This is a genomic window from Paraburkholderia sp. RHO2, assembly GCF_050955445.1.
Classification (GTDB): Bacteria; Actinomycetota; Actinomycetes; order Mycobacteriales; family Mycobacteriaceae; genus Prescottella; species Prescottella agglutinans_A.
On record NZ_CP162617.1, the window covers coordinates 3,095,042 to 3,210,384 of the forward strand.

The 115,343-nt window shown below is 67.4% G+C and carries 105 protein-coding genes, 2 tRNA genes and 1 pseudogene (2 of these 108 running past the window's edge); 42 read left to right on the forward strand and 66 right to left on the reverse strand.

The window, feature by feature from the left end; genetic code table 11:
- The 4 genes from ABTV10_RS14365 to ABTV10_RS14380 all read right to left on the reverse strand — a co-directional run.
- Positions 1-733, reverse strand: partial view of a patatin-like phospholipase family protein gene (locus ABTV10_RS14365; protein WP_499027948.1) — the 5' portion only. 533 nt of this gene lie to the left of the window's left edge; the window shows 733 of its 1,266 coding nt (coding positions 1-733); it begins with the start codon at positions 731-733; its stop codon lies beyond the left edge, outside the window.
- 471 nt (positions 734-1,204) lie between these two features.
- The gene (locus ABTV10_RS14370) at positions 1,205-1,588 is read right to left on the reverse strand and encodes a hypothetical protein (RefSeq protein ID WP_499027949.1); all 384 of its coding nucleotides are present in this window, start codon (positions 1,586-1,588) and stop codon (positions 1,205-1,207) included.
- 113 nt (positions 1,589-1,701) lie between these two features.
- Entirely contained in the window at positions 1,702-2,916 is a 1,215-nt protein-coding gene (locus ABTV10_RS14375; RefSeq protein ID WP_499027950.1) for a PucR family transcriptional regulator, read from the reverse strand.
- A gap of 131 nt (positions 2,917-3,047) precedes the next feature.
- On the reverse strand, positions 3,048-3,722 hold the full coding sequence (locus ABTV10_RS14380) for an RNA-guided endonuclease InsQ/TnpB family protein (RefSeq protein ID WP_499027952.1): 675 nt from the start codon (positions 3,720-3,722) through the stop codon (positions 3,048-3,050).
- 196 nt (positions 3,723-3,918) lie between these two features.
- On the opposite strand from ABTV10_RS14380, the gene ABTV10_RS14385 reads away from it, so the two are divergent.
- Entirely contained in the window at positions 3,919-4,080 is a 162-nt protein-coding gene (locus ABTV10_RS14385; protein WP_499027953.1) for a transposase, read from the forward strand.
- Positions 4,081-4,342: 262 nt separating this feature from the next.
- Here the strand turns inward: ABTV10_RS14385 and ABTV10_RS14390 are convergent, their stop codons facing one another.
- Positions 4,343-4,657 (reverse strand): hypothetical protein, encoded by a 315-nt coding sequence (locus tag ABTV10_RS14390; protein ID WP_499027954.1) that lies wholly within the window; start codon positions 4,655-4,657, stop codon positions 4,343-4,345.
- Between the two features lie 164 nt (positions 4,658-4,821).
- Here ABTV10_RS14390 and ABTV10_RS14395 point away from each other — a divergent pair, with 164 nt between their 5' ends.
- Positions 4,822-5,862 (forward strand): NAD(P)-dependent alcohol dehydrogenase, encoded by a 1,041-nt coding sequence (locus tag ABTV10_RS14395; RefSeq protein ID WP_499027956.1) that lies wholly within the window; start codon positions 4,822-4,824, stop codon positions 5,860-5,862.
- 182 nt (positions 5,863-6,044) lie between these two features.
- Positions 6,045-7,577 (forward strand): hypothetical protein, encoded by a 1,533-nt coding sequence (locus ABTV10_RS14400; protein WP_499027957.1) that lies wholly within the window; start codon positions 6,045-6,047, stop codon positions 7,575-7,577.
- A 51-nt stretch (positions 7,578-7,628) separates the two neighbouring features.
- Here the strand turns inward: ABTV10_RS14400 and ABTV10_RS14405 are convergent, their stop codons facing one another.
- Positions 7,629-7,892, reverse strand: a complete 264-nt coding sequence (locus ABTV10_RS14405) for a PepSY domain-containing protein (protein WP_499027959.1) — start codon at positions 7,890-7,892, stop codon at positions 7,629-7,631.
- Positions 7,893-7,999: 107 nt separating this feature from the next.
- On the opposite strand from ABTV10_RS14405, the gene glgX reads away from it, so the two are divergent.
- Positions 8,000-10,117: a glycogen debranching protein GlgX gene (gene glgX / locus ABTV10_RS14410; RefSeq protein ID WP_499027960.1), complete on the forward strand. Its 2,118-nt coding sequence runs from the start codon at positions 8,000-8,002 to the stop codon at positions 10,115-10,117.
- Positions 10,114-12,495 carry a malto-oligosyltrehalose synthase gene (gene treY, locus ABTV10_RS14415; protein WP_499027962.1) on the forward strand — a complete coding sequence of 794 codons (2,382 nt, stop codon included), beginning with the start codon at positions 10,114-10,116 and terminating at the stop codon, positions 12,493-12,495. The genes glgX and treY overlap by 4 nt, the downstream gene beginning before the upstream one ends.
- 166 nt (positions 12,496-12,661) lie before the next feature.
- On the opposite strand, the gene ABTV10_RS14420 is transcribed toward treY, so the two are convergent.
- From ABTV10_RS14420 to dnaK, 5 genes are all read right to left on the reverse strand, one after another.
- Positions 12,662-13,900, reverse strand: a complete 1,239-nt coding sequence (locus ABTV10_RS14420; RefSeq protein WP_499027963.1) for a vWA domain-containing protein — start codon at positions 13,898-13,900, stop codon at positions 12,662-12,664.
- Positions 13,897-15,129 carry an AAA family ATPase gene (locus tag ABTV10_RS14425; RefSeq protein ID WP_499027964.1) on the reverse strand — a complete coding sequence of 411 codons (1,233 nt, stop codon included), beginning with the start codon at positions 15,127-15,129 and terminating at the stop codon, positions 13,897-13,899. Before ABTV10_RS14425 ends, ABTV10_RS14420 begins: the two co-directional genes overlap by 4 nt.
- Positions 15,130-15,219: 90 nt before the next feature.
- A complete protein-coding gene (locus ABTV10_RS14430; protein ID WP_499027966.1) occupies positions 15,220-16,575 on the reverse strand; it encodes a hypothetical protein in 1,356 nt (451 codons plus the stop codon).
- 241 nt (positions 16,576-16,816) lie between these two features.
- Positions 16,817-17,500, reverse strand: a complete 684-nt coding sequence (gene grpE, locus ABTV10_RS14435; protein ID WP_499027967.1) for a nucleotide exchange factor GrpE — start codon at positions 17,498-17,500, stop codon at positions 16,817-16,819.
- A complete protein-coding gene (gene dnaK / locus ABTV10_RS14440) occupies positions 17,497-19,350 on the reverse strand; it encodes a molecular chaperone DnaK (RefSeq protein WP_499027969.1) in 1,854 nt (617 codons plus the stop codon). The genes grpE and dnaK overlap by 4 nt, the downstream gene beginning before the upstream one ends.
- 297 nt (positions 19,351-19,647) lie before the next feature.
- On the opposite strand from dnaK, the gene ABTV10_RS14445 reads away from it, so the two are divergent.
- The gene (locus ABTV10_RS14445; protein ID WP_499027971.1) at positions 19,648-19,839 is read left to right on the forward strand and encodes a DUF1918 domain-containing protein; all 192 of its coding nucleotides are present in this window, start codon (positions 19,648-19,650) and stop codon (positions 19,837-19,839) included.
- A 223-nt stretch (positions 19,840-20,062) separates the two neighbouring features.
- Here the strand turns inward: ABTV10_RS14445 and ABTV10_RS14450 are convergent, their stop codons facing one another.
- On the reverse strand, positions 20,063-20,485 hold the full coding sequence (locus ABTV10_RS14450) for an Hsp20/alpha crystallin family protein (protein ID WP_499027973.1): 423 nt from the start codon (positions 20,483-20,485) through the stop codon (positions 20,063-20,065).
- Between the two features lie 512 nt (positions 20,486-20,997).
- Between ABTV10_RS14450 and ABTV10_RS14455 the strand changes: the two genes are divergently transcribed.
- A complete protein-coding gene (locus tag ABTV10_RS14455) occupies positions 20,998-21,213 on the forward strand; it encodes a hypothetical protein (RefSeq protein WP_499027975.1) in 216 nt (71 codons plus the stop codon).
- 49 nt (positions 21,214-21,262) lie between these two features.
- Positions 21,263-21,643 (forward strand): STAS domain-containing protein, encoded by a 381-nt coding sequence (locus ABTV10_RS14460; RefSeq protein WP_499027977.1) that lies wholly within the window; start codon positions 21,263-21,265, stop codon positions 21,641-21,643.
- Positions 21,644-21,691: 48 nt separating this feature from the next.
- On the opposite strand, the gene ABTV10_RS14465 is transcribed toward ABTV10_RS14460, so the two are convergent.
- Positions 21,692-22,063 (reverse strand): MerR family transcriptional regulator, encoded by a 372-nt coding sequence (locus tag ABTV10_RS14465; RefSeq protein ID WP_433604795.1) that lies wholly within the window; start codon positions 22,061-22,063, stop codon positions 21,692-21,694.
- Between the two features lie 115 nt (positions 22,064-22,178).
- Here ABTV10_RS14465 and ABTV10_RS14470 point away from each other — a divergent pair, with 115 nt between their 5' ends.
- Positions 22,179-22,841, forward strand: a complete 663-nt coding sequence (locus tag ABTV10_RS14470) for a class II aldolase/adducin family protein (RefSeq protein WP_499027979.1) — start codon at positions 22,179-22,181, stop codon at positions 22,839-22,841.
- The gene (locus ABTV10_RS14475; protein WP_499027981.1) at positions 22,838-23,224 is read left to right on the forward strand and encodes a carboxymuconolactone decarboxylase family protein; all 387 of its coding nucleotides are present in this window, start codon (positions 22,838-22,840) and stop codon (positions 23,222-23,224) included. The genes ABTV10_RS14470 and ABTV10_RS14475 overlap by 4 nt, the downstream gene beginning before the upstream one ends.
- Before the next feature lie 84 nt (positions 23,225-23,308).
- Here the strand turns inward: ABTV10_RS14475 and ABTV10_RS14480 are convergent, their stop codons facing one another.
- The 9 genes from ABTV10_RS14480 to ABTV10_RS14520 all read right to left on the reverse strand — a co-directional run bounded on the left by ABTV10_RS14480 (position 23,309) and on the right by ABTV10_RS14520 (position 34,247).
- Complete coding sequence (locus ABTV10_RS14480) at positions 23,309-23,695, reverse strand: VOC family protein (protein ID WP_499027983.1); 387 nt, start codon at positions 23,693-23,695, stop codon at positions 23,309-23,311.
- A 10-nt stretch (positions 23,696-23,705) separates the two neighbouring features.
- The gene (locus ABTV10_RS14485) at positions 23,706-24,506 is read right to left on the reverse strand and encodes a helix-turn-helix domain-containing protein (protein WP_499027985.1); all 801 of its coding nucleotides are present in this window, start codon (positions 24,504-24,506) and stop codon (positions 23,706-23,708) included.
- A 425-nt stretch (positions 24,507-24,931) separates the two neighbouring features.
- Positions 24,932-26,563 (reverse strand): alpha/beta hydrolase, encoded by a 1,632-nt coding sequence (locus tag ABTV10_RS14490; protein WP_499027986.1) that lies wholly within the window; start codon positions 26,561-26,563, stop codon positions 24,932-24,934.
- Between the two features lie 295 nt (positions 26,564-26,858).
- Positions 26,859-27,305: a hypothetical protein gene (locus ABTV10_RS14495; RefSeq protein WP_499027987.1), complete on the reverse strand. Its 447-nt coding sequence runs from the start codon at positions 27,303-27,305 to the stop codon at positions 26,859-26,861.
- A gap of 281 nt (positions 27,306-27,586) precedes the next feature.
- Positions 27,587-29,542 carry a vWA domain-containing protein gene (locus ABTV10_RS14500; RefSeq protein ID WP_499027989.1) on the reverse strand — a complete coding sequence of 652 codons (1,956 nt, stop codon included), beginning with the start codon at positions 29,540-29,542 and terminating at the stop codon, positions 27,587-27,589.
- Positions 29,543-30,007: 465 nt separating this feature from the next.
- Positions 30,008-31,210 carry an MFS transporter gene (locus tag ABTV10_RS14505; protein WP_499027990.1) on the reverse strand — a complete coding sequence of 401 codons (1,203 nt, stop codon included), beginning with the start codon at positions 31,208-31,210 and terminating at the stop codon, positions 30,008-30,010.
- Positions 31,211-31,718: 508 nt separating this feature from the next.
- A complete protein-coding gene (locus ABTV10_RS14510; protein WP_499027991.1) occupies positions 31,719-32,654 on the reverse strand; it encodes a hypothetical protein in 936 nt (311 codons plus the stop codon).
- Positions 32,647-33,270 (reverse strand): RNA polymerase sigma factor, encoded by a 624-nt coding sequence (locus tag ABTV10_RS14515; RefSeq protein ID WP_499027993.1) that lies wholly within the window; start codon positions 33,268-33,270, stop codon positions 32,647-32,649. Before ABTV10_RS14515 ends, ABTV10_RS14510 begins: the two co-directional genes overlap by 8 nt.
- Positions 33,271-33,281: 11 nt before the next feature.
- The gene (locus ABTV10_RS14520; protein WP_499027994.1) at positions 33,282-34,247 is read right to left on the reverse strand and encodes a LysR substrate-binding domain-containing protein; all 966 of its coding nucleotides are present in this window, start codon (positions 34,245-34,247) and stop codon (positions 33,282-33,284) included.
- A gap of 97 nt (positions 34,248-34,344) precedes the next feature.
- Here ABTV10_RS14520 and ABTV10_RS14525 point away from each other — a divergent pair, with 97 nt between their 5' ends.
- Positions 34,345-34,839: a GNAT family N-acetyltransferase gene (locus ABTV10_RS14525; protein ID WP_499027997.1), complete on the forward strand. Its 495-nt coding sequence runs from the start codon at positions 34,345-34,347 to the stop codon at positions 34,837-34,839.
- 201 nt (positions 34,840-35,040) lie between these two features.
- On the opposite strand, the gene ABTV10_RS14530 is transcribed toward ABTV10_RS14525, so the two are convergent.
- Together ABTV10_RS14530 and ABTV10_RS14535 are read right to left on the reverse strand one after the other, a co-directional pair.
- Complete coding sequence (locus ABTV10_RS14530; protein WP_499027999.1) at positions 35,041-35,598, reverse strand: SWIM zinc finger family protein; 558 nt, start codon at positions 35,596-35,598, stop codon at positions 35,041-35,043.
- Positions 35,598-37,412, reverse strand: a complete 1,815-nt coding sequence (locus ABTV10_RS14535) for a DEAD/DEAH box helicase (protein ID WP_499028000.1) — start codon at positions 37,410-37,412, stop codon at positions 35,598-35,600. Before ABTV10_RS14535 ends, ABTV10_RS14530 begins: the two co-directional genes overlap by 1 nt.
- A gap of 67 nt (positions 37,413-37,479) precedes the next feature.
- On the opposite strand from ABTV10_RS14535, the gene ABTV10_RS14540 reads away from it, so the two are divergent.
- Positions 37,480-38,238 carry a TetR/AcrR family transcriptional regulator C-terminal domain-containing protein gene (locus ABTV10_RS14540; protein ID WP_499028001.1) on the forward strand — a complete coding sequence of 253 codons (759 nt, stop codon included), beginning with the start codon at positions 37,480-37,482 and terminating at the stop codon, positions 38,236-38,238.
- Between the two features lie 39 nt (positions 38,239-38,277).
- On the opposite strand, the gene ABTV10_RS14545 is transcribed toward ABTV10_RS14540, so the two are convergent.
- Positions 38,278-39,555, reverse strand: a complete 1,278-nt coding sequence (locus ABTV10_RS14545) for an alpha/beta hydrolase (protein ID WP_499028003.1) — start codon at positions 39,553-39,555, stop codon at positions 38,278-38,280.
- Positions 39,556-39,866: 311 nt separating this feature from the next.
- Here ABTV10_RS14545 and ABTV10_RS14550 point away from each other — a divergent pair, with 311 nt between their 5' ends.
- The gene (locus ABTV10_RS14550; protein ID WP_499028005.1) at positions 39,867-40,232 is read left to right on the forward strand and encodes a hypothetical protein; all 366 of its coding nucleotides are present in this window, start codon (positions 39,867-39,869) and stop codon (positions 40,230-40,232) included.
- A 133-nt stretch (positions 40,233-40,365) separates the two neighbouring features.
- On the opposite strand, the gene ABTV10_RS14555 is transcribed toward ABTV10_RS14550, so the two are convergent.
- The 3 genes from ABTV10_RS14555 to ABTV10_RS14565 all read right to left on the reverse strand — a co-directional run bounded on the left by ABTV10_RS14555 (position 40,366) and on the right by ABTV10_RS14565 (position 42,801).
- Positions 40,366-40,494, reverse strand: a complete 129-nt coding sequence (locus tag ABTV10_RS14555; RefSeq protein WP_258557659.1) for a hypothetical protein — start codon at positions 40,492-40,494, stop codon at positions 40,366-40,368.
- Between the two features lie 107 nt (positions 40,495-40,601).
- Positions 40,602-42,032, reverse strand: a complete 1,431-nt coding sequence (locus ABTV10_RS14560; RefSeq protein ID WP_499028006.1) for a globin domain-containing protein — start codon at positions 42,030-42,032, stop codon at positions 40,602-40,604.
- A 94-nt stretch (positions 42,033-42,126) separates the two neighbouring features.
- Positions 42,127-42,801, reverse strand: coding sequence for an isochorismatase family protein (locus ABTV10_RS14565; RefSeq protein WP_499028008.1), 675 nt, complete (start codon positions 42,799-42,801; stop codon positions 42,127-42,129).
- 125 nt (positions 42,802-42,926) lie between these two features.
- Between ABTV10_RS14565 and ABTV10_RS14570 the strand changes: the two genes are divergently transcribed.
- Positions 42,927-44,210 carry a YybH family protein gene (locus tag ABTV10_RS14570; protein ID WP_499028011.1) on the forward strand — a complete coding sequence of 428 codons (1,284 nt, stop codon included), beginning with the start codon at positions 42,927-42,929 and terminating at the stop codon, positions 44,208-44,210.
- 123 nt (positions 44,211-44,333) lie between these two features.
- Positions 44,334-46,505, forward strand: a complete 2,172-nt coding sequence (locus tag ABTV10_RS14575) for a hypothetical protein (protein WP_499028013.1) — start codon at positions 44,334-44,336, stop codon at positions 46,503-46,505.
- 180 nt (positions 46,506-46,685) lie between these two features.
- On the opposite strand, the pseudogene ABTV10_RS14580 reads toward ABTV10_RS14575, so the two are convergent.
- Positions 46,686-47,441: pseudogene (locus ABTV10_RS14580) on the reverse strand (EamA family transporter); the annotation flags it as partial.
- An 83-nt stretch (positions 47,442-47,524) separates the two neighbouring features.
- Between ABTV10_RS14580 and ABTV10_RS14585 the strand changes: the two are divergent.
- From ABTV10_RS14585 to ABTV10_RS14595, 3 genes are all read left to right on the forward strand, one after another.
- A complete protein-coding gene (locus ABTV10_RS14585; protein ID WP_499028014.1) occupies positions 47,525-48,418 on the forward strand; it encodes a LysR family transcriptional regulator in 894 nt (297 codons plus the stop codon).
- A 900-nt stretch (positions 48,419-49,318) separates the two neighbouring features.
- Complete coding sequence (locus ABTV10_RS14590) at positions 49,319-50,371, forward strand: hypothetical protein (RefSeq protein WP_499028016.1); 1,053 nt, start codon at positions 49,319-49,321, stop codon at positions 50,369-50,371.
- A 134-nt stretch (positions 50,372-50,505) separates the two neighbouring features.
- The gene (locus tag ABTV10_RS14595) at positions 50,506-51,468 is read left to right on the forward strand and encodes an SMI1/KNR4 family protein (protein WP_499028017.1); all 963 of its coding nucleotides are present in this window, start codon (positions 50,506-50,508) and stop codon (positions 51,466-51,468) included.
- 270 nt (positions 51,469-51,738) lie between these two features.
- On the opposite strand, the gene ABTV10_RS14600 is transcribed toward ABTV10_RS14595, so the two are convergent.
- The gene (locus ABTV10_RS14600) at positions 51,739-52,203 is read right to left on the reverse strand and encodes a GNAT family N-acetyltransferase (RefSeq protein WP_499028019.1); all 465 of its coding nucleotides are present in this window, start codon (positions 52,201-52,203) and stop codon (positions 51,739-51,741) included.
- A 121-nt stretch (positions 52,204-52,324) separates the two neighbouring features.
- Positions 52,325-53,551, reverse strand: a complete 1,227-nt coding sequence (locus tag ABTV10_RS14605) for a benzoate/H(+) symporter BenE family transporter (protein WP_499028020.1) — start codon at positions 53,549-53,551, stop codon at positions 52,325-52,327.
- A gap of 84 nt (positions 53,552-53,635) precedes the next feature.
- Between ABTV10_RS14605 and ABTV10_RS14610 the strand changes: the two genes are divergently transcribed.
- Positions 53,636-55,018, forward strand: coding sequence for an aminotransferase-like domain-containing protein (locus ABTV10_RS14610; protein ID WP_499028021.1), 1,383 nt, complete (start codon positions 53,636-53,638; stop codon positions 55,016-55,018).
- Positions 55,019-55,347: 329 nt separating this feature from the next.
- On the opposite strand, the gene ABTV10_RS14615 is transcribed toward ABTV10_RS14610, so the two are convergent.
- A protein-coding gene (locus ABTV10_RS14615; protein WP_499028023.1) for an IS3 family transposase occupies positions 55,348-56,525 on the reverse strand; the annotation gives its coding sequence in 2 pieces (ribosomal slippage) (positions 55,348-56,238 and positions 56,241-56,525; 1,176 coding nt in all).
- Between the two features lie 56 nt (positions 56,526-56,581).
- Here ABTV10_RS14615 and ABTV10_RS14620 point away from each other — a divergent pair.
- The 3 genes from ABTV10_RS14620 to ABTV10_RS14630 all read left to right on the forward strand — a co-directional run bounded on the left by ABTV10_RS14620 (position 56,582) and on the right by ABTV10_RS14630 (position 60,161).
- Positions 56,582-57,181: a TetR/AcrR family transcriptional regulator gene (locus ABTV10_RS14620; RefSeq protein WP_499028025.1), complete on the forward strand. Its 600-nt coding sequence runs from the start codon at positions 56,582-56,584 to the stop codon at positions 57,179-57,181.
- The gene (locus ABTV10_RS14625; RefSeq protein ID WP_499028026.1) at positions 57,178-58,971 is read left to right on the forward strand and encodes an alpha/beta fold hydrolase; all 1,794 of its coding nucleotides are present in this window, start codon (positions 57,178-57,180) and stop codon (positions 58,969-58,971) included. The genes ABTV10_RS14620 and ABTV10_RS14625 overlap by 4 nt, the downstream gene beginning before the upstream one ends.
- Positions 58,972-59,189: 218 nt before the next feature.
- Positions 59,190-60,161 (forward strand): GlxA family transcriptional regulator, encoded by a 972-nt coding sequence (locus ABTV10_RS14630; RefSeq protein ID WP_499035185.1) that lies wholly within the window; start codon positions 59,190-59,192, stop codon positions 60,159-60,161.
- Positions 60,162-61,362: 1,201 nt separating this feature from the next.
- On the opposite strand, the gene ABTV10_RS14635 is transcribed toward ABTV10_RS14630, so the two are convergent.
- On the reverse strand, positions 61,363-61,680 hold the full coding sequence (locus ABTV10_RS14635) for a winged helix-turn-helix transcriptional regulator (RefSeq protein WP_499028027.1): 318 nt from the start codon (positions 61,678-61,680) through the stop codon (positions 61,363-61,365).
- Positions 61,681-61,845: 165 nt separating this feature from the next.
- Between ABTV10_RS14635 and ABTV10_RS14640 the strand changes: the two genes are divergently transcribed.
- A complete protein-coding gene (locus tag ABTV10_RS14640; protein ID WP_499028028.1) occupies positions 61,846-62,565 on the forward strand; it encodes an SDR family oxidoreductase in 720 nt (239 codons plus the stop codon).
- A 414-nt stretch (positions 62,566-62,979) separates the two neighbouring features.
- On the opposite strand, the gene ABTV10_RS14645 is transcribed toward ABTV10_RS14640, so the two are convergent.
- The 7 genes from ABTV10_RS14645 to ABTV10_RS14675 all read right to left on the reverse strand — a co-directional run bounded on the left by ABTV10_RS14645 (position 62,980) and on the right by ABTV10_RS14675 (position 67,919).
- Entirely contained in the window at positions 62,980-63,354 is a 375-nt protein-coding gene (locus ABTV10_RS14645) for a hypothetical protein (RefSeq protein WP_499028030.1), read from the reverse strand.
- A gap of 329 nt (positions 63,355-63,683) precedes the next feature.
- Complete coding sequence (locus ABTV10_RS14650; protein ID WP_499028032.1) at positions 63,684-64,529, reverse strand: hypothetical protein; 846 nt, start codon at positions 64,527-64,529, stop codon at positions 63,684-63,686.
- 299 nt (positions 64,530-64,828) lie between these two features.
- Positions 64,829-66,280, reverse strand: coding sequence for a hypothetical protein (locus ABTV10_RS14655; protein ID WP_499028034.1), 1,452 nt, complete (start codon positions 66,278-66,280; stop codon positions 64,829-64,831).
- A gap of 183 nt (positions 66,281-66,463) precedes the next feature.
- Positions 66,464-67,168, reverse strand: coding sequence for a hypothetical protein (locus ABTV10_RS14660; protein WP_499028035.1), 705 nt, complete (start codon positions 67,166-67,168; stop codon positions 66,464-66,466).
- 24 nt (positions 67,169-67,192) lie between these two features.
- Positions 67,193-67,267: transfer RNA gene (locus ABTV10_RS14665), tRNA-Trp, on the reverse strand.
- A gap of 2 nt (positions 67,268-67,269) precedes the next feature.
- Positions 67,270-67,344, reverse strand: a tRNA-Arg gene (locus tag ABTV10_RS14670).
- A 266-nt stretch (positions 67,345-67,610) separates the two neighbouring features.
- Positions 67,611-67,919 (reverse strand): hypothetical protein, encoded by a 309-nt coding sequence (locus ABTV10_RS14675; protein WP_499028037.1) that lies wholly within the window; start codon positions 67,917-67,919, stop codon positions 67,611-67,613.
- Between the two features lie 775 nt (positions 67,920-68,694).
- Between ABTV10_RS14675 and ABTV10_RS14680 the strand changes: the two genes are divergently transcribed.
- Entirely contained in the window at positions 68,695-68,871 is a 177-nt protein-coding gene (locus ABTV10_RS14680) for a hypothetical protein (RefSeq protein WP_499028038.1), read from the forward strand.
- A 93-nt stretch (positions 68,872-68,964) separates the two neighbouring features.
- A complete protein-coding gene (gene mihF, locus ABTV10_RS14685) occupies positions 68,965-69,276 on the forward strand; it encodes an integration host factor, actinobacterial type (protein WP_433604964.1) in 312 nt (103 codons plus the stop codon).
- 99 nt (positions 69,277-69,375) lie between these two features.
- Here the strand turns inward: mihF and ABTV10_RS14690 are convergent, their stop codons facing one another.
- Together ABTV10_RS14690 and ftsW are read right to left on the reverse strand one after the other, a co-directional pair.
- A complete protein-coding gene (locus tag ABTV10_RS14690; protein ID WP_499028039.1) occupies positions 69,376-70,128 on the reverse strand; it encodes a hypothetical protein in 753 nt (250 codons plus the stop codon).
- Between the two features lie 52 nt (positions 70,129-70,180).
- Positions 70,181-71,485: a putative lipid II flippase FtsW gene (gene ftsW, locus ABTV10_RS14695; RefSeq protein ID WP_499028041.1), complete on the reverse strand. Its 1,305-nt coding sequence runs from the start codon at positions 71,483-71,485 to the stop codon at positions 70,181-70,183.
- A gap of 752 nt (positions 71,486-72,237) precedes the next feature.
- On the opposite strand from ftsW, the gene ABTV10_RS14700 reads away from it, so the two are divergent.
- The gene (locus ABTV10_RS14700) at positions 72,238-72,609 is read left to right on the forward strand and encodes an SOS response-associated peptidase family protein (protein WP_499028043.1); all 372 of its coding nucleotides are present in this window, start codon (positions 72,238-72,240) and stop codon (positions 72,607-72,609) included.
- Between the two features lie 100 nt (positions 72,610-72,709).
- On the opposite strand, the gene ABTV10_RS14705 is transcribed toward ABTV10_RS14700, so the two are convergent.
- Positions 72,710-74,155, reverse strand: a complete 1,446-nt coding sequence (locus ABTV10_RS14705; protein WP_499028044.1) for a carotenoid oxygenase family protein — start codon at positions 74,153-74,155, stop codon at positions 72,710-72,712.
- Positions 74,156-74,407: 252 nt separating this feature from the next.
- Between ABTV10_RS14705 and ABTV10_RS14710 the strand changes: the two genes are divergently transcribed.
- Positions 74,408-74,656: a hypothetical protein gene (locus tag ABTV10_RS14710; RefSeq protein ID WP_499028046.1), complete on the forward strand. Its 249-nt coding sequence runs from the start codon at positions 74,408-74,410 to the stop codon at positions 74,654-74,656.
- On the opposite strand, the gene ABTV10_RS14715 is transcribed toward ABTV10_RS14710, so the two are convergent.
- The 4 genes from ABTV10_RS14715 to ABTV10_RS14730 all read right to left on the reverse strand — a co-directional run bounded on the left by ABTV10_RS14715 (position 74,653) and on the right by ABTV10_RS14730 (position 80,132).
- Positions 74,653-76,695 (reverse strand): site-specific integrase, encoded by a 2,043-nt coding sequence (locus ABTV10_RS14715; protein ID WP_499028048.1) that lies wholly within the window; start codon positions 76,693-76,695, stop codon positions 74,653-74,655. The two genes, ABTV10_RS14710 and ABTV10_RS14715, sit on opposite strands and share 4 nt — an antisense overlap.
- A 1-nt stretch (position 76,696) precedes the next feature.
- Positions 76,697-77,839 carry a tyrosine-type recombinase/integrase gene (locus tag ABTV10_RS14720; protein ID WP_499028050.1) on the reverse strand — a complete coding sequence of 381 codons (1,143 nt, stop codon included), beginning with the start codon at positions 77,837-77,839 and terminating at the stop codon, positions 76,697-76,699.
- Positions 77,840-78,196: 357 nt separating this feature from the next.
- A complete protein-coding gene (locus ABTV10_RS14725; protein WP_499028052.1) occupies positions 78,197-79,078 on the reverse strand; it encodes a hypothetical protein in 882 nt (293 codons plus the stop codon).
- Between the two features lie 193 nt (positions 79,079-79,271).
- On the reverse strand, positions 79,272-80,132 hold the full coding sequence (locus tag ABTV10_RS14730) for a hypothetical protein (protein WP_499028054.1): 861 nt from the start codon (positions 80,130-80,132) through the stop codon (positions 79,272-79,274).
- A gap of 87 nt (positions 80,133-80,219) precedes the next feature.
- On the opposite strand from ABTV10_RS14730, the gene ABTV10_RS14735 reads away from it, so the two are divergent.
- Genes ABTV10_RS14735 through ABTV10_RS14755 form a run of 5 tightly spaced genes read left to right on the forward strand, consistent with a single transcriptional unit; the run spans position 80,220 to position 83,634 of the window.
- Positions 80,220-80,627, forward strand: a complete 408-nt coding sequence (locus ABTV10_RS14735) for an ArsR/SmtB family transcription factor (protein ID WP_499028056.1) — start codon at positions 80,220-80,222, stop codon at positions 80,625-80,627.
- Positions 80,624-81,721: an ACR3 family arsenite efflux transporter gene (gene arsB, locus ABTV10_RS14740; protein ID WP_499028058.1), complete on the forward strand. Its 1,098-nt coding sequence runs from the start codon at positions 80,624-80,626 to the stop codon at positions 81,719-81,721. The genes ABTV10_RS14735 and arsB overlap by 4 nt, the downstream gene beginning before the upstream one ends.
- Before the next feature lie 4 nt (positions 81,722-81,725).
- A complete protein-coding gene (locus tag ABTV10_RS14745) occupies positions 81,726-82,139 on the forward strand; it encodes an arsenate reductase ArsC (RefSeq protein WP_499028060.1) in 414 nt (137 codons plus the stop codon).
- Between the two features lie 7 nt (positions 82,140-82,146).
- On the forward strand, positions 82,147-83,199 hold the full coding sequence (locus tag ABTV10_RS14750) for an ArsO family NAD(P)H-dependent flavin-containing monooxygenase (protein ID WP_499028062.1): 1,053 nt from the start codon (positions 82,147-82,149) through the stop codon (positions 83,197-83,199).
- 27 nt (positions 83,200-83,226) lie between these two features.
- Positions 83,227-83,634 carry an arsenate-mycothiol transferase ArsC gene (locus tag ABTV10_RS14755; protein WP_499028064.1) on the forward strand — a complete coding sequence of 136 codons (408 nt, stop codon included), beginning with the start codon at positions 83,227-83,229 and terminating at the stop codon, positions 83,632-83,634.
- Between the two features lie 53 nt (positions 83,635-83,687).
- On the opposite strand, the gene ABTV10_RS14760 is transcribed toward ABTV10_RS14755, so the two are convergent.
- Positions 83,688-84,188, reverse strand: a complete 501-nt coding sequence (locus ABTV10_RS14760) for an ArsI/CadI family heavy metal resistance metalloenzyme (protein ID WP_499028066.1) — start codon at positions 84,186-84,188, stop codon at positions 83,688-83,690.
- A 96-nt stretch (positions 84,189-84,284) separates the two neighbouring features.
- Between ABTV10_RS14760 and ABTV10_RS14765 the strand changes: the two genes are divergently transcribed.
- Positions 84,285-84,644 (forward strand): Rv2640c family ArsR-like transcriptional regulator, encoded by a 360-nt coding sequence (locus ABTV10_RS14765; protein WP_499028067.1) that lies wholly within the window; start codon positions 84,285-84,287, stop codon positions 84,642-84,644.
- A gap of 161 nt (positions 84,645-84,805) precedes the next feature.
- Complete coding sequence (locus ABTV10_RS14770) at positions 84,806-85,897, forward strand: IS630 family transposase (RefSeq protein ID WP_499028069.1); 1,092 nt, start codon at positions 84,806-84,808, stop codon at positions 85,895-85,897.
- Here ABTV10_RS14770 and ABTV10_RS14775 read toward each other — a convergent pair.
- From ABTV10_RS14775 to ABTV10_RS14790, 4 genes are all read right to left on the reverse strand, one after another.
- Entirely contained in the window at positions 85,894-86,427 is a 534-nt protein-coding gene (locus tag ABTV10_RS14775) for a hypothetical protein (RefSeq protein WP_499028071.1), read from the reverse strand. The two genes, ABTV10_RS14770 and ABTV10_RS14775, sit on opposite strands and share 4 nt — an antisense overlap.
- A 162-nt stretch (positions 86,428-86,589) precedes the next feature.
- Entirely contained in the window at positions 86,590-87,042 is a 453-nt protein-coding gene (locus ABTV10_RS14780) for a hypothetical protein (RefSeq protein WP_499028073.1), read from the reverse strand.
- Positions 87,043-87,123: 81 nt separating this feature from the next.
- Entirely contained in the window at positions 87,124-87,927 is an 804-nt protein-coding gene (locus ABTV10_RS14785) for an alpha/beta fold hydrolase (RefSeq protein WP_499028075.1), read from the reverse strand.
- Positions 87,928-87,984: 57 nt separating this feature from the next.
- Positions 87,985-88,830 carry an SAM-dependent methyltransferase gene (locus ABTV10_RS14790; RefSeq protein ID WP_499028077.1) on the reverse strand — a complete coding sequence of 282 codons (846 nt, stop codon included), beginning with the start codon at positions 88,828-88,830 and terminating at the stop codon, positions 87,985-87,987.
- A gap of 200 nt (positions 88,831-89,030) precedes the next feature.
- Here ABTV10_RS14790 and treZ point away from each other — a divergent pair, with 200 nt between their 5' ends.
- Positions 89,031-90,788 (forward strand): malto-oligosyltrehalose trehalohydrolase, encoded by a 1,758-nt coding sequence (gene treZ / locus ABTV10_RS14795; protein ID WP_499028078.1) that lies wholly within the window; start codon positions 89,031-89,033, stop codon positions 90,786-90,788.
- On the opposite strand, the gene ABTV10_RS14800 is transcribed toward treZ, so the two are convergent.
- The 3 genes from ABTV10_RS14800 to ABTV10_RS14810 form a co-directional block, all read right to left on the reverse strand.
- Complete coding sequence (locus ABTV10_RS14800; protein ID WP_499028080.1) at positions 90,769-91,506, reverse strand: class F sortase; 738 nt, start codon at positions 91,504-91,506, stop codon at positions 90,769-90,771. The two genes, treZ and ABTV10_RS14800, sit on opposite strands and share 20 nt — an antisense overlap.
- Positions 91,507-91,626: 120 nt before the next feature.
- The gene (locus ABTV10_RS14805; RefSeq protein ID WP_499028082.1) at positions 91,627-94,539 is read right to left on the reverse strand and encodes a CLIPPER-2 domain-containing protein; all 2,913 of its coding nucleotides are present in this window, start codon (positions 94,537-94,539) and stop codon (positions 91,627-91,629) included.
- A 510-nt stretch (positions 94,540-95,049) separates the two neighbouring features.
- On the reverse strand, positions 95,050-96,564 hold the full coding sequence (locus ABTV10_RS14810; RefSeq protein WP_499028084.1) for an MFS transporter: 1,515 nt from the start codon (positions 96,562-96,564) through the stop codon (positions 95,050-95,052).
- 117 nt (positions 96,565-96,681) lie between these two features.
- Between ABTV10_RS14810 and ABTV10_RS14815 the strand changes: the two genes are divergently transcribed.
- Positions 96,682-97,248 carry a TetR/AcrR family transcriptional regulator gene (locus ABTV10_RS14815; RefSeq protein WP_499028086.1) on the forward strand — a complete coding sequence of 189 codons (567 nt, stop codon included), beginning with the start codon at positions 96,682-96,684 and terminating at the stop codon, positions 97,246-97,248.
- Here the strand turns inward: ABTV10_RS14815 and ilvA are convergent.
- The 3 genes from ilvA to ABTV10_RS14830 form a co-directional block, all read right to left on the reverse strand.
- Positions 97,241-98,605 (reverse strand): threonine ammonia-lyase IlvA, encoded by a 1,365-nt coding sequence (gene ilvA, locus ABTV10_RS14820; protein WP_499028087.1) that lies wholly within the window; start codon positions 98,603-98,605, stop codon positions 97,241-97,243. The two genes, ABTV10_RS14815 and ilvA, sit on opposite strands and share 8 nt — an antisense overlap.
- Positions 98,606-98,678: 73 nt before the next feature.
- Positions 98,679-100,454 carry a pyruvate dehydrogenase gene (locus ABTV10_RS14825; RefSeq protein ID WP_499028089.1) on the reverse strand — a complete coding sequence of 592 codons (1,776 nt, stop codon included), beginning with the start codon at positions 100,452-100,454 and terminating at the stop codon, positions 98,679-98,681.
- A 95-nt stretch (positions 100,455-100,549) separates the two neighbouring features.
- Positions 100,550-100,987, reverse strand: a complete 438-nt coding sequence (locus ABTV10_RS14830; RefSeq protein ID WP_499028090.1) for a nitroreductase family deazaflavin-dependent oxidoreductase — start codon at positions 100,985-100,987, stop codon at positions 100,550-100,552.
- Between the two features lie 158 nt (positions 100,988-101,145).
- Between ABTV10_RS14830 and ABTV10_RS14835 the strand changes: the two genes are divergently transcribed.
- The 3 genes from ABTV10_RS14835 to ABTV10_RS14845 all read left to right on the forward strand — a co-directional run bounded on the left by ABTV10_RS14835 (position 101,146) and on the right by ABTV10_RS14845 (position 102,865).
- Positions 101,146-101,385 (forward strand): hypothetical protein, encoded by a 240-nt coding sequence (locus ABTV10_RS14835; protein ID WP_499028092.1) that lies wholly within the window; start codon positions 101,146-101,148, stop codon positions 101,383-101,385.
- Positions 101,386-101,486: 101 nt separating this feature from the next.
- Positions 101,487-102,380 carry a DUF5995 family protein gene (locus ABTV10_RS14840; RefSeq protein WP_499028093.1) on the forward strand — a complete coding sequence of 298 codons (894 nt, stop codon included), beginning with the start codon at positions 101,487-101,489 and terminating at the stop codon, positions 102,378-102,380.
- A 224-nt stretch (positions 102,381-102,604) separates the two neighbouring features.
- Positions 102,605-102,865 carry a hypothetical protein gene (locus tag ABTV10_RS14845; RefSeq protein ID WP_499028095.1) on the forward strand — a complete coding sequence of 87 codons (261 nt, stop codon included), beginning with the start codon at positions 102,605-102,607 and terminating at the stop codon, positions 102,863-102,865.
- Between the two features lie 66 nt (positions 102,866-102,931).
- Here the strand turns inward: ABTV10_RS14845 and dnaE are convergent, their stop codons facing one another.
- Positions 102,932-106,468: a DNA polymerase III subunit alpha gene (gene dnaE / locus ABTV10_RS14850; protein WP_499028097.1), complete on the reverse strand. Its 3,537-nt coding sequence runs from the start codon at positions 106,466-106,468 to the stop codon at positions 102,932-102,934.
- Between the two features lie 60 nt (positions 106,469-106,528).
- Positions 106,529-107,461: an EamA family transporter RarD gene (gene rarD, locus ABTV10_RS14855; protein WP_499028098.1), complete on the reverse strand. Its 933-nt coding sequence runs from the start codon at positions 107,459-107,461 to the stop codon at positions 106,529-106,531.
- A gap of 75 nt (positions 107,462-107,536) precedes the next feature.
- Between rarD and ABTV10_RS14860 the strand changes: the two genes are divergently transcribed.
- Positions 107,537-108,610 carry an alpha/beta hydrolase gene (locus tag ABTV10_RS14860; protein ID WP_499028100.1) on the forward strand — a complete coding sequence of 358 codons (1,074 nt, stop codon included), beginning with the start codon at positions 107,537-107,539 and terminating at the stop codon, positions 108,608-108,610.
- A 16-nt stretch (positions 108,611-108,626) separates the two neighbouring features.
- On the opposite strand, the gene ABTV10_RS14865 is transcribed toward ABTV10_RS14860, so the two are convergent.
- From ABTV10_RS14865 to lspA, 3 genes are read right to left on the reverse strand one after another with little or no spacing between them, the layout of a single operon-like run.
- Positions 108,627-109,295, reverse strand: a complete 669-nt coding sequence (locus tag ABTV10_RS14865; RefSeq protein ID WP_499028101.1) for a hypothetical protein — start codon at positions 109,293-109,295, stop codon at positions 108,627-108,629.
- Position 109,296: 1 nt separating this feature from the next.
- Complete coding sequence (locus tag ABTV10_RS14870) at positions 109,297-110,205, reverse strand: RluA family pseudouridine synthase (RefSeq protein ID WP_433605026.1); 909 nt, start codon at positions 110,203-110,205, stop codon at positions 109,297-109,299.
- Positions 110,206-110,219: 14 nt separating this feature from the next.
- A complete protein-coding gene (gene lspA, locus ABTV10_RS14875; protein ID WP_499028103.1) occupies positions 110,220-110,825 on the reverse strand; it encodes a signal peptidase II in 606 nt (201 codons plus the stop codon).
- A gap of 65 nt (positions 110,826-110,890) precedes the next feature.
- Here lspA and ABTV10_RS14880 point away from each other — a divergent pair, with 65 nt between their 5' ends.
- Together ABTV10_RS14880 and ABTV10_RS14885 are read left to right on the forward strand one after the other, a co-directional pair.
- The gene (locus ABTV10_RS14880) at positions 110,891-111,844 is read left to right on the forward strand and encodes a hypothetical protein (RefSeq protein WP_499028105.1); all 954 of its coding nucleotides are present in this window, start codon (positions 110,891-110,893) and stop codon (positions 111,842-111,844) included.
- Positions 111,832-112,587, forward strand: coding sequence for a hypothetical protein (locus tag ABTV10_RS14885; RefSeq protein ID WP_499028107.1), 756 nt, complete (start codon positions 111,832-111,834; stop codon positions 112,585-112,587). The genes ABTV10_RS14880 and ABTV10_RS14885 overlap by 13 nt, the downstream gene beginning before the upstream one ends.
- Positions 112,588-112,652: 65 nt before the next feature.
- Here the strand turns inward: ABTV10_RS14885 and ABTV10_RS14890 are convergent, their stop codons facing one another.
- The 3 genes from ABTV10_RS14890 to ileS form a co-directional block, all read right to left on the reverse strand.
- Entirely contained in the window at positions 112,653-113,141 is a 489-nt protein-coding gene (locus ABTV10_RS14890; RefSeq protein ID WP_499028108.1) for a WKL family lipoprotein, read from the reverse strand.
- Between the two features lie 112 nt (positions 113,142-113,253).
- Positions 113,254-114,606, reverse strand: coding sequence for a DNA polymerase IV (locus ABTV10_RS14895; RefSeq protein ID WP_499028110.1), 1,353 nt, complete (start codon positions 114,604-114,606; stop codon positions 113,254-113,256).
- Between the two features lie 75 nt (positions 114,607-114,681).
- A protein-coding gene (gene ileS / locus ABTV10_RS14900) for an isoleucine--tRNA ligase (RefSeq protein ID WP_499028112.1) crosses the window boundary here: on the reverse strand, positions 114,682-115,343 show its end. Its footprint extends 2,524 nt past the window's final position; the window shows 662 of its 3,186 coding nt (coding positions 2,525-3,186); its start codon lies beyond the right edge, outside the window — the gene reads right to left on this strand; it ends in the stop codon at positions 114,682-114,684.

The window sequence follows — 115,343 nt, forward strand, 5'->3', positions numbered from 1 at the left end:
ACGACAATGCCGGCTTCAAGGGCGTGTTCAAGCGCACCCCACCGTCGAGGTACCACCGACCATGGATTGTCGGGTCCGGCGGCACCCGCACCGGAGGGAACACGACCGGGATCGCGGCCGAGGCGAGAACATGCGAGGGCTCGATCCGGGCGGGCATGTAGTCGATCGGGCGGTCGTCGTCAGAGGGGGGCAACGATCCGGCTCCACTGCGGTCGACGAACACAACCGTTCGATTGTCCGCCCCCGACGTGGTCACCACTGCCAGCTCCGTCAGGCCGCTGTCGATGTTGGCCCGCAGCTGGTTCCAGTCCACGGCCTCGTCCGCCGTTCGACACAGCGGAGCGGTGTCGAGCAGATTGGTGAGTCGCACGCCTGGCAGCCGCAGGAGTTGGCCGGCCCACCGGCCGGCGCTGCCCAGGCCGGTGAGAACCGGGGAACGGAACACATCGCCGGTCTGGATGCCTCGCCACACCTCCAGAACGAGCTCGCCCTGTTCGGTGGCGGGGAGGTGCGCTGTGGCGGCGAACAGGGTCGCATTGATCGCCCCGGCGCTGGTCCCGACGAACAGGCTCGGAGCAATCCCAGCTGTCTCGAGCTGTTCGAGGAGCACCGACAAGACACCGGCCTCGTAGCCGCCGCGGGCTCCCGCACCGGCGACGACGACGGCGACACGCTGAGGTCTGTTCAGATCGCGCAGATCCAACGATTCGCTGCCGCCGCCTATTGTCGCCATGAGATCGTCCGGTACCAGTTGGTGTCGTGTGTGCGGTTCGCGTAGATCGGGCCGTCGCGGAAGACGGATCCGAAAGCCCAACGCCGCGTTCGGTATCGAGTTGAAGTCGCCGAACCAGTGGAACTGTCTCGGTTCAGCATGCTCGCGTCGGTGTCGCAAAGTCAACGGCGCATGTGCAGCGTCGACTGCCACTCACCGCACCTGACCACCAAACGGTGCTCCGGGTCACGGACTGGGCCGAGACAAACACGCCGAGATCAACTACTCCCCAACGCAATTCAGCAACCGAACCGCATCGGGGCTCAGTACACCGACCTGCGCTGCTCCACCCTCGACGGCACCGACAACACCGCCTCCCGGACCATAGCAGCACGATCCGCCGCTGCATCACCCGCGGAACAGGCACACCACCGCCTGCGTCAGGACATGGCCACAGCGAACGTCGCCCGACCAACTCCGATGGGATCGGCCTCACCAGAGGTGCAGGAAATCCCGGACGTCGTCGAGTCCGTCGAGTGCCCGTCCGTCCACGTCCGACGGATCCACCTCAGCACGCGCCGCCAAGGAGCGCACCAACACAATAGACTCGTCACTGAGCTTCCCGAACCGTCGAGCGGTATGTCCCAGGCACAGGCCGGCCAGACCGAGCAGCTCGCTGCCGGACACAGCCCGCGTTCCGACCTGCACGCACCAGTGCTCGACGAACTCGCGATCATCGTCGTTCAAGGCACTTCCCACCAGAGCTTGCGCCGCCTCGCCCTCATGCGTCCGGTCTCCGAGTGCCCGCTCCAACACCTCGACTACCACGTCACGCGGCATGGCCGGAGGATTGAAGAAGGTCGGATGTGAATGCATGCCGAGAGGTTACCCATTCCACCGCAGATCCCCCGACCCATGACTCCATCTACTGCGCTACAACGTATTCCAATCGACCACGACGTCGGATTCGGCGGCGACACCGAACGTGCTCATGTCCCGAACACGTCAAGGCACTCAAGGGCCAACTCGAGTTTCAGGCGACGCTTCAGGAAGTCGTGCCCGAGGGTCTCCTCCACCCGCTGGATCCGGTACCGGACGGTGTTCTTGTGCACTCCGAGCCTGCGGGCCGCGGCCTCGTGGTTGCCCTGGCACGCGAGCACCTCGCGCAACGTGTCGCGGAGCCGTTCGGCCGCCGCGTCCTCACCGAGCAGCCCGGCGAGCTCCCGTTCCACCAGTGCCCGCATTCGGACCGGGTCGGCCGACAGCATCGACACCACCTCGACGTCGGCGTAGCGCGTCACGATGTTCCGGCGCCTGCCCGCCTCGGCGATCCGCTGCGCCGCCTGCGCTTCGCGGTGGCTGCGCCGAAAGCCGTCGATCCCCGACGCCGCGTCGCCGACCGCGACCCGCGCACCCGCCGCGATCGTCGATGGATCGGCCGCGAGCGGTCCGACGTCGGCGTCGTCGTGCGCTATCCAGGCCCACACCCCGTGCGCCCCGGACGGCACCGACAGATGGCGGCTGTGGCCGGCGAGGCGCGCCACCGCCGATTCGAGGGAGCCGGTGAGGAGCGCGGTCTCGTCGGCCCAGGCGATGATTGCGGTGTGCTTGCGGTGGAGCGGATAGCCGAGCCGGGCCGATGCCGCCGCGACGTCGCCACCACCGCCGTCGAGGATCTCGCGCACTGTCGTGATCCGGGACGAGAACGCGCCCTGCAGCAGCCGTTCCCGCTCCTGCGAGTAGGTGACGGCGAGTTCGTCGAGCATGGCGTTGAGTAATTCGCTGGTCTGCGACCACATCGTGGCGAGCACCTGGAGTTTGAACTGCGGATCGAGATCCGCCTGGTCGAGGAACTCCGTCGCGAACCCGAGCATCGCGCGGTGACCGGCGTGATAGAGCTGCGAGAGGACCCGCAGTTCGAGACCGCGCTGGGCTACGGTGCGGGCGAGCGCGTGTGCCTCCGTCGACACGGGCGCCCCGGTGGAACCGTCCACCGGCGGCGCACCTGCGTCGAGGAAGGCACCCAGCTGGCTGCGGATCGCGGCGCGCAGATCCCGCTGCAGCTCCGGATCTGAGGCGAGTTCCGGCACGTCCGCGGTGAACGAGGTTTCGAGACCGCCGAGGAACGCGCTCAGCTCCTCCCGGGTGAGCGTGGTCGTCAGGTATGTCCGAAGCCACAGATCGGCACGTGGTTCGTCGTCCACCGTCTCCCCTTCCCGGAACTGCGAGGTCGAGCATTCTCGGACATTGTCCGTCGAACGCACGTCCCGCCCATACCTACCTCACGAAGCTGTTGTCTCGTTGACTTCCTCTCCCGCATGAATGCGGGGGATTCCTACGCAGCCTCACCCGTGGGGGTGGGGTCTGTTCGGCGGGTTCCTGTTTCATCGGGGTCTGCTGCGGCAAGCCGCAGTCTGACGTCCCCTCCACGGGCGTTCAACGACTCCGCCAGCCCGGCGGCGTCGAGAATGTTCACTGCGGCGTTGTAGTCGCGGTCGAGGAGGGCACCGCATGCACACGTCCAGCGGCGGACGTGCAGCGGTTTCGCCTCACCCACTGCCCCGCACTGGGAGCAGGTGCGAGTCGACGGGAACCACCGGTCCACCTTCACGACCTTCCGCCCACACTGGGAGGCCTTCTCCTCGAGTAACCGCACCAGGATCGACCATCCGGCGTCGTGCACCGATTTCGCCAACCTGGTGCGGGCCGGCCCGGACACCGCGAGATCCTCGACGGCGACCACTTGGTTCTTGTGGATCAGCCGCTTCGCGAACTTGTGATGGTGATCGAGCCGAGTCTCACGCACCCGCCGGTGCAGCGCCACAACCCGAACCCGGGCCTTGACCCGATTCTCGGATCCTTTCTGTCGGTGAGACCGAGATCCACCCCGGCGGCCGTCGGTGTCTCCTGCAGCGGGGTGTCGGGAACGTCGACGACGAACGACACGTAGTGGCGGCCGTCGGCTTCCCGGATCACCGACACCGACGACGGCTCCGACGGCAGCAGCCATGACGTCGCGAAGCGGACGCGGCCGATCTTCGGCAACGTCACCGAACCCACCCCGTGCGTGGTCTCGCGACCGTGAACCCCGCGTTGCGGGTGAACCGGGCCGACTGACGGTGCGCCCGCTTCTCGAACCGCGGCGAACCCACGACGCGACCACGCCGCTTCCCTGTTCGAGAGTCGAAGAACGCGCTGTACGCGCGATGCAGATCCGTCAACACCCGCGGCGCGACCACGCCAACCACCTCGACCACTACCTGTGGGGAGGGCACCTCTGGTCACGCTCCTACTACTGCGGAACAGCAGGCGGTGCACCACTGTCAACGATCACCGAGTACGTCCAGTCCCAACGCCGACCCACCTGAACAAGGTGATTCACCTCCACCATGAATGGTGGAGCACTCGCACAACCACAGGTAGAGCGCGCGGCCGATCTCGGCGTTCCCGCTCCCCGCGTGAGCCCCCACTCGTCCACCCGCCGCGCCGCCTCGCAGGACCGGCCGGTCGAGAAGGTGTGTTCGGGAAACGGGCGGGCGTTGCCGAGTAGCCCCAGTTCGCGGACCCACAAGGTCGACATGCGGGAGACGTCGGTGGAGATGCTCGGCTGCGAAACGGAGAACCGAACCTCTACGGGTTGAGCTCCGGGCCGTCCTCATCGGAAATCGTCGACGCGTCGCTGCGGGTGGGGTCGATACCGGCGAACGACGCCAGTGCCCGTCGCATGCACGTCTCCAGTTCCGCAGTCGATCGGGTCGCCGGTGCGGCCACAACATCTGCCTCCGGGGACCACAGGACTCCGGAATCGACGTCGACCGCGGCATCTCTCAACCCGGCCGCCCACACATCCAGGTCCCGGGAGTCCAGAAATGGATCCCATGCGCGCACCCAACGCGACACGGCATCCCACCGGAGATCGGGATTGTCCACATTCCGTGACTGCATCCCACCAACCTCCACACAGCGCGCGATGGTCACCTCACCCGTGCAGGGTGATCCTGACGCGCCACACGTGACACTGGAAGTCCGTACGCCGCAACGCTCGACCCGCACCGATCGCGGCGACGTGGAATGCTCGACAGCACGAGCGATTTCCGAAGGAGCGCGGCATGAAGGCAATCCAGTACACCCGGATCGGCGCGGAGCCCGAGCTGGTCGACATCCCGACACCCGAACCCGGACCGGGTGAGGTCCTGCTCGAGATCACCGCGGCCGGTGTGTGCCACTCCGACGCGTTCATCATGGGGCTGCCGGCGGAAGCGTTCAACTACGACCTCCCGATGACGCTCGGGCACGAGGGCGCCGGCCGGGTCGCCGCCGTCGGCGCCGGCGTCACCGACCTCGACATCGGCACCCACGTCGTGGTCTACGGGCCGTGGGGCTGCGGGCGTTGCTGGCACTGTGCCCAGGGTCTCGAAAACTATTGTTCCCGCGCAAAGGAACTCGGTATCGCCCCACCCGGCCTGGGCGCGCCCGGCGCGATCGCCGAGTACATGGTCGTCGACTCGCCCCGGCACCTCGTCCCGATCGGCGACCTCGATCCGGTCACCACCGTCCCCCTCACCGACGCCGGACTGACTCCGTACCACGCGATCAAACGGTCGCTCGGGAAGCTGCGCGCCGGATCCAGCGCCGTGGTGATCGGTACGGGCGGACTCGGGCACGTCGGGATCCAACTGCTACGGCACCTGTCCCCCGCCCGCGTGATCGCGCTGGACGTCAACGACGAGAAGCTCGCGTTCGCGCGCGAGGTCGGCGCGCACGAGACCGTGCTGTCGAACGCCGACGCCGCCGCGAACGTCCGGAAGATCACCGGCCCGGCCGGTGCGGCACTGGTGCTCGACTTCGTGGGTCTGCAGCCGACCCTCGACATCGCCACCGCGGTTGCCGGCGTCGGATCCGACGTGACGATCGTCGGACTCGGCGACGGGAAGGCGGCTGCTCGAGTCGGCTTCTTCACCGGGGCATTCGAGACGAACGTCGCTTCCCCGTACTGGGGTTCGCGCAGCGAACTCATCGAGCTGATCGAACTCGCGCACCAGGGTGTTCTGGACATCGCGGTCGAGCGGTTCTCGCTCGACGACGGGCTGGAGGCCTACCGTCGACTCGCTGCCGGGACACTGCGGGGCCGGGCGGTCATCGTGCCCTGAACTGGGGCGCGTCCGAACACCGGGCATTGCGCGCGAGGCGGAATCAACCTCGTTGCGCTGCGGCGCCGGAGAAGCACGTCAGCTGACCGGTCGGCCACCGATTCGTACGGTGGCAGAGTCCGTATCGTGTCCCGTGCGAGAGACCATCCTGCACGATCGATCCCCTGGTAAAGGTGCGCGCGTTGACTGAATCGGACTTCCCGGCCGTTACTCCCTGTCCCGGAGACATTTTCGCCTTCTCGCTCGACCGCATCGGGTGCTACGGGGCATGTCAGGTGGTCGCCGTCGACGAGGAACGAGGGCTCGCGACGGTAGCGGTGCTCGCGTGGACCGGCACGGAGGTGCCCGAAGTCACCGAACTGGCTGACACGCCGCGAATGGTGCGGGACTTCATGTTCTGGACGCCCGCGGAGATCCTGAAGAACGTGCCCATCGAGGTGCCGTCCGAGTACCGGCGGATCGGAACGCTTCCCGTGACCGGCGAGACCGTCTCACGTTCCTACGACGCGTGGGATTTCGCCGCCGACGTCATTCGTCAGTACCGCTGGGAAACGATCCCGAGCGAGACGCGAGCGGCGTTCCGGACGGCGCTCGAGAGTGAGGAGACGGTGAGGACGCCGGGTCTCACGTACTCCCGCAGCGGCGAGCAGTACGAAGCACGCCTACCCGCCGCTCGCACATTCAGCGACGACGCCGGCTACTCGGTCGGCGAGAGCTTCGACATGGAGTCGCTGCGGGCCTGGCCTGCGCTCTACCAGGTGACACTCCAGTCGTGGCGCGACGACCTCCTGCCGTTCCTGGAATCGTCACCACTCGTCAAGGAACTGACGCTGACGGGGCACGGGCGACGCGAGATCGACCTGTCCCGCACCGGGCTCGACCAGCTCACGATCGACGTCACCGGGCTCGAGCGCCTCGTGCTCCCCTCGAGCCTCGACCTCCTGATTCTGCAGGGCACCACCTCGGCGGACACCGGCCTGCACGTGGTCGCCGAGGACGACGGTCGCTGGATCAGGGTGCACCTCACGGGAACCGTGCCCGCGATCGACGGGCTCGGCCGCGTTCGCGGACTTCGGATCGGCGCCATCGAGCACCTCGCCCTCTCCGATGTTGTCGAGTGCTTCCCGAACATCTCCTGGCTGCATCTGTTCGGCGCGCCTGGCCTCCTCGACGATCTCGACGCACTGCAGGCTCTGCCGCAGCTGTCGACCCTGTGGATCTGCGACCTGTTCGGCTACGGGCCCGACGACTTCCCCGGCCCCGACGGACTCCCGGCACTCACGAGTCTCGACCTCGACAGCATCCCCGCCGACGTCGCCGCCCGCGTGCGCGCCCAGTACAAGAAGGCGCCACGCATCGAGTTGACCGTACGCAGGCCCCGCAAGCCCGAATGGCTGGCCGAGAACCTCGAGAACCCGCTCCGCCACTGGGACGGCCGCGACGGCATCCCCGACACGGTCGCGAAGAAGGCCCGCACGGCGTTCATCGCCGCCCTCCGCAAGATCCGCGGAGCTTCTCCCACGGACGAGAACACCGTAGTCTCCGCAGTAACCGGGTTCCTCGACACCATTGCAGCGCTCAACCGCAAGCATCAGTTCCTCTACACCCTGGAACGCGACGAGGTCATCGACGCCGTCGGCGCGCTCACCGCCGGACTGTCCTCCGAAGCCCACCGCGTGCTGGAGCCACTTGTCGAGGAAGCGCTCGACGACTGATCCGCCCATCGACCCTGCAGACCCTTCGGGGACACGGGCGACGGGTTCGGCTCAGTCGGTGTCCGGTTCGTTCTCGATGATGCGGCCGGTTTGCAGGTCGATCTCGATTTCCCGCTCGTTCCCCTGCAGGTCGACGAGATCCACCTCGGCCGTCGGCCGTCCCTCCTCCTCGTCGAGCTCGATACTCAGGACCCCGGGAGAGGGCGCGGTTTCCTCGGCGTCCGCGACGCCGGATCCGCCGAGCATCGTGCCCACGCCGACGGCCGCCGGCGCCAGCACCGCGACCGCTATCCGTGTGAGTTCACCTGCGTCCATGACAACGTGCACCTCGTCGGTCTCGATGGCGATGTCGCACCATCCACGCTAGCCGTGTCCCACCGCGGCGTCGACCTCGACGGCCTCACTCAGGCTAGGGTTTCCGCATGGAGCGTACGGACCCGCCGCCGACCCCACGGGTCGAGGTGTGGCCGGGCAGCGCGTACCCCCTCGGCGCCACCTACGACGGCGGCGGTACCAACTTCTCCCTGTTCTCCGAGGTGGCCGACGCAGTCGAGTTGTGCCTGATCGCGAAGGACGGCACCGAGACGCGGATCCCCCTGGACGAGGTGGACGGGTACGTCTGGCACGCGTACCTGCCCGCGGTCGGCCCCGGCCAGCGCTACGGCTTCCGAGTGCACGGGCGCCACGATCCGGCGTCGGGCCTGCGTTGCGACCCCTCCAAACTCCTGCTCGACCCCTACGGGAAGGCCTTCGACGGCGTTTTCAACGGCGATCCGTCGCTCCATACGTTCGGCAAGGACTCCCTCGGTCACACCATGACGACGGTGGTGATCAACCCGTACTTCGACTGGGGCACCGACCGGCCACCGCGCACCCCGTACCACGAGACCCTCATCTACGAGGCGCACGTGAAGGGCATGACCGCGACGCACCCCGGCGTGCCGGAGGCACTACGTGGGACCTACGCCGGCCTGGCGCATCCCGCGGTGATCGATCACCTGCGGTCCCTCGGCGTCACCGCCATAGAGCTGATGCCCGTGCACCAATTCATGCACGACCAGATCCTGCTCGATCAGGGGCTACGAAACTACTGGGGATACAACACCTTCGGCTTTCTCGCCCCGCACGCAGAATACTCGTCTGCGGAGAAGCCGAGCGGCACGGTCACCGAATTCAAGGCGATGGTCCGCGCGTTCCACGAGGCCGGGATCGAGGTGATCCTCGACGTCGTCTACAACCACACCGCCGAGGGCGACCACCGCGGTCCGACGATCCTGTTCCGGGGTATCGACAACGCCGCCTACTACCGACTCGACGACGACGATCCGGCGCTCTACAGGGACTACACGGGCACCGGGAACAGCCTCAACGCCCGCCACCCGCACACGCTTCAACTCATCATGGATTCACTGCGGTACTGGGTCACCGAGATGCACGTCGACGGGTTCCGATTCGACCTCGCGTCGACGCTGGCGCGCGAATTGCACGACGTGGACCGGCTTTCCGCGTTCTTCGACCTGGTGCAGCAGGACCCGGTGGTCAGCCAGGTGAAGCTGATCGCCGAACCGTGGGACGTCGGCGAGGGCGGCTACCAGGTGGGCAACTTCCCGGGCCTGTGGACCGAGTGGAACGGCAAGTACCGCGACACCGTCCGCGACTACTGGCGCGGCCGACCCGCGACGCTGGGCGAGCTCGCCTCCCGACTGACCGGCTCGTCCGACCTGTACGAGGCCACCGGGCGGCGGCCCGGCGCGAGCATCAACTTCGTCACCGCCCACGACGGTTTCACGCTCGCCGACCTGGTGTCCTACGACGAGAAGCACAACGAGGCCAACGGTGAGGGCAACCGTGACGGGGAGAGTCACAACCGTTCCTGGAACTGTGGTGTCGAAGGCCCCACCGACGACCCGGCGATCCTGGCTCTGCGAGCGCGCCAGCGCCGGAACATCCTCGCGACGCTACTGCTGAGCCAGGGCACACCGATGCTGGCGCACGGCGACGAGTTGGGGCGGAGCCAACACGGCAACAACAATGTGTACTGCCAGGATTCGCCGCTGTCGTGGATGGACTGGTCGCTGGCCGAGTCGAACGCCGACCTGCTCGCCTTCACCCGGCGGACGTCGGCGCTGCGCGCGGCGCACCCGGTGTTCCGACGCCGTCGGTTCTTCGCCGGCAGGCCGGTGCGTGACGGGCACAGCAGGGACATCGCGTGGCTCACCCCGTCCGGGCGGGAGATGACGACCGAGGACTGGGACAGCGGATTCGGCAAGGGGCTGGTCGTCTACCTCGGCGGCGACGCGATCCCCGAGCCGGACCACCGCGGCCGTCGCGTCGTCGACGACTCGTTTCTGTTGTTCTTCAATGCGCACGACGGCGACCTCGCCTTCACGGTCCCGTCCGGCGATCCCGATACCGCGTGGATCGGTGAACTCGACACCACATCATCCACAGGCGCAACGGATCTCGTGACCAAGTCCGGCGCGACGGTCACCGTTGAGTCCCGTTCCCTGCTGGTGCTGCGCCGGGACGGGTCGTCATGAGGCCGGTCACCGGGACGTACCGGCTCCAGCTGCGCGGTGATGCGTTCACCCTCGACGACGCACGCCGCCTCGCCGACTACCTGGACCGGCTCGGCGTCTCCCACCTGTACCTGTCACCGATCCTGACCGCCACGGCGGGATCCGCACACGGATACGACGTCACCGACCCCACCACGGTCTCCTCCGCGTTGGGGGGACGTGCCGCCCTGGTCGCGCTCTCCGCCGAACTGAGCGAGCGCGACATGGGCCTGGTCGTCGATCTCGTCCCCAACCACCTCGGCATCGCCCACCCGCACGAGAACCGGTGGTGGTGGGACGTCCTGACACACGGTCGCCGTTCCCCGTTCGCGCGGTTCTTCGACATCGACTGGCGCGACGACAACGGCTCGGACGGGCGGATCGCGCTGCCCGTCCTGGCCGACGCGTCGGATCTGAACGGTCTGCGAATCGATCGCAGCAATGGCACCCCGCTGCTCGCCGTCGGGGACGCGCGATTCCCGATCGCACCGGGCACCGAGGACGGCGACCCGCGCGAGGTCCACGACCGGCAGGCGTATCGGCTCGTGGGATGGCGGGACGGCACCGTGGGGTATCGCCGGTTCTTCGCGATCAACGACCTGGCCGCGGTGCGCCAGGAGGACCCACGCGTGTTCGACACCACGCATCACCAGTTCGCGTCGTGGGTACGCGACGAACTCGTCGACGGTGTCCGGGTGGACCATCCGGACGGCCTGAGCGATCCCCCCGGGTACCTCCGAAGCCTGCGGGAGGTGATCGGCCCCGACCGCTGGCTGGTGGCGGAGAAGATCCTCGCCCCGGACGAACCGCTGGATCCGACGCTGCCGATCGACGGCACCACCGGGTACGACGCGCTCGCCGAGTACGGCGGCGTCTTCCTCGACCCCGACGGAGCGGCCGTGCTCACCGAACTCGCCGGCCGCGCGGGAGCCCCGGGGGACGCGACGTGGCTGCGCGACAACGGAACCGAGCTGCGCCGCCACGTCGCGCGCACCGAGTTGGCGCCCGAGCTGCGCCGACTGGTTCGGGCGATCCTGCGGGACTCGCCGACGTTCTGCAACCCGGACCTGTTACGCGACGCGCTGGTGGAGGTGCTGGCCACCGCACCGACGTACCGAACCGACTACGCACCCCTGACCGGTGCCCTCCCCCACCTGATCGCCGAGATCCTCGACCGGCACCCGGCGTGGAGATCCGCATTGACGACGCTCGCCGGCGCGCTCGTGACCGGAAGCGAGTCGCACACACGTTTCCAACAGGTGTGCGGCGCAGTCAACGCGAAGGCCGTCGAGGACTGTCTGCTCTACCGCACCGCGCGGCTGGTGTCGCTGCAGGAGGTGGGCGGCGATCCGGGACGGTTCGGTCATTCCGTCGCCGAGTTCCACCTGCGCGCCGCCGACCGGGCCCGGTTGTGGCCACGGACGATGACAACGCTGTCGACACACGACACCAAGCGCGGCGAGGACGTTCGGGCCCGGATCGGCGTGCTCTCCCAGGTTCCCGAACTGTGGGTCCACTGCGTCGCCGACTGGGAGATGTCCGCCCCCAGCCCGGACGGCGTGACCGGATTGTTCTTGTGGCAGAACATGTTCGGAATCTGGCCGGTCGACGGATCGGACGCCGCCGCCTCGCCCGAGCTGCGTCACCGACTGCACCGCTTCGCCGAGAAGGCGGCCCGCGAAGCTGGGACGCGAACCTCCTGGACCGAGGTGGACGCGCACTTCGAGAATGCGCTGCACGCGTGGATCGACCGCATCGTCGACGGCCCGGTCGGCCGTAGCATCGGCCTGGTCGCGCGGCAACTCGCGCGGCACGGCTGGTCGGACTCGCTGGGGCAGAAGCTGCTGCAGCTGTGCGGACCGGGCATCCCGGACGTGTACCAGGGCACCGAACTGTGGGAGGACTCGCTGGTCGACCCGGACAACCGTCGCCCCGTCGACTACGAGGTGCGCCGGACCCTGCTGAAGTCGATGGACACCCCGGGGGTGGAGACGCCACCGATCGACGCGTCCGGGGCCGCGAAGCTGCACGTGACCCGCACCGCGCTCCGCCTGCGCCGCGAGCGCCCCGACAGCTTCGTCGGCGGCCACTACCGTCCGGTGTTCGGCGTGGGTCCGACGGCCGAGCACCTCGTCGGCTTCGCCCGCGGTCCGGCCGGCGGAGCCTCCGACGTGATCGCTCTCGCCACCCGCCACAGCGTCCGCCTCGGCGAAAGCGGCTGGGAAAGTTCGAGTGTCGCACTGCCCAACGGCAGCTGGTTCGATCGGCTCACCGGTGAGCTCTACGCCGGGGCCGCACCGCTGTCGAAGGTGTTCGACCGGCTGCCCGTCGCGCTGCTGGTGCGCCTGGATCGACCGTGACGACGTGCCGTCCTGCCCACGTCGCGTGCGGCCAACTATCCGATCACGATCACCACGAGCTTGCGCCAGAACCCATGCGTATCAGCCACCTTGTCCCGCCAACGGATGTGGTAGTCGTAGCTGGCGTCGGTCGCTCCCGTGAACACCCGTTGCACACCTCGGCCACTCACGCCCGACGTGTGCCGATCTCCACCACATGCGCCCAGTCCGGCGGCAGGTCGGGGACGTAGTCGTCGTCATGCCACCCCCTCGGGCGCACCCGAGGAAACAGACCGACAACGGTTCGGCACCCGGGTCGACTGCTGGGCCAGGGCGTCTCCCCGTCGGTGAGGACGACGATCACGTCCGGGCGGGGCCGACCGCGCAGCACCCTGGCGAATCCGGTGCGCAGATCCGTGCCACCACCCCGGAACAAAGGAATGTCCTCGGCGCGGCACAGCGGGTGCACGACCCGCGCCGCCGCGTCGCACGACAGCACCGTCACGAGGTCGCGGCGCCCGCCCACGGCCCGCGTGATGGCTGCCACCTCGAGCAGTGCGCTGCCGAGGTCTGCGTCGCTGACCGATCCCGAGGTGTCGACGATGACGCTGACCCGGGGTGGGGTGCGCCGCAGGCTCGGCAGGACCGCGCCGGGCACGGCGGCCGAGCGCCGCGCCGGGCGCCGATAGGTGTAGTTCTCGCCCGCGCCGGACGAGGAGGTGGCGGAGCGGATCGCCGCGCCCAGCAGGGCCCGCCACGGCTGTGTCGGGTGGAGGGCTTCCTCCGCCCACCGCTGCCATCCGCGGGGTGTCTGCCCGGGCCGACCGACGATGCTGTGCGCCACCCGGAAACGGACCGCGTCGCGTTGCTGGTCACTGAGCCCGTTCGCCCCGTCGGGACCGAGCTCCCACTCCCGACACAGACCGTGGGCGCCGCTGCCGCAGTCGAGCCACGCCAGCCCGTCGGTGCGCGGGCCGAGGCGAAACTGGCGCAGGTAGTCCTCCATGAGTTGGCCCCCGTCCAACCCCAGGGTCCACGGCAGAACAGCGTCGTCCGGTGTCGGCAATCCGTGGCCGAACGCGTCGTCGTTGATCTCCGCATCGGCGGCGATGTTCATCCGTAGTCGATCAGCGCGACCGGTCAGGTCGTGAGTGCGTGCGTACCGGTCGCTGCGGCCGTGGTGGTCGCGCAGCAGATGCGACACCTCGTGAACCAGGATCGAGGCCAGCTCCTCCACCGGCCGCTGGGCGACGAAGGCCGGCGAGACGTAGCAGCGCCAGTGCCGGTCCACACCCACAGTCGGCACGCGGGGCGACGCGACGATGTGCAGCGCATACAGGGCGGTCGCCAGGTAGGGCCGGGCGCGGGCGGCGTGCAGCCGGGCGGCGTAGATCTTGTCGGTGTCCAGCGCCGACGCCGTTGTCATCGAACAGCCTGCGCGGCAGCGCTTTCGGCGGCGCGGTCGGCCGCCAGCGACACGGATACGACACCGGCGAGTTGGTCGATTCCCGTCGGTACCTCCCAGTCGTCCTGCCTCAGGGTGGCCAGAGTGGTCGCCGGCACGACCACGAGGTCCGGTGGCCCGGTCTGCACCGCGGCGACCAGGAGCGTCCACGCGGCATCCCAGCGAGATTTCTCCGGCCGCCGGCGGACGGCGTCAACCACGGCGTCGAGCACGGCCTGACGCAGATCGCCGCGCTCGGGCAGGTCGGCGGACGTCGGATCGGCGAGCAGCGTCTCGGGGTCCGGGAGGTCCATGCGGTCGAGGGCTGCCAGCAGTTCGAAACCGGGCCCGTCGCCGACGCTGCCCCGAACCAGCAGGGACAGCACGTCCGTCGACGACGATGCGGCGGTGGCGAACGCGATCAGCCGGACGGTCATGTCCCAGCTCCGCGGCGACGGCCACGCGCCGCCACGGCGGGTCTGACTGCCGGGTAGTCGGTGCACGAGACCGGGGCGGGCAGCGAGCAACTCGCAGACCGCACGTCGGGCGAATACCACCGCGTCCGAGAACTTCTCCGGGTCGAGCCGGGGCAACGTCGCGCGGGGCCAGGTGCCGCCGAGCCCGCGGACGACCACCTCGTGGTCGTGGGTCCAGTGCAGGTGCACGAAGCGGTTGGCCAACGGTGGGCTCAGCTCCCAGCCGTCCGCCGCCGACGACGGTGGGTTGGCGGCGGCCACGATGCGTACACCGGGCGGGAGTTGCAGGGCGCCGATTCGTCTTTCCAGGACGAGGCGCAGCAGGGCCGCCTGCACGGCGGGCGGCGCCGTCGACAGTTCGTCCAGAAACAGCAGTCCCCGCCCGGCCTGTACGAGCCGGACGGCCCAGTCGGGCGGGGCCATCGGCACACCGTGTATCGCCGGGTCCTCCCCGAGAACGGGCAGACCCGAGAAGTCCGACGGCTCGTGCACGCTTGCGATGACAGTGGTCAGTGGTAGGTCGAGCGCCTCTGCGAGCTGGGTCAGTGCGGCGGTCTTGCCGATTCCCGGTTCACCCCACAGCAGCACCGGCAGGTCCGCGGCCACCGCCAGGGTGAGGGCCTCGAGTTGATCGTCGGGGCGAGGTTCGGTGGTGACCGTGTCGAGCATCGCCGACAGTGCTGCGGCGCTGTCGAGTTCGGTACTGGACCGGTTCGGAAGAAGTACGGGAGACATGTGCATCACCTGTGATGTCGAGGGGAGTCGCAGGGTGGGTCCATCCGGACACACTGCAGGACAGAGGGTTTCCGAGAAGGTCGAGGGGACTCAGCGTGAGCGGGCGCGCCGGGACCGCTCGGGGCGCCGGGTCCGCGAGACGGGCGGTGTCTCCGCCGGTTCGGCGCGAAACCGGTCGTACGCGGCGCGGCGGTCCACGGACGCCCGGATCTCGTCCAGCAGGGGGCCGTCGCGGAGGACCGCGTCGCGGCCCAGCAGTCCTTCGACGACGTCCAGCGCCCCGGTGGCGTCTCCATGGTCCAGACGTTCACGAACGCCGGGCAGGCAGTCCGGGCGGCGATGGGCGCGGTCGATGGCCTGCAGGCACGGTAGCGGGGTGCCGCCGAGTGCGACGAGCAGTTCCTCGCGCCGAACCTCCGCGGGGTCGTGATCGAGTGCGGTCAGTGCACCGTCGAGCTGTCCGATCCGGTGCTGTTCACCACGGCAGTCCACCAGGTGAATCCCGTTCTCGCGGACGGGGATCCGCGATGGATCCGGCGGCGACCAGCCCGGTTCCAGAGCGGCCGCGACCAGCGGGTGCAACCGATCGACGGTGATCACTCCCGACCGGATCAGCTGCAGGTCGGGCAACACCCAGGTCGCGGCGTCGGGCAGCACCGGGAGCGCGGCGAGCCGTCCGCGCGGGTAGTCGGCCACGATCCGCACCGCGCCGGGATCGACGCCGGCGACGACCGGCTCCACCACCAGGTCGGACCGTCCGCCGCACCGCACCCGGACGGGGCCGTCGCCCAGCCCGTCCCCGCGGAGCAGAATGTCGGCTTCGGCAGCCCAGCGGTCGACGGCACAGCCCTCTGGTACCGCGCGAGCGAGGACGTGCCCATCCGACACTCCTCCTGTCCCGCAACGGATTCGCAGATCTCCTGACCTGCGCGCATCCCACAGGTGCCGATGGAGGTCCAGTCGGTAGCGGCGGTCGGGATAGGGATGGGGATGATGGGTGGAATCCGTGCCGTCCCACAGGGTCAGCACTATTCGCTGTCCGGCGTCCGCCCATGACGGCGCGGTGCGGGCTACCAAGTGCACCGAACCGGCCTGGCCGCAACGTTTTCGGCGTTCCGGTGGACCGTATCGCGCCAGCGAGACAGTCAGTCCAGGGCGCAGCAGCCCGTCGGGCGCAATCCGCGGCAGATGCCAGCGCAGCAGGTCGGGCGCCAGGTGCCGAAGGTCGGCCAGGACCTGTGTTGCGACATCCCGGCCGCGCCTCCGCGTCACTGCCCGTAGGTCGATTTCGGCATCGAAACCCGCTGCGGCACAGGCGCCGGACCAGTCGCCGGCAAGACGGCGTTCTGTTGCGGTCTCGATCATGGTCGGCGGCACGGCGTACTTGCGCACGCGCAGCCAGATGGACAGTCGGGGATCGGTCCCGTTCGCAGTCGGAGGGTGCATCAGCACTCACCGTTTGCGAACTGGGCCCCCAATCTTGGATCAGAGTAAGTCGTCATCGGCGCAATCGTAGCGTGCCGTAGCGATTTCGGCCAGTACAGCGTCCGCGGGGCCACGTCACCGGTTACCTGGAGCTTCCGGACGAGGCGAAGACCGGAAGATGATCGGCCGTCGACTGCGCCGCAGTCTTCGCTTCTGCCGACTCCGCACGCCCCGCATCGATCGACGAACGCCGATCCGACGGCTATCCGTCGACCGGTGGTGTCTGATCGCCGCGATCCGACTCGGTGCCCGAATCCGGATGCCCGCCTGAGGAAGATTCTTCCGGGGGACGGTCCGCCACGGTGACCAGCGCGGTTCGCAGGACGCGTCGGTCGCCGAGCCGGTAGCCGCGGCGCAGCACGGTGTCCACGATCGGGTCCGCGCCTTCTCCTTCGTGGTGGACGGCCTCGTGGAGGGCGGGGTCGAAGCGGTCGCCCACCTCACCGAAGGCGACCAGCCCGGCCCGGGTCAGGGTGTCGGTGAGCTTGCCGGCCAGCACCGCAAACGGCCCGTCCAGATCCCCGTGCGCACGGGCAAGATCGACATCGTCGAGGACCTCGAGCAGGTCCGTGAGCACCGCGGCAACAGCGGTTTCGGTGGCGGCCCGCCGGTCCCGCTCGACACGCCGCCGATAGTTCGCATACTCGGCCTGCACTCGTTGCAGGTCCTCGGTCAGCTCCGTCACGCGATCAGACTCTGCTCCCGCCGAGGTCGCAGTATCGGCGGGCGTGCCGCCCTCCGGCGGTGTCGACTGCGACTCCCCCGTCACCTCGACCGGATCCGGGAGGTGCTCCCGCACCTTCCCGGTGTCGGGGTCGATGCGACGCTTGTCGGTGATCGAGATCCGGTCCGGGCGCGGACGCTGGCCATCACGCTCGGCGGTCACCGCTCCTCCTTCCTCTCGTCGTCGTCGACGATCTCGGCGTCGACGACATCATCTGCCCCACTGGACGATCCATCCCCGCCCCCGGCGGAAGCACCCTCGGATTGCGCCTTGTAGATCGCCTGGCCCAGGGACTGCGACTCGGTCGACAGCTTCTCGACCGCGGCCTTCACGGCGGCGAGGTCGGTGCCGGCCAGTGCCGTCTTGACCTCGGCGATCGCGGCCTCGACCTTCTCCTTCACGTCGGCCGGAACCTTGGCAGCACCCTCCTCGGAGTCCTTGATGACCTTCTCGGTCTGATACACCAGCGAATCGGCCTGGTTGCGGACCTCGGCCTCCTCGCGGCGGGCCTTGTCCTCCTCGGCGTGCGCCTCGGCGTCCTTGACCATCCGGTCGATCTCCTCCTTGGACAGACCGGAACCCTCCTGGATCTTGATCGTGTTCTCCTTGCCGGTGCCCTTGTCCTTCGCGGTCACGTGCACGATGCCGTTGGCGTCGATGTCGAAGGTGACCTCGATCTGCGGCACACCGCGCGGGGCCGGCGGGATACCGGACAGCTCGAACGAACCGAGGAGCTTGTTGTGCGAGGCGATCTCACGCTCACCCTGGAACACCTGGATCTGCACCGACGGCTGGTTGTCGTCCGCCGTGGTGAACGTCTCGCTGCGCTTGGTCGGGATCGTGGTGTTGCGCTCGATCAGCTTGGTCATCACACCACCCTTGGTCTCGATACCCAGAGACAGCGGCGTGACGTCGAGCAGCAGCACGTCCTTGACCTCGCCCTTGAGGACACCGGCCTGCAGGGCGGCGCCGACCGCGACGACCTCGTCCGGGTTCACGCCCTTGTTGGGCTCGCGGCCACCGGTCAGCTCACGCACCAGATCCGAAACCGCCGGCATACGAGTCGAGCCACCGACGAGCACGACGTGGTCGATGTCCCCGACGTTGATGCCGGCGTCCTTGATGACCTGCTGGAACGGGTTGCGGGTGCGATCGAGCAGATCCGAGGTGATCTTCTGGAACTCGCTGCGGGTGAGCTGCTCGTCGAGGAACAGCGGGTTCTTGTCCGCGTCGACCGTGATGTAGGGCAGGTTGATCGAGGTGCTCTGCGAGCTCGACAGCTCGATCTTCGCCTTCTCCGCCGCCTCACGCAGACGCTGCAGGGCCATCTTGTCCTTGGTCAGGTCGATGCCGTTCTGCGCCTTGAACTTCTCGACCAGCCACGACACGACACGCTCGTCCCAGTCGTCGCCACCGAGGTGGTTGTCACCCGAGGTCGCACGGACCTCGACGACACCGTCACCGATCTCGAGCAGCGACACGTCGAAGGTGCCACCACCGAGGTCGAAGACCAGGATGGTCTGCTCCTTCTCGCCCTTGTCCAGGCCGTACGCCAGCGCGGCCGCCGTCGGCTCGTTGACGATGCGCAGCACGTTCAGACCCGCGATCTGCCCGGCCTCCTTGGTGGCCTGACGCTGCGAATCCTCGAAGTACGCCGGCACGGTGATCACGGCGTCGGTGATCTCCTCACCCAGGTACGCCTCCGCGTCACGCTTGAGCTTCATCAACACCCGAGCGCTGATCTCCTGCGCCGTGTACTTCTTGTCGTCGATCTCCACCGTCCAATGACTACCGATCACGCGTTTCACCGACCGCACCGTACGTTCGATGTTGGTGACCGCCTGATTCTTGGCAGGCTGACCGACCAACACCTCACCCTTGCGGGCGAACGCGACGATCGACGGGGTGGTGCGCGAGCCCTCGGAGTTGGCGACCACCACGGGCTCGCCGGCCTCGAGCACACACACCACCGAATTGGTGGTCCCCAAATCGATCCCCACTGCGCGTGCCATCACACCCTCCTTCCAGGTCAGCTGCACCTCGACGACCGCGGCATCTCAGCCGCGGAGCTGAGTGCATCACACTCAATTTTCCGACCGATCACCCACAGGAGCAAGATCGAACCTGAGCGCTCCGCACTCAATATCTGTTCGGGTGTCAGCTCCGTGCCGAATGAACACACCGACCGGCGTCCCCGCCAATATGGCTCCGTTGCCAGGGAAGGTATGCCCGCCACTGCCTGTGAAGCTCTTCCACAACGGTGCACTCAGGAGCAGACTGGATACGAGATCGTCGAGGAGGCATGAGGCATGCGAGCCGTCGTCGGAGACCGTCTGCACATCCACGGTCGAGTGGTCGGTCAAACAGAGCACACTGCGGAAGTTCTCGAGGTTCGAGGCAGTGACGGCCATCCTCCGTACTTGGTCCGCCACCCGGACGGACACGAAGCGCTCGTGTTCCCCGGACCCGACACCTCGGTCGAACATCCACAGCACCAGTGAGCGCCGCACAGGAATAGATCGGCGTCCGCGTTCGCCGGCCTGACGCACTTCGTCTGCTCTACCCAGCCGCGGTCGAGGACTGCGATCGCCCCGCCAACAGCGGTGTGGGCGGGGCGACCGCATCCGTGTGGGTTTCGGCTTCCGTTGTCCGTCGATCACCACCCTCCATCACGCGTCCGGAATGAGCGAAAGCTCCGCCTTGCCCTGGTCTCTGAACGGTCGGTCAGGCGTTGATGGCCTTGGCCTCGCCCGAGCCGGTGATCTCGATCTTGCGCGGCTTTGCCTTCTCCGCGATCGGGATGACCACGCGCAGGACGCCGTCGGTGTAGCTGGCCTCGATCTTGTCGGTGTCGAGGGTCTCGCCGAGGAACAGTTGCCGGCTGAAAACCCCGCGCGGGCGCTCCGCGGACACCAGCTCTCGATCAGCGTCGAGTGCTGGGCGTTCGGCGTGCACGGTGAGCACGTTCTGCTCCACATCGAGGTCGATCGAGTCGGCGCTCACGCCGGGCAAGTCGAACTCCGCAACGAACGTGTCACCTTCACGCCATGCGTCCAGCGGCATCACCGCGGGCCGCGCAACCGTTCCGAACACCTGCTGGGCAAGACGATCGAAGTCGCGGAACGGATCGGTACGCATCAACATCATCGGTCACCTCCAGAGTGTGAACCTCACGGACATGTGGAAGAACACCATCAGAAGATCTGTTATTCCTCACACAGATTTGTTTCCCGCCGCAATGTGAGCCGAACAGACCCAGCCGCCGGACTCCATGACTCGCGAGTCCACGCCCCGATCCCGCCGGCGACCTGGTCGTCTTGCGCCCCATCGGAAAACTGGTCTCCACCGGCGTCACCTTGCCCTGTCAGGCACGTCATTATCTATGCCAATTGATACATATTCGTAATGGCATCAGATAGAGAGATCTGCGGAGTGCGCGGCTATGGTGGGAGCGCACAGTGAGGCCGCGCCCACACGCGGTGGGCGCACCGGGTGGACAAGGAGGTGTGGAACTGTGCGCCGCGCGAATCAGAACATCCCATCTCAACTGCGGCACCACGACGATCGTCGAACTCCCGTTCCGGTCGTCGACGAGCCGATCCGATGGCCGGAGCCCAGTCCACTGAGTACGTGGTGGCAGGCCGTCATGGAGGTCCCTGATGTCGATCGCTGACGATCATCGCGTGCGCCAGTGGTCCTTCCAGTGCACCTGCTGCGACTACACCTTCCGCACCACCGCCAGAACCCGGATCGCGGCCCAGACCGCTGCCTACACCAACGGTTGGCTGCTGTCGCCGGCGCCCCGGTGCCCAGGATGCCTGACCGCTCGAGCCTGTATGCACATCAGCCAGTCGTCGACGCCGGGCGCGGCATGATGCACTCAACCGTCCGACCAACCACCCCAACAGTTTCCAGGAGGCCGGGATGCGTGTGGACGTCTCCCACTACCTGGCCGGCGAGGCCTGTCTCGAAGGACGACCCTCACGACCCGCTCGCACCACGGTGGCGGCAATCTTCGGCGACGTCGACGAGCTGACAGTGGCCCGGTTCGCCGAAGGTCTTCGTCACGCGATCGACACCGCCGTAGGCACCCTTGTCGTCGATCTCACCCATGTCGGATTCCTCGGCATCGCCGGTGCTCAGTCCCTGGCCGCAGTGGAAGCACACGCCGACACCGAAGGCGTGAATCTGCTGTTGGTGGGCGGACGGGCGGTGGCTCGATGCCTCGAGGTGACCGGACTGCTCGCGAGATTCCAGTGCTTTCCGTCGATGCACTCCGCGATGATCACGGGTCCGACGGAATAGTTCGCGCTCGCTCCCCGGGCGATGACGGCTCTCGTGCACGGCGTCGCGTCAGGCCCGCCAGGTCGCCATCTGCGCCCGAAACGTCGCGCACGTCACGATGTCGGGCTTGCTGCATTGGACGGCGTGGGCCAGGAGCTCATGGGCGTGCTGAAGGTCGACGATGCGGCGCTCGATCTCGACGAGCTTGTCGGTCAGCATCGCCTTCCGCCGCGGCCGCTCCTGCTGGACCTCGCGAATCTCGTCCAAGCTGAGCCCGGCTGTCTGGAACTTGCGCAACAACACGATCCGGTCCGTGGCCTCGGGCGGATAGCGTCGCTGACCACCCCGTCGCTCAGGCTCCGGTAAGAGCCCGTGCCGCTCCCAATACCGTATCGCCGAGGCTGGGACTCCGGTGCTCGCGGCGAGCTGACCGATCGTCATCACGGCTGTTCCTCCTGTACCGACGCGGCGCTTGACTTAAACCCAAGTTTAAGGCGCACGGTTGTCTGCATCGGCGGCAACCGGCCGCCGACTACCCGATCGGAAAGGTCTGATCATGAAGGGAACACCGGGAGCGACACCGCAGGCCCAGCAAATCGCCGACACCGCCGCGCAGCTGTTCACAGCCGGCGTGATGTCGCACTCCGGGCACGCCAACATCAGCGCGCGGGTGGACAACGAACGCTTCGCCATGACCCCGGGCTTCATCCGCGATCTGCGGCCCGAACAGGTGGCGATCGTCCATCAGGACGGGCGCGTCCTCGAGGGAGAGCTACGGTCCTCCAGCGCCGAAATCATCACCATGCATGGCATCGTCTATCGCAAGCGCCCCGAGGTGGGGGCTGTCATCCACACGCACTCGCCCGCCTCGACCGCATTCGCGGTGGCCCACCGGCCGCTGCCGTGCCGAACCGAGCCGATGCTGCGTTTCGGCCAGGCCGAGGACGTGCCGGTCGTCGCGTGGGGGCCGCGCGGCTCGGACGTGTCGGTCCGCAGCATCGCGCAGATCCTCGACGAGCGCCCGACCACGCAGGCCGTGCTGTTGGCCAACCATGGACTGATGGTCTTCGGCCCGGACCCGACATCGGCCGCCGCGCTCGTGTACGCGATCGAGGAGAGCGCCGAAGCGGAAATCGCCGCGCGCGCCATCGGCGGGGCGGTGGACTTCCCGGCGGGCGCCCTCGAGGCCGTTCGCGCGTCGATGGCCCGGGTGTCATGAGCGACAGCGCATCCCGCGCCGAAGCGATCCGCGACCGCTACCGCTCGACGCTCGGCGCCATCCCCCGCGGTGCCGAGGACCGGCTGCGCTTGGCCGAACAACACGATCGACTCGACACCGAAGAAGCGATCATGGCGCTGCGCCACATCGTGCTGACCGACAATGCGCTGGGACCACGCGTGCAGCAACTGGTCCACTTCGGTCAGCTGCTGGCCCTGGGCCGCTCGGACCCTGCCCGGATCCACGCCCGCGGCGCACTCCATGCCGGTGCGACCACCGCCGACCTCATCGGCGTGGCCGAATCCGCTGTCCTCACCGCCGGCGTGCCCGCCTACGCCCTCGGCATCGAGATCATCGCCGAGCTCATCCCGCATTCAGACTGAATTCCGGCCCTTCACCCACCCGCTCTCTCGGGAGGGTCCGGTCTCGCCCCGGACCCTCCCGGTCACGCTCGGATCAGCTGGGTCTCAACGAAGATCACCGCTCACGACCCACAGGTGTCCAAATGGGTCCTTGACCCTGCCCTGCCGCTTGCCGTACGGCCGGTTCTCCACCGGGATCAGCAAGTCGGCTCCCATCCGCACCATGCGGTGCGCCGTCGAATCTGGATCAGGCACGTTGACAGTGATGAGGACGGGTGATCCGCCCACGGAGTGGGGATCGTTCCACCCCCACTCCTCAACGCTCTGCGCAAGAGCGAGAGTTGCTGACATGAAAGCGATTTCGGCATGATTCACCACGCCACGCTCATCGGCCACTCTCGAGGCCAACGCCGCGTCCAGGGCGTTGGTGTAGAAGTCGATCGCCGCGTCCGCATCGGACACGAGCAACTTGGGGTGAAGTTCACTGGTCATGACTCGATGATCACCGGGAAGGACGGCGCCAGCCTTGTAGATTTCGGCCTTCCTCCGCCAACCATGCGGATGGTGTTGTCCCCATGAATTCGTTGAAATCATGCACGAGGTGACTTTGGTCGTGGTAGCCACTTTCGGCTGCAACCTGAGCCCACGAGTCGGCACCGTCACCGGCCCGACCGACGGCCGCCGCCAACCGCGCGATGCGTGAAGCGAGCGTCGGACCGATCCCGAACGCCCGCCCCATCACGCGTCGCACGTGCCGTGGGCTCAAGTGGACCTGTCGAGCCAGCTCGTCGACACGCACCCTGCCACCGCTTGCTTGGATGACGTGCAGCAGCTCGAGGGCGTCACTCGATACGGCGACCCGCGTCGCCCGTTCCAGACGCTCCAGGAGACGAACTCGCATCAGCCACTCTCGTTGCTCGGCAGCGTGACTCGCCAGCTCCTCGCTCAGAGAAGCGACCCACGGCAGAAGGGCATCGGCACCGACTCCGCCCGCATCCACTTCGCTGAGTGGTAATCCGGCAAGACGGTGCATCGCCAGAGGCGACAACTCCACGTACACCGTCGGTTGGTGCGACCGGAGGACGAGGGACGGCGTGGCCTTTCCGGGCCGCATCAGTCCGGCGACGACCGCCTGCATGTGCTGCACCTGTCCGCCGTATCGAACCTCGACGGGGTCGCCCAGGCTGACCACCAGCCGAGCGGACAACGCGGGCACGGCTCTGTGCACACGAGGGAGGCCCACATGTTCGCTCGCGGAAACCACGACGATGCCGGCCTCGCGAGATGCCCGGCGCAGTTCCACTGATGCATTCTCGCATCGGTCGGCGGACCGGGGGCACAGTCTGGTCACCGACAATCGCCCGACGGCACGGGCCACGAACCTCGGGAACCACAACATCTCGTGGTCGGTACCCGTACTACCGACGACACGACGACTGTGTTGCGGCAGCGTGCTCGTCCTCGTCACCCACCAGCCAAAGCCGCGAACCGGTCGGCGAGTCCCGCCGGCCGTGGTCATCTGCCCGTCGGGACCCGAGAACCGCATATGTGGCAGCCGCAGAGCCCGCTCAGCGGAGCCTTCGCCTTCGCCTTCGGGACCACAGTTGCTGGAGCGACAACGTCGGCGTGCCCGAGCAGTGAGAAGAACCGGCAGACCGCAGGGAGCCGGCCGCCCGAACCCGATGTTGGAACTGGCCATGTCCCCGTGGCGTGCGTCTTGTCCGCGCGCTACAGCGGCGCGGTGATCGGCGCCTCCGGCGCATAGGTGACGGAGGTGGCCCCGGTCAGCAGGTAGTCCGTGATCGCCGTATCGACCGTGATATTGCCGCCCTGAATGGCAGCGCCATGGTCCCCGCCTTCCACGGTCACCAGGTGCGCATCCATGTCGCGGGCAAGTCGAACACCGCCGTCATAGGGGGTCTGCGGGTCCCGCAGTCCCTGCAACACAAGGGGCGCCGTGACCAAACCGCGGTTGCCGACCTTCGGTAGCGCGGTCACCGGCGGCGCGCCCACGCACCCCGCACCTGCGCTGTAGCCGTAGCCGATGGCGTCGAACAGGTCGCCGGTGACGAACGTCGAGAAGAGCCAACCCGGAAGCCGAACGGGCCGCGGCGCGACCGCGTTCTCGTTGCAGAGCACAACGGCCTGCATCATCTGGGCCTGGACGATCGAGTCGAGCTGCTCCTCAGTGACGTCGCCGGGCGCACCGTCAGGGAGGGATCCGAGGCCGTCCCGGATGACGCGGGCGATCATCGGCCAGCCGTTCCGGGCCGGCAGCGTTTGGCGTGTGGCGGCGTAGAGGCTGGACGTGGTCTGGACGTGGTTCGGATCGGCGATACGACGCACGAACGCCTCGAACTGGACCCGGGCGGGCCCGGTGAGATCGACACCGGACCGGTACGCGTCGGCGACAGCCTCGAGGCCGGGTGGGACGTCGCCGATTTGGGCCGGTGGGGGCGCGATGGTGGGGTTGCCGCCTGCCTCCTCGACGATGCGGTCGGACCAACGCTGGTACACCTTCAGCGGGGTGTCGCCGAGACCGTAGGTCGCGTCGTTGGCCGCGATCCAGTCCATGAGGTCGTAGAACCGCGTCTTGTAGCCGTCGTTCTGGCGCCACAGGACGTCGTTCCACAACCAGTCGCGATCGACCGCCGAGTCGAGCACCATCCGTCCCGTGTGCTGGGGGAACAATGTGGCGTACGTCGAGGCGAGAATGGTGCCGTACGACAGGCCGTAGACATCGATCACGTCAGCGCCGAGCGCGATCCGTACCTGTTCCCAGTCGCGCGCGGTGTTCTCGGTCGTGATGTGCGCGGTGGCGCCGGGTGCCCCACCGTCGCACGCCAGCCGCGCCGCCCCGCCAGCGAATCCGATGTTCATCGCGGCCAGCAACTCCGGGGTGACGGCGCATTCGACCGCCCCAGCATGCGCGAGACCCCGCGGCTGCACACCGATGACGTCCCACTGCCGGCGGACCTGCTCGGGAAGTGCCTGCGCGATCATGCTGTTGGACGCGATCGCGTCGCCGCCGGGCCCGCCGGGGTTGGTGAAGAGCACGCCCCGACGCGCGTCCAGGTCCTCGGCGCGGTGACGGGTGACGAGGACGTCGATCGATCCGGCACCCGGATTCGCGTAGTCGCGCGGCACCGTGACGGATCCACACTGGTCGGTGTCCGGATCGAGCGCATACTCGGCGGGGCACGGGCCCCAGGCCAGCTCCTTGCCTGCTGGGGTGGCCGCAGCTGAAGGTACTGCGGCGGAGGCGAATCCGACCGTCAACCCGATCGCGACGGCACCGAGGCGAGCCCTGCGAGCGGGACGGGACTGTGACTTTCGAATACTGCTCCCCGAATTCAGCACATCCACGACGGTACTGCGCGCGAGCACTTTCCGCAGAATCCGGTCCACCCGCGACAGGCTTGGCTTCCGGTGCCGAGTGAAGTTTCTCGATGTCGCTAGGAACGGATCGTCCATCCAGCGGACATGGGCCGCAAGCGTAGCGGCGCTACGTCGGTCGCCGGGCCTCGGCCGACTTGCCGTAGTCCGGTCCGTAAGCCTCTTCGGTGACGGAATGTTCCAGGCGGGACTCGGCAGAGCGATCCTGTTCAATTCCGAACGCCAGACCGGCATCGCGACCGAGGCCTGATGCGCGCTGTCACGCTATGGCAGCGAAGCCCATATCCATCCAGTGAATCCAGTGGCCGGACTCGTCCTGCCGCTCCCAGCGGGCCGTCATCGACGACGTGTCTTTGGACGTCCGGAGGATGCTACGCATCCCTTCGCCCAGGAACGTCCACGTGCCGTCCGCGTTCAGACGTGCGGTCATCGTCCCGAATGTCCCGGAGCCGTCGAATGCCCGCATGGCGTACGTGTCGGTCTCGGTGTCGTGGTCGCCGATCAGCTCCAGCGCTTGCACATGATTGTCGCCGATCATCACGTCGACACGATGGATGACCCACATACCGCCGGGCATCCACTCGTACTCGTCGGTGCCGGCGATGGTCGTCACCTCCTGCCCTTGCTCGTCGAACACCGTTCCCGACGTCCTCCACCGTCCGATGACGCTGTCGAACGGACGCATCGTGTCTGCGGCAACTGTCATTGTTGGTCCTCTCGTATCCGCAACCGACGGGCGTCCCTGCCCTCCCGGCACTGCAATCGTTCCATTTCCTGAGGCCGTACGCTCCGCGACGGAAAGCACGCGATAGTCGACTGCTCGCTCATACAGATAGACCGGCGGCCGCCCGAGAACTCATCGGACCCAGTCCTGCCTGCCGACCGATTCACCCGGACATGTCATCCACCGGTCTGATGTGGGTGAGCCCGGCTCGGTTCACGCAGAGACAGTCACCGACAACGCACTCGTATGCCGCACGCACAGGTCTACCTGCGGCGCCTACGCATCACGAGCCAGCCGCCGATACCGCACAGCACGACCGCCGCAGCAGCAACGGCGATCGCGACACCCGTGGTCGAGGACGCCGAGTCGGACGTGTCTGCCGCTGCCGCTACGTCGTTGGCAGCATCTGCCGCCGCGCCGCCACCGGCGGGATCACTGGCCGCCGCATCGTCGGCGGTCGCGGTCGTGGCGTTCTCGCCGAAGATCGCGTCGGTGATCGCAGTCGAGTACGAGGGACCTGTTTCCTGCGTCCCGCTCACGGTCAGGTCCAGTCGGATCGGGATAGGCCGCTTCTCGCCTTCCTTCGCGGTAGAGCCCGCTTTCACCGCGATGTAGTACCACCCCGGCACGGCTTGCCGGCGGGTCTCGACGACAGTGGACTCTCGGTTGTTGTAGCGGACCGGCACCGTGGCGAATGCCGGTTCGTTCGCCGGTAGTACGGCGTCGGTGCCGGTGTACGCCGCGAAGTCCCGGTCGAGCTCTTCGCGGGTCGGGGCGTACAGCACCGTCTGGATGTTCGAGACGTTCTCCACGCCGCGGCCACCGTTCGCGTCGTAGTGCACGCGGTATGCCAGTCCTTGTCCCCAGTCCAGTTCGACCTTGTAGAACACGAATTCGCCGGTCTGAAGGGTGTCGGTGTAGCGGCCGCTGCCGTCGAGTTCGGTGGCTACGTTGAATGACCCGCCTCCGACGGCAGGGGTTCCGGCACCTACAGGTTCAGTGAAGGCGGTCGGGGCCGTGGTCGCAGGCGGGCCGGGATCGGTTGCGGCGGATTCGGTTCCGACAAGCAGTTCGATCGGCAGCCGTTCCGGCACTCCACGGGAGACCTTGTCCCAGGTCGGCGCGAAGTAGTAGCGGCCGCCGCCCTTGCAGGTGTCGGCGCTGGTGCCGTCCATGGGGCGATCCTTCGTCGCCCCGTCGAATGCGGTGGCGACCGTGAGCGCTGCCCCGTCACTCGAATTCGTGACCTGCTCGAATGTGTACTTGTTGCAGTCTCGCCCGTCCCTGCCGTACACCCGCAGGCTCAGGACGTTCATATCCTCGACGCTGGGGACATCGGGCACGCGGGGAAAGGAGATAGTTCCGCTGAAGTAGGCGGTGGCCCCGTCGGGGATGTCTACGGCGTAGTAGCGGGTCTCCTTCTGCCCGATCGTGTCCAGGTACTGCCCCGGCCGCGCCACCGGCGCGCCGTTGTACTGGGCGGTTCCGGCGATCGGCGTTCCGGCGGCCTCGTAGTTACGCAGGGCGGCGGCGGTGACCCTCGGCAGAACTCGCTCCAGAGCCGGTCCGTCCGCGGCCTCGGTGTACGTGCCTCCGGTGGCCCGGGCCATGCACGTGAGCTGCGCGCGCGCCGCGGCGTCGACCCCGAAGCCGATGGCGTGCATCACCAGATCGACACCCTGCGTCTTCAATTCCCTGGCGACCTCACAGGGTTCGGGTGGCGAACAGGTGTCCTCTCCGTCGGAGACCAGCACGATCGAGCGCGGTCCCGAGCTCGGTAGGGCTGCGGCGGCCTCCCGCAGCGCGTTGCCCATCGGCGTCCAGCCGCTCGGTTTCACGCTGTCGACCGCACTGTTGAGGCCGGCCCGGTCGAGCGTGTCAGCCTGGCGGAGCACGCGGATGTCGCGACAGCCCGCGGCCTTCTCGGCATCGTCGCTGCCGGTGCCGGTGCCGTACACCGTCAAGCCAACCTTCGAGTCGACCGGTGCCGTTTCGACGAATGCATGGACGGCCCTCTTCGCCGCATCCATCATCGTTCCTGCCGGATCGGGACGCTGCATGGATCCGGACGCATCGAGGATGAGCATCGTCGGCGCGTACTGTGCACCCGATTCGCTACTCCCCTGCGCCGCTGCCGGTGCTGCAGCCATCGTCAGCCCGATCAGTCCCGCGGCCATCCCCGCAGTCAATTTCGACAGTCGCTCAGCAATCTTCGGCATCGTCCCCCGCCTGCTTCGTGTGCCAACTCACTTCCGGGACCGACCATACAGACGCTATACGGGGCCTCGTCCACCCGTTTACGGTGACCAGTGCAACGGTGACCAGTGCAACGGTGACCAGTGCAACGGATCGATGACCAGACGGATGACGTCGAGCAATCCGCGCTATTCGGAACATGAGGGCGGCTGTTCGACTCCCGGACGCGCACATTGGCAACACTGTCGGGCGGACGGGCGAAGAAGTCGCCGGATACATTTCAACGCAATATCACTGTGGGGGTGGCGAAATGGGTTCGACCGAGATCATGAACTGATTTCGAGAGGGCGCGGACGCTGGAGACCCGATCCGGGGGCTCTGCGTCGCTGCGTTCATCGTGGGCGGACTGGTGAGCGTACTCTTCGGTGGGGCCGTGATCTGACCGCTTGACTACGGACCTGACGGCGTCGTAACTGGCACACTCAACATCACGTCGATGCGGTCCCGTCGTCGGAAGGAATGGTCGTGATGCTGCGGTCGGCGGATCGTGCGGCCGCTCGAAGCAACACGAGAGCACAGACGCCTAAGACGCCAGCCACCGCGGGGAGCGCGGCTTCGTCGAGTTCGGTGAGTGTGAGGCCGCCGAGCACTCCTCCGACGGCGACACCAAGGTAGGTGCCGGAGGTATTGAGAGCGAGGGCTTGCGGCGCCAGCGGGCCGGCAAGCATGTACAGGCGGCCCTGTATCGCGGGCGAGTTCCAGAAGGATGCTGCGCCCCACACGGTTCCGATGACCAGTACGAGCAAGAACGGTGCGGGCGCGGTGATACCGCAGAGCCACAATCCGAGCATGGTCGCGGTGAAGGTTCCGACGCCGATCGTGAGCGCGCGGTCCGGGTTCCACCGGTCCGACGCGGCACCGCCGCCCCAGATTCCGAGCATGCCCGCGAGTCCGGAGAGTCCGAACGCGAGCGCACGTTGTTCGACGGTCGCTGCGGTGACGATGTCGAGGTATGCAGCCAGGTATGTCAGCATCATCATCGAGCCGGTCATCAGCACCGTGTTAGCCAGCAGCCCGAGGGAGATCGCCGGGGCCGCAAGGGCCCGGATCTGCTCGGGAAGACTCGCCACCAGGGCTTCTCTGTCGCCGCGCCTCGGCAGTGACCCGAGTAGCAACACCAACGAGGCGGTGCCGGCCACCGCCACAGCGAGGAAGGTCGCGCGCCACCCCAGGTGCCCGCCAATCCACGCTCCGAGCGGCACTCCGATGGCAATCGAACCCGTGACACCGAGCGCAACGACCGCGACGTATCGGCCGGTCCGCGCGGAAGGCGCGTGTGCGGCAGCGAAGGCGAACAACGCCGGTGTCGCGGCCGCCGCGGCGCCCGCCGCAACGATCCGTAGGACCATCAACATCGCCAGCGAAGTCGACAGCGAGGCGGCGACGTTCGCCGCGACGAACACCGTTACCGCCAGCGAGAACAACCTGCGCCGTGGCGTCTGCGCGAACACGACCGCTGCCACGGGAGCGGCAACGGCGACCGTGAGAGAGAACGCAGTGATCAACTGTCCGGCGGCGGCTTCGCTGACCGCGAGATCACCCGAGATCTCGAGGAGCACACCGGCGATGACGTAGTCATCGGTGTAGAAAACGAATGCTGCCACGAGCAGCGCGAACAGCCATATCGGCACGAGATTCCCCCTCGGTTCGATCGACAGGTGCGCAGGATCTGGTGCGAGCGGAAGGTCGAACGCACTGGCGGCGACCGGCAGTGGGAGCGCGTCCTCGTCCGCGCCGGCCACCACTGCGCGGGGACAACAGCCCCACGCCGGTCCGCCGATCTGTCGCCCTCCCCATGTCGACCACCCTCGCAGAACGATGCAAACCAAGCGAACGGATTTTCACGACGGACACTGGACAACCGTCGTCTTCCGCTTCCCGCATACGGCCGAGATGCGACGTCGGTGTCTCGACCATTCCGGTGGATGGCACCTGGAGACGGTCATCGCCGGAAGATGCGGGTTGTACTGGGACAGTTCCTCCGGGGCGGCACATAGGGCTGCCAGATTCGCGCAGGTGTGTCGCGCCGAAGGTACGTTGGCAGCGGTGAAGCGCTCGCGCTGCTGTTGCTCCTTGTTGGCGCCGTCGCCATCGCCGCCCAGCACGGCGATCGGCAGTCCGCAGCACACATACTGCATCTCACGGGTGCGCCGGCGGCATGCGGTCGACCATCTCGGCGAAGACGTTGACCTGCCCGCCGAATACTTCCCCTTCACGGTCCAGTGTCTCGACACTGAGCAGCGCCCCGGTCCCGCTGTCGATCACCATCCGGTCTACGTAGCCCTCTTCGAAGGTGAACTCGAGGACGTAGCCGGGCCGCCCGGTCCGATCCGTACCGATGCCGAGGTCACGTGCCTGGATCGCCTCGAGATCGAGCCCTGCGAGGACTCGGTAGATACCGGCCCTGACCTCGGGGGTGACTGCGGGGTCCGGAAGCAGCTTGGTCGCCAACCGATACAGTGCCCGGTCCGGGGCTTCGTCGATGTACCCGAGTCCCAGCTGCTGCGACAGGCTCAGCATCTGCGTCCGCAGTCCGTCGGTACCGACCGCAAGCCCGTCCAGCTGCGCCGTCGTCAGGTACCCGGACGTTTCGTGAAGGTCCCCGCCGACCTTGCCGACGAGTGCGGTTCCGTCCGGGCGCACGAAGGTGTCGTACGTCGGATGACCGGCATCGGTAAGGTTGGTGAACTGCAGGTGCCGGATCGGTCCGGTCTCGATCGGATCGGTCGTCGCCGCCACCAGGTCGGCCGTTTGCTCCAGTGTGCGTGCCGCACCCACCGTGACCACCTGACTGTGTTCGGGAACACCCATTTCGTCGTATCCCACCGCGAAGACGAGCACCGAGACGGCGACACATGCGGCACTGACGCCCGCCGTCACCCGCCCCGGCCGGCGTCGGAACCTGCCGACGGTGACGACGCTCTTCGACGATCCGGCGGCCTCGGAGACAGATTGCTGCGTGGACTCCTCGGTTTCCATGGCGCGCATCAAGTTTCGTCTCGCTCGGAGGATGACCTCGGCGTGGGGAGGCTGCGGCTCGGGTCGCCGACTACGGATCTCCGTGAAGTCACCCATGTCGATCTCCTTGCCCCGGTTCGGTCTGCTGTCGCCCTGTTGTTGGCAGTTCGTCTGGTTCCGGTTCACGCAGCTTGCGGCGGAGCCGGTTCAAGCGAGAACGCACGGTTCCGATTGGGATCTGCAGCGCCTCGGCGATTTCGGGGTAGCTGAGCTCTTCCCACGCGTAGAGGAGCAGCGTGTCGAGATCCGCCGGCGAGAGTCGCCGCAGCCGGCGCTCGAGTGCGCGGACCTCGCGGCGGGCGTCGATCGAGGCGTCGACCCGGTCCTCGAACGGCAACGAGCCGTCGGGCCTGGGATGGCGAGCGAGCAGGGTGATGTCCCGGACCAGGCGGCGACGGTTCGAGTTCAGCAGGTTGCCTGCTATTCCGTACAGCCAGGGCAGCGCATGCTCGTATGAGAGGTCGAAATCGGCCCGACGACCGAACGCGACCACGAACACGTCCGAGGCGAGATCATCCGCCGCATCGTTTCCCGCCCGACGAGCGAGATATCGATGAATCGTGCCGAAGTGACGATCGAAGATCCCCGCGAAGGCGTCCGGATCCGTCAGCGACCGGGCGATCAGCTCATTGTCTCGTGGGCCAGGGACCTCACGGAGTACATCAATGTCCACGTGCTCATTTGTCATGGGCGCCGGATCCGGTTCACGGGCCACTCAGCGGCGCTGTCCGCAGGCGCCGCAAGCGGGTCGCTTCGTCGATCGTCTTCGCGCCCAGTTGCTGCGATGAAGGACCGGACGAGCGGACGCGTGTCTCCCGACCGGCTGGCCAGGAAGATCTGACTCACATGCTGGCGCCCAGCATCCAGTTCGCACCGCACGGCACCGGGTGGTAGCTGACCAGTGACGCTGTAGGGGGCAAGCGTGACGCCGAAACCAGCCGCGACCAGCGCGATAATGGTGGGCCAATCCGAGCACTCCTGCGCGACAACGACATCGACGCCGGCTTCACGGAAGGGTTGGGTATTGATTTCGAACGCCCGGGTTCCGGCGGCGCGCGGGTACAGGATCAGCGGGTCGGTGGCGAATTGGTCGACGCGCACGGATGTGGCCGTGGCCGCGGCATGCGTCGCGGGAAGCACGGCGACGAACCGTTCGACTTCGAGGAGGCTGAGGTCGATGCCGGTACGGCTTTCGGGGTCCCGGACGATTCCGACGTCCGTCGTACCTCGTTCGAGAGCGTCCAGGACGTTGACAGTGAATCCGTTGCGCAGCTTCACCTGTACGTCTGGGAAGTTACGAGAGAAGGCGCGGAGGCGGTCGCTCACAATGGTGGTCGCCGAATTGATGAATGCCACCTCGAGCCGTCCGGCCTCTCCCCGGCCGACACGGCGGGCCTCCTCCAGATCCGAGGAGAGGCGTGAGAGGAGGTCCCGCGCTCGCGGTTCGAGTGCCGCCCCCGCGTCGGTGAGGCGAACCTTGCGGGATGTCCGATCGAACAGCGGAACCCCGACGTACGTCTCGAGCTGCTTGACCTGCTGGGAGAGGGCCGGCTGGGCAATGCCCAGCCGGAATGCCGCCTGCCCGAAGTGGAGTTCCTCCGCCAGGACGAGGAAGTAACGGAGATGCCGGAGCTCGACGCGCAGATCCATATCTGCAACTTATCGAATCGCCATCCGACACTTATTGGACATATCGATACGTGCGGCGCGAAGCTTGGCCCGAGCAAAGAGAGAGGATGTTCGGAGAATGGTGACCTCGCCGGGACCGATCGTGATCGCATCGATCGCCACACAGGACGACGCAAAGGCATTCCAGGAGATCAGCGAGGAATGGGTCACGCAGTACTTCAGCCTCGAGGAATCCGAGCGGGCGCTCCTCGCCGACCCCGTCGGCCGGATCGTCGAGCCGGGGGGTGACGTTCTGATCGCCCGCGACCGCGAGAGTGGGGCCGCTCTCGGCTGTGTCGCTCTGATCACATATCCGGACGGTGTGGTCGAGCTGGCGAAGATGGGCGTGCGACCGGCAGCTCAGGGCCGCGGCCTCGGACGGCAGCTCCTCACCGCTGCGATCGGGCGTGCACGCGAGCTTGGAGGTTCACGCGTATTCCTCGGCACGAGTAGCAGACTCGGGGCGGCGCTCCACCTCTACGAGCAGGCCGGATTCGTTCGAACCGATCGCTCTCAGCTTCCCCTGGCACCCGGCTACTACCCTCGCGCCGACGTTCTCATGGAACTGACGTGACGGGCAGTCGTCCGAATCCGACGATTCGCACCTATCGTCCCACCGACGAGGAGGATGTCGATGACTTGTGTTCGCGCGCTTCGAAATTCGCGCACCCATTCCTCGAGGGGGAAGGCGAGGGCAGCCGCGAACGGAAGATGCGCGCGGTGTACCTGGTCCACCGGCACGGGCTGGCGGACGTCAACTCCGATGGTGAGCGGCTCAGCGGGACACCCTCTCGAAGAACACCGTCGGATCGAGAGCGCTGATCGGCGTCCAGCGCGCGTCCGGCATCGCCACCGCCGAATCGTGCGTTGCGGCATGAAAGTACCCCTGGACGTCCAGCGCGAGCCGCGGGTTCTCGTCGACCCTGCGCGCCATCTCGTAGAGCAGGGCGAGCAGGTGCAGGCAGGGCGCCGAGCGTGCCGAACACGAGCAGTCGGTGTCCGAGAGAACCGGCGCGAGCGCGATTCCGCCCGAGACGATGTTGCGGTGCGTGTCGTCGGTCAGCACGGTGGTATCCGGAACGATCCCCGCGATGGCGGTGATCGACGTCCGGGTCAGCGGCGCCACCTCCAGTCGGGTCACCGACGCCTGCTCCCCGCGGTGGATGGTGGCGCGCACGAACCGTCCTTCGACGGTGGCCTGCACACAGTTGTTGCGTGCGAGGCTACGGGCGCGAGGGAGCAGCTGGCGCACCGGTCCGCTCCGGTGCATCGGCTCGACAAGGCGCACCCAGTCCATTCCCCATGCGGTGTAGCCGAATTCGTTGTCCGCCATCAGTTCTCCCTCTTGCGGCGCAGGATCTCGATCAGCTGGTCGTCGTCGAGCCCGGCGAGCGCGGCGATGCCCGCCGTGTCACTGAGATCGGTGAGCGCAGCCTTGCGATCGTGCATGCCTGCGATGTGTTCCTCGACGGTGGTGGTCGAGGTGAGCGTCGTGACGGTGACCGTGCGGGTCTGGCCGATCCGGTGTACACGGTCCGACGCCTGCGCCTCGACCGCAGGATTCCACCAGCGGTCGAAGTGGATGACGTCGGCGGCGCGGGTCAGCGTCAGACCGGTGCCGGCGGCGCGCAGGCTCAGGACCAGAATCGGCGGTCCGTCCGCGGCCTGAAACCTGGACACGATCTCGGCGCGGTCGGTCTGGCTCAGCCCGCCGTGCAAGAACGGCGCCGCGACGGCGAACCGATCGGCGAGATGACGCACGAGCAGTTCACCGGTCCGGCGGTACTGGGTGAAGACCAGAGTCGGGCTGGCCGTTTCCAGGTTGGTGGCCAGGATATCGGTGCACAGGTCGAGCTTCCCGGACCGTCCGGCCAGCTCCCCCAGCTCGCCGGTGACCAGCCCGGGATGGTTGCAGACCTGCTTCAGCGAGGTCAGGACCGCCAGCACCCGGCCATGACGCTCGATTCCGAAACCGAATCCGTCACCGATCGCCTCCGTGAGCAGCAGGTCGTAGATCTCTTCCTGCTCGGCGGTGAGATCACAGAGCAGGTCGTTGTGGATCTTCGCCGGCAGCGCCGTGGCAACCTGGACCTTCTTGCGCGCCAGCACGACCGGTTCGATGGCGTCACGCAACCGCGCTGCGGCGGCGACGGAGCCCTCCCGAATCGGTTGGACGAACCGCCGCCGGAACTGCGCCCGATGCCCGAGCAGCCGGGGCGACACCAGGTTCACCAGTGCCCACAGCTCGTCGAGATGGTTCTCCACCGGCGTGCCGGTCAGCGCAACCGTCGCGGCGGTGTCCAACGCCCGCGCGGCCTTCGAGACCTGGGTGCGCGGATTCTTCAGCGCCTGCGCCTCGTCGAAAACCGCCGTCGTCCAGCGCTGTTCGGCCAGCAGCCCGCCGTGCAGGCGCAGGATCGGGTACCCCATGATGACGACGGTTCCGGGTTCGGCGTGGATCTCACCGCCGCGCCAGACGGTGGCCTGCAGCGACGGCGCGAAGCGGCCGATCTCGTGCGCCCAGTTTCCGGCGAGCGAGGTCGGGCAGACCACGAGTTGCGGCCCCGCCTCGGCGCGGCCGAGCAGTAAACCGATGGTCTGCACGGTTTTACCGAGTCCCATCTCGTCGGCGAGCACCGCGCCGCCGTGCTCGGCGACGGTCTGCCGCAGCCAGCCGACGCCGCGGGCCTGATAGGGCCGCAGCTGCGCCTTCAGCGTCGGGCGCAGTTCCGCTGCCACGGCCTCGGTATCACGCAAGACGCCCAGGGCGTGTTCCGCCGAGACGATCGCGGTGCCGCGAGCGTCGGGCACCGCGTGGGCCGCGATGGGCAGCACGGGTCGCTCGGCGGCCGCCTCGGCGAGCGGGGCCACGACGACCGCACGCAGAGCCTCCTGCCAGAGCGTCACCGATTCCCCCGCCGGTTCGATCGTCAGACCCGCGAAGGACGCGGGGTCCACGAGCGTGGCGTCCACGTCGACAATGTCGATGGCGCCGTCCAGGCCAGTCGGGAGCGCCAGCACGAGGGCTTCGCGATCACCGTGGCCGCTCGGGGCCGGGCCGGCGCCGCGCCCCGCCCACGTCCAGAGCGCGAACACGTGCCGATCCGGCAGATAGGTGGCGTTTGTGCTGAGCAGAATGACCCCCAAGCGGCGTATGGTGTACGGAGTATCCTGACAACGTACAGCGTACTGGATTTGTTCCGAAGGGGATTCCGTGAGCGACGAGGTCACCGCCGAGCAGGCGAAACAGGTGGTGAATCTCTTGTGGCGGCATGAACTTCCGTCACGCCCCGCCAAGCGCGGCCCGAAGCAGACCGTCAGCCTCGACGCGGTTGTCGCCGTGGCGGTCGCACTCGCCGACAGGGACGGCTACGCGAGCGTCTCCATCCGTGCAGTCGCTGCCGAACTGGGGCTTCGGCCCATGAGCCTGTACACCTACATCCCCAGCAAGGACGCCCTCACGATCCTCATGGTCGACGCCGTCGCCGACGAGGACGTCACCCCGATCCCGGCGGAGCTCTCACCGCGCGAACGGATGGCGGCCATCGCCCGGCAGGTACGAGCCGAACTGATCGCGCACCCGTGGCTGCTGGAGGTGCCACCCTGGCGGCTCGTGCTCGGTCCGGGGCGCATGCGCCGCTACGAACAGCAGCTGGCCGCGATCGAGGGCATCGGCCTGTCCGACGTCGCGATGGACCGGGTGATCGCCGTGCTGTCGGAGTTCGCCACAGGAAATGCCCGAGTGGCGGTCGCCGCGATCGACACCTCGCGGCAGATCAGCGACACCCAGTGGTGGGAGGTGTACGGCCCGTTGTTCGGTGCGGTCATGCCGCCGAACCTCTTTCCGCTGTCGTCGCGGGTGGGTTCGACGGTCGGCGAGTTGTACCAGGCACCCGCCGACCCCGACGGCGCGTTCGAGTACGGGCTCGCCAGGCTGCTGGACGGGATCGAGCGCGAGGTGACCGCGGACTGACCCACTCCACGCGAGTGGATGCGCGGCACGGACGCCCCGTCAGCGCGCCCACCGACCCGGCGGCGGAACTTGCGCGGTGTAGGCGGGCAACGGCAGATTCTGGTCGAGCAGGAAGCTGCGGAGCAGATCGACGTAGACCTCCGGCTGGTCCGTCGAAACGGCATGTCCGGCGCCCTCAATGTCCACCAGCGTCGACTCGGGGAGAACGTCACGGTACTCGCGCGTGACGGGCCAGCGGACGAAGTCGCACTGCGCCGCCATCACCAGGGCCGGCACGTGCACGCCCCGAAGCGTCGGCCGCGGATCCGGGATCCGTTCGAAGTCCGCATTCGTCAACTGGTTGACGTAGAAGCCCTGCGGATTGTCGTGCGGAGGCGTGCTCGGCGCGCCGGAACACGACGTCCCGTCACGCCCGGTCAGTGCGACCTCGTGCATCCACGAGTCTGCTTCGACGTCGGGCACCAGCGCATGGGCAGCATTCGGATTCACCGACATCAACAGTGCTTGCACCAACACCCTCGGCTCGCTCATCAATTCGTCGTAGCGGATCTGCTGCTCGGTGTTCATCGCGGTCCACGGCTCACCGACACCGTCCTGCGTGTGGGCACCGCCCCAGATCGCTCCCGGCGCAACGAACACCGCCTTGGCAACCCGGTCCGGGTGCGCCGCCAGGTACTGCGCCGTCAGCGAGCCACCCCAGGAGCGCCCGACGAGGATGAGGCGCTCGGCCCCGAGCGTCTCCCGGATCGCCTCGAGGTCCTCGACCTGCCGCTCGACCGTGTACTCGGTGACGTCCACGAGCCGGCTCGAGCGTCCGGCACCGACTTGGTCGTAGGCGTATACGTCAAAGCCCACGGCGGCCAGGGCCTCGCCCCCGGTCGGGATTCCCTCGCCGGGCGTGCCGGGGCCGCCGTGAACGAAGATCACCGGCGTGTCGCGCCGCTGCGTCGCACCTGCCGCGGGCGCATGCACATACGCGATCCTCGAGCCGGTGGGTAGCTCCCAGAACTCGACGTCGGCGGGGGCCGGCATCGCAGCCTGCGGGGGAAAGGGCCGCAAGATCGTCACACCGGCCGCCGCGCACACCACCAGCCCCGTCACCGCCGCGAGCCCACCAGCGGCCAGCACCGGCCGGCGGAGCCGCATGATCCGGAACCCGACGCAGCCGACGGCGAAGGTCGCGACGAGCACGGTCAGCAGACCGGCGGTGAGGAACACCCCCGGCGCGATAGCGAAGGTGGCCGTCCCGAGCGCCGCGGCTGCACCCAGCCCGATCGCCGCCAGAATCCCCAGGACCACGACCCCGGCCCCCGCCACTGCTCGTCCTCGTCGTTCCACCCCGGCCCCCTCGTTGTCGGTCCCGTTCATCGTCCGCGGCCGAGACCCTCGCCAGTCGGCTCCCCGATGCGCTCACCCAACCAGTCCAGCGCCTCGCCGCCGCGCTTCGGACGCCACTCTGCGATGTTCATGCGCCCGATCATCGCCTCCCACAGCGGCCCAGCACATCAGGGAAGACCCTGAAACTCCGGACCCGGAACGGGACAGGGAACAACACCCGGAGACGGCGTCACCCCCACACCACAGTGGGATCCATCCCCGCAGGTCGGAACGTCGTTGTATCGTGCCCCATGCCCCCATCGCTGCGCCGAACGATCCGCCTCGGAGCCATCTCCCTCGCAGCGGCGCTCGTCGCCGGGCTCCTCTACACGATGTTCGTCTACCGCAGCATCAACATCTTCGCCCCACCCGATCGACTCGAATCACTCGGTAGGACATACCTACTCAGCAAGAACGGCGACTACAGCCGTGAGGAACTCGACCTACGTCAACGACAGCTCTCCGAGCACTACGCCCTCGAGCTCGTCGATTACCTACCACCCCGCCACCCCATCTACCAGTTCCAGAACGACGCCATCCGAGGCCATGCGACCACCAGCGCCTACCTGAAATGGGGCAACCGCTACATCAGCTACGAACTCTCCGGCGGGCCCTGACCCCGACCCCCACTCGAAAGCACCGAAGGTCGTTGCCTCACCCGGAAAGCCAGGTGTGGCAACGACCTTCAGAGACCCCAACGCCCCTACGACGGGGCGATACTTCAACATCAGACGCGAAGCGAACTTCTTGTCAGCTGAAGGTAGCGAGTGCGCCGATCAGGCCGAGCAGCGCGCCGACGCCCGCGAGCACGCCGCCGATTCCACTCACGACAGGCTGAATCTGCTTGATCAGCGCGAGGTCTGCATCAGAAGAACCCATTACTACTCCTCATCCGAATGTCGTTGCGCGGTTGCGCAAGCGAGACTGTACTACAGCATGTAGTAGCTTCGCCAGACGCAGGATCGGTACCTGCTCGGCGACTCCGATCAGTCGAAGCCAAGCCAGGAATCCGGCGTGAACACCTCGTAGTGGATCTTCTCGGGGGCGATGCCCTTGACCACGGCGACCCTGCGGACCTGCCGCATGAAGCGCGGCGAACCGCACAGGTACACCTCGGCGCCGCAGTACCATTCGCGGTCACGCAGGATCGGCACCGCCTGCTCCGCATCCTGTACGTAGTAGGTCTCCAGCGAGGATTCCCCGGGGTATGCCTCGAGGAGGGCCGCGATCCGGCTCCGGTGGGCGAACGACGCCTCATCCTGGTCGACGTGCACCACGTAGACCGGACGCGCATCCCGCGCGCTGATCATCTCCTGCAGGATGGCGACGGTCAGGGCGGATCCGACGCCGGACGAGCCGAGCACTACCGGGTTGTCGTTCGGGATCGGATACGGCGTCCCGGAAGGAATCGACACCACCAGCGGATACCCGATCCCGGCATCGGCGATCAGCTTGTTCGACACCAGGCCTCCCGGCATCGGCTCGACTGTGATCTCCCACGTGTCCGGCGCATCTCCCGACATCACCGTGTACTGGCGGATCTGGCGGGCGCCGTCGTCGGCGATCATCGCGACCGAAATGTACTGTCCAGCGGCGTAGTTCGCCATCGGTGACCCCTCGCCGCCGGCCAGGGTGAACGTCCACACCCCCGGCGCGTCCTCACGACGATCGACAACCGTGAGCACATGCCACACACGGCCATCCGGGACCCCGGCCTGGTCGTAGACCGACGCCTCCTGCGACATCAGCGAGTCGGCCATCAACCAGTACACCTCGTCCCACGCCGCGGCGACCTCGGGCGTCACTGCATCACCCAGCACGTCGGCGATGGCCCTGAACAGTGCCCGGTGCACGAGGTCGTAGTGCGCCCGCACGATCCCCAGGGACGCGTGCTTGGCCGCGATCCGCGACATCACCTGGTCCACCGGCGGCGCGTCCTCGGTGACCAGAAGAGTGGCGAACGCCGCGATCGACCCGGCCAGGGCCTTCTGCTGCTCCCCGTTCTCCTGGTTCGACCGGTTGAACAGATCGGACGCAAACGAGGGCAGCCCGTCGAACAGATGACGGTAGAGAACCTCACTGATCTCTCCCAGATGCTCCCCCACCACCGGCAATGTCGCCTCGATGACCGAAAGCGAGTCCGCGGACAGCCGAGACGAATTCATCGTCGCCGCCTTCGCGCCGCCGGTCTTGTCAGCCCCAGAGACGACGGAGCGCACAGCACTGGAGACACCGACAGGGGCGGCTACGGTAGACATGAGGAGAATCAGACCTTTCGCGACCAACCGTTTACTGCCATACAGCATCACCGATCCGATGGCGACAGGCAATTTGGGCGGTCCGGCCCGATTGCCCGGATTGTTACAATTGTGACTCGCGCCATAGGTGGCGCCGCGGTCTATGGAACTCGCCGCCACCGGAAACCGCGACAGAATTTGGGACGGATATCCATGGCGGGCTTGATGATCCTTTTCGACCGATGGAAGCTCTGCCTTCGCCAGGCAACTCCGATCACACGGACGACGACGGTCGAGTGAGGGCATGGGGCGCGCCTGGGGCCCCACCGGCGTCGACAATCTCCGAGACCGTGGTTACGCGTCCGGTGAGTGCCGAGATCAGAGTGAGCGCTGTGGCGTGCAGGTCTTTGGTGTAATCCGCCGTGGCCTCGAGGGGCACGAAGCATTGGATGTCTCGCGCGAAAGCGTCATAGGTGGTAGCGAGGACCCCCGCCGTCGCGAATACTCCTACGACGACAAGTTGATCGCGTCCGAGGCGCCGAAGCTCCTCGGCCAGATCCGTGGCGAAGAAGGCGCTGTAGCTTCGCTTGCGAACCCACCTCACGCGGTCGGTCTCGAGCCCCTGCAGAGCCGTCGCGGTGGCTTGGTCAGGGGTCGGACCGAGTCCCCACCGCTGCCCGAGCAGGCCTCGCTGCGCGAGTACCGACGCCGGACGTGGCCCACTTCCGATCACCGGCATTCGGCGCCCAGCGGCCCAGTCCACGATTCGCTCGACCTGCGCCACCAGGCGGGTGCGAACATTCGCGGTGAGCACGTCGAGGTAGTACGGCTGGAGGTCGTGGACCAACAGTGCCGCCCTCGCCGGGTCCAGCGTCCAATCCGGTCCGGCGGCCATCGCGAGGAGCTCCCCCGAGTCGTAGTCCTCGACGCGTACATCGAACGTTGCCATGCCGACATGATGGGGTACGTCGTCCGTATCCGCTAGCGGACTACCGATGGCGAACTATCCGACGATCGACATCGGCGTGAGAACCGTCGAGTGTCGGATCCGCTGGAGCGTATAGCCTTTCGCATGTGATCAGCGACGCAGACATCACCGCCGCCATAACCGCCGACGTGCGTGCCATCCCCTACCCGGGAGACTGGCTGAGCCCGCCGTTCGACGGCGACGACGTGGCCGTGATCGCCCGTGACACAGGCCTATCCGAGTTGCGCATCAACCGGCGGACCGGCCGCGTCGACGGGGTGGATCTGCAGACCGGCGCCGCGCAGTCGATCGCTCCCTCACTGCGCGAGTTCGGCATGCTCGCCACGGCGTACGCCTCAGCACTCCGGGACACGCGCGGAGCCACCGGCCGGGAACTGCGTCGCATCGAAGGAGCCCTGCTGGGATCGATCCGCGCGGTGTCCTCGGCGCTGGCCACCGAGGGATCTTTCTGGGCCGTCGCCGCGGAGGAGCTCGGCGATGGGGTGCTCGGTGGCGGCGAGACCCCCGGCCCAGTCACGGTGGAACAACCCGGCCGACCCACCGTCGTGATCGCGATGCCGATGCTGCGGTTGCGCCAGGCGCTCGCCCAGGAGGGACTCGACCTGCTCACCTACCGGCGCCTGGTGTCCTACGCGACGCTCTCCGGCGACGTGAGTACCACCCTGGCGAACACCGCCCGGCCCGGCGCGCAGGCGTCGGGACCCGCGCAGGTGCTCGTCGTCGAGCAGCAGACGCGACTGACCGCCGACGATCTCGCCTTTCCGGCACTCCGGATGGTCGTCCTGATCCACCCTGCGACCCTGTCCGGGGAGCTCCGCGACGCGGCCACCGCACTGGAGGTGGTGACCGTCGGCGGATCCTGCCCTTTCGCGCGGATCCCCGAGCTCGTCACGCGCCGCGACGGAACACCCACTCGAGCACTGATCACGTCGTCTCTGTCACACCCCCCTGTCACGATCACGAGATGTCCTGCCACACCGGCACATCGATTCGACGAGGAGCTGCACCCCATGGACGAGACACCGACGACGCGGGCCGCGGAACCTGAGGACCTCAACCGGTTGGTCGTCGAACGGTTGAATGCGGGCGACGTGGACGGGCTGGTCGCCCTGTACGAGCCGGACGCGGTGCTGGCCCTGCCGGACGGGCGTGTTGCCACCGGAACCTCCGAGATCCGGGCCGCCTACGAACAGCTCGTCGCGGGCGCGCCGGTGTTCCCGCCGGGTGAGGTTCGGCCGGCCCTCCGCAGCGGCAACCTGGCGATGACGTCCGTGTGCCTCCCGGACGGCGGGGCCACCGTCGAAGTGGCCCGCCGACAGTCGGACGGCAACTGGCTGTGGGTGATCGACCAGCCTCGAATTCTCGGGTAGCTACGACCATTCCTGTTCCACGGGTGGTAGGTACACAGGTAGCGCGTTCGCGGTTCCGGCGGACTCCGCGAACCCGTACGACGACCCGCACGACATCGGCCCGTTCCACGACAGGAGACCTGAATGAAACGCGCGCACCAGCGCACCACCCTCGCAGAGGTCGACTGGTCGACGCTCGAACATGCATACGGCGATGCGAGCGATGTGCCCGGCTGGATCGAGGGGCTGGCCGCCGCGGTGACCGTCGAGGAGTCACTGCACGCGCTGTGGGCTTCCGTGCTGCACCAGGGAACCCTCTACGACTCGACCGTGCCGGCGATGGCTGCGATCGCGTCACTGCTGGGTGCACGGCAGACCGCGGACGCCGAGGGCGTGGCGTGGTTGTTGCTGCAGTTCGCCGACACGGTGCGCGCCTACGAACAGGTCGAGGTGGACGACGTCGAGACGGCCACCCTTGTGCAGTCGGCCCGCGACTCGTTGGCCACGATCGCGACGCTCGTGCGACCGCTGATCGCCGACGCCGGCTCGGAGGCCGCGGCCGCGGCGCTGCTGCAGGCCACGGCGCGCCCGGCCGAGCCCGCTGCGCTCGATACGCTCGCCGCGCGGGCGAGCACACGCCCGGCAGCGCAGGTCGAACAGGCATGTGTCGCTGCGCTCGCGACTCTCGGTGTCGATGTCTCGGGCACTCTCGCCGACGGCGACCCCGGGCTGGTGATGGCAGCGACGCTAGCGCGGATCGCGGCAGGGGGAACGGCGACCACCGACCTCGACGCGCTAGTGGCGGGATGGGAACTCGCCGTCGAGGTTGCGCCGCGCATCGCGTTCGGTGTCGGCAACCTCCCCGAGTGGTTGAGCGAGGTCAACCCGGAGGCGTCGGCTTACGTACTGGCCGCGCTGCCGACGCCGGACGAGACGACGATCGCCGGGCTCGTCGATGTCGTCATCTGTTCGCGGCGCAACAGTCCGGCCGCGGTCCGTCGCCTGCTCGCACTCGCGGCGCTGCCCGAAGCCGGGCCGGAAGCGATGATCACGGCGCTCCGGCAGTGCCCACCGACACCCGAGGTCTGCGACGCGCTCGTCGCCCTCGCCGGGCGGGTCGACGCCGGCAGCATTTCGGCCATCGGGTCGAGCACCTTCGACACGGATGCCCGGGCCGATTCCGCTCTCGCCCTGCTGCGGGCCGGCGACGGACGGTGGGCTCGCCCGATGGCCGAGGCCCTGCTCACGAACCCCGCCGCACGCGGCCTCATGGTCGCCACCTCTGCGTCGGGGCAGTCCGCGCTCGGTGACACGCTGGTGCGCGAGCACGCACCGTCCGCCGGCATGCTCGTCGCCGGTATCCGGCAGGCGCTGCGGCAGACACCTCCGGTCGATCCGGCCCGCGACGGCGCCGGGCACCTCATCGATTTGCTCGCCACGTGGCCCGCCGACGCTGCCGGCAGCGCGCTGCCCGAGGTCCGGGAATTGCTATCGGTCGCGCCGAGGCAGGCCGCCGCCGCGCTCGCCGCATGGGACGACGTCGCCAGCCTCGAGCGTGTCCGCGAGGCGAGCGTCAGCGGCGACGCGAGCGTGCTACTCGCTCTCGCACGTTTGACGAAGGACCCGAACGACTTCCATCGCGTGCTCGACGCCGAGCTCGAATACAGAGAATCCGCGGTGCTCCTGCACTGGGCAGACCGCACCGACCCGCGCTTCCTCGACTGGTGCCGCGGCCTCGTCGGCACGGCGGCCGCAGCGAGCGACTACCAGCGAGGCGACCAGCTCACCGCGCTACGGATCCTTGCCGACATCGACTCGGGCGAGGCCGCGACCGGCTGGCCGGTGCTTCGCGGCATCATCGACGCCGGACGCGGACCGATCGAAGAAGCCATCGGTCTTGCACTCGATTGGCACGCAAGGCAATTGCTACCCCCGGAGGCGCGCACCGAGTTCGAGGCACTGCTCGGCGACCTCGTCGTCACCGACCGCAAGGACTTCTCCGGCCCGCTCGTCAAGGCCAGCGCCGCCGGCGCGATCGCCCTCCTCGACCTCGGGCTGTCCCTGCCCGGCACGCCCGCGCGAATCGCGAAGGTCACCGCGGGTGCCGTGACCGACCGGTGGGCCCGCGACCTCGGACTTCGCCTCACCGAACGGCTCGCAGCCGCACCGGCACCGGTCCGTCGCGCGGTCGCGAAAGGGCTCCGTTCCCTCGTCGACCGCGACGAGCGCTTCGACTCCACCGGCGACATCGCTGTCGAGGACGAGCGCGCCCTCGCCCGGCTGCGCCCGATCCTGCACGCCCTGGAGACCGCTTGAGTTCTCGGAAGGCTCAGCGCCGATCGCCGGCGGTGGAGGAGCCGGGACTACTTGCGCGGGTCGATGGACGGGCGCACTGGCCTGCGGACGTTTCGCGCCGTCACGTTGCGCGCCGATCCCTGCCGCCACGACGAAGGCGATGCCGAGAAGGGCCAGGGGATTCGGGACCTGTCGAAGCGCTACGAGGCCGATGAGGGCGGCGACCGCAGGTTCGAGGCTCATGAGTGTGCCGAATGTGCCCGCATCGAGCCGGCGCAGCGCCGACAACTCGAGCGCATAGGGCACCACCGGGAGCAGCACCGCCAGACCCAGACCGACCAGAACAAGCTGCGGTGTCAGCCGGGCGAAGACGTCCGGCACCGCCACAACCGTGGTCACAACACCGGCGACCGGCATCGAGATCGACAGGCCGGCAAGCCCGTCCACCTCGTCACCGACCTTCTGAGTGAGCAAGATGTATGCCGCCCAACACACGGCGGCACCGAGCGCGAAACCAGCACCCGCCGGATCGACCTCGCCGTTCCAGGGCTGCGTCAGCAGCACGACACCGCCGCCGGCGACCAGTGCCCACAGCCGGCCGGCGCCACGTGTTCGGGTCACTGCGATGCCGAGGGGGCCGAGGAACTCCAGTGCACTCGCGGTACCCAGCGGAATTCGTGACGCCGCAGCCATGAACAGCATCGTCATGCCGGCGGTGGCGACGCCCAATGCCACCGCGGAACGAAAGGCGCGGCGAGTGAACTGCGCCGGACGTGGTCGCACGATCGCGACGAGCAGAAGACCAGCCCATGCGAGCCGCAGCCAGGCGGCGCCGACTGCGCCTACCTGGTCGACGAGCGCAACCGAGGCCGCGAGACCCAGTTGCACGCACAGCATCGCGGAGAGCGCCATCCCGGCTCCGGCCCGCGACGCACTTCGGACCTCGATCGTTGTCATCACGTCAGTGAAGCGAACCCGTTCGTCAAAATCCACGCGAATATGATGGACTAATCGTTCACGAATCCTGAACAATAACTGGCATGGACCTGCACCGACTTCGCATCCTTCTCGAACTGTCCCGGTGGGGTTCGATGCGGGAGGTTGCGGACGAGCTGGGGATGACCACCTCTTCTGTCTCCCAACATGTTGCGGCACTGACGCGAAAGATCGGCACTCCGCTGACAGAACCCGACGGCCGCAGGGTGCGTCTGACGCCTGCGGGTCGACGGCTCGCCGAGCACGCCGTGACCATCTTGGCCGCCGTCGATGCCGCACTCCTGGATCTCGACGTGGACGCCGCGCCCGTCGGCACGGTGCGCGCCGCGGGCTTCGCGACCGCCATTCGACGCTCACTGTTGCCGACCGTCGCGCGCCTCGGGAAAGCCGAACCGGAGGTGACCGTCATGATCGCCGAACACGAGCCGTTCGAAGCTCTCGAACTGCTTGCCCGCGACGATGTCGACCTCGCGCTCACCTACGACTACAACCTCGCTCCCGGGGCACTTCGCAGCGACTTCACCGCGACCGCGCTGTGGACGATGGAATGGGGCCTCGGCACGCACGCGGCCCAGCGCTCCGGCCCTCTGTCCTCGTACGCCGACAGCAACTGGATCGTCAACTCGCGCAACACGGCAGACGAAGAGGTCCTGCGCATCCTTGCCTCCATGGCCGGCTTCACGCCTCGTATCACCCACAAGATCGACAGCCTCGAACTCATCGACGACCTCATTGCCGCGGGCCACGGCGTCGCCCTGCTCCCCGTCGAGCGCACCCGACCGCACCCAGAGATTCGGGTGAGGCGCCTCGACGATCTCGAGGTCATCATGCGAACCTATGCGGTCGTGCGCCGAGGTCGCGAACAATGGCCGCCACTGCGGCTCGTGCTGGACGAACTGGGCGCCGGGGAGCCTTCGTCCAACAAACCCGGCCGGTGAGTGTGGGCGACCGTACACCGGACGCGCAATCGCGTCACCGACGCGCCAACCACTCCGAGAGTCGGATCTGCGCCAGCTGCCTCCTCGGCGGCCACCGGCTGCACACCGGCATCGGACAACCGCACCTTGCCGTCCGCTGTCGCAGAATCGGCGATTCCACCGGCGAACTCGAAGAACTGCGTTGCGTGCACCACCGAGCACGGAAGACTCGAGCCCGTGATCGGTCGTTCCTGTGCGGCCTTCGCCCGCATGTACCCGGACTCGGGCAGTCGATCACAACCAACGACCGACAAGGCGACATAGTGACCGACACCCGCCTCAACGGCCGCGTTGAGCAGGTTCGTGGTGGAGGTCCGGAAGAAGGTCATCACATCGTCGTCGGCGAACGATGGCGAGTTGGACACATCGACCACCACACTCGCTGCTCGCAGTACCTCTTTCACACCCTCACCGGTGAGGGTGTTCACCCCGACACTCGGTGCGGCTGGAACCGCTTGATGGGCACGTTGATTCAGTCGGGCGACAACCTTCGATCCGATCAGCCCGGTCCCTCCGGTTACGACGATCTTCATGCGGATACCTTTCGTCCGTGTTCCGCTCGGGGTCTGGGGACGCGGCATCCGCATCCGGACCGATTGCCGGTGCGGCGACGTGAGAACGTCCGGTCGTGTCGAGGGATCACACGCTGCAAGCAAGTCCGTGCCCGGTCCCGTGCGCATCGGGTGCACATCGATGGGCATCGCGGTCCTCGATGTCGTCAGGCTGCCGAAGGCAGCGAATCGGCGTGTGCGAAAGAGCGACCACGGCCTGCGATCTCGTCGCCATCGACCCCCGAACCACTCCTGATCCAAAAATGGCGTATCGCGTGATCCGGACGAAACTGCCGCATACCGTAGCGTCATGATCAGCGAGCCCCTGTCGGCCAGGTCTGGACGGCCCGAGAGCTGGCGGTCCGGAATGCACACCAGGGCAGCCGGACTCGTTCCAGTTCTGGCAGTCCTGACAGTTGTCGGCACCGTCCTCACCGCGTGCGGCTCGACTTCTTACCGCCCGCCGACGGCTGCGATCGCCGAGCGAGCCGACTGTCTCACCCCGGACATCGAGAGCAGGCTTGCGGCGGCGAACCTCGGCAGCATCGATCCTGGCCGACCATCTGCCGTCGGGGTCGGGTATCAGCCCAGCGGCTTCTCACCGGTCGCTGTCGTGCGCTGTGAACGGGGCGAGAACGCGGCGGGCGCGTTGACGATCGACAGTGTCCGGCTCGAGGGCGATGTCGAGGCGGCATGGGATGCGTTCCGAGTCGACTCGGAGCGGTTCCCGGACAACGTCGAAGCCGGCTGCGCGGTCTTCGAGGTGAAGCCGCCCGGGTTGTGGTTCGTCGACGCGGACGGACGCGCGGTGCGGCCCGCATGGCCCGCGGCTCCGTGCGGATATCAGGCTCGCCCGGTCGCCGTACTCGCCCATCTGCACGAGGTCGATCGGCAGCGGCACGAGAGGCAGCTGCCCGCGGACGACCCGGGGGTTTGCGGCGAAAAGTACGGGTCCGGCTTCAGCACGACCACGGACGCAGACATAGAACGAGCAGATGGAGCCGACCGGCGGTCCCGGCTCGCTGTGAGCTATGCGCTGGCCTTCCCGGTCGAGGATGTCGGCCGGCTGCAGGTGTGCCGGTACATCGAGTCGGCCGACCGCTCCGTTCATCAATCACGGTCGCGGCTGACCGTCGGCCAGAGCGCCGACCTGGTCCGTGAGGTCATCGAAGCGCCGCCCGCGCCGCCATGTGCGGTCATCGCCACGCGAACCGCACAGGTCCCGTTGTTCCGCTCGGACGGTTCCGGCGGCGCAACGATCGACATCGAACTCGACGGATGCCGTCGGGCTACGGGCACCGGCCTACCCTTCGTCGCTGTGCCCGCCGCCGTGACCGCCGCGGTGGAGGAAGCACCTTGGTAGCCGAATCCGAAGCGTGGGCGCCTGTCGGCCGCCCGGAGGCACAGCCGTCCCGCCGAACCGACTCCCGCTCGACGTCGCGGTCAACTCGACCCTACGAGCGACCGACGACGATCGCGGCACGATACATTCGGGCGATGACGACCCTGACCGAGGTATGGCGTGCGTACATGTCGGTCCTTCGTGACGTCGCACCGGTCACTGCGGCCGCTGTTCGCCCGCCCCGCGATCTGCTTGATCGACAAGAAGCAGAGGAGGCGACGACCCCGTGGTCAGAGGAGTTGCGCGAGTTCTACTCCCTCCACGACGGCATGGACGACGTGCCCAGCACCCAGCACGGTTCGGTCGGCACGGTCCTGCCGGATCTCGAACTGCTCGGCCTCGACGCGCTGGTCGCCACACACATCTCGTGCCGAGAGTCCCCGCACGACATTGACGATCTCGGTTGCGGCTGGGCTGAGAACGTCGACCGGCATCCAGCCGGCGAGGTCGCGCACACGTTTCTCGACCCCTACGTGCCGTTCGCACAGTACGGTACGGGTGACTTCCTCTACGTCGACACCCGTTTCGGTGACCACCACGGCTGTATCCGAGCCTTCGGCTGGGAAGTTGCAGACGAAAGCGGCCCGCTGTTTGCGTCGCTGGCGGACTACATCGACACCGTGCGCCACAGCGTGGAAACCGGCACCGACCACTCGGACCTGACGCCGACCGTCGAGGACGGCGCACTGGTCTGGACCGCCGATTACTCTGACATTCCAGCCCACGAGCCACCGCCGGTCCCCATCCCGTTGCAGATTCCGTTCCCGCTGACCGACTTCGGACCGTCACAGGTGGGGACGACGGACGATCTCCTCGATCTCGACGCGGTCGGGCGAGCCGTTCTCGCGACTGCTCGTTCGCTGCATCCAGACGCGGTCATCAACGGCGCACACACCGTGTATCCGCGCGTACCCCGGCGGCGGGGCATCCACATGAACTTCTTCGTCTCCGTGAACGGAGAAACCGCGTGCTACCTGACCATCGTCACGGGTGTCGGCAACAACGTCATCGTCCACGAAGTTCCGCCCCAGGGATTCACGATCGTGCATGGCGACTGACCGGGTCCAGAGATCTGCCTCGATGTCCATGACCCACAACCGAACACACGATTCGGGCCGGCAATCCGATCTCGGTCCCGAATCCGGTGGTCCCACAACGATGATCCGCAAGTGCGCCTAGCCGTGGGAGACGGCGTCCCGTCGTGGATCGAGTCCGGGGCGACCTGTCGCCTCGCAGGGCGACGGGGCAATGGATCAACGCGCATCTCCCCGCCGCCCTGCACCACCGCTCAGTGAATCTCTGGCGACACTCGATTCATGCTGCGGTGCTTACCGTGCGGAGGGTTCGGCCTCGTAGGTAACCCAGTTCGTCCGCGTGGCGAGGGTGTTGTAGAGCGCCTGGGCCTGATGGTTGTCTTCGGCGGTCACCCACTGCACCACGGCGCGGCCCTCAGCGGTGGCCATCTCGGTGAGACGCCCGATCAGTGCGCGACCGACGCCGCGGCCGCGGGCTGCGGGGTCGGTGAACAGGTCGTCGAGGAAGAGACCGGTGGTGCCGGTGTAGGGCGAGGAGAAGCGGCGGTGGTGTGCGAACCCGAGGATCTCGCCGTCCACTTCCGCGACCAGGGCCTTGCATTCGTGTCGGGGATCCATGAACCATCCCCATGCGCGGGAGACGATGTCCTCGGACTCAGGCAGCTTGTAGAACGTGCGGTACTGACGGAAGAGGACACGCCAGCGACTCTCGTCGGCAGGGTCGAGCATCCGGATGGTCGTATTGGTGGTCGTAGCCACGGGGGCTCCTATCGGTGTCTGTGGATCTCGGCAGATCGGTACTGCCAATTGCTGTCCGGGCGTTCTCCGCCCGCGAGGATCGAGAATTCGATGCGGGGGTGTGGTCCGCGCCCACGATTGGTCACGTAATCACTGCGCTCTCCCTTCCTGCATTGCCAGTTCGTGCTCGCACCCGGCGCGGGGCCAGGAGGAGGTACGCAGCGCTGCCCGCGGCGAGGCCCCAGAACGCGGCACCGACACCGAAGAACACAACGCCGGACATGGTGACCGCGAGCGTGGTGAGGGCCGCTGTCCCGGTGCGGGTATCGCCGCTCATCGCGCCCTGCAGCGCGGTGAGCGCTGATCCGAGCAGCGCGACGGCGGCAAGTACCGAAACCGTTTCGCTCGGGATCGCCTGAAACCCGGCCACGAGCACGCCTCCGAACGAGCCGACCAGCAGGTAGGTGAGGCCGCCCGAGAGGCCCGCGATGTAGCGCTGTGCGCGATCCGGGTGCGACTCGGGGCCGAGCGCGATCGCCGCCGTGATGGCGCCGAGATTGATGCCGTGGCAGCCGAAGGGCGCGAGGATCGCGGAGACCGTCGAGATGACACCGACGAGCAGGCGGTCGTTCGGCTCGTATCCCTGCGATTGGAGCAGTGCGAGGCCCGGAGCGTTCTGCGACGCCATCGTGACGATGAACAGCGGCAGCGCGATGCTCACGAGTGCCGCGGGGGTGAACGCCGGCATGGTGAACACAGGGCCGCCGAGCGCGAGTGACGGCGCGACCTCGCGGAAGGATCCGGTTGCCCAGGTGACCGCGAGCCCGGCGACGAGCGCGGCGAGCACTGCGTATCGCTCGAAGAAGCGTTTGCCGAGAAGGAAGGCGACGACGATGCTCCCCGCGATCAGCGGCGCGCTCGTGAAGGCGCCCGCCGCGGCCACGACGAAGGGCAGCAGGATCCCGGCGAGCAGGGCCTGCAACACCGGGCCGGGCACCCTGGCGAGCAGCCGGCCGAACCAGCCCGTGTACCCGACCACCGCGGCGGCGACCGAGGCGACGAGGAAGGCACCGACTGCCTCGGCGAACGTGAAGCCGCCGAGCGAGGCGATCAGCAGCGCCGCACCGGGCGTCGACCAAGCCACGATCACCGGGATGCGGGTGAAGAGGCTCAGCGCGATGCTGCACACGCCGTTGCCGATCGACAACGCCCAGACCCAGGACGCGGTCTGCGCGTCGTCGAGACCTGCCGCGCGGGTGGCTTCGAGCACGATCAGGAAGGGGCCCGCGAAGTTGATGAGCGCCGAGAGAATGCCCGCGACGACCGCGGATACGGAAACATCGTGCAGCACGGCGGAATTCCGACTCATCGCCGTGCCACCGAGACCGCTGACCGAACCGATCGGCAGCGTAACAATCTTGCGGAAATCGCAGTAACGTTATTCACTGGCTTCATGTCCAACGATAACAGAGCCTCGGAGATTGCGGCGCACCTCCGTCAGCGGATCGCGACGATGCGCACCGGAGAAAAGCTGCCGGGTGTCCGAGCACTCTCCGCGGAACTCCAGGCGAGTGCGGCCACCGTCTCGGCGGCGCTCGCGGAACTGAGCGCCTTCGGGTTGGTGCGGGCCGAGCCCGGGCGGGGAACGTTCGTGGCGGGACGCGCACAACTGCCGGAACCCGACTTTTCCTGGCAGTCCCAGGCGCTCGGCCACGCCAGAGTGGACGCCGACCGCGCCGCTCGCCTGGGCGGCTACGGCACTCCCGAGCACATTCCGCTCTCGTGGGGATACCTCGCCCCCGAGCTATCGCCGAACGAGGAACTGCATCGCATCGGCGCGCGTGCGGCGAAGAGCGGCCGCGCCTGGACGATGACACCGCCGGCGGGCTCGGCGGAACTGCGTCGGATCCTCGCCTCCGAGTACCGCGCCGACCCCAACGACGTGCTCGTCGTCTCCGGCGGGCAGCAGGGCCTCGTCTTCACGATGCGCACACTCGCCGAGCCCGGGTCGGCGGTCATCACCGAGAGTCCCAGCTATCCGGGCGCGATCCTCGCCGCGCAGAGCGCGGGCCTCCACCTCTCGTCGGTCCCGACCGACGCCGACGGGATCCTGGTCGACCACCTCGCCGACGAACTCGAACGCACGCGTGCGCGCGTGATCTACCTCCAGCCGAGCTACGCGAACCCCACCGGGGCGATCCTCAGTGCGGAACGCCGGAAGCAGGTGCTCGAACTCGCGGTTCGCCACGGCGCGTTCATCATCGAGGACGACTGGGCCAGATACTTCGGCATCGACGGACAGGCCCCGCCCCCGCTCTTCACCGAAGACCCCGACGGACACGTCGTGTCGATCCTCACTCTGTCGAAGCCCGCCTCCCCCGGCCTGCGACTCGGCGCGGTCATCGCGCGCGGCCCGGCCGGCGAACGGCTCCGGGCCTCTCGCACCGCCGACGACCTCTGCGTCGCACCGATGGTGCAGGAAATCGCCTGCGGTCTCCTGACATCGAATGTGTGGCCCCGGCACCTCAAACGTCTGCGCGCCGAGCTCGCGACGCGACGCGACGCACTCGTCTCCGCGATCCGCGCCACGATTCCCGACATCCGCATCCCGTGCGTCCCGCGCGGCGGCATTCACCTCTGGGCCCGGCTGCCCCAGGGCGCAGATACCCGCGAGGTCTGCGCCGCCGCGTACGCGGCCGGGGTGCTCATCGGAGACGGGCGTCACTTCTTCGTGGACGAACCACCCGCACCGTTCCTGCGCTTCTCGTACGGGGCTGCAACCGAGGCCCAGATCGCCGAAGGCATCAGACGGCTCTCCGACATCCTCCGACGATGAGAACCCCCCGCGAAAACCACAGGCGCAGCGGCACTCCCAAACACCCACTTCTCATCCACCCGCACACCACCACCATCCCACGACACACCACACAGCATCAGCCCAGCTCACGACACCAAAAAGGGCCCCGAGAACGAGACACAAACACGACCCCCCACCACCGCACAACGGTGACAGGGTCCGCCCGGGACTGCCCCTCCCCTGGGACAAATGCTCCATGACGTTTGTTGACGCATTCTCCCGGGTGGCAACAAATATGTAGACCGGTCTATTTTATGACCATGGCATCCAAAGGAGGGGACTGCTGCACGATCGGGTGACAGATTCGGTCACGCAGCCTGAGTGGCTGGTGTGGTCATGATGGTCTCGTATTCGACGGGGGTCAACTTGCCGAGCCTGGCCTGACGTCGGCGGCGGTGGTAGGTCCGTTCGATCCACGTGACGATCGCGATCCGGAGCTCGTCGCGGGTCGCCCACGGACGGCGGTCGAGGACGTTCTTCTGCAGCAGGGCGAAGAACGATTCCATCGCCGCGTTGTCGCCGCAGGCGCCGACCCTGCCCATCGATCCGGCCATCGCGTGCCGGCCCAGCGTGCGGACGAATTTCCTTGAGCGGAACTGTGATCCGCGATCGCTGTGCACAACACAGCCGGCCACCAGATCACCCGCCGCAGCCCGACGGGCGGCGGCCGAGTCCAGGGCGTCGACAGCAAGACGGGCCTTCATCCTCGAGTCGATCGAGTAGCCCACGATGCGGTTCGAGTACATGTCCTTGATCGCACACAGGTAGAGCTTCCCCTCGCCGGTGTGATGCTCGGTAATATCGGTGAGCCACAACATATTCGGTGAATCAGCCGTGAAGTTCCGCTTGACGAGGTCGTCGTGGACCGGCGGCCCCGAGCGGACGTTCTTGGTGCCTCGCTTCTTGCCGAACGAGCTCCACCACTTGTTCTCCGAGCAGATCCGCCACCCAGTGCGCGGCGCCATCTTCTGGCCGGCGTCGGCGGCCTCGTCAACGAGGAACCGATACCCGAACTCCGGGTCGTCGTGGTGAGCGTCGAACAAGGCATTCGCCCGATACGCCTCGTCGCGCTCGGCAGCAGTCACCGGCGCGGCCAGCCACCGGTAGTACGGTTGGCGCGCGATATTCAGCACCCGGCACGTCACCGCGACAGGGATTCCGTCGGCGGCCAACTCGCGGACGAGCGGGTAGATCATTTTCCCGGCAGGTTCGCCTGCGACAGGTAGGCCGCAGCCCGGCGCAGGACCTCGTTCTCCTGCTCGAGCAGCCGGATCCGCTTCTTCAGCTCGCGGTTCTCCCTGGACTCCTCATTAGTCGTCCCCGGCTTGATGCCGTCTTCGACATCGGCCTGCTTGAGCCAGTTGGCCAGGCAGGATTCGCTGATGCCGAAGTCGGCCGCGATCTGCCTCAGGTGCTGGCCTGGTTCACGGCCTCGGGCCACACGGACGACGTCGTCGCGGAACTCCTTGGGGAATGGCTTCGGCACGGTGCACATCCTTCCAGTGGCACCTCTCGGCACCACAGATCAGATGTCACCTATCCGTGCAGCAGTCCCGAGACCTGACAAAGGCACGGCTCGCAGAGTCCATGCTCGAGCTCATCCAGACCAGCGGCTACAGCGGCACGGGTCTGAATGCTGTGATCGAACACGCCGCAGCACCAAAGGGGTCGATCTACTTCCACTTCCCCGACGGGAAGGAGGGCCTGGGCGTCGCAGCGGTTGAGCTCGCCGCGAAGCAGTTCGAGACGCTGATTGCAGAGGCTGCAGTTTCCGCAGGCGGTGCGGCCGAGGCTGCCCGCGCCATGATTGAGGCCCTGACTACCATCGTCAGCGAGAGTCACTTCCGGCGGGGTTGCCCGGTCTCCGTCGTCACCCTGGAGATGGGCGCGGAGAGCGAGCGACTGCGGCAGGCGTGCGCCGCTGCCTTCGAGTCGTGGATCGCCCCGACAGCCGCGTTCCTCGAGGCCAGCGGTGTTGACGCCGAGGAGGCCCGGTCTCTGGCAACCGTTGTTGTGTCGACGATCGAGGGGGCGGTCATCGTCTCTCGCGCCATGCAGAGCACCCAACCCCTGATTTCGGCCGCTGACGTCGTGGCGGAGCTCATCAGCAAGCGCCGCCAGACCGTTGGGGGGACGCGATGACACCACACGAAGACTCCCGTCACGCCCTGGTTTTCGGGGCCTCGGGACTGATCGGCCGGCACCTCGTCCTGACCCTTGCCGAGGCTGGTGCGGACGTCACGGCGGCAGTTCGGACCGCCGAGTCCGGAGCGCGTGTCGAGCGATGGGTCAGGGAGCATGGCCTGGCACGGAGCATCAGCACGACGATCGTCGACTTCGATGCTCCTGAGATCGTCGCAGGCGGCCCACCGGCGTTCCCGTTCATCACCGAGATCCACAACTGCGCCGGATCCTACCGATTCGGGATGACCGCCCAGGAGGCACGCAGCGCGAACGTCGGCATCGTCGAGAAGCTGATCGACTTCGCCAAGGACCTCCCCGACCTGCAGCGCGTCGTCCACGTGTCGGGCTACCGCGTCGGCGGACAGGACCCCACAACTGTTCCGTGGTCAGACGATCACCGCACCGCGGTCTACGAGGAACTTGGCGCCTACGAAGCGTCAAAAGTGGAATCCGACGCAATCTTCCAGGCCCGAGCCCTGAAGCACGGAGTTCCCTGGACCATCGTCAATCCTTCCAGCGTGATCGGCGACAGCGCCACAGGGGAATCCGACCAGCACATCGGGCTGGCCAGCACGATCGAGCAGATCTGGGACGGCACGGCAGCAGCGTTGCCCGGAAACGAATCGACGTTTCTCCCTGTCGTCACGGTCGACTATCTGGCGGCCTTCATGACGGCAGCAGCAGTCGATCCGGCTGCCGCGGGCATGGCCTACTGGGTTCTCGACGACGACACCCCGCCGCTGGCGGACCTGCTCGCGCACGTCGGTCGGCATCTCGGCGCGAAGGTCCCGCGGGTAAGGATACCGATCGGTGTCATCAAGCGGCTCCCGCAGCAGATCACCAAGGCGGATCCCGAGACGCTCACCTTCATGTCCGCCGACCGCTATCCGACGGAGTCCGCCGTCGAGTTCGCCGACAGACACGGGATCCAGACGCCCGACGTGCTGGTGTCCCTCGAACGGTGGGCCGACCACCTGGCCGCGCATCGGTTTGGTGCCGTCATGGCTGACGGTCGGCGGTTCGTCGACGCTGGCGGCCTGAGGACATTTGAGCTCGGCGTACCCGGATCCAGTCGAGTGATCCTTCCCGGCTTGCCTGTGAACGCGGACACGTGGGCAGAGGTAGCGGCCGGCATTGCGGGGCGGGTCGTCGACCTGCCCGGGCTCGGCCTCAGTAGCGGGGCTGGCGTTCAGGACTGGGAACAGTGGCTACCGGCGGTACTAGCTGGGGAACCCGCCGACCTCGTCGGCCACTCCATCGGTGCGGCTGCGGCAGTAGTTGCGGCTGACCGGTTCCCGGCGCAGGTTAAGTCCCTCACGTTGATCGCACCGTTCTTCCTCCAAGCCACGATGGGCGCCTCGGCCAGACTGAGGCCGCTCGTATGCGCCTACTTGCGACACGCAGACCCAGCACGGCTGTCACGCCAACTGACCGGATCGGAAGCGAGCGCGGCTGCTCTCAATTCCAGTCTCAGTGACCTCAAGCGAAGCAGCGCCAAGAGCGTGGCCGAGCATCTCGCCCTAGCGGGATCGAAGCAGTGGCGTGCCGAACTCCAGGAAGCGCTTGGGCGATTCAGTGGCCCGGTCCGCATCATCACGGGAATCGACGACCCAATCGCCCCGGGCGCGGTTGAGCAGCTCGAGTCACTTCCGAACGTCGAGCTGATCTCGGTGCCGGGTGCCGGGCACCATCCGCAACTGACCCATAGCGATGCTCTCGTCGATCTGCTCAAGGGATCGGTCGGGTGACAACGACGCCCGAGGTTTCAGCCGCTGACAGGGATACGGGCATCCACGCCCGCATCGACAAGGTAGTCCTGGATGCGACTGCCGACCTCGTGCGGTGGCGACGTCACCTCCACGAGCACCCCGAGCTCTCCAACCGGGAAGCACAGACCGCGGCCCACCTGGTCGAACAGCTACGCGACATCACCCTCGACCCCGTCCATCCCCGCCTGATCATCACACTGCCGGGGGTAACGAACCCTGGGGCAGGTCAAGATGTCAACCAAACCGGGGGCAGTCCCCTCGATCGGGTGATTCCGTTTGACCTGTCCAGCCCGATCGAGACGTTCGGGCGCACCCGTCTGCCTGACGGTCGACCCGGCTATCAGGTGCGTGTGTGCGGGCTCGAGAAGGAGACCGACGCGGGCAGCTTCACGATTCGCACAGAGTGGGGATTGGACGGGCTCACCGACGCCGAAACCATCATCGTCCCCGGCGTCGCCGACCCGTCGGCGTCCCTGCCGCCACAGGTGCGTGCCGCCGTGTGCGACGCCGCCGAGCGGGGAACCCGGATAGCGTCGATCTGCACGGGCGCTTTCCCTTTCGCGTCCACCGGACTCCTCAACGGTCTCGGAGTCACCACCCACTGGTCTGCCGCCGACCTCCTCGCTGCCCGCTACCCCGAGCTCACCGTCGACCCCGACGTGCTGTACGTCGACAACGTACGGTTCCTGACCTCGGCGGGCGCCGCGGCCGGACTGGACTTGTGCCTGCACATGGTCCGCCGTGACTACGGCTCGGCCGTTGCCGCCGACACCGCCCGATTGTCGGTGATGCCCCTCGAACGCGAAGGAGGACAGGCACAGTTCATCGTCCACGACCACGCGCCGCTCCCCCACGGCTCCGAGTTCGAACCACTCGAGTGGCTCCAGGACAACCTCCCCCGCCCACTGACCCTCGACAAGATCGCCGCGCACGCCGGCACCAGCACCCGGACGCTGATCCGCCGCTTCCGCGAACAAACCGGCGCCACCCCGATGCAGTGGCTGCACAGGGCAAGGATCCGGCACGCCCAACACCTCCTGGAAACCACAGACCACTCCGTCGAACGAATCGGCGATCAGGTCGGCTTCGGCTCCCCCACCGCGTTCCGCGACCGGTTCAAGAAGACCACCGGCGTCAGCCCCCAGACCTATCGCCGCGCCTTCGCATGAGCCTCCGTCTCATCACGGACTACACCACGACGGACTTCAAACGCACCGGCTCACGCCGCGAGCGAGACGTCTCCTCGGCGCGCGAACAACCACCGCGCCTCTGAAGGTCACCCGGCTCGCTGATCAGTGCTGCAAGGACGCCGAGTTCCGCTTATTCGACACAGTTCTCTCAGCCGACGAACGGCCGCTATAAGTGCAACTTCCGGCATCGGCGGCTGCGCACTGGGCTGCGGTCGCGGGGAACGCGCGGAACTTCAATTCGCCACTCCCCCTGGTTGGATCACTCCGAATCTGGCGGCTGTGAGCGGATCCGGTGGAACAGTCGCGGATCGTGCGTGACGAGGTTGCCGGCAACGAAGAAAGCCACGCGCGGAAGGACACCGGATCGAACCTGGGGCCGATGTCTACAGTGCCCTGCGCGAGCAGAGGATCCATGCAGTCAACCAAGATTGCATGTCGCTCAGAAGGACTCGAATGACCTTACACACCAGCGCCTTCCTGCCGATCGCGGCCGCTTCAAGCGTCGCCCTGTTGACTGGCTGCGTGGACGCCCCCGCCGGGCGCGTGCGGCGTGGACTGCGGCTGCTGCGGTGCTCACCGCGGTGTTTCGGGGCGGTCTCGGGCCGCGGAACCGGCAGCAACGACGGGGATGAGAGCACGCGGACGCGCTCGAGCGGGCGCTCAAGAACGCTGCCGAACCCAGCTACCAGCTCACTGTCCCCGGCGCCGCACACCTCGGCTCCACCGACGCACTGCTGTATCTCCCGCTATACCGACCCTGCTCGGGACGCTGAACGTGAAGAGAGTCTGCAGATCCCAGCCCACGCATCGCGCGCGTACCTGGACGCTGTACTTCGCGGACAGGGCGATGAGCTCGAGAAACACACTCGCCGAGCTGGGAACACTGGAACAGAAATGAGCCCTCAGAGCAGGGTGGCGACTACTCGACTGCCATTGCGAAGTACGACCATCCCACCGGTCGCGCGGCCAACGACCAGCGTCAGCACGGTCTCGCACAACCGGGCGCGCCGCTGCGTCGCGAGAAGGTCCTCTCGATCGCGGCGAGGAGTGCGCGTCTCGCACCACCTGCAGGGCCACAAACACTCACCGTCGGCCGCGCCCCGGTCTGCTCGGTGATCTTTCCGGAGGAGGCTAACCGATCAACATGTCGGAAAGACGGAAAATATCGCTAGTTGCAGCCTCAGGTGGCGTCGAAACCTATCTTGCGTTGCGCCCGTTGGATTTCCGGCACGTGGGTCTGTGCCCACTCGCGGACAGTCTGCAGAGGCCCCCACAGCGAACGGCCGAGGGGGGTAAGTCGGTACTCGACCCGCGGCGGGTTCTCGTTGTACTCCGTGCGGGCGACGAGCCCGTCTGCCTCCAGTGCCCGCAAGGTCTCGGTGAGCACCTTAGGGGTGATGCCCTGGATGTACGCCTTGAGCTCGGTGAAGCGCATGGAACGGTCGGCCAGGGCGGTGATGACGAAGATCGTCCAGCGCGCCCCGATGCGGTTCAGCACTGTGCGACTCGGGCAGCTCGCAGCCATTACGTCGTACGCCTTCCCCATGCTCGTCCCTTCAGGTTTCGTTGAAGTAACCGGTATCAAAACCATACCTTTGATGCGGGCGACGGCGTGTGGCCGGATGCCCACGAATTGAGTACCCCACGAGAGGAGCGCCAGAGCATGAGCACAGAGCTGACAGGACAGAGGGTCCTGGTCATCGGCGGATCGAAGTATCTCGGGGAGGCGGTGGCGCGGAAGGCTGCGGCATTAGGCGCCGTGCCGGTGATCGGTGCGCGCGACGTTGAACGCGCCGCCGCTCTGGCGAGTGAATTGCCGGGCGCAACCGCGATCCATATCGACCTGACGGACGAGGTCACGATCGCCGCCGCAGCGGACCAGCTCGGCCCGATCGATCACATCGTCATCACCGCCTCGGCCCACCACAACGTCCCGGTGACCGAACTCGAGCACGACAAGATCGTCACCGCCTTCGAGGCGAAGGTGTTCGGTCCACTACTAGTGGCCAAGCACTTCGCGAAGACCCTGTCGCCTCACGGCTCCATCGTGCTGTTCTCCGGTGTCGCCGCATGGAATCCAAACGCGCCGTACACGATCATGGGCGTATCCAACGGCGCCGTCGCATTCCTGGTCACCCACCTGGCCAAGGAACTCGCTCCGATCCGAGTCAACGCGATCTCGCCCGGAATCATCGACTCCGGCACCTGGGACGAACTCGGCGCGCACGCCAAGCAGGGCCTACTCGCGGGCGCTGCCGCCGCGAACCTCGCCAGCCGCGCAGGGTCCAGCGACGACATCACCGACGCCGTGGCCTGGCTCCTGGGCGCCGGGTTCGTCTCCGGTGAAACCATCCACGTCGAGGGCGGGGCACGGCATGCATGACCGCAAACAAGTAGCCCTTGACCAGCAAGGCCGTCCTCGTCGCCGGCAGTGGGACTGAACCGGACGGGCCCCAATGGTCGTCGTTGTGGTGAGGGACGGCACCGGATGGGTGTTCCCCGCACCCGCGGCCAGTGCCGCCCGGATCGCTCACGACCTCACCGCGCCGGTGCGTGTGGCGATGCCCCGAACGTCACTACCACGATGACGGTTCACAGCCGCCGCTGTGAATCGCCAGGCTGGTTGGCACATGGACAACGTAGTTCGCAGAGCGGTCACTGTAGTTGGCAAATTGCCAGACTAGTTGGCGCAGCGCCTGCGCACGCTCGTCTCGCGCTCACGCAATCGGCAGGACTGCAACGAGTCGCCTGCAACCGCGGCAACCAGGTCCAGGTCGAATTCAGTGACGTCGGCGGTTCACGCCGGTTCGGCGGGAGGCTTCTTCTCGCGAATGCTCGACAGAATCTGGTACAGGAAGCCGAGAGCTATTGCGACCAGGATTCCCCCGGCGATCCGGCCGAGCAACGCCTCCTGCGTGACGACCATCGCGCCGCCTCCGATGGCGGTCACCAGCGCCATCGTTCTGGATGCGAGCTGTTGACGTGGCGCGTCCGTCGGCATGGACGACATTCCCCGTCGATCGCGCCACCAGTCGAGTGCCATCATCGCCAGCAGGAATTGCCAGAACAACTGCGTCCAGTTGCTCTCGACGATCCCGTCGACGACCATGAACAGCCACGACACCACCACGATCACGCACGCAGTAGCGACGAGAATCCTTCGTATGGGCACGGATTGGTTCTGACCCTGACCAGGGCGGAAGTCCAAGAGCGAATGACCCCGGCGATGACGGTTCACAGGTTGGCCACTGGTCACGATGATGGGTCGATCAGCGTGAGTGCAGCTGTGTCTCCAGCCGGGTCTGCGTGGGTCACGGTGCCGATTTTCGTGCGACAAAGACAACGTAGAACCAGAGGCGAGGCGCATATGAAATGCACAAAGCCTTTGCGCTCAAGGCGATCTCGCACAACGCCCGGCGGCCTGACTGCGCTGTCGTTGGTGCACGCCACACGGACGACAGGTGAACGTTACGGAGGGTGCGGGTGATCTCTCCGCGGTTCTCAGCCGGCGAGCAGTTCGGAGACGACGAATACGAGCAGCACGGCGCAAATGATCCAGTTGGACGTGGAATGGGCTGCGGCCGCCGTCGATACCGCCGGCACCCGAAGCGCGGCCCGCTGTTCCCGTGCCCGTCGGGACTCCTCGTCTACACCGTCCTCCCAATCCAGGCGACGTTGCCTGTTGCGTGCCCGAATATCGGATCGGAGCAGTTGGATCCGGTCCCATTCGGCTGGGTCGTACGGGGCGCCGACAGGTAGCGTCGGACAAGCCTCCTCGGTGGGAGGCGGCACGTCCTGCAAGGCAATGATCTCCGACCGGTGACGTCGCACCGCACGTAGGTACACCCACTCGAAGTAGAACCCGCTGATCACGAGAGCCAACCCGGCCGCCACCGGTATACCCATTGTCAGATGGATCAGTCCGAACGTGACCTGCGTGCGGATCCGGCGACCAACGGTCCAGCCTTCGGCACCGGACCGGAATATGGACTCCTCATTGTGAGCGAGAGCGGGCACCAGCAGCATCAGGCAGAGTGGGACGGCAACCGCCAGCATCGTCCAGCCGATGCCGTCCTTGCCCGTCTGACCGAGCGAGATGTTGCCGCTTCCGCCGAGGGCGACCCACCAGCCGAACTTTGTGAACGGCGCGAGGGTGGTCAGAGCCCAGAACGTGGTGGCCACGAGAGTGATCTGAGCGATCGCTCCCGGCACCATCCACCAGCGTAGGGCTCGCACTGTCTGCAGGTATTCGGCGCGGCGTTCGGGACCGCGGGCCAAATTCCGGACCGACAACACCATCGATGTGACGACCACCAGCAGAACGATCGCGGAAACGATGTCCCCCACCTGTGTCCCGTGCCTCCCGTCTGTGCGCCGGCCTTGTCGACCCTCGGGCTCGGCCGCATCTCGTTTGAGGACGACTGTCGCACGCGGCACCGACAAACCGGACAGGAGCAGCGGGCCGCCCTACCGTCAGGAAACTGCTACAGCCGCGACTGTAGGCACGCGGTGAGGACCGTCTACAGGCACCGGTTCTGCAGCGAGGACACGCTTCTTGTTCCTGGTGCTGTGCACGATGCCGGATACGTTGCGGAGGACTCCCAGCGGTTGCGCCGGGAGCGGCGGGACAGGTTCGGAAACCTGACTCATCCGAAGTACCAGTGGCGTCCGGCGGCCCATCCAAGGAATCGGCGGCCGTCACCGTGGGAGACGGAGCCGGCCGGGGTGAAACGGCCGCCGTCGAGGATGTGGGCGAGCCCGGCGACGGCGGACGCGATCTGGGGCGTGGTGGCGTGCTCGGACAACCGACGCAGTTGGGCGCGCTGGGTAGCCATATCGCAGTAGCTCAGCAGGAAGATGGCCTGTCGCCAGGCGTAGGCGGCGTTCTTCACCTGGATGAGGGCGGCGTGGCCGTGGGCCGGCTGGCTCAGTCTCTGCAGTGTCCGGTCGAAGGTCCGCTGTGCTGCTTCCGGCGCGATGTCGCGCAGTCGGCGGTCGAGTTGGAGCGCGTCGACCAGCGCAGCCAGATTGTGCGTGGTGAGAATCTGGCTCTGCTCGAGCACCGCCCCGTTGCGGGCGACGTAGCTGCCGTCTGTGCCGGCCTCGGTGGCGCGCTGCTCGCACAGCTCGGTGAAATCGAGCGCGGTGGCCTTGTTCCATCGAGTGATGCTGCGTCCCTGCACATCCCATGCCGACATTGCGGGCAGGTCGTAGTACGCCTGATACAACGTGCCATCCAAGGTTCGGCTCGCGGTGATGGCGGCGGCTCGCCACTTCTCGGTGAAGGTGCCCATGAAGATGTCAGCGGCGACTTCCTCGACCAGGGGCAGATCCAGTCCCGCCCGCTGTGCGAGCGCGTGGAACTCACGCACGAGTGGATTCGGAAGCACAGCATGCGGGAAGGACTCGATCGCCAACATGGTTACCTGCCGCAGGAGGGCGCGGGCAGCGCTGGCCTGCGCCGTGACGTTTCGGCTGTCGCGCAGAGGGTTCAGCGCTGCGACCCACGGCAATTCCTCGAACCGGACCTGGTGCTGCAGATCGACCAGCAGCAGGCTGCGCCGCCTTCGGAACGCGGCGTAGAGCTGTTCGAAGAGTTCCGCGACATCCGGTTCGGTGATGTCGGCGGACAGTACCCGCGAGGTGAGCTGGGGAAGGACAGCTGCCAGCATCTCACCCGAGCCGATGATTCCGCGCCGGATCAGCTCGTCAGCGGGTGCCTCCAGAGCACGCATCGCCTTGTCCTGCAGGTGCTGCGGCATCGTCGAACCCACGGGGACAGCTGGGCGGTCGGTTGCTGGTCGGACCATTGCTTCCTCGGCAGCCGTGATCGGCGCAGTGACCGTGTCGAGGGATGGCAGTCCGCCGTCGGCGGGATAGCGGTCCAACCGGGTCGCCAACACTGTTGCGAGATCTGCGAACAATGGTGCGGACAAGCACTCGGCCTGTGCAATGCGTACGGCTTCGCGTCCGGAGCCGCCGGGCTCACCGCGGCGGGTGATCGTGTTGGCGAGTGCACGGCGGACCCATCCGACTTGTCGGGCAGTCAGGCCGGCACCGGCGGCACCGTACCCGAGCAGGGCTTCATACAGCCGCACGAAGTTGCTCTTGCGGTGCGCGTGCCGTCCGCGAAACTCGTGGTCACGACGGGCGCGGGTGAAATCGTTGAGCCAGCACGCGCGTTCGTAATCCCACCGCGCGGGCCAGATACGGCAGGGCCAGCCGCCCCGGACCGTGCCCGAGTCGTCCAGCCGCGGCAGGTCGCCGCCGACGGTCGCGCATCACAGCTCCACCAAGCGGTCGTACAACGGCGTCCACACATCGACGGTGGTGCGCATGAGTGTCAGTTGTTCCGGTGTGGAGACCGCTCGCAGTGCTGCCGCGACCTCACCCACCGACGTCACCCGCACCAGCACGCCTGTCGGGCGGGCTGCGGCGTCGGCGGCGGGGGTGAAGCGCAACCGCGCCATGAACGGCCGCAGGTCGGCGATCAAGTCGAGGGCCTGCTCCATGAGACCTCGGCGCAACAGAAGAGCGACGATGGCCAGCGCCGCGTCCTCTGGTACCTCGATCCGGTAGCGACCGCCGGTGATCAACTTCAGCAGTTCGGCCTGACCGGTATCACCGAGGTACCACAGATTCAGCCGTTCCCGGTCCGTGTCGCCCGGCAACTCTCGCGGCAGCTGGGTAAGCAACTCGGCTTCGGCTGCACTCAGCGGCGCTTCGGACAACGCGCGGCCGGTAGCGAAACCGCCGTGCGCCACTTCTAGAGTCACCCAGGCGGGCAGATCTGCGACAGGTGTGCGGCTGCCGACTCTGATGTGCCCAGTCGCCATGCCGTCCAGGACATCCCGCCACCGTTGCACCTTCTGCTGTGCTCGGGCACGCGTTGCGCTGTCTCCCACACGTACCGCGATCTCGAGCGCACGCGTCAGCTGCCCGGTCGCGTACTGCGACGGGCCGTCCCGAAACGCCTGATCAGACAACGACCCTCCCGAGAGATACGAATGTGGACCTGGCGGCGAGGGTCGAACTCGCGCCCTCCCGGTCTGGAGCCGGGTGCTCTGCCACTGAGCTACACCAGGATTGGACATGGAGGCAGGATTCGAACCCGCGCCCTCCCGGTTAGGAGCCGGGTGATCTACCGCTGATCTACTCCATGAGGCACCGAGATAGTAGCCGACACCGAGATCGGCCTGCACGCAGATTTCGGCGTCCAGGATGAGCAGCGTCTGCGCCGGGCCCCGCAAACGGCAGTCCGCCCCGGTCATCCGCGGACGACCTGGGCTGAGCGCGGTTGGCAAGAAGTTGCTCAGGGCCACGCGGTACACGCCGCCGTCCCGCGTCGATCTCCTCGATCGATCATTCATCTCGCCTCGGAGGTTCGTTGCGAGGATGCTCACGTACGGGGCTGACGAGTCGACGGCCTCAAGGAGTCTGTTCCAATCGGCGTTCGTGATGCGCGCTGGTCCTCGACGTGGGCGGCGGATCGCACGTCCAGAGCGCAGAGCCCGGGAAGTTCGCGAGGCAACTCGCCACGACTTTGCAGGTAGAGGGCCCGCAAGTCGCGTTGTCACCGGCGATTCTCTGGTCACCGCCCATCCACTGTCGAAAACCTACGGCCCGCACCTGATCCCACCCGTCTTCGACCACGGGCACGGGCACGAGCACGCGGACAAACTCGATGCCCTCGACCACCTCGCCGACCTCGACGCCGACACCATCCGTCCCGGCCATGGCCTGATCGTCGAGTAGTCCGTGTGAACGCAAAAGTACGGGCGTTCAACCAAGTTCGTTCAGCCAGTGAACAGTCGCAAACAAATGCCAACTTCGATGACGACGACCGCTCTCTGACGTCTTCACCCTAGTTGTCACACCGCAGGTCAGAGCGCCGCGAGATGACAACCACGATCACGATTCACACAGCCGACAGTGCCCAGCTGCGCTGGCAGCCGCGGGCGGCGCAGCGTCGATCAGCGCGGTGGACCGGGCGAGGCTTTCGGTGCCACGGCCAAGCCGAGTGAGCGGGGCGAAGCCCAGGGTGAATTCCTCGTTCTGGATGGCGTGGCTACCGCCCCTGCCGTGCGCCGCGCTTAGCTTCGGACAAATGGACCTAACGGACACAAAGCGAGCGATCGCGGCGGGCGCAGTCAGGCCCGAGCACGGAGCGGACGACGCTGAACCACTCGGTAGTCTTCTGGAGTTCCCCTCACAACGGGTGTCGGATCACTGTGCCGCGATGAGGGGGGCGCAGGCCCGCCACCCGAGCTCGAGGCCTGCGCGACGACGACCGCGATTGCGCGTGGTCGACTGACCGCGGCTCACCGGCCGAGTCCGGGCCGTGCCGCGCGCCTGGGCGGCTGGTAATCCTGGGCGGCGGCGGCATGGCCGGGCTTGGTCGACGTGGGTCCGGGTATGGATGGGGACCGATCGTCGGGGCCCGTATGGGGCGCACGCAGCAGCCTCTCACCGCTCGGCTGTTTCGTCAGAGGGCTCCGCCAGACCGAACGCCATGGGCCTCGAGGCGCTGGCGCTGGCGAACACGCGGGCGTTCCCGCTGCGGCTGAACTCCCTCGGGATCCCGGCGACGTTCGACTTCACCAGCGCCGGAACCCACTCGTGGGCGTACTGGTCCGAGGAACCGTGGAAGTCACGCCCGCAGATCCTCGACACCATGAACGCCGGGTGACGACACTCGTACCTGTCGGAGGCGCGTACTACGGTCGCACGCGACGCTGACCAGGCGCGACATTCCCGCCAATGCGAACGAAGGACGTATTACATGGCACTGCCCACCCTGACCCCCGAACAGCGCGCCCAGGCGCTCGAGAAGGCGGCCGCCTCCCGCCGCGCGCGAGCCGCGCTGCGCGAGGAACTCAAGACCGGCAAGTCGAGCTTCGCCGAGGTCCTCGGCCGCGCCGGCACCGACGAGACCGTCAGCCGCGCCAAGGTCCTCTACATCCTCGAGTCGGTGCCGAAGATCGGGAAGGTCACCGCCCTCGAGATCATGACCGACCTCGGGATCTCGGAGACCCGACGCATGGGCGGGCTCGGTTCGAACCAGCGCGCCGGGCTCCTCGAACGACTCGGCTGATCCGAAAGCTGGAAGGGCCTGCGAGCGGTCCATTGTGTCTCGCAGGCCCTTTCGCGTACCAGTGTGCACCAACGATGCGAGTGCGCAGGCGCATCGACGTCAGGTGGATGAGTCGCTCCCATTGAGGCGCGGGGACCGGTTACGGGGGCGCCTGAAGCCAGGCTCGGCGATCGGCTGAAGGCCAGCTTGGCTGGTGCCGAGGGTCGAGTTCGCCCACAGCCGGGCCTGGAGGCGTGTGATGCGGTGCCCCGGCCGGGCCCTCGGCATCACTGCTTCGGAGACAGGATCGCCGACCATGCGGCGCAGAAACGTCAGGATCGGCCGCGGCCCGCCGTGTTCGAGCGCGTACGCGTCCGCCGCGGGTTCCGCCGTCCAGTGGTAGCGAATCCACGCCGCGACGAGAAGCGCGCCCACAACGGCGAAAGCGCCCAGAACCGCCTGTAGCGGCGTGGTGAGACTGGCAGAGGAGTTGTGGGTATCTCGAAAGACGACCACGTGCACGAACGCCACGGCGGCAGCCGTGAGTGTCCACCCGAGCCAGCGGAGGATTCGCGCGTGGGCGCGGCGAGCGCGGTGACCGAGCGCGTGCAAGAGCATCCCATCGACCGCGGCGACGTCGAAGACGTCATCCGGGGTGGGCGTGTAGTGCATTCGGACGGTGTCGGTGCTGCTGCCGTAGACGGCCGGGCACACGCACTCGTGGCCGCCGGTGTCGACCGCCACGATCCACGCCTCGGGCGTGCCCTTCTGTCCGGCGAGCGCGCACAGCAGCGCGAGCCGGTCCGCGAGCCAGTTCTCGGCCGCGGTGGCATCGGCGAACGGTCCGATCGAGCCGTCTCGGCTCACGGTCACCTTCTGCATCCGTCGTCCCCCGTGTTCTTCCGTCGGGTGTTCTCGTGTGGCTCTACCGTCGCGTGCGGCGAACCTGTGAGCGTTCCGGCCCGCTGCGTTGCCTCTGGTCTGTGGTGTGCTGGCGTGCGCGGGTCGGTTCGTGCGAGGGCCGGTGTGTGGTGCGCCCGGAGTCCACTGGGGTCCCCTCGGCTCGGTTTCGCCGCGCTGGGCGCGCTGGGCTGGGCTTTGCGGGTCGGCCGAACACGGCTCGCATCCGGCGGCTTCCACCGTTGTGGAGGGAGACGAGGGCTTCGGGTTCGCGCAGCGCGGCGTGGGCGATGAACCCGAACATCATCATCGTGGTGATCATCGAGGTGCCGCCGGCCGAGATCAGCGGAAGCTGGAGGCCGGTCACGGGCACCAGGCCGACGACGTAGGCGATGTTGATGAACGCCTGGAGCACGATCCAGGTGGTCGCGGTGGTCGTGAGGATGCGCAGGAACGGGTCGGTCGAGCGCTGCGAGATCCGCATGCCGATCAGCAGCACGACCGCGAACAGGCCGATCAGCAGGAACGCGCCGATGAACCCCAACTCCTCGGCGATGACCGCGAAGATGAAGTCGTTGTGCGACTGGGGCAGGTAGCTCCACTTCGCATCCGACTGCCCCAGCCCAGTCCCGAACAGGCCGCCGTTCGCGAGGGCGTACTTCGCCTGGATGGTCTGGTAGTTCAGTCCCTGCGGGTCCAGTTCCGGATTCATGAACGCTCTGATCCGATCCGACCGGTAGCCCGCCGTCAGGCCGAGCACGAGCGAGGCGACGACGCCTGCGATCGTGATCGCCGCGACGTACCTCGCCCGGAATCCGCCGAACCACAGCACCGACATCACGATGATGCCGATCGTGATCATCGTGCCCAGGTCGCGCTCGAGAACGATCAGGGCCATGACGATCACGCTCACCAACGCCAACGGCTTCAGCGCGTTGTTCACGTCGACTCCGGCCGACAGGTACGTCGCCAGCAGATGTGCGCACCAGATCACCAGCGCCACCTTCGCGAACTCCGAAGGCTGGAAGGAGATCCCGGCGACGACGAACCAGCTCCTGGCGCCCATCTGCTCGACACCGATCCCCGGAACGAGCACCAGGACCAGCAGCACGCCGGCGATCCCGAGAAGCCACGGTGCGAGCGCCCGGATCGTCTGCGTGCTCACCCGCACCGTCGCGACGAAGATGACGATGCCGATGGCCGCGAACATCGCCTGCGGTAGAAATCGTGCGTACGGCGAGCCCGACGAGACGAAGGACTCGACACTCGACGACGACAACACCATCGTCAACCCGACAGTCACCAGCAGCGCGGTGACGCTGAGGATCACGTGGAAATCGAACAATGGCCGCGCCGACCACACCCCGAACCGGGTCCGCGGAGATGTCGCCGCCGCGCGGTTCCGTGCTCCCTCATTCGTGCTCGCGGTGCGGGAAGACTCGAATGCCGAGTCACGTGAACGGGTTCGAGCCCGCTCCCCCGCCAGATCCGTCTCCGACTGTGCTCTCACACTTCGATGCTCCCACGAGTCCCAGAGCCGGAGCCTCGCTCTGATCCGTCACGCGGTCAGCCACAGCAGACGGGTCGTCGTATGGCGCGCCGACCTCGCTGCCATAGACCGCGAACTGCAGGAGCGGCGTCAGAACCTCACTGGCAACTACGTCCGGCGCCCGCAGTGGGGAATCCGGGGTGGGGCAAACTTGACGACCGCGATGGGTATGGCGAAGACGGTGTCCGTCGGTTCGGCAGCCGCCGGTTGCTCCGTCACGAGCGGCGCGGCGCCGGTCCCGGCAACGATGGCTGGGCGGCGTAGACGATGATGGTTCACCGGCGGGCCTCCCCGTCTGGTGGCCTGCTCTCGACCCCGGCGCAGGTCGACGACGCGGTTGAGCCTATGCCCGCAGCGGGCTCGACCGCCGGCGGCGCTTCGGAATAGCTCCGCCGTCATCGGCGTTGAGGTGGCTGGATCGGTTGCGTTCCGTGTCCCCCGGGCTCACACCTTTGCCCTCGCAGAGTTCCGTATGGCTGGAGCTGCGTTGCACGTTTCACCGAGAGGCGACCGAACGCACCCGGTCCATCCTCATGCCCGCAGCGCGCTGCCTCGCAGGTGTCGGCGGCTGCGGCTATCGTGCGCGGTGTACCTGCGACGACGGGAGACACGACGTGTGTGGGCGGTATGCGAGCACCACGAACGACAAGGAACTGCGATCGCTGTTCGATGTGGTCGAATCGGTCGGCGCCGAGCTGCCGCCGTCGTACAACGTCGCCCCTACCCAACGGGTGCGCATCGTGCTCGAACGCGCGCCCCGCGATGAGCCGACAGCGGCCGCCGAGCGGCAGCTTCGGACAGTCAAGTGGGGTCTTTTACCGGATCAAGCCACCTCGGCGATCCGTCCTTCTCACTGCGTATGCGCTCGTCGAGTTTTCCTTCATAGCTGCGGCAGGCGGCGTTAAGTTAAGGCGGACGGAGTTGCCGGGTCGGTGTCGCAAAACACTTGCACAGCCAGGGCACGAAGAGCGGCAAACACCGAAATCTCTCCGAGCACTCCCTGATCTATTGCGGTTGAGAAAGCCAGTTGCCGTGGAAGCCTGCCGGGACACGTTGGGGTAAATGCACTTTCGCGATATCCTCAAGTGACTGCGCGTCAAGTATCGCCAGGTCGGTGGTGCTGTCGGCGAGATTGGTCACGAACCCTATGACAATCCCTTCGCCTTCCGGCGCTGAAGGTGATGACGGTACAAAGGTGAACTCCCCTACAGCGGAGTGTCCTCCGAAGTCTCGTTGAGCGGCAACACCGCTGGCCGAATTCGTTCGGAAGATCCGGTGCTCGCCGGAGACGTCGTCGGTGCCGCCTACGGCCCAACCATGCAGAAAGCGGCTCGTCGCGTATCTGTCGTCGATTCTCGGGAACTCGATGTGCTGGTCAGCGAGGTGTTCTCGCTGAACCTCACCCTGGTGCACGTCTATCCGCCAGCGCTCCAGTCGGGGAAGCCCCTCGGTCGGGCCGAGCAGATCGCTGTCGAAGACACGCTGGTGAACTACGAGGTCGATAACGATGAACCGCTCGTCGTTGTACGCGTTCATCGGGTGGAATACGTAGCACGGGTGGTCAAGTTCCACCCAGGTCATGGCGTCCGGGCCGCTCGCATCACGGGAAAGAACCCCAACACGAGCGGCATAGTTCTTGTTCCATCGATACGGGAAGCGCCCGGCCGGCACCCGCGGGACTCGGTTCATTACCGGTGGCGGGATTCTGATCCTGCCCACTACCGCGCTGAGTGCCAGCTGCGCGAGAGGCCGCAGAGGTCGGGGAACTCCGACACGGACCGCCGCACGAGGATCAAAGGTAACCGGCAGGTCATACACGACGACGTAGTCGCGGGTGAGCGAGAAGGCATGCATCATCGGGCTGCCCTGAACAGGAATCGCCATCTTGCGCAGCAGCTTCCCGTCCGGGCCGACGACGGTGTACTGCACGGTGTTGCCGCGACCGAAGTGGTAGGACACCGCATGGAGTTCACCGGTCTCCGGATCGAGCACCGGGTGACCCGTATACCCGCCTCGTATCGATCCGTCGAAGTCGCACACACCGACCGTCTCGAGATCCTCGGCCAGCTCCGCACACGCGGTTCCCCCCTCGACCAGGGCAAGAGTGCGTCCTTTGAAGCCGATGACATTTGTGTTCGCGGAAGGCCCGTGCAGTGCAGATCTGCCGCGCTCGTCAGGACTCCGTCGGTTCAACAGCTGGGAAGTCATCTCAGAATCGACCCAACGGTTGCGGTACCAGAGCGCGGCACCGTCGCTGAGACGTATGCCGTGCACCATCCCGTCACCGGTGAACCAGTTGTATTCGTCGGGCGCAACGTCCGCAATCGGATTGGGCCCGTTGCGCAAGTATCGTCCATCGAGCCAATCGGGGATTGTCCCTTCGACCTCGAGATTGTGTTCGACCAGTTCCTCTCGAACCGGCGCGTATCGATCCGCGACGAAACTCCCCATAGCTGTCTCCTCCCCCGGACATCTAGATGTGGATCGTCTCAGAGTGCGGTACCGGCGCTGGACGTTTTGTGAAGTTTCGTGTTTCCCGGTTTTGTGAAGGTCTCCAACGAAGACGCGCGCCGAACTCGACACAACGTGTCGTCAAGGAGTTGACGGGATTCCGAGGTCGGCCAAACCTGTCCGACTTCTTGCGGCCGAACGGTCGAGTGCTGCAAGCTTGCGCGCTGCGGCATCGAGGCTGGTCTCGAGTCCTTGAATTTCACCGAGCCATCCGTTCGCCCGCGCTTCGTCGATCCGGTCGCGGAGGTTGGCGATGATCGCGACGAGCCGTGGTCTGGCGCGCGGGCCGACACGGAGCATCGGGCAACGGATACAGGCGTGTTCGTGGTTGCAGGGCGATCCGTAGGGGCGGCCGCAGGTGCCGAGTTCGAGCTGTCGGGTAGCGAAATGCTGCTCGAACTCGGCCCACTCTGCATCGGCGGGTTCCCGGGTATTCGCTAGCTGGGCGCACCGCTCGACGGTGGTCGAGGTAGCGGCGGTAGGACTTGATCAGATCGTCTTGGAACACAGCCAGGTACGCCTGGGTGGTCGTGATGTTGGCGTGGCCGAGGATCCGGGCAGCCAGGTGGACGGGTAGTCCCCCCGGTAACGGTGTCGGTGGCAAACATTCGACGAAAGTCGTGCGCGGTCATGTGAAGTGGTGTTCCGTCACTACCGCGGATACCCGAGTGTTCGAGCGCCAGCCGTAAGAGCTGGTTGACGCTGCTGGGGCTGATGACGGCGTGCCGGTGGCATCTTCGGCGCTGGAACAGGAACGGCAGCGCCGCGCTTTCCTCACGCTCGTACTGGTCGACACGGATCAGGGACGGAACTGTTCCGTCGTTGTCGTCACGTAGGCGCGAGATGACGGTCGCGAGAACGCTGGCGAGTTCCGGGCTGACTAGAAGGACTCGTTCCTCGTTGCTCTTCGACGGGACGATCTGGAGTAGGGGAAGGTGTTCGCCTGTCTCCGGAAGCCGGTAGGTGACCAGGGCGAGCTGAGTGATTTCGACCAGTTCCTCGACTCTGACGCCCGTGTGTCGCAAGGCCTCGATGATCGCCCACGACCAGAACGCTTCGTCCTCGAGTCGGGTGAGGTCGTGCCATTCCCCGGTCGAGAGGTTCTCGACGATGACGACGGGATGTCGGCTGCGGCGCACTGCTCCCGCTGGGGGCTGGCCTCGGCGGAGGCGGCCACAGCGGCGATAGCGGGTGTTGCGGTGTTCGAACTCGGCGCCGGCCTCGGTGGCAAGGGCGAGGGCCAGCAGCTGCGCCAGATCGTTCCGGCGGTCGTCGGCTGCGTCTGACAGTTCCGCCAGGCGTGGCAGGCGTTCACGAACGCGTTGATGCATGCGCGCGGTCACGCGCTGCTTGTTCTTTGCGTAGCCGTCGGTGTCGGCGCGGCTGATCGGACATGGCACCGCCCATGGCGCCCAGGACGGGTCCTGAAGTGCCCACTGGCTGATGTCGAGGTAGAACGCGCGAATCGGAACAAAGACGCCGAGTTGGTCCAGCCGCGGTCTGGTGGTTCCGTCGGATCGGACGACTGTTCGGACCCGCTGCTTCCAGTCTTGTGCCACTTTCGCGGGCAGATCGATCGTGTCGATCCCCGGGTTGTGGGTTTCGATGTCCACCCAGAACTTTGCGAGGGTGCGCGCGAGGTTGTCGAACGACGCGTAGTCGAGGCCAGGGCGGCGCTCGGTCAGATAGCGGACGAAGACATCGCGGATCGGGCGGCAGGCGATCGGATAGCGGTCGACTATCTCGGCGGCGGTGAGCTGGCCTTTCATCCGCGCTACCGACAGCGGAACATCCGGGATGCGCGCGATGCCCCGCACCAGATCCCACGCCACATGCACACCCGAAGGCGGCTTGTTCTCGCTTCGGCTCCGATACGAGTCATGGAAGTCGAAGATGTCCTGCGGCTCGAGCGCGTCGAGATCGCGCCCGGTGTGCAGAACGACCGCCGCCAAGGCCACGAGCGCGATGCTGCGCTGGTACGGAGGAACACTCAATGCGGCCCCGTTGGCTTCTGCTTGCTCGAAGAGCTCGGGGCACCGTGCGATGCGCGTGCGCCTGTAGAGCTCCTTCGGGTTGTAGGCGCGTAAGAAGCGATGGCTGGGCCGCACGATGCGCGCCAATATGAGCGCGGAGACTCCCGCCTGAACGAGCACGCGGCGGTAGATCGGAGACCGCTTGCTGTTGCCTGCGTCCACCTGGTCGAACCAGTCGACGCCGTCGTTGCAGCCGGCAGCGTCCCAGCGCTCTTGCCATCCGCTGCCAGGATGTGCGGCGAGCCAACCCAGGACCGCTTTGGCACCCTTGAGCGCCTGTTTGTGCTGGGTATCGTTCCGCCGATCCCAATCGGCGGCTGCCGGTAAGAGAGCCAACACATCGGAGACGGTTGCCGAATCGTGCGGACCACTAGGGCGAAGACGCTGCTCGGCGGCATCATCGGCCCGCGCTCCGTCCGACTGCCGCAGCTCGACTGCTGTATCCATCTCAGACCTCCCGACCGAACAGAACTTTCAGATCCTCTGCTGCATAACCACTTTCCGGTGACGACAGGGACGGATTCCGAGCTCGCCTGCCAGCTAGGTGGTCCAGGACGCGGCGCGCAACTGTAAGGTCCTCCTCGTACAGATACGTTTGCGCAGTCGTTTCGAGGCTTCGATGGCCGAGGATCGTCTGAACGTCCCGCAAGGTCAGGTCGGGATCACGCGACATCCGTAGCGCGGCGGTGTGCCGCAGATCGTGCATCGACCAGTTGGTGCCGAGCCGAGCATTCACTCGACGGAACACGGCCCGCAGCGCCTCGTAGGTCATCGACCGGTGTTCGAGACCGGAGCCATGATCGCGGCGACGCAGTGTCACCCAAAGCGTGGAATCAGGACGACCTGGCGGGATCTCGCTGAGGTACAGGCGCATCCACACCAGCGCTTCCGGGCTGGTCGGCAGCCACTGTTCAGCTCTGCTGCCCTTGCGGACCACCCGAACGAGCTGCTCCCCCCAGTCGACGTCGACGTGCCGGATCCCCAGGAGCTCGGACGCTCTCGCGCCGGTCGCCACGGCGAGTGCCAGAAGCGCCCTGTCCCGGTTCGACCCCAATGTCGCGAATAGCTCGTTCCACCTCTCGTCGGAAAGGCTCCGAGGGTGTCTGCGGGGCACCTTCGGGTTGTAGCGCAACGCCTCGCCAGAGAACCCGCTCAGCGGATTGTGATGCGCGTTGCGCCGGCCTACCGTCTGGAACGGGTTGATCAGCGGTCCCTGGCCACGCCCAATCCAGTACTCGTAGAAGGCTCGAATGACCGCGTTCCCGTGCCGCACCGTTGCCGGCATGTACCGATCATCGAGGTACGCCTTCCGTGTGATCGGATTGACCGTCCCCGCGCTCGTCGCCGACACCGTCCTCGGATGGGTACGTGGCTTGCTCACCTGCCCAAGGAGGAGCACGAAGTCACGGGCATCGTCCGTCGTCACGCGATCCCACGCCCGACCCAGGACGACCAGCCACCGCCACCACCGCAACAGCGCGAACGCATAACTGCGAACGCTCAAGGGGCGGTTCCTGACGACGAAGTCGGACAGGAACTCCCGGATTGGCTCAACGGGCTCCCCTGTGTTATCGAGGACCACCCACGGCACGCATCCATCAGATGGAGCCACCCGCCCCCACCTCGGTAGTCCCGCAGGACACCCATCGCCGAACTGCACCACCCATCACCTTCCCCGTCGCTGAAGCCAGATCAGGTGTCTACCGCTCGCATCTTCATCCCACAGCCACACGCAGCGGCGTGTCGTGTCCTAGTCCGGTCAACAGGCTGGTCCCGGCGTGGTCGCGCGATCCGAAGATCGGATCCCGGTTGGTCAACGCGCGCTCGGAGACGATCACCGAGATTATCTGGCCCTAACCGAGCGCCGACGCGGTCGACAACCCATGCTGCCTGTAGGTTTCCAATCCTCCAGCAATGTACAGCGATTCGAGGGACGTAAGGTACGGCGTCAAACGTCTGAGGGTCGAGCTATCGACACGTGACCGTCAAGGTTGTAGTCGCTGACGATGGTTCCGCTCGCTGACTTGCCGCGGACCTGCCATCCCCACCAATAGGTACCGACGTGCTTACCCATGAGCGGTGCGTCCGCGGTGAAGGTTTTGAAATGACCACGGACACGGTGTTGCGCGACTGGACCATAAGAGGATTCGCCGAGTGCCCGGCCGGACGAAGCGGATCCAGGCAGACGAATGGTGTGATAGTCCAACCGGGCAGCCTTGCGGACGTTCTTACGCGACGATCGCGAACCGGCAGGCCTCTCGCGCAACACGACGACGTTCTTGCAGTTCATCAACCCGATTGCCGTCATCGTTACGCGCATCAGATTCAAGGCGATCTCGCGCTGCAGTTGATCTCGGGGAAACGGCAGCTTCTCATCGGCGGTGAGTTTGCGGCGGACACCGTTCGATGTCATCCAGACGTCAGCATTGGGGGTGCGATCAGGATTCTCACGGCTGACGTAGAAAGCTGCTTCGAATGCCGTCTTGATCAGCTTTCGTTCGGCCATGACCCAGAACTCGACATCCCGTTGAATGTACTGACTGCCTCCGACGTTCAGCTCGTGGCTCCGCAGGCGGCCGGCAAGTGAGGGCGCCATAGGCGCAATGCTCTCGAACTCGAGCCACATGTCGTCGAAGGGTGGCATTTGAGGTCCGTACCGGTGGGTATCCACTTTCGTGTCGGCTACTTCACTGTCGCCAAGGTCACCAGCCCAGATACGCACCGCATCCTTCAGTTGGACGCGTTCGTCGCGTGTGAGCATGCGCGTGGACTCGGTCGCCACATCGAAGTAGGTCGCCGACGGAGCCAGAAGCGCGTCGATTAGTTGCATTGGTCGTCTAGCCACCCAGATCCTGCCTTGGTCGGTGAGTTTCGCTGAGCCAGTGACTAGGTCAAGAAGTCATGCCGATCGATTGTAGAAAGCCGATCCGGTGTCATCTTCGAGGTAGTGGAACCCAATGACCTGCAGCGAAGAACGCAGCGCCGCCGCCATCCGTCGAGCCGCCTCGTGCAAAACATCTGGGCTAGTGGACAAGTCCGCGACCGGGACGTGACGGAACGCGTCGGCGATCACAGTCCACGACCCACCGACATACCTTTTCCCACAATGGGAGCCGCAGGATTTCCGATGGAGGAGACGCAACCGACTCCGGCGCCCGGTACTGCGCCGCCCAGTAAGCCAGCGAAACCCAGAACGGCTGACACGCGCTTAGCGTGCCCTCCATAAGCGCACGCACGTCCTTGGATCGTTGGTATGCGGCGTTGACCGCAGTCAGCTCCGCGCCGAGGGCGGACAGGACGTCGATGACTGAAGACGCTGACGGATACTGGTTCTCAGAGAGCCTGATCGCTCCCCATTCCGCGCGATGCTCGTCGAGGACGACGCTCGCTGTATCGAACAGATGGACATCGATCCACCCGGAAATCTTGTCGCGCCCGTACGCATCAAACCCGCTCCCCCTTTGGTGCATCACGACGTGCTGGGCTTCGTGCTTGATCGACCGATGCATCAACTCCACGCCAACCGATTTCGGGACCGGACGCCCGCGAGCGTCGATGTCGACGAGCCAGTTTCCATCGATGAGTACGTCGACTCTGCCATCAGACGTCGGCATCGTTCGCCCGCCGACCCTCCCGGACCCGCGCTCTGTTGTGTATAGGACCGATGGGTTTCGCCGCATCACGGCCTCAGCGAAGTCGACTGCTATCACCAAGGTCACTTCCCCGGGATGATCAACGAGATCCGCCAGCAGGGAGGCTAAATCGCGGAAGACGGCGCGAAGCGAACGAGCACTCGAGTCGTTCCACAACCAACTCGCAAGATCGGGGCGCCAACCGTCCAGCTCGATCGTGCACCTGTTCTCGGCCGCCGCCTCCGTCTTCATTCGAGGGATGCTAGCCAGTGCCTCCGATACTAAGTCGGCTCGAACACCGCGGTTGCGCCCTGATTCGAAAGTTGTCAATATTGATGTATGTCGATGCAAGATGGCCGGGGCGAAGGGCCCTGCTGCTCGCCGCTGATGCGGGAACCTCTGACCGAGGACTGGGCCGAGGATTTGGCTCTGATGTTCAAGGCGATCGGGGATCCGGTGCGTCTGCGGATGCTGAGCCTGATCGCGAGCCACGAGGGTGGGGAGTGCTGTGTCTGTGACATCTCGCCGGCGTTCGAGCTGTCGCAGCCGACGATCTCGCACCACCTGAAGGTGCTGCGTGAGGCCGGTCTGCTCGACTGCGAGCGCCGCGGCACCTGGGTGTACTACCGGGTGATTCCGTCCGCGCTCGCGCAGTTGTCTGCGGTGCTGTCCTCCGAATCTGGTGTCGTCGAGGGCTCGACCTGCGCGCCGGCCAACGCCGTTGTGGTGACGGAGGCGGCCCGGTGACCGAGACGACGACGCACCCGGCTGTCGTGGGCAAGCTCTCGACCCTGGACCGCCTGCTACCGGTGTGGATCGGCGTCGCGATGGTCGCCGGCCTCCTGCTGGGACGGATGATCCCAGGTCTCGGGGACGCTCTGAGCGCGGTCGAGATCGACGGCATCTCGTTGCCGATCGCGCTGGGCCTTTTGATCATGATGTATCCGGTGCTGGCGAAGGTTCGCTACGACCGCCTCGACACGGTCACCGGTGACCGCAAGCTGCTGCTCGGGTCTCTGCTACTGAACTGGGTCCTCGGGCCGGCCCTGATGTTCACCCTCGCCTGGGTCTTCCTCCCCGACCTGCCGGAGTACCGGACGGGTCTGATCATCGTGGGCCTGGCCCGCTGCATCGCGATGGTGATCATTTGGAACGACCTGGCCTGCGGTGACCGGGAAGCCGCCGCGGTGTTGGTGGCGATCAACTCGGTCTTCCAGGTGGTGATGTTCGCGGTCCTGGGCTGGTTCTACCTCTCGGTGCTGCCCGGCTGGCTGGGGCTCGAGCAGACCTCGATCGACACGTCGCCGTGGCAGATCGCGAAGTCGGTGCTGATCTTCCTGGGCATCCCGCTGCTCGCCGGGTTCCTGACCCGGCATTTCGGCGAGAAGGCGAAGGGTCGCACCTGGTACGAGCAGACGTTCCTGCCCCGGATCGGGCCGTGGGCGCTCTACGGGCTGCTGTTCACGATCGTGATCCTGTTCGCGCTGCAGGGCGACCAGATCACTTCGCAGCCGATGGATGTCGTGCGGATCGCGATCCCGCTGTTGGCGTACTTCGCGATCATGTGGGGCGGCGGCTACCTGCTCGGTGCCGGCATGGGGCTCGGCTACGAGCGCACGACGACGTTGGCGTTCACCGCGGCGGGCAACAACTTCGAGCTCGCGATCGCGGTGGCGATCGCCACGTACGGCGCCTCCTCCGGGCAGGCGCTGGCCGGGGTCGTCGGCCCGCTGATCGAGGTCCCGGTCCTCGTCGGCCTGGTCTACGTCTCCCTCGCCCTGCGCAAACGCTTCACACCACCCGCAACCACCGCCGCCCCGGCGGCAGTGAAGGAGTCCTGACATCGTGGCCACACCGTCCGTACTGTTCGTCTGCGTCCACAACGCCGGCCGCTCCCAGATGGCCGCCGGGTTCCTCGCCGCGCTGGCCGGTGACCGGATCGAGGTCCGATCCGCCGGCAGCGTGCCCGCCGACCAGGTGAACCCGGCTGCGGTGGAGGCGATGGCCGAGGTCGGCATCGACATCTCCACCCAATCCCCGAAGATCCTCACCGTCGACGCCGTGCAGGCGTCGGACGTGGTGATCACGATGGGCTGCGGCGACACGTGCCCGGTCTTCCCCGGCAAGTCCTACCGCGACTGGGTCCTCGACGACCCCGCCGGCCAGGGCATCGACGCGGTCCGCCCGATCCGCGACGCTATCCGCGCGAAGGTCGAGGCCCTGGTCGCCGAGCTGACCGCGCAGCCCGCCAAGCGGTGACCGGCGAATGTCGATGACGCCGAGCGTGGATGTGGTCGTGGTCGGCGGCGGGCAAGCGGGCCTGGCCGCCGGCTACTACCTGCGCCGGGCCGGGCACCGTTTCGTCATCCTCGACGACCGACCCGCCGCGGGCGGCGCGTGGCCGCGCATGTGGCCGTCGCTGCGACTGTTTTCCCCGTCGCAGTTCGCGGCCCTGCCGGGGTGGGCGATGCCACTGTGGCGCGACGGGTTCCCGCCCGCAAGTCATGTCGTCGACTACCTCACCGCCTACGAGCAGCGCTATGACCTGCCGATCGAGCGGCCGGTGCGGGTGCGCGCGGTCCGCCGCGAGAGCCGCGGCCTGTTGGTCGAGGCGGAGAATCGGATGTGGCGGGCCCGCAGGGTCATCAGCGCCACCGGAACCTGGCAGCGGCCGTTCTGGCCGATCTACCCCGGCGCCCGCACCTTCACCGGACGCCAACTGCACACCGTGGACTACCGCACCCCGGACGAGTTCGCCGGTGCGGACGTCGTGGTCGTCGGCGGCGGTAACTCGGCCGCCCAGCTCGTCGCGGAGATCTCCACCGTCGCATCGACCACCTGGGTGACCACGCGGCCGCCGCGGTTTCTGCCCGACGGCGTGGATGGCCGGGCTCTGTTCGAGGTCGCCTCCCAGCGCGCCGCAGCGCTGGCTGCGGGGAGGCCCGATCCGGGCGGTGTCGCCGCGCTCGGTGACATCGTGATGGTCCCGGAAGTCCTCGCCGCCCGCGAGCGCGGCGCCCTGACCGCGCAGCCGATGTTCGACCGCCTCACCCGAGACGGCATTGCCTGGGGCGAGCGCCGCCAGCACGCCGACGTCGTGTTGTGGGCCACCGGATTCCGGCCCGCCCTCGCCCACCTGCGCCCACTCCGCCTGCGTGGCCACGACGGCACCGTTCCCACTGCCGGCACCCGCGCTCTCAAGGAACCCCACCTGCATTTGCTCGGCTACGGCGACTGGACCGGCCCCGGATCGGCCACCATCCTCGGCGTCGGCCGCACCGCGAAATCCGCTGTCGCCGAACTCGACCTCGACGACTGACCCTCTCTTCCCGAAAGGACCCCTGCGATGGGCACACCCTCGGTGCTGTTCGTATGCGTAAAGAACGGCGGCAAGTCTCAGATGGCCGCCGGCCTGATGCGCGCCGCCGCCGGCGACACCGTCGACGTCCACTCCGCCGGCACGAATCCCGGCACCGCGATCAACGCGCTCGCGGCCGACGTGCTCCTCGAGGTCGGCGTCGACATCACCGGTGCGGCACCGAAGCCGATCGACCCCCAGTTGATTCGGGACGTCGACCTGGTCGTCACCCTCGGCCGCGAAGCCTCCGTCGACCCGGTTCCGGGCACTACGTTCGAGAACTGGGACACCGACGAGCCGTCCGAGCGCGGCATCGACGGCATCGCACGGATGCGGCTGGTCCGCGACGACATCGCCGCCCGCGTCACCGACCTCGCCGCCCGTCTGCACCCCTGAAACACCTGTGTCGGCCGCACCCGATGGGCGACCGACACAGGTTCTTGCGGTGTTCAGCAGCAGGAATTGCCGGCGGCGGCCGATTCCTTCTCGTCCGCCTGCTCGGCCGCGGGGGCTGCGGTGCCGCAGCACACGCCACCCTCGAAACCCTGCGGGCCATCGAGATGCTGCGGGCTCGAGCCGAAAGTGTCGGAGTCGGCGAGAACGGTGTAGACCTCCCACTTCTCCCCGGCCGGCCCGGTCACCCACACCTTGTCCTGGGTGGCGAAGCAACAGGTAGTGCCGATCTCCTCGTCGGTGAACAGCCCCTCGTCGGTCAGGCGCGCGATCTCCGAGTGAACCTTCTCCGACGACTCGACCTCCACCCCGAGATGATTGAGCGTCCCGCCCTTACCAGGATTCTCGAGCAACACCAGCTTGAGCGGCGGCTCGGCGATCGCGAAGTTCGCATACCCAGGCTTCAACTTGGCCGGCTCGGTGCCGAACAGCTTCGAGTAGAAGGTGACGGCCTCGTCCAGGTCGTCGACGTTGAGTGCGAGTTGAGCGCGTGACATGACAGCCTCCAGCTATGCGACATATATCGAATTTCTTTCTTCTGCAGACTGCCACGATTTCGACATAAGTCAAGATGGTTCGGTAGGATTGTTGCCATGCCGAAAGCCCTGCCGGTCATCGACGTCAGCGCGCCGATCTGTTGCGCGCCGGTCTCCGCCGCGCCTATAAGCGACGGCGACGCCCTGCGGCTGGCACTCCGGCTGAAGGCGCTCGCCGACCCAGTCCGGATCAAGCTGATGTCGATCCTGCTCACCGCCACCGACGGCGCCGTGTGCACCTGCGACCTCGCTACCGGCGTCCACCTGGCCGAGTCGACCGTCAGCCACCACCTCGGCCAACTCCGCAGGGCCGGCATGGTCGAGTCGGAGCGCCGCGGGATGAACGTCTATCACCGCGCGCAGAGCCAAGCCCTCGACGCACTCCGCATGGTGCTCGACCCCAACTGCTGCCGCTGATCACCCGAAGAAGCCAGGGAAGAGGCGACGCGGTTGTAACCGACGGTGAGATGTCAGTGGTGCCGCATACGCTCTCCGCCAGCTCGATCGCATCGTCTAACGGTAGGAGTGGGTCTAGAGTTCTGAGTCAGGAATCGCATTCATAATTATAGAATTGGCGAATGGCGCGTACCGGGCGGCCGAAGGCCGAGTTGACACTGTCCGACGATGAACGTGCCGCGTTGGAGGGGTGGGTCCGTCGTTCGTCGACCCCTCAAGCATGGGCGCTTCGGTGCCGGATCATCCTCGTGTGCGCGGAAGGTGTTTCGAACAAGGATGTGGCCGCTCGCCTCGGTTCGACGCCACATGCGGTGGGCCGGTGGCGGTCTCGCTTCCTCGAGCATCGGATCGCCGGCCTGGGTGACATGCCGCGGTCGGGCGGGCCACGGTCGGTGACCGACGCTCAGGTAGCCGACGTGGTGACCCGGACCCTTGAGAGTGCCCCGAAGAACGCGACGCACTGGTCGACGCGGTCGATGGCGCAGGAGATGGGCCTGTCGCAGTCGACGGTCTCACGGATCTGGCGCGCCTTCGGGCTGCAGCCTCATCGCATCGAGGGATTCAAGCTGTCGACCGATCCGTACTTCGTCGGCAAGGTCCACGACGTCGTGGGCCTGTACCTGGATCCGCCCGAACGAGCTCTGGTGTTCTGTGTCGACGAGAAGTCCCAGATTCAGGCGCGGGGTCGGTCGCAACCGGTGTTGCCGATGATGCCCGGCGTGCCGCAACGGACGACCTCCGACTACGTACGCGCCGGAACCACCACATTGTTCGCCGCCCTAGATGTGGCCTCTGGCAAGGTGATCGGCTCGCTGCACCGCCGTCACCGCGCCGACGAGTTCAAGAAGTTCCTCATCACTGTGGACAAGCGAACTCCGCCAAGTCTCGACATCCATCTGGTGCTCGACAACTACGCCACCCACAAAACTCCGGTGATCAGGACCTGGCTGCTGGCGCACCCCCGGTTCCACCTGCACTTCACCCCGACCGGGTCGTCCTGGCTCAATCTGGTCGAGCGCTGGTTCGCCGAGCTGACCAACAAACAGATCCGACGCGGGGTGCACAAGTCGATCCAGGCCTTGGAGAAGGACATTCGAGCATGGATCGCGCAATGGAACACCGATCCCAAGCCATACGTGTGGACCAAGCCCGCTGACGAGATCCTTGAACGCCTGGCCTCATATTTGAACAAAATTCCTGACTCGGAACACTAGCGCACAAGTGCGATGCCGACGCTGGGACTGCCGTCCGGGAGTCCGACGAGCGGGCTGTTCCACCACGTCTGCGGCGTCGCGTCGTAGGTCAGTCTTTCGTAGGGCTGCGGTGTTGCGGGTGGGCGTACATTGACCACAATCGGTTGCGCGCCTTGGTCGACGACGTGGAAGTGGTCCGGCGCGGCGGCGCCGACTCCGACGAACTTCGATGTCGGCGAGTTGGGGGCATCGATCTCGTAGACGCGCCGGTACTCAGTCGCGTAAACCGTGCCCATCTTCGTTGCGGAGACCGGCACCTCTCGAATGGCCTCGTAGATCGGGAATCCCGCGTTGCGGGCGGCGATCAGGGTCTGAGTGGTCATCCCCTGTGGGGCGGCGCTGTCGCCGGAGGCCAGGCTGGACGCTGCGACGGTGATCGGCGCCAACTGATCCGCATTCGGCGCGGCTACTGCGGGTGCGGCCCCACCCACGACCGCTGCTGCGGAAATGACTGCCGCGATGAGTAACTGCCCCACTCCACGTACATTCATGATGATCCCCCCTATTCGTGGTGACGTTGAGTGCAAGCCGATGCCGGCGCCACTCCCCGCCCTCTCCTTCGGGTCTCGTCGAGTTGCCCAATCTCGTTACCGACCCATTGTCGAAGTAGGCCGCGCGATTCTGCGGATGTGTCCTGTTCAGCGGCTGTCGCTCTAGAGTCCCCTGAGCCCGAGCAGCCGACTCGCGAGGCCAGCTGGTCGATCCCCTCGCCCCCGCAGTCGATCTACGAGCTCGGGCGTGTGGGGAGGGAACGAGTCGATGATCTCCGCGGGCCCGAACGCGATGGGTTCGCCTCGTTTCGCGCGGTCTCGAGCATCCGTCCAACCCGTGATGCGGAGATACCATCCCGCTTCCGCGACTAATGACGCGTCTGAGGTCAAGACCGCTTCGATCTCCACGACGCCGTCGCTGAGCGAGGCGACATCCTCGACCTTCCGCGATATCTCCACGATCCTCGCCGATGCATCGCTGTTCCAGACCGTCGCGTCGGCCCACCGCTTGCAGAGCTCGGCGTCCTTGCGTTCTCGGGCATCCTGACGCCACCAGAATGCGACGAGCCCCGCCACGATGAGCCCAGTGCAGCCCCAGAGAACGACCTCGAACATGCCCAGAGCATAGGGACTGGTGCGCCCGCCCCCGGAGAAGCGGGCGTCAGTGTGTCTCCCCGACGACGGGGCCACCGCCGTTCAAGCGCCTTCCGCGTCGGACAGCGTGGAACTGCCGCCGAGCAGGATCGTGCCGATCAGGTCGGGATCGTCGATCATCGGAACGTGTCCGATCCCGGGCAGGACCAGTATCCGTGCTTGCGGGAAGATCGCGCGTACCCGCCGCGCCTCGTACACCGGGTGAATCATGTCCCGTCGGCCCCACGCCACGGTGATCGGCACCGCCGCATCGACGACCGTCGGGAAGTCGAACGACGCCGTCGCCGCCTTGTCGACCAGGGTATTCGTGGCGAGCGAATGCGCGCTGATCACAGCATTCTCGTACGGCACCCGGCTGGGATGTCCGTAGAAGGGGGCAATGGACGGATAGCGAACAGCTTTGTACCGCAAAACTTTCGGAAGCCTCGGGCCCATCGACCGGGCGAGCGCACGCGGTATCCGAAACATGAGGGCGGCACGGACCTGATCGGCACGGTTGACCGCGAAGCCCGCCGGCGACAGCGCGGTGGCCGACGCAACCTCGCCGCGGGCCGCGAGGGCGAGCGCGAGCCAACCCCCGAGCGAGTTGCCGGCGATGTGCGAACGAACCCCCGACGGTGTCACCGATCGGACGAACTCGCCCAGTTCATCGAGGAGCCGACCCAACATATCCGGATCCTCCGCGAGGGCCGGGGACTCCCCGTGACTCGGAAGGTCGACGGTGACCACCCTGCGACAGGGCGTCAACTGGTCCAGCAACGCGTTCCAGACCTGCCGGCGATCGACGATCCCGTGCACGAGCACCAGGGTGGGCCCGGAACCTGCGATGTCATGGCGCAGTTCCATGTGTAAATGCTACGCCCGACACCTTATTCGGGCGGCTTGGCCGACGACGGTGCGACCTCACTTCCTCTCGGCCGACACCAGCCACCGGTGTCCCGGGCGCACCTGCCACAGCGCGGACCGTTCGGGGAGCGTCCGCCCGTACCGCGCGGCGAGTTCGTCGATCGAGACGGCGGCGGCGCGCCAGCCGTAGGAGTCGAACCAGGCCACCGGATCCGCGGGCCCGTTCGAGCGCAGCATCGCCAGCCAATCCTCCCGGTTGATCGGGCTGTCGTGGAACAGCGGCGCGTCGGTGATCGCGGCCGCGACATCGACGTTGGTGATCGTCGCTCCGATCGCGCTGCCGGGCGCGGACAGTTCGCCGACACGGGTCATCAGAGCGTCGACCGCGTCGTCCGGGAGATACATCAGCAGGCCCTCGAGAATCCACGCCGTCGGGACGTCCGGCAGGAAGCCCGCACCACGGACCGCCGCCGGCCAGTCGTCACGCAGGTCGATCGGCACGACCGCCCGCGTCGCCGCGGCGGGCACGGCGGCACCGAGGACTCCGGTCTTGAACGCCACCATGTCGGCGGTGTCGAGTTCGTAGACGGTCACGGGCCCCGGCCACGGCAAACGGAAGGCGCGCGTGTCGAGGCCGGCACCGAGCAGCACCACCTGGCCGCAGCCGGACGCCACCGCATCGACCACGAACTCGTCGAGGAACTTCGTCCGCGCCGCCACCCACGTCGTCAGTTCCTCGAGGCTGCCGCCGTCCAGCTCGTCGGTCGGCGGATGCCAGCCCGAACGGCGGACGAACTCGCCCGCCCACGGGTCGTCGATCAAGCGATCGTCCCGCCCGGTCTCCAGTGCGCGCGCCGCTGCGACGAACACTGCCGTCGTCCCCACTCCGCGAGGTTGATTCATGGCGGTACCTCCTCGACCCACCGTCGATTGTCCCCCGGTGACCGAGACCGCACCTCCTCGATTCGTCGCCGCTCAAGACGGTCCAGGTCACGCGGTCGTCGAAGACTGGAGGCGGGACCGATGAGCGCGAACCGTTTCGTCGGCGCGTACGACCGCCTCGGACCGCTGCGGTGTGCACGCGATCGGTGCATTCTGATCACGTGCACACCTTCGAGGTCTGGGCCCCGATCCCCGGTTCGGTCCGCGTCCGCGTCGACGGGATCGATCACGCCATGACGCGCTCCCCGGACGGGTGGTGGCGCGCCGACGTCGCCGCGGGGCCCGGGACGCGGTACGGGTTCGTGCTCGACGACACCGACACCGCGCTCCCCGATCCCCGGTCGCCGCGGCAGCCCGAGGGCGTCCACCTGCCGTCCCAGCTGCACGAACTCGACCCCGCCGGGTGGACCGACGACGCCTGGACGGGCCGCCAGCTCGCCGGCGCCGTCGTCTACGAACTCCACATCGGGACGTTCACCCCGGAAGGCACGTTCGACGCCGCGATCGAGCGCCTCGACCACCTCGTCGACCTGGGCGTCGGATTCGTCGAGTTGATGCCGGTCGCGGCCTGGGGCGGCACCCACAACTGGGGCTACGACGGCGTGCTCTGGTACGCGGTCCACGAGACCTACGGCGGCCCCGACGGGCTGCAACGCTTCGTCGACGCCTGTCACCGTCGCGGGCTCGCGGTGGCCCTGGACGTCGTCTACAACCACTTCGGGCCGTCCGGCAACTACACGGATCGTTTCGGTCCGTATCTCGCGGACGGCGGGAACTCGTGGGGCCGGACCGTCAACCTATCCGGGCCGGGCAGCGGCGAGGTGCGCCGGTTCATCGTCGACAACGCGCTGCGCTGGTTCCGCGAGTTCCACATCGACGCGTTGCGCCTGGACGCGGTGCATGCCCTCGTCGACCACAGTGCCACGCACCTGCTCGAGGAGTTGTCGATCGAGACCCACCGGCTGTCGGCGCACCTGCGTCGCCCGCTCACCCTGATCGCCGAGAGCGACCTCAACGACCCGAAGATCATCACGTCCCGCGCGGCGGGCGGCTACGGGCTGGACGCGCAGTGGGACGACGACGTCCACCACGCGATCCATGCCGCGGTCTCCGGGGAACGCCAGGGCTACTACGGCGATTTCGGCTCGTTGCAGGCACTCGCCCACACCCTCACCCACGGCTACTTCCACGACGGGACGTATTCGACGTTCCGGGGACGAAACCACGGTCGCCCCATCGATATTCGCCGCATTCCCGCGGACGCGATGCTCGCGTACACCTGCACCCACGACCAGATCGGCAACCGCGCCACCGGCGACCGCCCCAGCCGCTACCTCACCGACGGTCAACTCGCGATCAAGGCGGCCCTGGTGGTGTGCTCGCCGTACACACCGATGCTCTTCATGGGCGAGGAGTGGGGTGCGCGAACGCCCTTCCAGTACTTCACATCCCACCCCGAAGCCGAACTGGGCCGGGCCACGGCCGAGGGGCGGCGGCGAGAATTCGCCGCGCACGGCTGGAACACCGATGACATCCCGGACCCGCAGGACGAGCGGACGTTCCTGCGCTCGAAACTCGACTGGCACGAGCGCGACGGCGAATCACACGCCCGACTGCTCCACTGCTACCGCAGTCTGATCGCGTTGCGACACGCGCGCCCGGACATCAGCGACCCGTGGCTCGAACACCTCGGGATCGAGTACGACGAGGACCAGCGGTGGATCGCCCTGATCCGCGGCAACCTCCGGGTGGCCTGCAACCTGGGGACCGAACCGGTGACCGTCCCGGTCGGCGGAGTCCCGCTGCTGTGGTGGGACACCCCCGAGACCGACGAGACCGCGTCCGCGGTCCTGGTCCCCGGACACTCCTTCGCCGTGCTCGAGGCGTTGCCGCGGCAAGTCAGAACGGGACGGCGGTGACCACCACGTTCTCGAGATAGGTCCCCCGCCCCTGCGCGTCCTTGACGACCTCGCCACCACACGTCACCAGATGCAGCTCGCGCGGACCCCCCGCCCCCTGGAACGCCCACTCCGGCAAGGCCTGCTTCACGAACCGCTCCATCCGCGTGATCTTCCAGCGGGTCACCACGCCGTCCCGCGTCAGATACACCGCGTCACCCGGATACAACGTGTGCATCCAATACAGCGCGCCCTCACCCTGATTCGCGTTGTCCACATGCCCGGCCACCAGAATCCCGCCGTCCGGCGCGTCGATCGGCGCCGACCCCGTCCAGTACGTCACCTGCGCCACGTCCCGCGGCAACAGCAGGCTCCCGTCCCCCGCCAGACCCAGTGGATCCAACCCCGTCTCCACCCCGATCGCCGGGATCACCAGATGGTCGTCCGGCAACGGCCCGAACGGAATCTGCGGCCGATGCGCCGGATCCGCGGCCGCCGGACCAGGCTTGCGGGGTTTGCCACCGGCGCCGATCGACGGCGCCGGACCCGTCACCGGATCCCCCACCCCGTCCGGGGAGAGATCGAACGTCGACTCCGGCACCGGCGCCGACGCCGCCGGTTGGGACTGCATCCCCTGGAAGACCAGAAAACCACCACCGGTGAGCAGTACCAGCGCGGCCACGATCATCAGGATCGACCCGCGTCGGCCCGACCCTCGTTGTGCCATATGCCTGCCCACGATGGAACTCCTCCGCTCACGCATGATTCTCGAAACAGCCGAGTGGCCCGAGGCGGTGCACGCCTCGGGCCACTCGGTCACTCGTCAGAGCGCGTCACACACGTTCTGTGACACCGCTCGTCACTGATTTCCCTGATTGCGCCGGCGCAGTGCGAAGTACAGCACACCACCCGCCGCGACCAGCAGCACCAGACCACCGGCGACCAGTCCGGCGTTCATGCCGCCGTCACCGTCGGCGCCCAGACCGGAGTCGATCAGCGCACCGGTCTCGGTGTCGGAGTCGCCGGTCGTTCCCTGGTCTCCCGAGTTTCCGGCGTTGCCACCGTTACCGGTGTTCCCGGAGTCAGCGGGGGTACCGGGCGTACCGGGGGTTCCGGGAGTGCCCGGCGTGCCGGGGGTTCCGGGATTCTCGGCTTCCTTTTCCGAACCGGACCCGTTCGAGCCACCGGGAGCGCCCGAATCACTCGATCCAGCCGAGCCCGAGTTCTCCTGCGAGCCGGCCGCAAGCGAACCAGCCGCCAGCGAACCGGCACCGAGCGAGCCTGCTGCAAGCGAGCCAGCCGCCAGCGAGCCGGAGTCCAACGAGCCGGCGCCGAGCGAGCCCGCCGCAAGCGATCCCGCGTCCAGCGAGCCGGAGTCCAGCGAGCCCGCCGCAAGCGATCCCGCCGCAAGAGAGCCGGAGTCCAGCGAGCCGGCATCGAGGGAACCGGCCGAACCCGAGCCCTCGTGCGAGCCAGCTGCAAGGGATCCGGCCGCCAGCGAGCCTGCACCGAGCGATCCCGCCGCAAGAGAGCCCGCCGCTAGCGAACCGGCGCCGAGCGAGCCTGCTCCGAGCGAACCGAGCGAACCGAGTGAACCTGTTCCGCCGGGCTGCTCAGCAGCGGTGACCGTGGCGTCCGACGGATTCGACTCGACCGGCTTGTTGGACGGCGAAGTACCCGTCGCAATGGCCAGGTTGTCGATCTCGCCGGCCTTCACGTCCTCGTCCGTGACGACGTAGGTGGCCGTGCAGGTAGCCGTCTCACCGGGGTCGAGCGTCTTGTCCGGGCAGATGATCTCGGACAGCTCGCCGGAACCGGAGAATTCCTCCTCGTTCACATGCACGTTGGTCAGCGTCTGATCGCCGGTGTTGGCAATCGTGAAGGTGTAGGTGACGGTGTCACCCACCTGCACGTTCTCACTCGGATCCGCGGTCTTCTCGAGCTTCAGCCCCGACTTCGGATCACCCGTCAGGGTCTCCGTGTCCGGAGAAGAAACGACTGGCTCATCGGTACCCGGAGGCGTGCCCTCCGCTGTCGCGGTGTTCTTGATCCAACCCTTGTCGATGTCAGCCTGCGTCAGCGTGTAGTCCGCCGTGCACGTCACCGTGCCCCCAGGGGCGACGGACGTCACGGGGCAGTCGACTGCCGACAGCTTGCCCTCGCCTGTGAACTCGCCCTCGTCGACCTTGACATCCTTCAGCGTCACGTTGCCGGTGTTCGTGATGTTGAAGCTGTACTTGATGGTCTGGCCCAGCTTGTAGTCCTCTGCAGCCTTCGGCGATGCGACCTTGTCCAGCGTGATGCCGGGAGTGGCCGCGCCACCCTCGAGCTTGGCCTTCGACTCGTTCGACGTCACGGTCCTGCCACCCGGATCGGTGGCGGTGGCCGTCGCGGTGTTGTCGATCGTGCCGCGGTCGACGTCACCCTGCTGGATCACATACGTCGCGGTGCATTCGACGGACGCACCCGGCGCCAACTGCTTGGAGCCATCCGGGCACTTGACGTCCGACATCTCGACCGAACCGGTGAAAGACTTCTCGACAGGCTTGACGTCCGTCAGCGGCACAGCGCCGGTGTTCGTCATCTTGAACGTATAAGTGACCGTGTCGCCGACCTTGTACGCGGTGTTCGGCGACACCGACTTCGCCAGCTCGAGGCCGGGCTTCTTGGCCGCGTTGGTGAACGTGCAGCTGACGCTCTTGCCGCTCTGACCAGCCGGGATCGTCACCGAGGTGGAGGCGCCGCTGCCCGACGTCTTGTCCTTGGTCTTGGCGTCCACACACTCCCAGGACACGGTGTAGTTGTCGAGGTCCGCGCCGTTCTCGGCGGTCTCCTTGATGGTGTAGGTGTTGCCCGCCAGGCCGAGGACCGGGCCGGCCACCACATCCTGGAGTCCGGACTTGTCGCCCGACGTGGTCGCCGTGTTGCCCGTCGTCAGTCCAGCGCCGGTGATCTCCAAACCGAACTGGTCATCCTTGCCGACTCGTCCGTCCGGCAGGCTCTTGTGGACCTCGATCGTGTTCGGATCATTGCAGGAACCCATGTCGGTCATGTCCACGTTCTTCAACGTGTCGACCCGCTCACCCGAACTAGGGTCGACCTTGAAGAGGCTTCCACCGCCACCAACGAACAGGTAACCATTCGGGCCGAAGGCAATTGAGTTACTCGAGCCGAAGGCATCGGTCACCTCGGTGACCGCGGTTCCCTTGAGCTGCGTCGTGCCAGACTTCGGCATCGGGCCGGGAACCGAGTAGACGACCCCCTTCGCCCCAGAGGCAGAAACGATATACATGTTGCCCTTGGCGTCGAACGCCAGGTCGCCGTTGTCGCCGGGCTTGTTGTCGACCTTGACAGTGATGACGGTCCCGGTCGCCTTGTCCGCGCCCGGGTCGTAGACCCCGAACTTGAAGCCGGATTTGGTAGCCCCACCGAAGTAGTACAAGCCGTCCGCCGGGTTCACAGCGCCATGCGTCGTGGAGAAGTCTGAAGGCTTGTCCACACCGCTCGACGACGTTCCGGTCACAGCGTTGTACTTGTAGATCTTGTCGCCGGACGTGTAGATCGCGTACGAACCGCCGGCGCCGATGCCGAGCTGATTGTGGTTGCTACCACTCGGCTTCAGCTCGAAGGCAGGGGTCGCCGTTCCAGTGGCGGGGTCGATCTGCATCGCCTTGCCCGCGCCGTTGTCGACCGAATAGAGCACATCACATCTCAGGTTCCCAGCTGCTGCCGCGGTTCCCGCACCGACCGTTGCGGTCGAGACTGTGGCCACTCCGGCCAGCATGGCCATGACCACAGTTCGGATGACGCCCTTACGCAGGGCGCCGCCTAACCTCCCCATTATTTGAGGCCCTTCTTATGGACGCCCGGCCGGATCCGGCAACGAGCGATGGATGACTTGGACATTCACCCCGACGCGGGACATGGAAACACAATCGGCGACACATCCAGATCCACCGGCCACACCCCCGACTCAGCACCGCACCCTCGCAGCCGTCCACCTAACCTGCTGCACAACAGCATGTTTCGCTGGTGGCGAGACGAGGAGGGCGACATTGGCGACACAGAGGAGGTCATCCGGTATTTCACCCGGGTTTTCATCCCATCGGACCGAAGACGACATCCCGGGCGCCTTGGCGGCATCGAGGACCACCTCGCCAGAGGAAGCCGCCGACCATGAGGCGACGAGCGGCGCAGGTCACACCCTTTGCCACACAAGTGCGTTGACACGAAAACGGCCGGCTCGAATATCCTTCGAGCCGGCCGCCTTCTGTGTTACAAGTCAGCGCTGACGGAGCAAGCGCGCGACGAGAATCGCACTCGCGAGCAGGATGACGGCCGTCGCGCCCGCCGCGATGTGCATGCCGTCGACGAACGCCGACTGCGCCGTCCCGAGGAAGCTCGCCGCCTGGTCGGCCGGAAGCGAATGGGACACCTCGACCGCGCCGCCCAGGGTGCCCTGCGCGACGTGCGCCTGGTCGGCGCTCAACGCGGAGACGTCGAGACCACCGCGGTAGATCGCGAGGACGACACTGCCGAGGATCGCGACACCGAGCGCGACGCCGAGTTCGTACGCGGTCTCCGAGACGGCCGAAGCCGCACCCGCGCGTTCGGGTTCGACGGCGCTGACCACCAGGTCGTTGGTCAGGGTGAGCGCCACGCCGATGCCCGCGCCGGCGAGCAGGAACCCGACGACGAACGCCTGCGGCCCGCTGTCCGTACTGAGCGCGATCATCGCGGCGGCACCGAACGCCGCGACCACGAGACCGACGCTGAGCACCCGACTCGGCTCCCACCGGCGAACCAGCCAGGCCGCGGCCAACGACGCGAACGCGCTGACCAGCGTGCCCGGCAGCATCAGCAGCCCGGCCTCGAGCGGGCGATAGCCCAGCACCAACTGCAGGTACTGCGAGCCGAAGAACAGCACACCGGCGAGCGCGAAGATCGACAGCAGGTTCGTCAGCACGGCCGTCGAGAAGGCCGGGCGGGCGAACAGCGACAGGTCGAGCATCGGGTCGTCCAGCGTCCGCTGGCGACGGATGAAGATCCAACCGGCGATCAGGCCCACGAGGCCGATCGCGGTGAGCACCCAACTCGGGCCGTGCACCGCGGTTTCCTTGACCGCGTAGATCATTGGGACCATCGCGAGCATCGACAACGCGGCACTGATCAGGTCGAACCGACCCGGCGTCGGATCCTTCGACTCCGGGATCACCAGCGGACCCAGCGCGATGAGGCCGATCATCACCGGGATGTTGATCAGGAACACCGAGCCCCACCAGTAGTGCTCGAGCAGCCAACCGCCGATCAGCGGCCCGGCCGCGGCGCCGCCACCGGCCATCGCGCCCCACACACCGATCGCGGTAGTGCGCTGACGTGGATCGACGAACATCGTCCGAATGAGGCCGAGGGTGGCGGGCATGAGCGTCGCACCCGACACGCCCTGGAGCACGCGGGCCGCGATGAGCATCTCGGGGCTCGCCGACCACGCCGCGACCAGCGACGCCAACCCGAATCCGGCGGCACCGATCAGCAGCAGCCGCCGTCGACCGATCCGGTCGCCCAGGGTGCCCATCGTGACCAGCAGACCCGCGAGCACGAACGAGTAGACGTCGATGATCCACAGCAGCTGAGTGCTGCTCGGCTCGAGATCCTCACTGATGAACGGCAACGCGAGGTCGAGGACCGTCGCGTCCACCGAGATGAGCAGGACGGCAAAGGCGAGCACGACCAGTCCCAGCCAGTCCTTGCGGCCGGCCTTCGCTACGTGCGCTTCCCGCACGGTGCCCACAGACATGCTTCCACTCCCACGAACTGGTTGGTGAACAGGAACCGACCACGGGGTTAACCGTCCAGCCGGTACAGTAGCGACTCCAGGATAGCAGCCGACCGTCCAGCCGGTACAGTGACATTCATGGCATCCGACACACGCGATCGCATCCTCGACGCCCTCGAACGTCTCCTCCTCGACGTCGGCGTGGCACAGGTCACCCTCGAAGCGGTGGCCGCGGCGGCAGGGGTCTCCAAGGGCGGACTGCTCTACCACTTCCCCACCAAGGAGGCGCTGCTGGCGTCGATGGTGCGGCGCCTCGGCGAGCGCTCGGACCAGCAGCTGGCCGACGCCGTCTCGACCGGTCGGACCGTCTCCGAGATCTACCTGCAGTACCCGCCGGCCGATTCGGCCGACGAGATCGCGCTCTACCGTTCGATGCTCGCGGCCATGCGCAGCGCCGACGGTCAGCACGACGAGGTCCAGCAGGCCGTCGCGGACGTGATGCGCTCGTGGGACGCCGGACTGCTCGCCGAGATCGACGACCCGGTCCAGGCCGAGATCATCCGGCTGGTCGGCGACGGCATCTACCTGGCCGCGCTACTGGGGCTGCCGGAACCCGATCCGGACCTGCACCGCCGGGTGGTGCATCGATTGCTCGACACCGACCCGGCGGTCAGCGACCGTCCGGAGAGCGACCCGACTACGTGAGGTAGCGGTACGCGGGCGAACCGGGCTCGAGCTGCTCGACCTCGATGCGCGAGCTGCGCATCCGGTCAAGCAGGTCGGACAGCCCGTCGGCCGCACCGAGTTCGATGCCCACCAGCGCCGCACCGGTCTCCCGGTTGTTGCGCTTGACGTACTCGAACAGGGTGATGTCGTCGTCCGGACCCAGCACCTCGTCGAGGAAGCGGCGCAGCGCGCCCGGCTCCTGCGGGAAATCCACCAGGAAGTAGTGCTTGAGACCCAGGTGCACGAGCGACCGCTCGAGGATCTCGCCGTAACGGGAGACGTCGTTGTTGCCACCGGAGATCAGGCACACGACCGTGCTGCCCGGCTCGACGTCGACCTGACCCAGCGCCGTGACGGACAGCGCCCCGGCGGGCTCGGCGATGATGCCCTCGTTCTGGTAAAGCTCGAGCATCGCGGTGCAGATCGCACCCTCGTCGACCTGCGTCATCGCGAACTTCTCCGGACCCATCTCCGGGACGCGACCCGCGCGGGGACCGGTCACCAGCGGCAGCGACGCGTGCGAGACGACACTGGCCCCGAGCCCCGACACCACCGCGTACGGCAGGTCGCCGACGCGCTTGACCGCGGCGCCGTCGACGAACGGATCGACCTCCGGCAGCGTCACCGGACCGCCGGCCACCAGGGCCGCGGTCATCGACGCCGCGCCCACCGGCTCGACACCGACGATGGTGGTCTGGGGTGCCCGCTCGTGCAGGTAGGTGGCGATGCCGGCGATGCAGCCGCCACCACCGACCGGGACGACGACGCAGTCGGGCGCCTCGCCCAGCTGTTCGAGGATCTCGGCCGCGATGGTGCCCTGACCGGCGGCGGTGCGGGTGTCGTCGAACGGCGGGACCATGGTCGCCCCGGTCCGCTCGACGTCGGCTGCCGCGGCCGCGGCCGCAGCGTCGTAGGTCTCCCCGGTAGGGATGAGCTCGACGAACCCGCCGCCGTGCACCATGATCCGGTCGCGCTTCTGCTTCGGCGTGTTGGCCGGGACGTAGATACGGCCGCGGATCTCCATCGCCCGGCACGCGAACGCGACGCCCTGGGCGTGGTTGCCGGCGCTGGCGGTGACGACACCGGCCGCGCGCTCGACGGCGCTGAGCTGCATGATCAGGTTGTAGGCACCGCGCAGCTTGTACGAGCGGACCACCTGGAGGTCTTCGCGTTTGAGGTAGACCCTGGCCCCCGTGAGCGCCGACAGCCTGTCGCTCAGTTGGAGGGGGGTCGCGTCGATAATGTGCGCAATTCGCTCGGCAGCCGCATCGATCTCGTCCGCGTTGAGCGCGGGCGAGGTTACCTTCAGTTCTGCGAGTTCCGGCGAGTTAGACACCCATGCATTTTCCCACTACACACGGCACTCCGCGCAACCGCCCCACCCGGGGGCCCTGTCGCGGTCGGAGATGTCAGCCGCGCGGCGAGAACTGCGACGGCCGCGGCACGTTGCGCAGATTCGACTTGGCCATCTGAACCGCTTCCGCCACACCACCGTTCATCACCATCTTGGACATCGCGAGGGCAAATCCGCGCACCTGCTCGCCGGTGATCGACGGGGGCAGCGACAGCGCATTCGGGTCGGTGACGATGTCGATCAGCGCCGGGCCGTCGTGGTCGAAGGCCGCCCGGAGGCCGGACTCCACGTCCGCCGGATCCTCGATCCGGCGGGAGAAGATCCCCAAAGCCGCTGCGAGAGCGGCATAGTCGACAGATGGAGCATCCACCCCGAAATCGGGCAGGCCGTCGACGAGCATCTCGAGCTTGACCATGCCGAGCGTCGAGTTGTCGAACACGACGATCTTGATCGGCAGCTTGTACATCGCAACCGTGATCAATTCCCCGAGCAGCATCGACAACCCGCCGTCGCCGGACATCGTCACGACCTGACGGCGGGGCTCGGCGAACTGCGCCCCGATCGCGTGCGGCAACGCGTTCGCCATGGAACCGTGCAGCGCCGACGCCAGGAACCGGCGACGACCGTTGGGGTTCAGGTACCGCGCGGCCCACACATTGCACATGCCGGTGTCCGCGGTGAAGACCGCGTCCGCGGCGGCCACGTCGTCGAGAATCGACGCGGCGAACTCGGGATGGATCGGGACCCGCTGCCTGACCGGCTCGGTGTAGGCACCGACGACCTTGGTCATGAGCTTCTCGTGCCGGTCCAGGGACTTCTCCAGGAAACCGCGGTCGGTCTTGCGGTTCACCAGCGGCGCCAGCGCCCGCAGCACCGACCGGTTGTCCCCGTGCACGGCCAGGTCGACGCCGGTGCGTCGCCCCAGTCTCTCGGCGGCCACGTCGATCTGCGCGGTGCGCACGTCGTCGGGCAGGAACTGGTCGTAGGGGAAGTCGGTGCCGACGAGGATGAGCAGGTCGGCGTCGTGCATGCCGTCGTGCGCGGCGCCGTACCCGAGCAGCCCGGTCATACCGACGTCGAACGGGTTGTCGTACTGGATGAACGCCTTGCCGCGCAGAGTGTGCCCGATCGGCGCGCCGACCGTGTCGGCGAGCGCGAGGACCTCCTCGCGGGCGTCCCGCACGCCGGCGCCGGCGAAGATCGCGACGGCCGAGGCGGTGTTGATCGCGTCCGCGAGCGCCCGCACGTCCTCCTCCGCCGGAACGACGGAGGGCCGCCCGGTCCGCACCAGAGGGGGCGATGTGCCCAGCGCCGGTTCCTCGGCGACGTCGCCGGGCAGCGTGACGACCGCGACGCCGGACTGCGCGAGCGCGTGCTGCATCGCGCTCTGGACGACCCGCGCCGACTGCGCCGGCGTGCTGATCATCTCGGTGTAACGCGCGCATTCCACGAACAGACGATCGGGATGCGTCTCCTGGAAGTAACCGGTGCCGATCTGGGCGCTCGGGATGTGCGACGCGATGGCCAGCACGGGGGCGCCGGAGCGGTTCGCGTCGTACAAACCGTTGATCAGGTGGAGGTTGCCCGGGCCGCAGGAACCCGCGCACACGGCGAGCCGACCGGTGAGCTGCGCCTCGGCCGCCGCGGCGAATGCCGCCGTCTCCTCGTGCCGGACGTGGATCCAGTCGATGCCACCCGCCGCCGAGCCGCCGGTGCGGCGCACGGCATCGACCACCGGGTTGAGACTGTCCCCCACGATCCCGTAGATGCGATGCACTCCGGCGCCCACGAGTTGAGAAACAAGTTGATCTGCAACAGTTTTCGCCGCCATGTCAAGCCTCCGCCCGCACGATCCGGATTCGTGGCCTTATTACTCGCAGGCTACCCGGAACGCGCCGCCCGGGGCCGGGACCGCGGCGAACGCGACTATCGCCGGGGCGTGAGCACGAAGACCGGGATCTGCCGGTCGGTCTTCTTCTGGTACTCCGCGTAGTCCGGCCAGGCCTCGACCGCGCGCTGCCACCACTCGGCCTTCTCGTCGCCGGTCACCTCGCGTGCCGTCATGTCCTGCTTGACGGGACCGTCCTGCAGTTCGACGTGGGAGTCGGCGACGACGTTGTGGTACCAGACCGGATGCTTGGGGGCCCCGCCGAGCGAGGCCACCACCGCATACTCACCGCCGTGCTCGACCCGCATGAGCGGGGTCTTGCGAAGCTTGCCGGACTTTGCACCCTTCGTGGTCAGGATGACGACGGGCTTGCCCTGCATCATCGTTCCCTCGGTGCCGCCGGAGCGCTCGTACAGGTCGACCTGGTCCGAGGCCCAGGAGGAGGGGCTGGGTTCGTATTCACCGATAAGTGGCATGGACCCAGTCAACACCCCGCACATGATCTTGACCACTCGGATGCCCGGAGTTCAGGACTTCCGCACGTCGGCCGGAATTGTTCGTTGGACCGAACTCCACTGTGTCGGTATTCTGAACAACGATGAGGACCGTCGCCGAACACGGACGAGGTGAACGCATGACCGCCGCACAGCACGGACACGCCCGCGGTCGTACGCACGCCACCATCGAGACCGTCGACATCGCCGGCACCGCGTGGCCGCTCTACAAGCTCGAGGCGATCGCCGCCGGGCTCCTGGTGTTCCTGCTGATCCTCACCCTCACCCAGGTGCTGCAGACGGCCGTGCTCACCGCCGCGGGCGCGGCTGTGGTGGTGTGGTGGACCCGGCGCGTCATGCTCACGCACCACCGCCGATAGCCCCCACCGCGCACCCGGCTCGCGACCGACGCCGCCGAGTCGCGTGACACCCCACCGGCGACGGTGCCCCGAAATCGCTTCCGGCGATCTAGGCTCGGGCGATGCGCCTCCGTCGGCTGTACGCATCCGCCGCCACGCTTACTGCATCGTTCGCACTCCTCTCCCCCGGCCCCGCCGCTGCCGACGTCGCCGTCCCGGTCGCGACCGCGTGCGGAACACCGTTGAGCACGACCGAGATCGAGCACATCACCGAGCTGAGCGATACGTCCACCTTGTCCGGTTCCGGGCTCGGGTTGCTCGAGACGGCGATCGACCGGCACCGCCGGATAACGGACATCTTTGTCGCACACCGAGACTGGAGAGGCCTGTTCTCGGTGGGACTGAACGCCGTCGAATACGCGGCCGTCCTACCCCTGCAACGCGACCCGACCGCGCTCCGCGACCGAGTGTGGGCGCCGACGATCAGCTACGACCTCCTCGCCCGCTACCTGCGCAATCTGCACGCCGAATTCACCGGCGCCCCGGTCGATCCGCCGTGGGCCCACTACTTCGCACTGACCCGACAGTGCACGCAGAGCCCTGCCCGGGTCGCGATGGCCGGCTACAACGCCCACCTCACCGTCGATCTCGCCTACGCGGTCGACTCCAGCGGCACCCGACACGAGAACATCCCCGACTACTACAAGATCGTCGATTCGATTGCGGTCAAGGGTGATTCCATCGTGATGCTCACCAAGGCACTGTACGGCGGCGACCTCGGCCCACTCTGGCGGTTCTACTTCGTGGGCGAGGGACTGGACCGGCTGGCGGGCAACGACCAGCCGTCCCGACTACTGCTGCGTGCGGTCGACAGCGGCTACAACACCATCACCCTCGCGAACGGCTTCGCGCTGCAGAACCCGCAGACACGGCCCGCCGCGGAGCAGGAGATCGACGCGCTGTGGCGGGCCACCGACCACGCGCTCGAGGTCCTGTCCGATCTCGGCGGACTCTGAGCACGCCACCGCCCAGGTCACGGCCACCTGTGAATCTGCTACGAGTTTCCGATAGTGGACAAATCCGGCAATAACATGAGAAGTGCACGACAAGCAGCGATGCGCCGAGGTCGTGACTGCGGTACCCGACGCACCGCAACGGCCCTCGACCGCCGGACCACCATCCGGTGGTCGCCGCCGGCGGCAGACGGCCCCGGTGGTCGGCCGTGCGGAGAGGATCTCGCATGGAACAGGAGTACGGAACACCACGAGAGCGCTCGACGCGGCGCATGCTCGCCAAAGTCCTCGTCACGCTGTCGCTCACGGCCGTCCCGCTCGGGTTGGCCGCAGCACCTGCACTCGCAGACACCACGACGCCCGCCGCGAAGCCCGCCGTGGTCGCGGTGACCCCGGTGCACCACCACCAGGGGCAGCACCACCAGGGTTGCGGATGCATGCCGGGTAATTGGCAGGGCAACGGCCACGGCCAGTGCCACTACAAGTGACCGCACCGCGCCGGCGTGCGGGTTGCCCGGACCGCTTCCCGGTCCGGGCAGCTTCACGTCAGGGCGTCAACCTGCCAGGCAACTCGGCCCGAGCAGCGCCTTCAGGTCGCCCATCAGCGACGACGACGGCTCCACCCGAAGCACCTCGTCGACCTTCCACAGCGAGGTGCCGCGGGAGCCGATGAGTTTGACGTGGACGTCCGCGGTGCCGGGATGGCGGGACAGCACCTGCCGGAGCGCACCGAGCTTCTCCTTGGTGCACTGGCGAACCGGCAGACTGACCGCCACCGGCTTGGCCACACCGATCGCCGAAAGATCCGGCACGGCCAAGTCGTTCGCGATGAGCGAGACCCGGTCGTCGCGAACCGACACCCGCGCCTTGACCAGCACCACCGAGTCCTCGACGACGTCCATGCCGTAGACCGAGTACGCCTGCGGGAAGAACAGCACCTCGATGCCACCGGACAGGTCCTCGAGCTGGGCCGAGGCCCAGGTCAATCCGTTCTTGTTGATGCGCCGGGTGACCGACGCGAGAATGCCGCCGATCGTCACCTGGGTGCCGTCCTTGACGTCCCCCTCGAGGATGGTCGGGATCGACGCGTCGGACTGCGCAGCCAACACGTGTTCCACACCGTTGAGGGGATGGCCGGACACATACAGACCCAGCATCTCGCGCTCGAGAGCGAGCTTGTGCTTGGTGTCCCACTCCTCGTCGGGCACCTTGACGTTGAACACGGACGCGATCGACTCGTCGGCGTCCTCCCCGCCGAACAGATCGAACTGGCCCATGGCCTCGGCCTTCTTGGTGCCCATCACCGCGTCGATCGCGTCGGCGTGCACCAGCATCAGGCCCTTACGTGGATGCCCGAGCGAGTCGAATCCGCCTGCCTTGATGAGAGATTCGGTGACCTTCTTGGAGCACGCCAGCGCGTCGATCTTGTTGAGGTAGTCGGAGAAGTCGGTGAAACTCCCCTTCTCCTCGCGCGCCGCGATGATCGACCCCACCACGTTGGCGCCGACGTTGCGCACCGCGCCCAGACCGAACCGGATGTCCTCGCCCACCGACGCGAAGTCGACCCGCGACGCGTTGACGTCCGGCGGCAGCACCGTGATACCCATCTTCCGGCAGTCCGACAGGTACACCGCCGCCTTGTCCTTGTCGTCGCCGACGGACGTGAGCAGGCCCGCCATGTACTCGGCCGGGTAGTTCGCCTTGAGGTACGCGGTCCAGAACGACACCAGGCCGTAACCGGCGGCGTGCGACTTGTTGAACGCGTAGCCGGCGAACGGCAGAACCGTGTCCCACAGCGCCGTGATCGCCGCCTGCGAGAAGCCGTTGGCCTTCATGCCGTCGGCGAAGCCGTCGTAGGCCTCGTCGAGGATCTCCTTCTTCTTCTTACCCATCGCGCGGCGCAGTAGGTCTGCCTGTCCGAGCGAGTAGCCGGCCACCTTCTGAGCGATCTGCATGATCTGCTCCTGGTAGACGATCAGACCGAAGGTGTCCTTCAGGATGTCCTTCAGCGGCTCCTCGAGCTCGGGGTGGATCGGCTTGACTTCCTGTCGCCCGTTCTTGCGGTCGGCGTAGTCGTTGTGCGCGTTCATGCCCATCGGACCCGGGCGGTACAGCGCGAGCACGGCGACGATGTCCTCGAAGCCCGTCGGCTGCATGCGCCGCAGCAGATCCCGCATCGCGCTGCCGTCGAGCTGGAACACGCCCAGCGTGTCGCCGCGCGCGAGCAGTTCGTACGTCGCCGGATCGTCGATGGGCAGCGTGTCGAGATCGAGGTCGATGCCGCGGTTGGCCTTGATGTTCTCGATCGCGTCACCGATGACGGTGAGGTTGCGCAGACCGAGGAAGTCCATCTTCAGCAGGCCGATGGCCTCGCACGACGGGTAGTCCCAGCCGGTGATGATCGCGCCGTCCTGCGCCCGCTTCCACACCGGGATGGCGTCGGTGAGCGGCTCGCACGACATGATCACCGCACACGCGTGCACACCGGCGTTGCGGATCAGGCCCTCGAGGCCGAGCGCGGTCTGGTAGATCTTCGCGACGTCCGGGTTGGACTCGATGAGCGCCCGGACCTCGACGGCCTCCTTGTACCGCTCGTGCTCGGGGTCGGTGATGCCCGCCACCGAGATGTCCTTCGCCATGATCGGCGGCGGCAGCGCCTTGGTGATCTGGTCGGCGATCGCGAAACCGGGCTGGCCGAACTGGACTCGCGCCGAGTCCTTGATCGCGGCCTTGGTCTTGATGGTGCCGAACGTGATGACCTGCGCGACCTTGTCGCTGCCCCACTTCTCGGTGGCGTAGCGCACCATCTCGCCGCGGCGGCGATCGTCGAAGTCGATATCGATATCGGGCATCGACACGCGCTCGGGGTTGAGGAACCGCTCGAACAGCAGCCCGTGCGGGATCGGGTCGATGTTGGTGATGCCCATCGCGTACGCGACGAGCGACCCGGCCGCCGAGCCTCGGCCCGGACCGACGCGGATGCCGACCTCGCGCGCGTGGTTGATCAGGTCGCCGACCACGAGGAAGTAGGCCGGGAAGCCCATCTCGTTGATGACGCCGATCTCGTAGTCGGCGCGCTCGAGGTACTCGCGCGGCGGACCGGACGGGAAGCGCCGGTCGAGACCGCGCATCACCTCGTGCCGCAGGAACGTCTGCTGCGTGTGGCCGTCGGGCACCGGGAAGATCGGCATCCGGTCGCGGTGCTGCCACACGTCCTCGTACGGCTGCACCCGCTCGCCGATGAGCATCGTGTTGTCGCACGCGCCCGGCACCTCGGCGTCCCAGATCGCCCGCATCTCCTCGGCGGACTTGAGATAGTAGCCATCACCGTCGAACTTGAAGCGCGTCGGATCCGACAGCGTCTTGCCGGTCTGGATACACAGCAGCGCCTCGTGGTTCTCGGCCGCGTCCTTGGTGACGTAGTGGCAGTCGTTGGTCGCCAGCGGACGGATGTCGAGCTTGCGGCCGATCTCGAGCAGGCCCTCCCGCACCCGGCGCTCGATGGACAGCCCGTGGTCCATCAGCTCGAGGAAGAAGTTGTCCTTGCCCCAGATCTCCTGCCACTTCGCGGCGGCCTCGAGGGCCTCGCGGTCGTGGCCCAGACGCAACCGCGTCTGGATCTCGCCGGACGGGCAGCCCGTCGTCGCGATGATGCCCTCGGCGTGCTGGGCGATAAGTTCCTCGTCCATGCGCGGCCACTTGCCGAGCTGACCCTCGATCGACGCGAGCGACGACAGCTTGAACAGGTTCCGCAGACCCGTCGAGTTCTCCGCGACCATCGTCATGTGCGTGTACGAGCCGCTACCGGAAACGTCGTCGGACTTCTGGCTCGGGTCGCCCCACAGCACACGCTTGGTGTTGAACCGCGACTCCGGCGCGATGTACGCCTCGATACCGATGATCGGCTTGATGCCGTGCTTCTTGGCAGCGTTGTAGAACTCGCTCGCGCCGTACATGTTGCCGTGGTCGGTCATGCCGACCGCGGTCATCCCGAGGCGCTCGGCCTCCTTGAACAACGGACCGACCTTTGCCGCACCGTCGAGCATCGAGTACTCGGTGTGATTGTGCAGGTGTACGAACGAGTCAGCCACGCGCGCCTCTCTGTATTTCGCCCGATACGCGAGTATCGGGAGGTCCAGCAGTCCCTGAGTCTATGCCCTCGCACCGACGGTCTCGGTGACCCGCGACGCGCCGCGGCGAGCCCGACGTGCCCGAACCAGCGCGTCTGTGGTGAACACCACCAACGCCACCCAGATGAGGGCGAATCCGATCCACCGTGACGGCGGCATCACCTCGTGCATGACGAGCACGCCCCACGCCATCTGCAGCGCTGGGGTGAGGTACTGGAGGATGCCGAGGGTCGTCAGCGGGATCCGCTGGGCCGCGACACCGAAGAGCAACAGCGGCACGGCGGTGACCGGCCCCGCCGCGATGAGCAGCAGGCTGTGTCCGACGCCGTGGCCGAGGAACGTTCCGGTACCGGTCACCGCGAGCACGACCAGGTAGGCCACCACGAACGGTGCCGCCACCACGCCCTCCGCCGTGAGGCTCGTGCGCGGGTCGAGCGGCACCACCTTCTTGACGACGCCGTACAGGGCGAACGACAGCGCCAGCGTGAGCGCAACGAGGGGCGGATGCCCGTAGTCGACGGTGATGACGACCACGGCGACCGCGGCGAGGACCAGCGCGACGATCTGGGCCGGCCGCAGCCGCTCCCGGAACAACACGACCCCCAGCAGGACGCTGACGAGCGGGTTGACGAAGTATCCGAGGGCGGCCTCGACGACGTGCCCGGAGGTCACCGCGTAGATGTAGACGCCCCAGTTGATCGCGATCGCGACGGTCGCGGCGGCCACCAGTGCCCACGTCCGCGCCCCCATGCCGCGCAACGAGCCGAGGCGGCCCAGCACCGCCAGCACCCCGAGCATCAGGAGAACGGTCCACACCATCCGGTGGGCCAGCACCTCGAGCGAACCGGCGGGTGCGAGCAGACCGAAGAAGATCGGGAACGCGCCCCAGATCAGGTAGGCACCGACACCCGCCGTCAATCCGGTGGAATCTTCCGAGCGGGGCCGTGGTGTCACGTCCGGCCACGATAGCCCCCGGGCTACGCTGACTCGCCACTGCCTCGAACTGCGCCCGCCGCCAAGGAGTTTCCTGTGACGCCCACCACCGCGACGGACGAGACCGGAGCCGCTCGCGCCACGGCGCGACCGTGGCGTCGACGCGCCGTCTGGACGCTGACCACCCTCCTCCCCGTCGTCGCCGGTCCCGTCGTGTTCGCCGCCAGCCGGTGGCCCGGATCGATGCTCGTGCGCGCCGTGTTCGACCGCGGCGCCGCGAAGACCACCAACGCCCTGCAGAAGCACGCGCCCGACGGGGTCGCGTCGATCACCGACCAGCAGTACCGCGCCGGCGACGACGACGCCTTCCTCGACGTCTACTTCCCCGAGGCCGCCGTCGGCACCGCCGACGTGCTCCCGACGGTGATCTGGACGCACGGCGGCGCCTGGATCTCCGGTCACCGCACCGACTACGCGCCCTACTACCAGTTGATCGCCGACGCCGGCTTCACCGTGGTGTCGCTCGACTACTCCCTCGGACCCGAACGCACGTACCCGACCGCGGTGGAGCAACTGCGCGACGCGCACGCCTACGTCCTCGCGAACGCCGAACGGCTGCACGTGGATTCGAACCGCATCGTCCTCGCCGGCGACTCCGCCGGGGCGCAGCTGTCGAGTCAGCTCGCCGCGCTCACCACCAACCCCGACTACGCCCGCGACGTCGGGATCGAGTCGGCCCTGCGGCCCGAGCAGCTACGGGGCGTGGTGTTGAACTGTGGCATCTACGAGGTCACCGAGTTGGTCGGCGGTCCCGGCCTCGTCGGCTGGGGCGCCGACAAGTCGCTCTGGGCGTACACGGGGACCAGGGACCTCGCGAACTCGACCGCGGTGGCGCAGATGTCGACGCTCCGCCACGTCACCGGGAACTTCCCGCCGGCATACATCTCGGGCGGCAACGCGGACCTCCTGACCGACAAGCAGTCCAAGGCGATGGCCGCGAAACTCACGCGCCTCGGCGTGGACGTGACGACGCTGTTCTACCCGGACGACCACCAGCCGCCGCTCGCGCACGAGTTCCAGTTCGACCTCGACCACGCCGACGGCATGAACGCGCTGGCGCAGACCATCGACTTCGTCCGCAAGCACACGGTCGACACCCCGGGGGCCTGACGGCCCCCCGGGCACGTCAGCCCCGCAGCGGCACCGGGCCGTCGTCGGGGCCCGGTAGGACGACGGCGGTCTGCGACGGCAGCAGCGGACTGACCGCGAACGAACCCGCGACCGCATCCGCCGGCAGCGCCTCGACCGCCCGCACCGACGGAGCCGCGTCGAGCGCACGCAACTGCTCGAGCGAACCGCGCACCGTCGCGCCCACCACACACGCGCAGTCCGCGGACAACTGGGCGGCCGAGTACGCCGCGAGCAGCGACGAGCGGTCGTGTCCGACCACCGACGCCTGCAACCGCGCGGCCGCCACCGACGGCGCACGCTGCACCGCTGCCGGGTTCGCCGCCACCGGGATCGCCACCATGGGCGTCTGCGCCCGCTCGAGCGGCACGCGGAAGAGGACCTGCGACACCCGGATGTCGCCGACGACGTCCAGCAACTGCGCCGTCGTCACGGGCGCGTCCAGCGACACCAGCGCCCAGTGCGGTGTCCCCGGATCCGCGTCTGCCCCGGCACCGAGCGTGGCGTGCGCGCGATCGAGATACTCCGACACCTGCTCGCCGGAGTCCGGCCCCAGCCGGTCGGTCGAGATCCGGGCGGCCGGTACGGGGTTGGCCACCCCGAGACCCACGACCGTGCCCGCCAGCACGACCACCGCGAGGACGGCCGGCCAGATCCGCGAACTCATCTCACGTGCCCCGCAGAACCCCGAGGGCGTGCTGCAGATCCTTCGGGTACTCGCTGGTGATCTCGACCCAGTGCCCGTCGGCCGGATGCGCGAAGCCCAGCGAACGGGCATGCAGCCACTGCCGCTCGAGGCCCAACCGCTCCGCCAGGCGCGGATCGGCGCCGTACGTCAGGTCGCCGCAGCACGGGTGGCGCAGCGCCGAGAAGTGCACGCGGATCTGGTGCGTGCGGCCGGTCTCCAGGTGGATGTCGAGCAGGCTCGCCGCCTGGAACGCCTCGACCGTGTCGTAGTGCGTGATGCTCGGCTTGCCGTCCGCCGTGACCGCAAACTTCCAGTCGTTGCTGCGGTGCCGGCCGATCGGCGCGTCGATCGTGCCGCTGCTCGGATCCGGATGCCCCTGCACCAGCGCGTGGTAGCGCTTGTCGATGGTGCGCTGCTTGAACGCCCGCTTGAGGACCGTGTACGCGCGCTCCGACGTCGCGACCACCATGACACCGGACGTGCCGACATCGAGACGGTGCACGATGCCCTGCCGCTCGTGTGCGCCCGACGTGGAGATGCGGAAGCCCGCCGCGGCGAGACCACCGATGACCGTCGGCCCCGTCCAGCCGACGCTCGCGTGCGCCGCGACACCGACCGGCTTGTCGACCGCGACGACGTCGTCGTCGGCGTAGAGGATCTCCATGCCCTCGACCGGCTCCGCCTCGATCGTCAGTGGTCGCGGCGGCTCGGGCAGCTCCACCTCGAGCCACGTCCCGGCCGCGAGCCGGTCGGACTTGCCGACCGGCGCCCCGTCGACGAGGACGGCCCCCTCCTCCGTCAGCGCCGCCACCGCGGTGCGGGAGAGCCCGAGCAGACGGGCCAGGCCGGCATCGACCCGCATCCCCTCGAGTCCGTCGGGAACCGGCATCGAACGCGTCTCCCTCAAGCCGCATCCCCCTTTCCAGAAGTCTTGACGCCGCTCGGTTCGATCCCGAACAGCGTGAGTGCCACGAGCAGGATCGCCCCGCACACGATCGACGAGTCGGCCACGTTGAACACGGGCCACCAGCCCACGGAAACGAAGTCCACGACGTGGCCCTGCAGCGGGCCGGGCGAGCGGAAGATCCGGTCGATCAGATTACCGAGCGCGCCGCCGAGGACGAGACCGAGACCCAGCGCCCACCACGGCGAACTGAGCGTGCGCCCGATCTTGATCACGCCGACCACGACGCCGACCGCGACCAGGGTCAGCAACCACGTCATGCCGGTGGCCATCGAGAACGCTGCGCCCGGATTGCGGATCAGAGTGAGGGTGACGGTGTCACCGATGATCTCGACCGGGTTCTTCGGATCGATGAACGCGACCGCGAGCACCTTGGTCAGCAGGTCGAGTCCGAGCACGACCACCGCGACACCGACGAGCAGCACCATCCGACGCGGCCCGGACGACACCGGCCCGACGGTCTCGTCGGGTTCGGAGGCGGCTGGCTCGGAAATCGGTTCACCCTTCACTGCACGGTCGGCGCTGTCGGCGCGGTCGTCGCTCACCCCGCCATCATCCCTTACTCGGGAGACAGACCGGTCATCCAACCCGCGACGACTAACCTGTTGGCGTGCCACTGTCCTCGAAACTCCTCCGCCGTGGATCCGCGCTCGTCGCGGCGACGCTCTCCCTGTCGGTGCTGGTCGCCGGGTGCAGCAGCGGCGGTGACGCCGCCCCAGCGAGCCCCGATGCGGTCGGGGCAGCATCCGACGAGGTCACCGTGCCGGTGACCACCGCCACTACCGAGATCGTCGACGCCGGCGCCGAGCCGCGCGCGGTGGTGCAGCTTCGCCCCGGGCAAGGAACCCGGCAGCAGGCCCAGCTGGTGACGACCGCCACAGTCTCGCAACAGATCGACGGCCAGGCCGCGCAGGACTTCTCCACCCCGCAGCTGACGATGCCGCTCGCGGCGCTGGTCACGCAGGCCGCGACGGACACCATCCCCGCCACGACGGTCGATCTCACACTCGGCACCCCGACCACCCCCGAGGACGAGACGAACGAACTCCTCACGCCCGCAACCGATTCGCACGCCGGGTTCACGATGAACGAGTCGGGGGCCATCACGGCGCTGCGACTGCGACCCGACCCCGACGCGCAGAACAAGGCCCGCTCGATGATCGAGCAGGCGTTCTACCAGGCCGTCTACCGCATGGTCGCGTTCCCCGTCGAACCGATCGGCGTGGGCGCGGTGTGGAAGATCCATCAGCAGGTGATGAGCGCGATCGCCCTCGATCAGGTGACCACCGCCACCCTGTCGGCCCGCGACGGCGATCGCCTCACGATCGACGTCCAGGTGGAGCAGTTCCCCAAGTCCCCGGTCTTCGAACTGCCGAACGGCGCCGGCACGCTCAACGTCGACTCCTACTCGCTGCACGGATCGGGCACCGTCGTCGTCGACCTCCGTTCGCCGCTCCCGGTCACCGGGTCCGTCATCGTCGCGGGAACCCAGTCGTTCAGCGACCCCGCGGGCTCGATGCGACTCCAGCAGACGACCAGTGAGCAGGTCCAGTGGGCCGGCTGACCCGCACGGTCGCCGCGGCCGCGGCCCTCGTCACGCTCGCGGCCCCGCTGACCGCGTGCGGGGACTCGCCCGACGAGCCGGACCGGTCGGGGCCCGCGGCGGCGGACCTCGGCCCGGAGGTCACCGCACCCCAGAGCCCGGCAGCCGGTCCGATCAGGGACGCCGACGCGCTGCGGGCCGCGCTGCCCGCCGCGGCGGATCTGCCCACCGGGTTCGCGCGGCTGCCCGCGGTGGCCGACCCGACCCCGCAACCGGGTGAGGAGCCCGAACCCGACCGGTCCACGACGAACCCCACCCGCTGCGCGAACGTCGCCGACACGGTGGCCCGTCAGGCCCCCGGGGCCGTCACCGCGGCCGAGGAAAACTTCACCGGTCCCGGATTCACCAGCATCGACGTCGACGCCGCCGGCTACGCGGGGACCGGCGCCGACGACGCCTTCGCCGCCGTCCAGGACACGCTGCGCGCGTGCACGACGTTCACCGGCACCGACGCCGACGGGGTGTCGGTGCGGTACCGGATCGAGCCCCTCCCGCAGCCCGTCGTCGGCGACGCGGCCACCGCGGTCCGGCTCACCACGACCAGCGAGGGCTTCACGCTCGTGTCCGAGGTCGTGCTCGCCGTCGTCGACTCGACGGTGGTGCAGGTGGTCGCGACCGGACCCGACGGCACGGACGGCGCCCTCGCGACCGGCGTCGCGCGCACCGCGACCGAACGGCTACACGCCGCCTCGCCGGCGAGCTGACGCGAAAACACCGATGCCGGCGTCACCCGATCGGGTGACGCCGGCATCGACGCGTGAACGAGGACCTACGCGGGGCAGGCCGGCGAGGTCAGGTTCGCCATCGTGACCAGCTGGCACGCGTACGACTTCGACATCTTCCAGACGCCGTCCTCGGCGACGAAGTCGACCGTCGCCGGGTTGGGCTGACCGTTGATGACCAGGGTGACACCCGCAGTGATGGTTTCATCACCGGTCGGGGTGACGTCGACGACCTCGATGGTGGCGCCAGCGTCCTTGGCGGCCTTGGCGACCTGGTTGATCAGCTCCGGATCGGCCTCGGCACCCTGGACCAGCTGCACCTTCTGGTCGAGCGGAACGCTCTCGTCGAACGCCTTCGCGAGGGCCGCATTGAGGTCGGTGGCCGTCGGCGGGGCGAGCGTCGGCGTGGGCGCAGCCGTGGTGGTGGTCTGCTGCACCGTGGTGCGCTCGGTGCTGCCGCCGTCGTCCGAGCAGGCCGACATGGTCAGGGCAGCCGCGATCGCCACACCGGCGATGGTCATCTTCCGAAGCTTCAAGTGCTTGTCCTTTTCATTCTCGGTCGAACATCGTTCACGCATCTGCCGGGCCGGTGTCCCCCCGTCCCAGCTACGACGCCAGTTCACAGCAAGGGTACCGGTAAGGCACGCCTCACCTGAGACTGTCGGTCGCGTCCGCGACCACCAGACCGCAGTCGGTCTCATCGAATGTACGTGACGGACCCGGCCCGGTACTGCGTGTCTCGAACCGAACCGTCACCACCCCGTGCCCCGCCCCCTGAACCCAGCCGTGACCGAACTCGGGGTGCGAGACGTCCAGCCCGGGCCGCCACCGCGGCGACGTCTCTGCGTGGGGGCCGGCGCCCGAATCGCTCCCCGCCTCTTCGCCCTCCGCCTCGGGAACGGCCTGATCGAGTTCGGGGAACAGCGACCCTTGACTCGCCGCCGACAGGCCGCCGAACCCCACCCCGACAAGGCGGATCGGCCCCAACTCGAGCGGGTCGATCACCTGCCGCTGCGCGGTCGCCGTGAGGACCTGCACATCGGTCGTCGCATACGGCAACGTGAGAGACCGCGTCACGATGCTCATGTCCGACTTGCGCAGCTTGAGCACCACCGTGCGCGCCGCCCGCCCGTCCCGCTCCAGGCGCCGGAACGCGGCCGCGGCACTCGACTCGACCGCGCGCCGCAACTCCCCCAGCGTCACGATGTCCTGCGCGAAAGTCGTTTCCGCACTGACCTGTTTCGCGTCGGCACGCTCGGCGACGGGACGGTCGTCGATCCCGCGCGCCAGGCGTTGCAGGCTCGGCCCGATCGTCGCCCCGAGCACCGAGACGACCTCGGGATCCGGCAGCGCCGCGAGCGCACCGATCGTCTCGATCCCCAACCGCTTGAGCTTGTCCTCCGCGACCGGACCGACACCCCACAGCTTCCGAACCGGGAGCGCACTCATCAACTGCTGCTGCACATCCGGGGAGATCACCGTGATCCCGTCGGGCTTGGCGAGCCCGGACGCGATCTTCGCCACCTGCTTGCCCGCGCCGGCCCCGATCGACGCAACCAGCCCGGTCTCTGCCAGGACGAGCGCCCGCAGCTCCTCGCAGTAACGCTCGACCTCGGCCTTCCCGACGCCGGCCAGCTCCGCCGGCTCGCCGAACGCCTCGTCGAGCGAAAGCTGTTCCAGCACCGGCATCTTCACCCGCAGCGCGTCGAACACCTGCCGACTCACGTGCCCGTACAGGGCGCCGCGCGGGGGCAACACCACCGCCGATGCGCCCACCAGACGCCGGGCCTGGTGCATCGGCATCGCCGACCGCGCGCCGAACACCCGGGCCTCGTAGCTCGCACCGGCCACCACGCCCCGACCGCCGAGCCCCCCCACCAGCACCGGCCGCCCGCGCAGCGTCGGGCGGGTCAGCTGCTCCACGGACGCGAAGAACGCGTCCATGTCGAGATGCAGGACCCACCGGCGGCTGCGGGTGGGGTCGGGAACGGCGTCGGCCATGGCCCTCAAAATACGCCGGGCGGACGACAGGAGATCCTGCCGTCCGCCCGGCGCGTGGCTATTTACTCAGGTCGCTCAGGCCTTCGCGATGGTGACCCGGACGCCCTCGCCGAGATCCACAACCGCGTCACCGCTGACGTCGCCGAGCTCGAGCGTCGTCGCAAGGATCTCACCCGCGATCAGATCCCGGTGACGCTCCGCCCACTCGACGCGCTCGGCCGGCACCTGCAGCGTGACCGAGATGCGGTCGGAGACCTCGAGTCCGGCGTTGCGGCGCGCGTCCTGCAGTTCGCGGACCCGGTCCTTGGCCCAGCCCTCGGCCTCGAGCTCCTCGGTCACCTGCGAGTCCAACACGACGAGGCCAGCGCCGTCCGGCAGCGCCGCCGTCGACTCGGGCTCGGCCGCGACGAGGCGCTGCGTGTACTCCTCGGGCAGCAGTTCGATACCCGCCGCCGACACCACACCGTCCGTCTCGGTCCAGTCGCCGGCCTTGACCGCCTTGATGACGGTCTGGACGTCCTTACCCAAGCGCGGACCGGCGGCACGCGCATTGACGACGAGCTCGAACCGGCCGTGCACGTCGACGTCGTCGGTGAGATCGACCTTCTTGACGTTCACCTCGTCCGCGATCAGGCCGACGTACGGGCGCATCTTCTCCGCATCCGGCGACGCGACGGTGACCTCGGGCAGCGGCAGGCGCACCCGCAGGTTCTGCGCCTTGCGCAGGCTCAGCACCG

Bases quoted from the DNA above. Each gene is read 5' to 3' on its own strand.
- ABTV10_RS14590 (WP_499028016.1), top strand. From the start codon at position 49,319: ATGATCAGCGAGCCCCTGTCGGCCAGGTCTGGACGGCCCGAGAGCTGG.
- mihF (WP_433604964.1), top strand. From the start codon at position 68,965: ATGGCACTGCCCACCCTGACCCCCGAACAGCGCGCCCAGGCGCTCGAG.
- ABTV10_RS14450 (WP_499027973.1), bottom strand. From the start codon at position 20,485: ATGATGTTGATGCGTACCGATCCGTTCCGCGACTTCGATCGTCTTGCC.
- ABTV10_RS14520 (WP_499027994.1), bottom strand. From the start codon at position 34,247: ATGGATCTGCGCGTCGAGCTCCGGCATCTCCGTTACTTCCTCGTCCTG.
- dnaK (WP_499027969.1), bottom strand. From the start codon at position 19,350: ATGGCACGCGCAGTGGGGATCGATTTGGGGACCACCAATTCGGTGGTG.
- ABTV10_RS14775 (WP_499028071.1), bottom strand. From the start codon at position 86,427: ATGAATGTACGTGGAGTGGGGCAGTTACTCATCGCGGCAGTCATTTCC.
- ABTV10_RS14385 (WP_499027953.1), top strand. From the start codon at position 3,919: ATGCAGATCCGTCAACACCCGCGGCGCGACCACGCCAACCACCTCGAC.
- treY (WP_499027962.1), top strand. From the start codon at position 10,114: ATGAGGCCGGTCACCGGGACGTACCGGCTCCAGCTGCGCGGTGATGCG.
- ABTV10_RS14830 (WP_499028090.1), bottom strand. From the start codon at position 100,987: ATGCCACTTATCGGTGAATACGAACCCAGCCCCTCCTCCTGGGCCTCG.
- ABTV10_RS14475 (WP_499027981.1), top strand. From the start codon at position 22,838: ATGAGCGACAGCGCATCCCGCGCCGAAGCGATCCGCGACCGCTACCGC.
- ABTV10_RS14835 (WP_499028092.1), top strand. From the start codon at position 101,146: ATGACCGCCGCACAGCACGGACACGCCCGCGGTCGTACGCACGCCACC.
- ABTV10_RS14465 (WP_433604795.1), bottom strand. From the start codon at position 22,063: ATGACGATCGGTCAGCTCGCCGCGAGCACCGGAGTCCCAGCCTCGGCG.
- ABTV10_RS14595 (WP_499028017.1), top strand. From the start codon at position 50,506: ATGACGACCCTGACCGAGGTATGGCGTGCGTACATGTCGGTCCTTCGT.
- ABTV10_RS14825 (WP_499028089.1), bottom strand. From the start codon at position 100,454: ATGGCGGCGAAAACTGTTGCAGATCAACTTGTTTCTCAACTCGTGGGC.
- ABTV10_RS14530 (WP_499027999.1), bottom strand. From the start codon at position 35,598: ATGGCGGACAACGAATTCGGCTACACCGCATGGGGAATGGACTGGGTG.
- ABTV10_RS14425 (WP_499027964.1), bottom strand. From the start codon at position 15,129: ATGTCTCCCGTACTTCTTCCGAACCGGTCCAGTACCGAACTCGACAGC.
- ABTV10_RS14500 (WP_499027989.1), bottom strand. From the start codon at position 29,542: ATGCCGAAGATTGCTGAGCGACTGTCGAAATTGACTGCGGGGATGGCC.
- ABTV10_RS14810 (WP_499028084.1), bottom strand. From the start codon at position 96,564: ATGTCTGTGGGCACCGTGCGGGAAGCGCACGTAGCGAAGGCCGGCCGC.
- ABTV10_RS14815 (WP_499028086.1), top strand. From the start codon at position 96,682: ATGGCATCCGACACACGCGATCGCATCCTCGACGCCCTCGAACGTCTC.
- ABTV10_RS14605 (WP_499028020.1), bottom strand. From the start codon at position 53,551: ATGAGTCGGAATTCCGCCGTGCTGCACGATGTTTCCGTATCCGCGGTC.
- glgX (WP_499027960.1), top strand. From the start codon at position 8,000: ATGGAGCGTACGGACCCGCCGCCGACCCCACGGGTCGAGGTGTGGCCG.
- ABTV10_RS14470 (WP_499027979.1), top strand. From the start codon at position 22,179: ATGAAGGGAACACCGGGAGCGACACCGCAGGCCCAGCAAATCGCCGAC.
- ABTV10_RS14680 (WP_499028038.1), top strand. From the start codon at position 68,695: ATGGGCCTCGAGGCGCTGGCGCTGGCGAACACGCGGGCGTTCCCGCTG.
- ABTV10_RS14390 (WP_499027954.1), bottom strand. From the start codon at position 4,657: ATGCAGTCACGGAATGTGGACAATCCCGATCTCCGGTGGGATGCCGTG.
- ABTV10_RS14555 (WP_258557659.1), bottom strand. From the start codon at position 40,494: ATGGGTTCTTCTGATGCAGACCTCGCGCTGATCAAGCAGATTCAGCCT.
- ABTV10_RS14380 (WP_499027952.1), bottom strand. From the start codon at position 3,722: ATGGCTGCTGCCGTCGGAGCCGTCGTCGGTGTCGGTGATCCGGGAAGC.
- ABTV10_RS14455 (WP_499027975.1), top strand. From the start codon at position 20,998: ATGTCGATCGCTGACGATCATCGCGTGCGCCAGTGGTCCTTCCAGTGC.
- ABTV10_RS14585 (WP_499028014.1), top strand. From the start codon at position 47,525: ATGGACCTGCACCGACTTCGCATCCTTCTCGAACTGTCCCGGTGGGGT.
- ABTV10_RS14845 (WP_499028095.1), top strand. From the start codon at position 102,605: ATGGAACAGGAGTACGGAACACCACGAGAGCGCTCGACGCGGCGCATG.
- ABTV10_RS14765 (WP_499028067.1), top strand. From the start codon at position 84,285: ATGCCGAAAGCCCTGCCGGTCATCGACGTCAGCGCGCCGATCTGTTGC.
- ABTV10_RS14700 (WP_499028043.1), top strand. From the start codon at position 72,238: ATGCCCGCAGCGCGCTGCCTCGCAGGTGTCGGCGGCTGCGGCTATCGT.
- ABTV10_RS14510 (WP_499027991.1), bottom strand. From the start codon at position 32,654: ATGGGTGACTTCACGGAGATCCGTAGTCGGCGACCCGAGCCGCAGCCT.
- ABTV10_RS14625 (WP_499028026.1), top strand. From the start codon at position 57,178: ATGACACCACACGAAGACTCCCGTCACGCCCTGGTTTTCGGGGCCTCG.
- ABTV10_RS14640 (WP_499028028.1), top strand. From the start codon at position 61,846: ATGAGCACAGAGCTGACAGGACAGAGGGTCCTGGTCATCGGCGGATCG.
- ABTV10_RS14565 (WP_499028008.1), bottom strand. From the start codon at position 42,801: ATGGCAACGTTCGATGTACGCGTCGAGGACTACGACTCGGGGGAGCTC.
- ABTV10_RS14865 (WP_499028101.1), bottom strand. From the start codon at position 109,295: ATGAGTTCGCGGATCTGGCCGGCCGTCCTCGCGGTGGTCGTGCTGGCG.
- ABTV10_RS14430 (WP_499027966.1), bottom strand. From the start codon at position 16,575: ATGCACCCTCCGACTGCGAACGGGACCGATCCCCGACTGTCCATCTGG.
- ABTV10_RS14770 (WP_499028069.1), top strand. From the start codon at position 84,806: ATGGCGCGTACCGGGCGGCCGAAGGCCGAGTTGACACTGTCCGACGAT.
- ABTV10_RS14870 (WP_433605026.1), bottom strand. From the start codon at position 110,205: ATGCCGGTTCCCGACGGACTCGAGGGGATGCGGGTCGATGCCGGCCTG.
- ABTV10_RS14495 (WP_499027987.1), bottom strand. From the start codon at position 27,305: ATGACAGTTGCCGCAGACACGATGCGTCCGTTCGACAGCGTCATCGGA.
- ABTV10_RS14575 (WP_499028013.1), top strand. From the start codon at position 44,334: ATGAAACGCGCGCACCAGCGCACCACCCTCGCAGAGGTCGACTGGTCG.
- ABTV10_RS14735 (WP_499028056.1), top strand. From the start codon at position 80,220: ATGTCGATGCAAGATGGCCGGGGCGAAGGGCCCTGCTGCTCGCCGCTG.
- ABTV10_RS14840 (WP_499028093.1), top strand. From the start codon at position 101,487: ATGCGCCTCCGTCGGCTGTACGCATCCGCCGCCACGCTTACTGCATCG.
- ABTV10_RS14395 (WP_499027956.1), top strand. From the start codon at position 4,822: ATGAAGGCAATCCAGTACACCCGGATCGGCGCGGAGCCCGAGCTGGTC.
- ABTV10_RS14525 (WP_499027997.1), top strand. From the start codon at position 34,345: ATGGTGACCTCGCCGGGACCGATCGTGATCGCATCGATCGCCACACAG.
- ABTV10_RS14480 (WP_499027983.1), bottom strand. From the start codon at position 23,695: ATGACCAGTGAACTTCACCCCAAGTTGCTCGTGTCCGATGCGGACGCG.
- ABTV10_RS14715 (WP_499028048.1), bottom strand. From the start codon at position 76,695: ATGGATACAGCAGTCGAGCTGCGGCAGTCGGACGGAGCGCGGGCCGAT.
- ABTV10_RS14785 (WP_499028075.1), bottom strand. From the start codon at position 87,927: ATGGAACTGCGCCATGACATCGCAGGTTCCGGGCCCACCCTGGTGCTC.
- ABTV10_RS14610 (WP_499028021.1), top strand. From the start codon at position 53,636: ATGTCCAACGATAACAGAGCCTCGGAGATTGCGGCGCACCTCCGTCAG.
- ABTV10_RS14420 (WP_499027963.1), bottom strand. From the start codon at position 13,900: ATGACAACGGCGTCGGCGCTGGACACCGACAAGATCTACGCCGCCCGG.
- ABTV10_RS14780 (WP_499028073.1), bottom strand. From the start codon at position 87,042: ATGTTCGAGGTCGTTCTCTGGGGCTGCACTGGGCTCATCGTGGCGGGG.
- ABTV10_RS14675 (WP_499028037.1), bottom strand. From the start codon at position 67,919: ATGGCCGGGACGGATGGTGTCGGCGTCGAGGTCGGCGAGGTGGTCGAG.
- ABTV10_RS14445 (WP_499027971.1), top strand. From the start codon at position 19,648: ATGCGAGCCGTCGTCGGAGACCGTCTGCACATCCACGGTCGAGTGGTC.
- ABTV10_RS14550 (WP_499028005.1), top strand. From the start codon at position 39,867: ATGCCCCCATCGCTGCGCCGAACGATCCGCCTCGGAGCCATCTCCCTC.
- ABTV10_RS14760 (WP_499028066.1), bottom strand. From the start codon at position 84,188: ATGTCACGCGCTCAACTCGCACTCAACGTCGACGACCTGGACGAGGCC.
- ABTV10_RS14705 (WP_499028044.1), bottom strand. From the start codon at position 74,155: ATGGGGAGTTTCGTCGCGGATCGATACGCGCCGGTTCGAGAGGAACTG.
- ABTV10_RS14460 (WP_499027977.1), top strand. From the start codon at position 21,263: ATGCGTGTGGACGTCTCCCACTACCTGGCCGGCGAGGCCTGTCTCGAA.
- ABTV10_RS14895 (WP_499028110.1), bottom strand. From the start codon at position 114,606: ATGGCCGACGCCGTTCCCGACCCCACCCGCAGCCGCCGGTGGGTCCTG.
- ABTV10_RS14750 (WP_499028062.1), top strand. From the start codon at position 82,147: ATGTCGATGACGCCGAGCGTGGATGTGGTCGTGGTCGGCGGCGGGCAA.
- ABTV10_RS14790 (WP_499028077.1), bottom strand. From the start codon at position 88,830: ATGAATCAACCTCGCGGAGTGGGGACGACGGCAGTGTTCGTCGCAGCG.
- ABTV10_RS14405 (WP_499027959.1), bottom strand. From the start codon at position 7,892: ATGGACGCAGGTGAACTCACACGGATAGCGGTCGCGGTGCTGGCGCCG.
- ABTV10_RS14755 (WP_499028064.1), top strand. From the start codon at position 83,227: ATGGGCACACCCTCGGTGCTGTTCGTATGCGTAAAGAACGGCGGCAAG.
- ABTV10_RS14730 (WP_499028054.1), bottom strand. From the start codon at position 80,132: ATGAAGACGGAGGCGGCGGCCGAGAACAGGTGCACGATCGAGCTGGAC.
- ABTV10_RS14725 (WP_499028052.1), bottom strand. From the start codon at position 79,078: ATGCAACTAATCGACGCGCTTCTGGCTCCGTCGGCGACCTACTTCGAT.
- ABTV10_RS14370 (WP_499027949.1), bottom strand. From the start codon at position 1,588: ATGCATTCACATCCGACCTTCTTCAATCCTCCGGCCATGCCGCGTGAC.